Here is a 115,343-nt window from a genome sequence, read left to right on the forward strand (position 1 = left end):
AAGCATGGAAACAATCTGCGTTTCTGTGAATCTGCTCTTCTTCATGATCTAAAAATAGTTGATTTTTAAACTGTCCGAAAAACAGGGAAGCCTTCAGGGCCTGCAAATGCCGGCCCGGCCGGCAAACGAAGAATTGTAGCTATTGCGGTGCCGCCAGCGGAGGTGCGATTTGTCAAACAAATGAAAAGCACGGAGCGACCAGCGGCAGCCGCGGTTTTGCGAAAGCAAAAATCGCCTTCAATTCTTCGAAGAAAGGTCCTTTTCTTTGCCTCTTTCTTTTGGACCAGCAAAAGAAAGAGGAATATAGAGCGCCTGCCAAAAGTGGCAAATCAGGGGAGGTGGAGCACCGCCCCCACCGACCCCCTCTTAACAACTCTTTAAGACTTCCCCCCTCCCCCTTTTCATACCTTTAGCCGACTAACTAACGAAACCAAAATGAGAAAACTTTTACTCCTTGGGCTGCTGCTTTCTGCGGTAGCTGGCGTTGCACAGGATTTTAACATGAAATGGGCGGGGGACGTGAAACCCCGCAACATCGGCCCGGGCGGGATGAGCGGGCGGGTTACGGCCATTGATGTGGTTACCGAAAACCCGGATGTCATGTACGTGGGGACCGCCTCCGGGGGGCTCTGGAAGTCCACCTCCGGTGGGATTAAATGGGAGCCCATTTTCGATAAAGAGGTAACAGCCAGCATCGGGGCTGTGGCCATCCAGCAATCCAACCCTTCCGTGATCTGGGTGGGGACCGGGGAAGGCAACCCCAGGAACTCCCTGAACGGGGGCTACGGGGTGTACCGCAGCCTGGACGGGGGCAAGTCCTGGAAGAACATGGGCCTGGAGAACACCCGCCACATCCACCGGATCATCATAGACCCCACAGACCCCAACACCGTGTATGTAGGGGCCATTGGTTCCCCCTGGGGGGAGCACCCGGAGCGGGGGGTATTCAAGACCACCGACGGGGGCAGGACCTGGAACAAGATCCTCTTTGTAAACAACAAAACCGGGGTGGGCGACATGGTCATGGACCCGACCAACCCCAATAAACTCATTGTGGGCATGTGGGAGCACAAGCGCTGGCCCTGGTTCTTCGAGTCCGGGGGCCCTGGCAGCGGGCTGTACATGACCCACGACGGGGGGGAGACCTGGAAGCAGCTCACCGAGAAGGACGGCCTGCCCAAGGGGAACCTGGGGCGTATTGGCCTGGCCATTGCCGCCGGGAAACCCAACATCGTCTACGCCCTGGTGGAAGCCAAGAAAAACGCCCTGTACAAATCCACGGACGGGGGCTTTACCTGGAACAAAATCAACGATAAGAACGACATCGGCAACCGGCCGTTCTACTACAGCGATATCTTCGTGGACCCGGAGAACGAGAACCGCGTTTACTCCGTCTTTACCTATGTAAACGTCTCCGAGGACGGCGGCAAGAACTTCACCGAGCTCATGCCCGCCTACGGGGTAGACAACGGGGTGCACCCGGACCACCACGCCTGGTGGATCCACCCCACTAACGGGCAGTTTATGATGGACGGGAACGACGGGGGGCTCAACCTCACCCGGGACGGGGGCAAGACCTGGCGCTTTGTGGGCAACCTGCCCGTGGCCCAGTTCTACCACATTGCCGTAGACCACGAATACCCCTACAACGTATACGGGGGGATGCAGGACAACGGCTCCTGGCGCGGGCCGGCCTATGTATGGCGCGCCCAGGGCATCCGCAACAGCTACTGGCAGGAAATCGCCTTCGGGGATGGGTTTGACGTGGTGCCGGACCGGGACGATTCCCGCTACGGCTACGCCATGAGCCAGCAGGGCTTTGTGCGCCGCTACGACTGGATGACGGGCAACGACTACACCGTGCGCCCCACCCCGCCGGACGACACCACCGAGCTGCGCTTTAACTGGAATGCCGGCATCGGGCAGGACCCCTTCGACAACAGCACGGTATACTTCGGCTCGCAGTTTGTGCACAAGAGCACGGACAAGGGCCTGACCTGGGAGGTGATCTCCCCGGACCTGACCACCAACGACCCGGAAAAACAAAAGCAAAGCGAGAGCGGGGGGCTCACTATGGACGCCACCGGGGCCGAGAACCACTGTACCATCCTGGTCATTGAACCCTCCCCCGTGGAGCGGGACATGCTCTGGGTGGGGACGGACGACGGCCGCGTGCACATCACCCGCAACGGGGGCCAGTCCTGGACGGAGGTCACCGCCAACATCAAAGGCCTGCCCAAGGGCAGCTGGGTGCCTCAGATCCGCGCGTCGGCCAACAACCCGGGGGAAGCCCTGCTGGTGGCCAACGACTACCGCCGCTTTAACTATACCCCGTACGCCTACCGCACCCGCGACTACGGCAAGACCTGGACGCGCATCGTGGACGGGAATGACGTGGCCTCCTACGTGCTCTCCATCCTGGAGGACCCGGAGAACCCCAAGCTGATGTTCCTGGGTACGGACGACGGGCTCTATATGAGTATGGACGCCGGGGATAGCTGGACCAAGTGGCAGCACGGGTACCCGACGGTATCCACCAAGGATCTGGTAATCCACCCGAGGGAGCAGGATTTGGTCATTGGCACCTTCGGGCGCTCGGCCTGGGTGCTGGACGACATCCGGCCCCTGAGGGCCATTGCGGCCAACCCGGCCGTACTGGGCAAGGACATTGCCATGTTCCCCTCCCCCACGGCCTACCACGCCGCCTACCAGCAGCCCACCGGCAGCCGATTCGGCGGGGATGCCCTCTACAATGCGGAAAACCGCCAGGGCGGGGCTATGATTACCTACTTCCTGAAGGAAGGCGCTGCCGGGATGGCCAAGGCCAAAAAGGAAGATAAAGAGGAAGATGCCGGGGAATCCGAGGGCAAAACCGCCACCAAGGACTCCGTGATTTTCAAGTTCTACGACGGGGAGCGGCTGATCCGCACCCTGAAATACAAGACGCCGGATTCGGCCGGGCTGCACCGCATTTACTGGGGCCTGGACGAGGCCGGGGCCGACAACCCCTCCCGTTCCCTGCGCCAGCGCAACCGGGAACCCGGAGGGCCGGATGTAAAACCCGGCACCTACAAGGTGGTAGCCCACTTCGGGGAGGCCAAGGATTCCACCACGGTAACGGTGGAAACCGACCCCCGCCTGGAGGTGTCTGCCAAAGCCATCGCCGATGCCTACACCGCTTCCAGGCAACTGGAGGCCTGGCAGCAAACCGCGGCCGATGCCGTGAAGCAGCTGGCCCAGAGCAAGCAGGTGGCCGAGGAACTGCAGAAAACCCTGAAGGAAAAGGACAAGGACGGCTTTAAGGACGAGCAGAAGGCCGCCAAAGACATCGTGAAGCAGATCGATTCGGTGATGGCCCTGTACATCGGCAAGGAAGACAAGCGGCAGGGGATTACCCGCAACCCGGAGATGACCGTGACCACCCGCCTGCGCAATGCCTATGGCTACGCCGCCAGCCGCCCGGGAGGGCTGACGGCCACCGAGCGCCGCCTGATGCAGTACGCCGAGGCCGAGCTGAAAAAAGCCCTGGAGGCGACCAACGCCTTTTTCGCGGAAGACTGGAAGGCCTTCCGCACCCAGATGGAGACCCTGGACCTGTCTCCGTTTAAGGAAACGGAAACCTTTTCCATGGAATAAACGTCCTATACGACAACCTTAAACCTGAGATATGAAACATTTTGCACTAATTGCGGCCCTGGCCCTGCTGGCCTCCTGTAAACAGGAGCCCAAAGAGCCCTCGGTGGCCGAGACCCTGGAGTCCTACACCATTGCCCAGATGATGGACAACGAGAGCGTGGGGGGCGGCAGCTTTTCGCCGGACAACTCCAAACTGCTGGTACACAGCAACCGCTCCGGCATCTACAACGTCTACGCGGTAAGCACCGCAGACGGCACCTGGATGCCGGTCACGGAGTCGGACAGCTCCTCGGCCTTTGCCATCTCCTATTTCCCGAAGGACGAGCGCAAGCTCTTCCGCATGGACAACAACGGGGATGAGATCTGGCACATCTACCTGATGGAAGAAGACGGGACCTCCCGGGACCTTACCCCGGATGCCGGGGCGCGGGCCTGGTTTGCCCGCTGGACCCAGGACAAATCCGGGTTCTTCTTTACCTCCAACAAGCGGGACAACCGCTTCGAGGACTTGTACCTGATGGATGCCGAGACCCTGATCCCGACCCTGGTCTACCAGAACGACGACGGGTACGACCTGCAGGCCATCTCCCACGACCAGAAGTGGCTGGCCCTGTCCAAGGCCATCAACACCAACGATTCGGACCTGTTCCTGCTGAATATGGAAACCGCAGACCTCATCCAGGTAAACGAGAACCAGAGCGCCAACAGCGCCGAGGACTTCAGCCTGGACAACACCGGCCTGTACTACACCACAGACGACGGGGCGGAGTTTGCCTACCTGATGCGCTTCGATTTGAACAACGGCACAAGGGAGAAGGTCCTGGAGCGGGAATGGGACATTATGGGCAGCTCGTTTACGGACAATGGCAAGTACCAGGTGACCTACATCAACGAGGACGCCAAGAACACCATCGAGGTGGTGGAGGTGGCCACGGGGGAGGCCCTGGAGCTGCCGGCCATGGAAGGGATGGAAATTACCAGTGTCGGGTTTTCCCAGGACGAAACGGCCATGCGCTTTTTCGCCGGGGGCTCCCACACCCCGTCTAACCTCTATGTCTACGACCTGGAGAGCAAGGAGATGACCCAGCTTTCCGATGTACTGAACCCGGAGATCAACCCCGCCCACCTGGTGAAGGCCAGCGTGGTGCGCTTCCCGTCCTTCGACGGGGTGGAGATCCCGGCCATCTATTACCGGCCCCACCAGGCCAGTGCGGAAAACCCCGCCCCGGCCCTGGTATGGGTACACGGGGGCCCCGGGGGGCAGTCCCGCCAGAATTTCAACAGCTTTCTGCAATACCTGGTCAACCACGGGTATGCCGTGCTGGCAGTGAACAACCGCGGCAGCTCCGGCTACGGGAAGACCTTCTACCAGATGGACGACCGCAACCACGGGGATAAGGACCTCAAGGACTGCGTGGCCGGGAAGGACTGGCTGGCAACCCAAGAGGAAATCGATGGGGAGAAAATCGGCATCCTGGGGGGCTCCTACGGGGGCTATATGGTGATGGCCGCCCTGACCTATGCCCCGGAGGAATTCGACGTGGGGGTAAACCTCTTCGGGGTGACCAACTGGGTGCGTACCCTGCGTTCCATCCCGCCCTGGTGGGCCTCCTTCAAAGATGCCCTCTACCAGGAGCTGGGAGACCCCTACAGCGCCGACTCTGTGCGCCTCAAGGCCATTTCGCCCCTGTTCCATACGGATAAGGTGACCAAGCCGCTTATCGTACTGCAGGGCTCCCAGGACCCCCGCGTGCTGCAGGTGGAATCCGACGAGATCGTAGCCGGGGTGCGCGCCAACGGCGTGCCAGTGGAATACGTGCTCTTTGAGGACGAGGGCCACGGGTTTGTCAAGAAGGAAAACCAGATTGAGGCCTACAGCCAGGTGCTGAACTTCCTGGATTCCTACCTGAAGGAGGAGCAGGCAGCGCCCATCCGGGACGATGCCATGGAGCAGCCCGAGATGGAGGAAGGCGAGGCTGCGGAGGGGCAGTAGGCCGTCAGGGGGCGCCCCCCACCGACAACCTACGCATACATTCTGTAACTTGCATGCATGTTTAGAATAAAATTTCTCGCAGCGACAGGCCGCATCCTCGGCCTGTTGCTGTTTTGTCTGATTTTGAACCCCCTGCAGGCCCAGGACAACGGGGAGGACGAACTGGGGGCCTGGTACATGTACTTCGGCACCAACCGCGTTTCGGAGCGGTGGAGCATCCACAGCGAGGCCCAGTTCCGCTTCTACGACCTGGCCAGCAACTTTAACCAGCTGCTGCTGCGCACCGGGGCCAACTACCACATTTCGGACCGGGCCATCGCCACCCTGGGATACGCCTATATCTGGACAGACCCCACTTTTGAGGACGGGCCGGCCCTGCCGGACCGCATTGCCGAACACCGGATCTTCCAGCAATTCCTGCTCTACAACCAGGTGGGCCGGTTCCGGTTTGAACACCGCTACCGCCTGGAGCAGCGCTTCCTGGACTTCGACGGGCCCACCGACACCCAGCACCGGGCGCGCTACCGCCTGCAGGTCACCTACCCCCTGGGGGACACGTATTTCCTGAATGCCTACGACGAGGTCTTTATCAACCTGCAGGAGCCCCTTTTCGGGCAGAACCGGCTCTACTTGGCCCTCGGAGCCCGGCTGAGCCCGGCGCTGAGCCTGCAGGCCGGTTACCTGCTGAACAGCTTTACCGGGGCCGATTACCACCGCCTCCAACTCGGGGTCTTCTTCAATCCTGACCTACGAAAAAAACCTTCCCAGCCATGAAATCCGAAACGGTCTCCTTTACCTCCGCCAACGGCCAGAACCTCTCCGGCCGCCTGGAACTCCCCCCGGACCGCCTGCCCCACCAATACGCCATTTTTGCCCACTGTTTTACCTGCTCCAAGGACCTGAAGGCCGTGCGGGAGATTTCCCGGGCCCTAAGCCGGGAGGGCTTCGGGGTCCTGCGGTTCGACTTTACGGGCCTGGGCAGCAGCGAGGGCGATTTTGCCGCCACCAATTTCAGCGGGAATGTAGAGGACCTGCTGGCCGCTTCGGCCTTCCTTGAGGAGGAGTACCTGGCCCCTGCCCTGCTGGTGGGGCATTCCCTGGGCGGGGCAGCCGTACTGGCGGCCGCCTTCCACCTCCCGGCCGTCAAAGCCGTGGCCACCCTGGGGGCCCCGGCCAACCCGGCCCATGTGACCCACCTGTTGAGCCATAAAATAGACACCATTGAGGAGGAAGGAAGCGCCGAGGTGCGCATAGGCGGGAGGCCTTTCCGCATCCGCCGGCAGTTTCTGGAGGACCTGGAGGAGCACCCCCTGGAAGGGCGCCTGAAGGAACTGAACAAAGCCCTGCTGCTGATGCACAGCCCCCAGGATACCATCGTGGAGATCCGCAATGCCGAGGCGCTTTACAAAGCGGCCAAACACCCCAAGAGTTTTGTGAGCCTGGACGGGGCAGACCACCTGCTGGGCCGCCCGCAGGACGCCGCCTACGCCGGGAAGGTCATTGCCGGGTGGGCCTCCCGCTACCTCCCTGCCCCGGAAGCGCCTGTGCTGGAAAGCGCCCACCAGGTGGTGGCCAGCCTGGATGCGGACGCGGGCTTTACCACGGAAATGCGGGTGGGCAGCCACCGGGTTACCGCCGATGAGCCAGTGGATTTCGGGGGGAATAATTTCGGGCCCTCTCCCTATGAGCTGGTTTCGGCAGGGTTGTCGGCCTGCACGGTGATGACCCTGCAAATGTACGCCCGCCGCAAGGGGTGGGACCTGCAGAACGCGGAGGTGCACACCTCCTACAGCAAGGACCACGCACTGGATTCACGGGGTTTTGAACAGGACAGCGCCAAGATAGATACCTTCCGCAGGGTGTTGCGCCTTTCCGGGAACCTGGATCAGGCCCAGCGCCAGCGCCTTGTGGAAATTGCCGAAAAATGCCCGGTACACCGGACCCTGCACAGCACCACCCAGGTGCTGACCTCCCTGATGGAAGAAGGACGGGGGGGTTGAATGGCCTGCCTAAATTGCGTACTTTTAAACCAAACCCTAAAAACAGAGAAATGAAAAAAATAAGCACAACTCTTCTGGCGCTCTCCCTTTTGGCCGGCATCGGCTGCAAGGAGGCCAAGAAAGAAGCCGAACAGGCCGCCGAGGAAGTGGAGGAGACCATGGAAGAAATGAAGGAGGAGGTCATGGAAAAGACCATCAGCTTCACCATGGAACCCAAAAGCGACAGCGGGGTACAAGGCGAGGTCACCTTTACCGAAAAAGACGGGATGGTTACCATGCACGCCACCTTCTCCGGCCTGACTCCCGGGGAGCACGCCATCCACATCCACCAGACCGCAGACTGCTCTGCCGACGACGGGACCTCTACCGGCGGGCACTGGAACCCGACCAGCGAGCCGCATGGGAAATGGGGCGATGAAGCAGGGTACCACAAAGGGGACATCGGCAACTTTACTGCCGATGCCGACGGCAACGGGATGGTGCACTTTGAAACCGAACAGTGGTGCCTCGGGTGCGGGGACCCGGCCAAGGACCTGATGGGCAAGGCCGTTATCGTACACCAGGGGACAGACGACTTTACCTCCCAGCCCAGCGGTGCCGCCGGTGCGCGCATCAGCTGTACCGGGATTATCGAGTAGCGGAGTTACACCACCAAAAATGAGAAAAGGCCGGGGAGACCCGGCCTTTTCCTTCATTCAAATTTCACACACGAAACGCCCTTGAATGGAGGCGTTATACCTGGGCTTCCATGTTCTTGCGGAACTTGCGAAGCGATTGATGGGCGAAATACACCCGGATACTCAACGTGGTCATCAGCAGGAGCCAAACGGCAAAGAGGAAGATTTCCATAACATATAGTTTTAGTAGGTTCTTTAGGTGCGGGGCCGGACTGGGAATCCGCCACGCGGTGATTGGGCTTTGGACCGACCAAATTACAAAAATTCCGTTAAACGGCCTGATAACAATTCACAGTTTTCGATTAACGGCATGGGCCTAACCCCCATACTGACAGGTCTTGAGTGGCTTTTTAAGGCCGGATATCCGTGCGAATTACTGTGTTAAGGAGTTGTTAAAGAAACATGACGATTCCCGAAAACCTAAAAGGCGGTTTCCCACCATCGGAAATAAAAAGTAATTTGCCCCCTGAAAACAGACCGCTACCTTGAACCCTTCAGCCTCGGGATGGATTAAGAAATTCGGGCACCTGGCCGCCCAGGCCACGCCCTATGCGGACTTCACGGCGCTGTACGACGACCTGCGCAAACTTGGCTTTGCCTACGGCATGAATGTGGGCATCCCCGCCTTTATTAGCCCCACCCACGAGCTCACCCAGGACGAGTGCGCCAAGCTCAACCTGTTCTACGGCCTCTACAGCACCCACCGCCTGGCGCGGCCCGAAGGGAGCTTTGCAGACTTCCTGGAATCGGTTTTCAGTTTCTACAAGGGGATAGATGTGGGGCGGGTTTCCTTCCTGCAAAAGATCCTGAGCGGGAAGAAGACCTCCTCCCAGCTCGAGAAACTCCTGGATTCCCGGATATACCTGGAGGCGAACGTGCTCTCGAAGACCTTCAACAGCATGATCACCAATTCCCTGCTGCAGATAGACGTGCTCACCTATAAAAGGTACTTGGACGGGGTAGACCACCCCAGGGAACACGCCCGCAACCTGGAATTCGTGGCGGTGAACATCGCCTACCAGGCCCTCAGCGCCAAACGCAAGAAGCCTTCGGACCAGCGCCTGAAAGACCTTTTCAGCGCCTCCCTGACCTATATGGAACAGCCTGTAAACGGGCTGGACATGAGTTACCGCCAGATGCTCCACGCCTACCGGGGCACCTGCGCCGCCCCCTACTTTATGGATGTGGCCTGCCTCACGGTTTGGGAGGATGCCAGCCTGGAGTATCTGGAATCGGAATTTGTCCTGAGCCTGGGCCACGAACTCGGGTTGGAAACCGCCGCCATCCGCGACGCCCTTTTTGCGGTGACGGACTTCTTTTCCCACTATGCAGACCAGCTTTCGGTCTTCAACAAGGAGAACTACTACGACAACATGTCTAAGGTGGTGGGCAAACTCATCCGCCGCAACAGCAAGCGACTGCAAACCGAACTTTCCCAAAGCCGGGAGCTGGTAGCTTTGCTCTCCAAATCTACCGTCAGGGAACTTACCCCGGAGGAGCGTAAACGCATACAGGAGCAACTGCTGGACGTCTTCAAAAGCATCCCGTCCCTGGCCATTTTTATGCTGCCCGGAGGGGCCGTGCTACTGCCTATTTTTATCTCGCTTATCCCGAAGCTCCTCCCGTCCTCCTTCGATGAAAACCGGGTGGATTCCGGGGCGGAAAACGAGGTATAAGAAAAATCTATGGTGAAGTTTTAATCCCTGTTTGCCAGGGTTTTGTAGCCATTTACTCCAACCAAAGCTTAAAATCCTTGACCCTTTCCCGGGCCACGATGATTTCCTGCTCCTTAAAGCGGGTGAGCTTGATTTTCAGGCGGGAATTTGTATAGGCTACGATGTCTGAAATGTGGTCGATGTGCACGTAGAATTTCCGGCTGACCCGGAAGAACATTTCCGGGGAGAGCTCCTCCTCCAATTGTTCCAGGGTGGTGTCCAGCAGGTAGGAACGGCCTTCGGTCGTGGCGGCATAGGTCCCCTTGTTTTCGCTGTAGAAACACTCGATCTCATCCGCATGCAGGATCTTGATGTGTTGCCCCACCCGGGCAGTAAACCGTTTTTTGAATTCCCGCTCCACCGGGTTGACCAACAGCTTGCGGATGTCCTCGAAATCGACCGACAGGGGTGCCCGCCCGGGCTTCTGTTCCCGGTACTGGTTCAGCGCAGCCCGAAGCTCGTCCGGGTCGATGGGTTTGAGCAGGTAGTCCACGCTGTTCAATTTAAAGGCCTGCAGGGCGTATTCGTCGTAAGCCGTGGTAAAAACGATGGGGGACTTCACCTTTACGGCATCGAAAATCTCAAAGGAGAGCCCGTCAGAGAGCTGGATATCCAGGAAGATGAGTTCCGGGGCCTGGTTTTCGGAAAACCAGCGGATGGATTCCTCCACCGAATGGAGGGTGTGGGCCACCTCTACCCCTTCCTGCTCCAGCATCCGGGCCAGGCGGCGGGCTGCCGGCTTTTCGTCTTCAATTATGAGTACCTGCATGGACATGATTATTTGTACTTATCGGCTTCCCGCTGGTCTTCCTCCATAAACTTCCGCAACTGGCGTTCTTCCCATTGCCTGCCGAAGATACCATTTATCCCGAAGACATGGATGGCGTGGAACGCCAACCCGATGCCCCAGAAGAGGGGGGTGGAGAAAAAGGCCCACAGGGAGACCTTCTGGGGCTGCCACCCGGTCTGTACCAGAAGGGAGCCCACAATCATCAGGTTGATGACCAGGTATACCGCAAGGTGGACGTAGAAGCCCTTGATCTGTTCCACGCGCTTTTTGGCGCGCTGGAGTTTGTCCGAATTATTCATAGCGTTCGTTTTTGATAAAGGCATCGGCCTGTTGGACCTCCTCCTCCAGGATTTTCTTCAATTGTTTCTCTTCCCACTTGCTGCCCAGGACCTTCTGCAGCCCGAAGACCCGGAAGGCATGGAAGGCCAGGCCCAGGCCCCAGAGCCCGGGGGTCCATAGGGAAGGCGCCCTGAATAGGGGTTCGCCCTGGTGGGCGCTTGCCAGGGCAATTCCCAGCAGGATGAGCGCATTGAGGATCAGGTACACCCCCAGGTGGATGCGGAACCCTTTGATCTGCTCCACGCGCTTCTCGGCGCGCTGGCGTTTGTAAAAGGTCCGGGTATCCGCCCCGGGAACCTCGCTTGGGTAGGTCTGGTTTTTGGTTTTCATGGCTGCGTGTTGTTATGGGTTATTCCCACCGGCCGGTTTTCTCGTCCTCTTCCATGAATTCCCGGAGCTTGCGCTCCTCCCAGCTGCGGGTAAAGAAGGGGTTCCAGCGGAACACCTTCACTGCATGGAAGAAGAGCCCGATCCCCCAGCCGAAAGCGGCCCAGAGGAACCATTTGTACCCCCAGAAGGTGATGTAGTTCACCACCGCCAGAAGGGTGATCACGAAAATATAGGAGGTCAGGTTCCCGTAGAATTTCTTGAGTTCCTCCACGCGCTCCTTGGCGCGGATGTATTTGTTTTCCTTGTTGAAATCTTCCATGGTTTCTGGTTTATAGGTCGTCTTTAGACATGAATTCGCGGATTTTGCGGGCCTCCCAGTCCTTGCCCAGAATCAGGTCATAGCCGTAGGCCTGCAGCCCGTGCATGGCCAGGCCGAAGCCCCAGCCGATGGCGGGGAAAACGGCCCAGGGAAAGGAGGTGGTGCGCCAGTTGAGCCAGGCCAGGAACGGGATCACGATGATGTAGGCCAGCAGGTTGGTGTAAAACCCCTTGATGCACTCCACTTTGCGGCGTGCCCGGAGGTAGCGGTCGGATTGGATGTTGTTTTCCATGATGTTCGATTTTTGATGGTTACAGGACAAAGGTGCCACTTGCAGCCCGAAGGCAAAAAGAGTTCCGACCGAATTGTCGAATTCCGTCCCCGAACCGGGGCGCAGGCCTCAGAAATCGTCCCGCTCCATCAGCTCCCGGATCTTGCGCTCCTCCCAGCGCTTGCCCCAAAGCGGGTTATACCCATAGGCCTCCAGGCCGTGCATCAGCAGGCCAAAGCCCCACCCCAGGGCGGGGAAGACGGACCAGGGGAAATCCGTGGTCCGGGTATTGAGCCAGATCAGGAAGGGGATGACTATCAGGTAGGAAGCCAGGTTGCCATAGAATTGCTTGATGGACTCGAGCTTCTCCTTGGCTTTCTGGTAGCGCTTGTCGCGGATGTATTCGGCGCTGGCCTGTACGGTGCCCACCTGGTGGGTCAGTACGGGCAGGGCCACGCGGAACTGCCCCCCGCCCTTGCCAATCTGTACCTGGCGCTCGGTGAGCAGGCCATAGCGCTGGCGGATGTTTTCCAGGCCCACCCCGCTGGATTTCTTTACCACCTGCTTTTCCTGCAGGTTATTGGTGACCACCACATACCCGTCCTCTTCCCGCACGGTGATGTGCAGGGGGCGGGAGGAGGTCACCACATTGTGTTTTACAGCATTCTCCAGCAAGAGCTGCAGGGAGAGGGGTACAATCTTGGCCTCCGGGTTTACCGACGCCTCCGGGATGTCGAAGACAATGCTGTCCTCGAAGCGCATCTTCAGCAGGCGCACATAGGTGCGGGCAAAGGCAAACTCCTCGTCTACCGGGACCAGTTCCTTGTTCTTTTGCTCCAGCACATAACGGTACACCTTGGAGAGGGAGGTGGTAAACCGCTGGGCGGCCTCCGGGTCTTCCTCGATAAGGCTGGTCAGCACATTGAGGCTGTTGAACAGGAAATGGGGGTCCAGCTGGTTTTTCAGGGCGTCGAACTGGGCCGAGGCCGTGCGGGCAATGATCTTTTGCTCCTTCACCCGGTTCTCCTGCCGCTGTTTGTAGTAATAAAAGGCATAGAAGATGCCGGATACCACCAGGGCGATGAGCACGCTCACCGAATAATACCCCGCCCCCTGAATGGACAGGAACTCGGCGAAGGTGATGCGCCAGATAGCCAGGGCCACCACCATATGGGCCAGGAATACGGCCCCGACCGTCATAAACGCGTGGGCCACCAGGCTCAGGGCCAGGTTCTTCCAGTAAAAAACGCGGGGCCCGAAACGCTGCATGGCCGCGCGGAAGATCACGTAGTTGGACATGTAGATGATCCAGCTGAAGACCATGTGCTCCAGGAAATCGGAGGCCAGGTCCAGGTTGAGGCGGATGGGGCGGCCGTTCCAGAAATAGATCAGCAGAAAGACCACGTAAATGGCAATGCCCACAATGGTTGCCCGTCCCAGTTCCTTAAAGATGCGTTTCATGCGTATTCGGTATTGGCCTGCCTTAAGACGAAGATACCAAATCTCCGCGGCCCGGCAGGGGTTTCTGCAAAGATGGGGCGCGGGCGGGGTTTAAGCCATTCCAACTTACCGAACCGTAGGAATCCGCCCCTGAACCGTAAGGGCCATTTCCCTACCTTTACGGCCTATGTACATCCCGCCCAAATACCGAAACGAAGACCCCGGGGCCATCCGCTCCTTTGTGGAGCGCCACGCCTTCGGGATCCTGGTAAGCCCCGGGGAACCCACCCCAATGGCCACCCACCTCCCCCTGGAACTCGCAGAGGCCGAACCGGGCCAATGGGTCCTGCACGGCCATTTTGCCCGGGCCAACCCCCAGTGGAAAACCATCGCAGACGGGCAGGAGGTGTTGTGCATCTTCAGCGGGCCCCACAGCTATGTCTCTTCCTCCTGGTACCAGGACGAGGAGGTGCCTACCTGGAACTACATGGCCGTCCACCTGACCGGCACGTATCGCCAGCAGACCGAAACCGAACTCTGGGCCTCCCTCCACCAGATGGTGGATAAGTACGAAGCCGATTCCGAAACGCCCCTGTCCCTGCACGATCTTTCGGAAAAGACCCTCCGGCAGGTGCGCGGCATTGTGGGCTTTACCATAACGGTGACTCGCCTGGAGGCCGCCTTTAAGCTCTCCCAGGGCCGGGAAGCGGACCACGGGCGGATCGTTTCCGAGCTGCGCAAAAGGGGCGGGGGTTCCGCCGCCATCGCAGATGCCATGGACCCCGGGGACACCCCTTGAGGATTTCGGGCAAATTCGATACCTTTAAGAAAAATAACCTGCCATGTTGGAAAGTAAATTCTGGCAGGGCTTCTTCGCCCTTGCCCCGTTTATCGCCATTGTACTGCTCATTGGCGGATACGCCGTCTTCCTGTTCTCCATTTTCGGGAACATCGACCAGATCGAAAACTCAGACGGTCCGCCCATGGCGGTCTTCGGGGGGATTGGATTCTTGCTGGCCATGGTGTTCCTGATGATTGCCGTGAGCCTGGGCAGCCTGGTCTTTTACATTGTCCATGCGGTGAAAAACCCCAACATGCAGCACAATAACCTGCTGCTGGTTTGGATCCTGCTGTTCATCTTTGCCAACGGCATCGGGCAGCTGATTTACTGGATTGTGGAAATCCTGGGGAAAAAGGATACCCCCACCCAGACCCCTTAAAATGCAGCGCCGACGCTTTGTAAAACGTGCAGGCCTGGGCCTGGCCGCCGCCGCCCTCCCCTTGCCTGCCTGGACGAGCCCCATGGAAGAACCGTCCTTATCCCTGGCCCAATGGTCCCTGCACCGCGCCCTTTTCGAAGGGTCGCTGAAGGCCGTGGATTTTCCGCGCGTGGCGGTGGAGACCTTCGAGATCCGCGCCGTGGAATACGTCAACCAGTTTTATACCGACCACCTGGGCAGCACCACCTTCTGGCGGGAGCTCAAAGCCCGGACCGACGCCCTAGGAGTCACCAACCTGCTCATTATGATAGACGACGCCGGGCTTTTGGGGGACCCCGCTAAGACCGCTCGCCATAATGCCGTGGAGGCACACCTGCGCTGGGCGGACGCTGCAGCACAGCTGGGATGTCATTCCATCCGGGTGAACGCCTTTGGCCCCGGGCCCCGGGAGGCCCTGCGCGGCGCCCTGACCGACGGCCTGGGCCAACTCACTGAAAAAGCTGCAGCACTGGGCGTGAATGTCCTGATTGAAAACCATGGGTTCCACACCTCCGACGGGGCGTTTATTACCGGGATTATCCGCGAGGTGGGCCACCCAGGGCTCGGGACCCTCCCGGATTTCGGGAACTGGTGCCTCAATGCCGAATGGGGCAGTACCATGGGTGGGAACTGCAGTGAGAATTACGGCCCGGAGAAAGGCCTGGCCGATTTCCTGCCCTTTGCCGGAGGGGTAAGCGCCAAATCCTACGATTTCGATGCCTCCGGCAATGAAACCCTGCTGCCGTACCGCAACCTGTTACAGCAGGTGAAGGATTCCGGTTTTACCGGGCATATCGGCATTGAATACGAAGGGTCCCGGCTGGGGGAACCCGAAGGCATCCGGGCCACAAAAGACCTTATTTTGCGCCTCTGGCCAGAGCTGGACTAAGGATGGAAAACCGAACCCCACAGCGGCAGGGACTGCACATTGTCCCCTACTCCCCACGCTACGCCAAAGCCTTCCACGACCTGAACAAGGCCTGGATAGACCGCTACTTCCGGATGGAACCCATAGACCACTTCATTCTGGAGGAACCGCAAACCCATATCCTGGACCCCGGCGGGGCCATCTGGGTGGCTTTGATGGAAGACACCCCGGTAGGGGTATGCGCACTGATGCCGGACCACGAGGCGCCGGACACCTACGAGCTCACCAAAATGGGCGTAGACCCCGGGTACCAGGGGCTGGGCATTGGCTATGCCCTGGGGCGCGCCGTGCTGGACGGGGCCAGATCGATGGGCGCCCGGCGGGTCTACCTGGAGAGCAACACCGTCCTGGAGCCCGCCATCCGGCTGTACCGGAAGCTGGGATTTACCGAATTCGAAGGCCGGCACTCCCCCTATTCCCGCTGCAACATCCAGATGGAAATCCGGTTTGCGGACCGGTAGGCTACAATTCAGCCCCGGCATTCGACAATTGGGTAAGTGCGGATTGGCTAAAGCGACTATAAATCGGAGTTTTGAGGTGTAATCATCAAAAAACCCAACCCTTATGAAAACTGTTTTGCTTTCCGTTTTTACCCTTTTCTGCTCCTTTGGGGCATTTGCGCAAGCCGATGGCGTTACCGTAACGGTAACCCTGGAAAATGTCCTGAACGACCAGGGAGAGATCCTGGCAGCCATCCACAGAGAGGATACCTTTATGCGGGGGCCGGGCCTGGACAATTACAAAGGCGCTGCCCAGGCAGGCCAGGTGGTCCTGGTATTTGAAAACGTGCCTCCCGGGACCTATGCCGTGAGTGTCCTGCACGATCTGAACGCCAACGGCCGCATGGACTTTGAACCCAGCGGGATGCCCAAAGAGCCCTATGCCATGAGCGGGAACCTGATGGAGATGGGCCCTCCCACCTTTGCCGGGTCCTCCTTCGAGGTGGGCGGGGAAAACGTCAGCATCAGCCTGAGGTTCTAAACCACACCATTGCTTTAAAAGACCACCCGCCTCGGGTGGTTTTTTTATGGTCCCCGTTGTACTTCATGCCGACTTACTTTAAAACACTGCCAGCAGGCAAAGGTTTAGGCGGGAGCCCCTATCTTTGTATGTTACCCTGGCAACACCTGTCCTCATGCAACAAAGTATTTTCGAAATCCCGAAAATGGACTGCCCCTCAGAGGAACACCTGATTCGCATGAAACTGGAGGGGTTTCCCGGGGTAGAGGGATTGGAATTCGATATCGAAAACCGCAAACTGGTGGTGTATCACCAGGGGCCACACCAACCGATAGAAGCCTCTATCCGGGACCTCAACCTGGGTGGGCGTCATATATCCACAGCACCTGCTGGTGCTACCCGGGCCGGGGAGGAATCCCAGCAGCGCAGGTTGTTATGGGCGGTACTGATTATCAATTTTTCCTTTTTCCTGATCGAATTGGTAACCGGCTGGGTTTCCAGATCCATGGGATTGGTGGCAGACAGCCTTGACATGTTAGCCGATTCCCTGGTATACGGTATGAGCCTCCTGGCAGTGGGCGGGACCCTGAACAAAAAAAAGCAAATCGCAAAAATAGCAGGGGTTTTTCAAATGGCACTCGCAATAATGGGATTTGCCGAAGTATTAAGGCGGTTTCTGAGCCAGGAGGCGTTGCCCAATTTTTCCACCATGATGGGGGTTTCCGCCCTGGCATTAATCGCCAATGCCATATGCCTTTATTTGCTCCAGAAATCCAGGGGCCGGGAAGAAGCCCATATGAAAGCCAGTATGATATTCACTTCCAACGATGTCATTATCAACCTGGGGGTAATCCTGGCCGGGTTTCTGGTGCATGTGCTTCAATCCAACAAGCCAGACCTGATTATAGGGACCATCGTTTTTGTCCTGGTAGTCCAGGGTGCCATGCGGATTCTGAAGCTCTCGAAATAGTGGAGGCAAAAAAAGCGCTGTTAGGAAACAGCGCTTATGCATATTGGGAAGCAAGGGTTTCCTGTCTACATCAGACCTGTTCGGCCAGCCAGGCTTTCATCATCCAGACGGTTTTCTCCTGTTCGGTGATAAAATCGCTCATCATAGCGTTGGTCCCTTCGTCCCCGGCCTCGTCCGAAGCGTCCAGGATATGGCGCTCGATCAGGAGCAGTTCCCGCAGGGAATCTACAATGAGGCGGATGGCCGCTTCATCCTTGCTCACGTTCCGGCCCACCGGTACTTTGGAAGCTGCGGTGTAGTCGTCGAAGGTGTGCAGGGGGGTGCCGCCCAGGGTGAGGATACGCTCGGCTACCATGTCTACCTTCAGGTTGGCATCGGTATAGAGCTCCTCAAATTTGGCGTGGAGGTCGAAAAAGCTCCGGCCCTTGATATTCCAGTGAATCCCCCGGAGGTTCTGGTAATAGGTCTGGAAGTTGGCCAGCAAGGTATTCAGGTCCCCGGCCAGGGTTTTGGATTGTTCTGTGGATAATCCTATGCTATTGATTTTCATGGTCTTTACTCTTTTTTGGATTCATATAAATTTAATCTATTTTGTCGATGATAACCAGGGTTTTCTATAGGTATTTTTGATACCTTTATCGTGCCAATCCATAGCCTATGACCATTACCCAACTCCAATACGTGCTGGCCGTTGCCGAACACCGGAACTTTACCCTGGCAGCCGAAAAAAGCTTTGTAACCCAGCCCACCCTGAGTATGCAGGTACAGAAACTGGAAGACGAGCTGGGGCTGCAGATCTTCGACCGGGGAAAAAAACCCATCGCCATTACGGAAGCCGGGCGGAAAATCGTGGACCAGGCCCGCAATATTGTGCAGGAAGCCGCACGCATCCGCGATATCGTAGACCAGGAGAAAGGCTTTGTGGGGGGTACCTATACCCTGGGAGTGATCCCCACGGTGATGCCTACCCTGCTGCCCATGTTCCTGAAGACGTTCACCCAGAAGTACCCCAAGGTCCGCCTGGTGATCAAGGAGGTGAGTACCGAACGGATGATAGAAGACCTGCGGGAAGGCCACCTGGATGCAGGGATTGCCGCAACCCCCCTGGGGATCGAGAGCCTGGTGGAACGCCCCCTGTACTATGAACCTTTTGTGGCCTATGTGCCCCATGGGCACCGCCTGGAAAAGAGCGGAAAAATCGGACGGGAGGAGCTGGATCTGGAAGATGTCCTGCTACTGGAAGACGGGCATTGCTTCCGCGACGGGGTCATCAACCTCTGCCAGGCCATCCCGCGTACGGAAGATATGCCCTTCCAACTGGAGAGCGGGAGTTTTGAAACCCTGGTCAACCTGGTGGACGAAGGCCTGGGGATGACCCTGCTCCCCTACCTGCATACCATGGGGCTGGATGAAAAAAGGCAACGGATGCTGCGGTATTTCCAGGACCCGCCCCCGGCCCGGGAGGTAAGCCTGATCTACCACAAAAAGGAATTGAAGTACCAGATTACCGAGGCCCTGAAAGAGGTCATTGCCGCAGTGGTACGCGGGGCCATTGCCTTTCAGGACGTGCAGATTGTGAGTCCCAAACGGCAGATGGCATAAAAAAACCCCGCCAGGTGGCGGGGTAGTGATTTATGCCGGTAAATAGATCAATGCGGGTTGCAATTCAGGCTTGTCTGTGGTAAACTGAAGGAGCCATTGCCTGAGTTCTTCAATTTCGTTTGGCATCAGGCGCTCGATGGCTTTTTTGAGTTCCCTTCCAAACAGGCGGGCATCGAAACTTACTTTTTGGAGTACGGTTTTGGTGTACTCCAGCATCGCTCTAGCCATAGTCAGAATGTTATTTGGTGTGTTGTTGTTTCTACAAAATAACCCAAAAATCATTGATTTTAGTATGGGCTATTCGTTAAAAATTAAATAATTTCATGTTAAAGCAGCGCACCTCCTGATCGTGGTATTTCCCAAGGCTTTTACACGTCCCGTCCTCTTGGCTTTCGGCCTGGCCCTGGCCCTGGCTTCGGCTTGTTCCCCGGCCAGGCGGGTAAACCGGTATATGCAGGGGCAAATGAAAGCCCCGCAGCTGCAATCGCAATTCACAGGCCTGCTTCTGGTAGATGCGCAAACCGGCGATACACTTTTTGCGCAGAATGCCCTGCGCCCCTTCACCCCGGCCAGCAATGTAAAACTCCTCACCCTGTATGCGGGCCTCAAGGCCCTGCCCGAGCGGGTACCTGTCCTGGCATACCAGGCCAGCGGGGATACCCTTCGCGTCTGGGGCACCGGGGCGCCTTTTGCCCTCCACCCGGAGTGGCCGGACAGCACGGCAATGCAATTCATGCAGGGGTTTGCCACCATCCTGATGGCCAATGACCACCTGGAAGACCCCGCCCACGGGCCGGGGTGGTCCTGGGACGATTTTGACCAGTACTATACCCCGTCCCGGAGCGCGTTTCCCATCTATGGGAATACGATGCAGGCCATAGGGACGGCAGGCGGAAACCAGATTGTCCCGCCCAGCTTTCGCGACAGCATCTTTCCCGACCGGGGACGTTTTGCCCGGGAGGTGGCCGCCAACCGGTTTTACCTCAACCTGCGCCCCGGGGACACTGTGCAGGTCCCGCTGCTTACCGACCCGACACGCGAACGGGCGTTGTGGGCACAGGCACTGGGCAGGGAAGTGCTCCCCAACCCCACCCCTGCTCCGGACAGCCTGGAGCTCCTTTATGGGGTGCCCACCGATACCCTGTACCGACGCATGATGGAGCGCAGCGATAATTTCCTGGCCGAACAGGTGATGCTGCTGGTATCGGCCACCCTGGGGGACACCCTGGGGTTCTCCAGGGCCAGGGATCATGCCCTGGAACACTGGCTTGCCGACCTGCCACAAACACCCAAATGGGTGGATGGCTCCGGGCTTAGCCGTTACAACCTGATTTCCCCGGCCAGTCTAGTGGCTCTGCTCGGCAAACTCTACCGGGAAATACCGGAGGAGCGCCTGTTTACCCTTATGGCAAAGGGCGGGGGAACGGGGACCTTGAGAAACTGGTACCGGGAGAAACCGGAACCCTATGTGTTTGGGAAAACGGGAAGCCTGAGCAACAACCACAACCTAAGCGGGTATCTGCGTACGCGCCACGGAAAGCTGGTACTCTTTTCCTTTATGAACAACCACTACCTCTCCCCAACCACCGGGGTCAAGGAGCGGATGCAGCACTTGCTGGACTGGGTGTGGGAACACTATTGAGCCGCGGGATCCCGTAGCGGTCCGTACAGGGCGGCATATTGCAGGAGCATCAGGGTCTTGGCATCGAGGATTTCCCCATTTCGCAACATCTTCAGGACCGTTTCATAGGTATACTCCAGCACCTCGATATCCTCGGATTCCTGAGGGAGCCCCCCGCCATCGCCCTGTTTCATGCCGGGATTGTAGGCGCCCAGGTACAGGTGCATGCGTTCGGTAACGGCCCCCGGGGAACTATAGGCCTCCAGGACCTTCTCTACGCGGGGGACCCGGTACCCCGTTTCCTCGAAAATTTCCCGGATAATACACGCCTCGGGGTCCGCGCCGTCCAACACCCCCGCACAAACCTCCAGCAGCATCCCGTCCGGGTTGCCATTCACAAAGGTGGGCATGCGGAATTGCCGGGTAAGCAACACGGTATGCCGGTCCGGGTCGTACAGCAAGACCGCAGCCCCGTTGCCCCGGTCGTAGACCTCCCGTTGCTGTCTGTCCCAGCGGCCATCGTCCCTGAGGTACTCATAGGTATACCGATAGAGGGTGTACCAGGCCTTGGAAAGGACCTCCCTGACCACGTGCTTCAGTTTCCCGGAAGGGTGTTCTCGTACAGGCATGACTTGCGGGTTTTACTGGGGAAAATACGCTATTTCGAGCATTGTGCCATCGGGATGCCGGGCAGGAAGCAAATCCCATGGCGGGCACCTGCTAGAAGGTGAGGGCCTTGTTCAGATACCGCCGGAACGGGAGCATTTCCCGGTAGGTTTCCAACACCAGGGCCTCGAAACCGGGGGAAAGGATCACTTTCCGGGTAAGGGGCCGGGCCACGGCAAAGGTCTTGTTGCGCAACAGCTCCGCGTGGGGGTGTTCCGCCGCATAGCCCTTGGGCATCCGCACCAGGCGCTCATCCGGGTAAAGTCCGCCAAAAGCCTTCCGGAAGGAGGGTTTCTCCAGGATGTCCTGCAGGACCTCCCCATCGTAGTCGATGGCTTCCCGCACCTTGTGCAACTTCTCCTTCCCGGGGCGCCAAAGCCCCCCGGCCAGCATGGACTGGCCCAGGCCTACTTCAATGTAAAAGTCCGCCATCCCCGGGGCCTTATCCAGGCCTGCCCCGAAATGATCCTTATAGACCGGCCGGTCCGGGTGGTAGAGCAGGTTGTTGTTGATCCGGTTAATCCCCCTTCGCCCCGGGGTGTGATAGTAGTCTGGGTCTGTTGCAGCGAGTTCTGCGTCCAGGGAATCGAGCCAGGATATGAATTGGTTGCGCAGGGCCGTATAGCGCTTGCGGTGCTGGTCCATCCAGGCTTTGTGGTTGTTGGCCGAAAGTTCTTCCAGGAAGGTGAAAAGGGCGTTGAAATCCATGGGTTAAAGATAGGGATTCCCATCATCCTTTCCTTGGGGGGGTCCCCCCCCACCCCCACAAACAAGATAGGCGCTGCTGCTGCAAACGCCTATCAGAATACGTTCAATAAAGTCTCGTGATGTCTGTTCCGGCTCCCCCCCTAAAACCGGTTATCCCCGTCGAGCAGATCGCCCAGGCCGCCCAGGAGGCTGCCCTCACCTTTATCCTTCCCGCCCCCTTTGGGCGCGGCTGCCAGGACCCGTCCGGCCAGGCGGCTGAAGGGCAGGGATTGGATATAGACCGTACCCGGGCCGCGCAGGGTGGCAAAGAAAAGGCCTTCGCCCCCGAAGATAGTATTGCGGATACCGCCTACAAACTCAATGTCGTAATCCACCGTCTGAGAAAAGCCGACAATACAGCCGGTGTCTACCCGGAGCACCTCCCCGGCCGAGAGTTCCCTCCGGGCCATGGTCCCTCCGGCATGGACAAAGGCCATGCCGTCCCCTTCGAGTTTCTGCATGATGAAGCCTTCGCCCCCAAACAGGCCGCGGCCCAGGCGGCGCGAGAATTCAATCCCTACGGACACCCCTTTGGCCGCGCAGAGGAAGGCATCCTTCTGGCAAATAAATTTCCCGCCTTTTTCAGAAAGGTCAATCGGGACAATTTTTCCCGGGTAGGGGGAGGCAAAGCTTACGCTGCGGCGGGTTGCGCCTATGTTGTAAAAAGCCGTCATAAAGAGGCTCTCCCCGGTGAGAATCCGTTTGCCGGCAGAAAAAATCTTGCCCAGTACCCCTGTGTCCTGCCCGGAGCCATCGCCGAAGATGGTTTCCATTTTAATATCCGGATCCATCATCATAAAGCTGCCGGCTTCGGCCACCACAGCTTCGTTAGGGTCCAGGACCACAGAGACAAACTGCATTTCTTCCCCGTGGATTTCATAATCGATTTCGTGTGCGTTCATAGGTGTCGATTCAAACTAGGGTTATTCCAGCAGCCATTTTCTGGCTGCCCTGGGTTTCATAAACAATTTCATGTCGTACCCCATGCCGGTCATAGCCGTTTCCGTAAAAAGCTGCCTCTCGAAATGGTCCGGATCGGTAATGACCACTGCGAGTTTCAGGTCGTGGCTCCACCCAATGGTGGAGGCGTTTTTGGCCAGGCGGAACTTGGTTTCCAGGTCGTAAAACCCTTCGAAGGTTATATTGACCAGGACCTTATCCCGCTGGTTCTTCCGGCTTAACCGGGCCACTTCCTTCCAGCGCTGCAGGGCCTCCCGCAGTTCCAGCCCCGGGGCAATGACCACATGGATATCGGCTTCCAGGTAGTGCTTTTGCACAGAATAGGTGAGGCTGTAGGGCATGTTTTAATCGATTTGTATTTAAAATAAGGAAAATGTTACACCCGGGAAAATGTGCAGGGTCAGGCCTTAGCCTTCAGGGTCCATTCAAAATCGAAGCGGCTCACCACCACCCCGTCCCGGTTGGTGCCCACGGCCTGCATCCAGACCGTCTGCCCTTCTCCGGTTTCAATAGCCCGGTCCAGGGCCTTTTTCAGGGCGGCTCCGTCCGTGCAGCGGAAACGGATCCGGCCTGTTGCCTTTTTGGAGAAGTTCGCCTTGTTGTTCAGTACCAACATGGATACCTTTTTTCCGCTTTGGCGGATGTGGTACATCACCAGGGCCCCGGTGGCAAATTCGGCCGCCATCCCCTGCACCGCCCAGAACATCGATTTAAACGGGTTCTGGTTCACCCACCGGTGGGTAACATGGGTCTCCGCCGTCTCCCCGTCCAGGTGCCTGAGGCGCACCCCACACCACCAGGCAGACGGGAGTTTAAAAAACATAAAGGTGTTGAATTTACCAACCATGACCGCTATTTAGGGGGTTCAGCGCTTAAAGGTAGGAAATAGAAAGGGATGTAGAATTGTTAATTTTGTGTTAAATACAGGTACTATGTTTTGCATAATACCTTTTTTCGTATATATATTTGCATAAGAAACAACTATGCCATGACAGAATCAATCACAAAACACGAACGCAACCTGTCTGCCATCATCCACGGGTCTACCCTGACCCGCTTCTTTATTCCCTTCGGACAGTTCCTGCTGCCCCTTATCCTGTGGCTGTCTAACCGCAACCAATCGGAATTTGTGGATTACCACGGGAAACAGGCGCTTAATTTCCAGATCAGTATGACCTTGTACAATTTCCTGATCGGGATGGTAAGCGTCCCCTTCTTTATCGGTTCCCTGCCCAGGCTCTTCCGCGGGGGGGATTTCCACTGGAACGAATGGCAGCACATGGACGGCTTCCACCTGAGCATGGGAGACGGCTTTTTCGACTTCCCGTTTTTCTGGTGGCCTATCGGGATTGCCGGACTGTTGGGCTTCGGGCTGTTTATCGTAAACGTGGTGTACACCATCCTGGCAGCCATGCGCACCAACGAAGGGGAGTACTTCAAGTACCCCATCACCATAAAATTCATACGCTGATGAAACCGCGCCACTACCTGCTGCTGCTCGCCATCCTTATTGGCGCTATTGCCGAGTCCCTGGCCCAGGTGCCGGAAGACTCTGCCCTGTATAAAACCATCAGCGACCTGGATGCGGCCTATTTCGGGGCCTACAACCAGTGCGATATGGACACCCAGGCCCGCCTGCTGGACGAAGACCTGGAGTTCTACCACGATATGGGAGGCCTTAGCCGCTCCAAACCGGAGATCCTCTCGAGCATCGAGGCCAATATCTGCGGCAAGGTGACCCGGACCCTGGAGGCCGGGAGCCTGGAAGTACACGAAATCAAAGGCTTCGGGGCTGTGGCCCTGGGGCTGCACCGGTTCTACAACAACCAAGAACCGGAGGCCGAATCCAAACCCAGCCGGTTTGTTACGGTTTGGAAAGAAGATGCGGGGGCCTGGACCATGTACCGCATCATCAGTTTGCATTAACGTTTATTCATCAATCCACCATCATCATGATCAGAAAACGAACCGTTAACCCCCACCGCGCAGGCACCCCCTGAGGCGGTAGCAAAAGAAGCGACTACTATGAACATAGAGAATACAAAAGCGCAAATGCGTAAGGGCGTCCTGGAGTATTGCATCCTGTCCATCCTGAAAGGGGACGACAAGTATGCCTCCGAGATCCTGGACACCCTTAAAGACGCAAAAATGCTGGTCGTGGAGGGGACCATTTACCCCCTGCTCACCCGCCTGAAGAACGCAGGGCTGCTCTCCTACCGATGGGAAGAGTCCAGCTCGGGGCCGCCCCGCAAATATTACGGGCTCACCGAAACCGGCAAGATGTTCCTCAAAGAACTGGATTCCACCTGGGACGAGCTCCGTACCGCCGTAAACGTGGTAACCAACAAAAAAAGCAAGTAACATGAACAAGACTGTAAATATAAACCTGGCCAATATGCTTTTTCACATCGATGAAAACGCATATATGAAGCTGCAGCGCTACCTGGAGGCGATCAAGCGTTCCTTTGCCGGTACCAAGGGCAGCGACGAGATCATTGCCGATATCGAGGCCCGGATTGCCGAGCTCTTCTACGAGAAGATGGAAAACGAGCGGCAGGTCATTACCGTTAAGGAGGTAGACGAGGTCATCGCCATAATGGGACAGCCCGAGGACTACCACGTGGACGAGGACATCTTTGAGGATGAGCCGCCCCGCAGCGGCCCCCGTCCCAAAGCCCCCAAAGCCAAAAAGCTCTACCGGGACATCGACCAGAAATACATCGGCGGGGTCTGCGCCGGCCTGGAACACTACCTGGGCCTGGACGCCTTGTGGATCCGCCTGATCTTTATCATCCTGGCCGTCTTCAGCGGGTTTGGCTTTATCGCCTACATCCTGCTGTGGATCCTGGTCCCCGAAGCCGCCACCACCGCCCAGAAACTCGATATGACCGGGGAACCGGTCAATATCAGCAACATCGAGCGCAAGGTAAAGGAGGGCTTCGACGAGGTCGCTGAAAAAGTGCGCAGCGTAGACTACGAAAAGGTGGGGAACAAGGTGAAAAGTTCCGGGAAGACCTTCTTCGACACCCTGGGGGACATCATTATGTTCTTCTTCAAGGTAATCGGAAAATTTGTGGGCATCCTGCTGATTCTCATCGGGGCAGCGGCCCTTATCGGGCTGGTCATCGCCCTGTTCACCGTAGGGGTGGTCGATGCAGTGCACATCCCCGGGGTAGACCTGGTGGGAATGCTGAACGACACCGACACGCCCATCTGGATTGTTTCCCTGCTGGTTTTCCTGGCGGTGGGTATCCCGTTTTTCTTCCTGATGTACCTGGGTCTGAGGATCCTGGTTACCAACCTGAAATCCATCGGGAATATCGCGAAATTCTCCCTGCTGGGGCTGTGGCTCATTGCCCTGATCTCTCTTACCGTGCTGAGTATCAAACAGGCTTCCGCCCATGCCTTTACAGGAAGCGTGACCGAGGAGCAAACCCTGGCCCTGGAACCCGGGAACGACACCCTCAGGGTTCAGTTTACGGGTGATGCCTGGGACTACGAAGCGGGCCCCGTCGTTTCGGGTATGCGCATCCGCTACAACGAAAACGACCAGGCCATGCTTTACTCCGACGACCTCTTGCTGGACATCCGCAAGTCCGAGGATTCCACCGCCTCCCTGCGCCTGCGCAAGGATGCCGATGGCCGCTCCTACGAGGATGCCCGCCAGCGCGCGGGGCAGATCCTCTATACCTATACCTTCAGCGACAACACCCTACGCCTGGACAACGCCTTCTCCACGGACGTGGTCAACAAGGTCCGGGACCAGGAAATGCGCCTGACCCTCTACCTGCCCGAAGGCACGCACCTGCGGTTTAATTCCGGGGCACGGGATTACATCGGCCGGCGCACCCAGACCGACAGGGATCTGTACCGCAAGGACATTGCCCGCTACCAATGGGTGATGGATCCCGATGGGACACTCATCTGCCAGGACTGCCCGCCTGAAATCGAGTCCGGATACGACCGGGATGGGGAGGGCCACATCATTATAGACGAGGAAGGCGTGGACATCGACATCAAGGATGACCAGGAGAACATCCGCGTAAAGATTAACGAGGACGGGGTCAAGATCCGCGCCAACGAACGGAACAGGCCCTGACGGTTCATCCTGCGAATCCGACAGTTCGGTCGGGTCAGCTGGGAAAACCCCTTCCGCTTGCGGAAATTTGGGTCATCAATAACAACATCAACATTCAAAAAACACAAATCAAAAAACGAAGACCATGACAACACTTGCCAGAATGACCATCGCCCTGATCCTTGCCCTTTTGGCCTCCTCCTGTATGTTAGACGTAAACTGGGGGTCCGGCAAACGCGGCAACGGGGTGGTCGTTGAAGAAACCCGAAGCGTAAACGAATCCTTTACGGCCATTACCGCCTCCGAAGGCATAGACGTCTATGTGACCCAGGATGCCGATTTCTCCATCCGCGTGGAGGCCGATGAGAATGTCATCGAACTCATCGGAACCGATATCGAAGGGGGCAAACTCCGCGTACACGCCATCGAAAACATCGGCCGGGCTACCAAGAAGGTCTATGTAAGCCTGCCGGAGGTAACCGCCCTGTACGCCTCAAGCGGGGCCGACCTGCGTGGGGAAGGGACCATCGAAGCCTCAAAAATCCGCCTGGATGCCTCCAGCGGGGCAGACCTTAGGGTGGTCCTGCAGGCAGACGAAGTGGAAGCCGATTGCAGCAGCGGGGCCGACATCGTGGTAAGCGGGCGCGCCAACCTGTTGTATGCCGACGCCAGCAGTGGGTCCGACATCAAGGCCCAGGACCTGGAAACCCAGGTGTGCAATGCCAATGCCAGCAGCGGGGCCGATATCCGGGTTTACGCGACAGAGACCCTTACTGCCCATGCCACCAGCGGGGCCGACATCCACTACAGCGGAGACGCTCAGGTGGAAACCCGCAAGTCTGCTTCGGGAAGCGTACACCGGTATTAAACACTACCGTAATTCATCAATCAGAACGCGAGCCGTCAGGTTCGGGCCCCTGCCAAAAGCAGGGGCTTTTTTTATGGTCCAAATCCGTACCTTAGGGTTTCTAAACCCGGTACGATTGAAACTCCAAACCCAAACCTATACCCTGGAACTGACCCATAGCTTCGGGATTTCCAGGGAGCGACACGATACGCAGGACACCCTCATTGCCGCACTTTCCGACAGTGGGCATACCGGTTTCGGCGAGGCTACCTCCAACCCCTACTACGGGACCACGGTTGCCGCCATGGCGGCCGAAATTGAAGCGGTGCGACCGTCCATCGAAGCCTTCCCCGGAGGAACGCCGGAGGCCTTTTACGAGATGCTGGAAGGCCTGGGGTTGTCTGCCTTTTCCCGCTGTGCCCTGGACCTGGCTTACAACGACCTTTACGGTAAGAAACTGGGGCGCCCCTTGTATGAGATCTGGGGGACCTCCCCGGAGCACTTGCCCCTAACCAACTATACCATCGGGCTGGATACCCCGGAGGTCATGGTCGCTAAAATGCTGGAAAAGCCGTGGCCGGTCTATAAGATTAAACTGGGTACGGACCAGGATGTGGCCCTGGTGGAGGAATTGCGCCGGCATACCGATGCGGTGTTCCGCGTGGACGCCAACTGCGCCTGGACGGCCCGGGAGACCATCGCCAATTCCCATGCCCTGAAGGACCTGGGGGTGGAATTCATCGAACAGCCCCTCCCGGCCGATGCCTGGGAAGCTATGGAACAGGTGCAGCACTATTCGGCCCTTCCCATCATGGCAGACGAAAGCTGCATTGTGGAGGCCGATGTGGCCCGCTGCGCCCTGCATTTCCACGGGATTAATATCAAGCTCACCAAATGCGGGGGTCTCACCCCTGCCCGGCGCATGATCCGGGAAGGACGGAGCCTGGGGCTGAAAGTGATGGTGGGTTGTATGACAGAATCCACTGTGGGCATTTCGGCCATTGCCCAGCTCCTGCCCCAACTCGATTACGTGGATATGGACGGGGCGCTGCTGCTCCGCAACGATATCGCCACCGGGGTACGCATCACCGATGCGGCCGAGGTAGTCTATCCGGAAACCGGTGGCAGCGGGGTCGCCCTGCTCCACCCCATGCCGCTGCGGGCATGAACGTCCAGGTAAAGGGCATCCCCGGTCCTGAAATCACCGCCAATGGCCGGAAGTATCTGTATTTTGGCGGCACCTCCTACCTGGGCCTGCAGCACGCGCCCCGGTTCCGGGAGCTGTACGCATCAAATACCATGGCCTACGGCACCCATTGGGGCGCCTCCCGCAGCGGGAATGTCACCCTTGCCTTATACGGGGAAGCCGAAACGGCGCTGGCTGCAAAAGCCGGGGCCGGCGGGGCCCTTACGCTGTCTTCCGGGTTTCTGGCGGGCCGGCTGCTTACCGACCGTTTCAGCGCTCCTGCCTACCGCTGCTTTTTTGCCCCTACCTCCCATGCCGCACTGCTCCCGCCAGGGGCCGGCAGGGCAGCAGACTGGCCGTCCCTGGTGCAGGCCGTGACCCGGCATCTCGAATCGGGTGCCCCGCAAACCCCTGTCATCTTTACCGACAGTCTGGATTTTTCCGAAGGGCCCCGCATGGTGGTCTCCGAGCTCGCATCCCTGCCTTCCGGGCAGTGTATCCTGGTGGTAGATGACTCCCATGGGTTGGGTCTGATCGGGGAAAACGGCTGGGGCACGTACCCGGCATTTGCCGAGGTGGGCTTCAGGGAGGTAATCCTGTGCGGGTCCATGGGCAAGGCCCTTGGAATTACGGCTGGGCTAATTTTGGGGCCTGCATCCCGCATATCGGACATCAAACAGGAGCCCCTTTTCAGCGGGGCAAGCCCACCACCCCCTGCCGCCCTGGCCACCTACCTGCAAGCCGAGGCCGAAGGGTTACTTACCGGCCAGCGCGGGCGGCTTGACGGGCACTGTACCACCCTGGCTTCCCGGGAGGGGCTCCCGCCCTCCCTGAAGTGGATGCCCGGATACCCGGTTTTCACCTTCCGCAACCCCGGCCTGGTAGACTTCCTGGAGAAGGCGGGGATCCTGGTCACCCATTTTGACTACACGGCAGACGGGCCTGCAGCATCGCCCAGCAGGATCGTGCTGAGCGCCGCCCACACTACGGAACATATGGAGCGACTGGCAGAGGTGTTAACGGAATTCCAGAAAATTCAGAGCTAGGACTACTTTCCTGAAAGACCCATAATTTTTGATTGTGCTACTTGACACTATATCAATAATTATTGTATCTTTTTAACACTTTATTAACCTTATACCGTGTTGACTATGAAAAAATACATCGGACCGATCCTGCTCGTCGTAGTCTTCCTGACGAGCGTGGCCATGACCACCCGGGCACCTGAACCTATGCATAGCCTGGAAGGCACCTGGGAACTGGAGAGCTTCTGTAATTTCAGCTCAGACGACCAGGCCGACACCGTAAGGCTGGTGGAGGGCTACCGGCAGGTAAAAATGTACTATAACGGAAAAGTGATGTGGTCGCGGACAGACCCCAACGATACCATTGGCCGCTTCGGCTTTGGCTCATACCGCATCACCTCAGACGAGCTGATCGAAACCATCGAATACGGGGATTATTACTTCATGCAGGCCCTGGACACCATCCGGGAATTCCGATTCGAACTAATCCTGGACGGGGATACCTATAGCCAGATTACCATAGACGAGGAAGGCAACCGCACCTTCTCGGAAAACTACCGGAAGGTACGTTAGGCCGCAGATAGCGTAAAGAAAAACGCCCGGGGGTATCCCGGGCGTTTTTTTATTCCTGTGTATGGGGGCCTAGCCAACTTCCTGGGTGGATTCCACCTCCTGCAGGTAGCGTTCGGCATCCAGCGCGGCCATACAGCCGGTCCCGGCAGCCGTTACCGCCTGGCGGTACTCTTTGTCCTGGACATCCCCGCTGGCAAAAACCCCGGGTTTGTTGGTCTTGGTCGATTTCCCATGGGTAATGATATACCCGGTCGGGTCCATCTCCAGCTGGCCCTTAAAGATATCCGTATTGGGTTTGTGGCCGATGGCGATAAAAAGACCGGTAATGGCAATATCCTCCTTCTCGCCGGTCTGGTTGTTAACCATCCGAAGGCCTTCCACCACCTGCTCGCCCAAAACCTCATCTACCTCGGTGTTGAAGCGGATCTCGATATTCGGGATGCTCATCACCCGGTTTTGCATGGCCTTGGAGGCCCGCAACTGGTCCTTGCGCACCAGCATGGTGACTTTTTTACAGATTTTCGCCAGGTAGGACGCTTCTTCGGCCGCGGTATCCCCGCCTCCTACTATGGCGACTTCCTGCCCCCGGTAAAAGAACCCGTCGCAAACAGCACAGGCGGAAACGCCCCCGCCCCGCAAGCGCTGCTCGCTGGGCAGACCCAGGTACTTGGCAGAAGCCCCGGTGGCAATTATGACAGTTTCGGCCTCTACGGTGGTTTGCCCGTCTATGGTAACCCGGTGGATCCCCCCGGGCTCATCGCTGAAGGCCACCTCGGTAGCCATCCCGATGCGTACCTCGGTCCCGAACCGCTCCGCCTGTTGCTGGAGCTGGACCATCATGGTGGGGCCGTCTATGCCCTCCGGATAGCCCGGGAAATTCTCCACCTCCGTGGTGGTAGTGAGTTGGCCTCCGGGTTCCATCCCGGTATAGATTATGGGTTTGAGGTCAGCACGGGCAGCGTAGATGGCTGCAGTATACCCTGCAGGGCCGGAGCCCAGGATAAGGGTTTTGATGCGTTCAATGGGTTGCGACATGTCCTGATACATTAGATTTCCGGGTTAAAAGTAGCGGATTCGGGCCGGACCTTACAGTAAAAGTTATCAACAGTTACGGGGCCTCGGCGGCTTCCCACTCCCGTAACCTGAAGCCCGGCGCCTCTGGCTGGCGATACTCCCGGCGCAACAGGTCAAGGAGGCTGTCGCGCACCTGGGGGAGGGCCGTGGATAAGTCCTGCTGTTCGGCGGGGTCCTCCCAAAGGTCGAAGAGCTCCGGCCCCGGGTTGCGCAGGGAGTCATTCAGCCCGCGCTGCAGGAGCTTCCACCTGCCGGCCCGGATGGCCAGCTGCCCCCCGTACTCCGGGAAGGCCCAGACCATGGCCTGGTGCTGCTGCTGGCCGGGTTGTCCCAGCAGGGTTGGCAGGAAACTAAGCCCATCTGCCGTTTCCGGTACTTCAAACCCGGTAAGTTCGGCCAGTGTGGGAAGAACGTCGTATTGGGCAGAAGGGTGGTCCGTACGGCTGCCCGCGACTATGCGCGATGGCCAGTGGGCAATAAGGGGTACGCGGATGCCTCCTTCGTACACAAAGCCCTTTCCCCTCCCGTAACCGGGGCGGAAGGGGCCTGCGCTGGCGAACCACTCCGGGTCTGCACCCCCTGCATAGGAAGGCCCGTTGTCCGAACTGAAAAGGATCAGGGTATTCTCGTACAGCCCCCGGGCCTTAAGCTGGTCTATCAGGCGGCCGATATTCTCGTCCAGATAGGAAACCATGGCGGCGTAGGCGGCCCGGGGTGAAGCCTGGGGGAAATACCCGAAGCCCTTCCCGGCCCGGTAGGGTTCCTCCTCCCCGAATTTTTCCCTGTAATAATCCACCCACCGCTCCGGCGCCTGAAGGGGCACGTGTGGGATTGGGGTGGCCCAGTACAGGAAAAAGGGCTTTTCCGAGGGCTCCTCCACAAAAGCGCTGAGGGCCTCGAAAATCCGGTCCGGGGCGTAATCGCGTTGCCGGAATACCGCGTAATCGGCCTCTTCAGTATCCTCAAATCCGGTATGTGGGGCAAGGGTGTCATTGTCCAGGGGGACCCGTACCAGGTCGGAATATAAATGCAGCGGATAGTAGGTATGCGCCTGCCGCTGGCAGTTATACCCGTAAAAGCGGTCGAACCCCATTTTGGTTGGCACCGAGTGGGTATGGGGCGCCCCCAACCCCCATTTCCCGAACATCCCGGTTCGGTACCCCATTTCCCGGAGGTATTGGGGCAGGAGTTTCTCGCCCTCCGGGAGGGGACGTTGCCCCTCCAGGGTAGAGTCTGCCGCCATGGCGCGGTAATCCCATACCGGACCCCGGCTGGCCCATTCGTCATTGCCGCGGATATAGGCATGGCCGGCGTGCTTGCCGGTGAGCAGCATATAACGGGATGGGGCGCATACCGGGGCCCCGGCATAGTGTTGGGAAAATACCATCCCTGCCGCGGCCAGCCGGTCCAGGTTGGGGGTTTCGATCAGGCGTTGACCGTAAGGCCCGATATCCCCGTACCCCAGGTCGTCTGCCAGGATATAGATAATATTGGGCGGTCCGGGGTTTTGGGTGTCCCGGCTGCAGGAAACGGTCCAGAGCAGCGGCAGGGCGCACAGGAATCGGAGGAGTACCTTAAAACGCATTCCAGGGTGTTTCCCCACAAGATAGGCAAAAGGACTTATTCCCCCTTCCAGGTCTGGCGCACCTCGCCGCAGGTGAGCATGGCGTCGCCGAAGTACGGATTTCGGATTTCCGGTTCCCGGCTTACCCAATAGGCTCCTTTAAAGTCATCCGCCATGGGGCAGAACTGCACGTAAAGGGGTGCCTCGGCGGATCCCATTTCGCCCCCCAGACCGATCAGTACGTTGGAGATTTGCTGGAACTCGGCCCGTTGCCGCTCCAGGTCTCCTCCGGCTGCCAGCAAGCGGTCCAAATGCTGCCGCATGGCCGCCATGGCCTCCCCTGCCGGGGAGGTGGCCCCGATTTCCGGCAAAGCCTTCCGCAGGTCCGAAGCCGCCTCGTTGGCATCACTCGCCTGGGAAGCCACCAGGGCATCCTTCAGGTTCAGGTATTGCTTCAGGAGTTTCGGATAGGCAGCGCGCAACCCTTCCGGCCAGGTGCCCACCCCGGCCTGGGAAGGCATTCCCCCATGGCCGGCGTGCGGGTCCGCAGCACCCTCCCCGGACCGGTTCATCATGGATTTCTTTCCCTGGAGCTGGGCCGCGGCATCTACCGTAAAGGCGCCCTGGGCCACGATATCCTCCCCTGCCTCCAGGCCTTCCAAAACGGCATACTCCTCTCCCGAACGTTCGCCGAGGCGCACTTCCCGCATTTCGAATACGGGTTGCCCGGGGGTGGTTCGCACATAGACCAGGGAACGCTCCCCTGTCCACAGTACGGCCGAGGCCGGGATAGACAGGACTTTACCAGCACCCTGAGGCACCCCGGTTTCGATTTCCCCGGAAATAAACATCCCGGGTTTTAGCTGTCCTTCCGGATTTTCGAGGGTCGCCCGGACGGTTACCGTGCGGGTCTTCGTATCCAGGATAGGGTCGATAAACGAGATCCGGGCCTGGTACTGCTTTCCGGGCAGGGCCTTGCTCTGGATCCGCACCGACTGGCCCACCGAAAGCTGCCCGAGGTGGCGCTCATAGGCATCCAGTTCGGCCCAAACTGTGGAGAGGTTACTTAAGCGGGCTATTGGCTGACCGGCCTTGACATAGTCCCCCTCTGTGGTAAGGACCTCGGTGACGGTCCCGCTAACCGTAGCGTAAACCGGGACGGCCTCCCGCACCTGCCCGCTGGCTTCAATACGGTCTATCTGGGCGTCGGTGAGTTTCCAGTTCCGCAGTTTGTTGCGGACCGCGCGGTAGAGTTCCGGCTGCTCGGTTTTCAGGGGGGCCGCTGTAAGGAGTTCCTGCTGGGCCGCTACCAGCCCGGGAGAGTAAATGGAGGCCAGCTGCTGGCCCTCATTTACTTTTTGGCCCACATAGTTTACCTGCAATTTCTCGATGCGCCCGTCAAAAAAACTGGCCTGTACCCGGTTGGCCTCCGTGTTTTCCGAAACCTTTCCCGAAAGCCGGATGCGTTGTTCCGTACCCGGGCTTTGGGACCCCACCTGTATGGTCCGGATATCGGCCAGGGCCATGGCGTGCGCACTCATGCGGATCTGGTCCGGTCCCGCCTGCAGTTCCCCGGTTTCCGCCGGGATCAGATCCATGCCGCAGATGGGGCAGGAACCGGGCTGGGGCTGCATCACCTGTGGGTGCATGGAGCAGGTCCACATCCCGGCCTCTACCTCGGTTTCGTGGTTGTGGGGCACCTCAGCGGAGGAACTCCGCCCGAAGATCAGGTAGCCCAGCAGGAGCCCGGCAACCAGGGCCGCTGCTATCCCTATATATGCTTTTTTCATCCTTTTGCTTTTTTTGTTTTGATTGTTCTGAGTCTCCTCAATGTGGGGGAACTCACGCCCCACAACACAAACCCGCTCAGGACGGTTACCAGCCCCATGAGGGAGAAACCGCGCAACAGGGTGGTGTTGAAATCGTCCCTCCCCTGGTAATCCATGGTATGGGTCATCCAGAGGAAATCGAACCAGCGCCAGCTCCGGTGGCGCACCGTCTGGAAAGCCCCGTTGGACACGGCCACATAAGCCTTGAGCTGCTCCGGGGTCCGGTAGCTGATTTCATATGCGGGCAAGGGGCGGCCGCGGTACTCGTGGTGCGGGCCCACACTGTCAATACGCCTTATTCCCGATACCTCGAGTTCCGGGAGCATGTGTTGTTCAGCCACCAAAAGGGCCTCTTCTTGGGTGATCCCTTCCTTTTTCTTCCCCGTCCAGGCATCCACCAACTGGGTTCGGTCAATCCAGTAATACGGGGCCGAACCAATCTGAAGCAGCTCCAGGGAGGTTACCCCAGTGCCCAATTGAAGACTGTCCGTGCCGATCAGGCCGGAAAAGACATGCTGCTGGGGTTGCGCCCTGCGGAAGTGGTCCCCGTGGATTTCATCCAGGTCTGTCCAGCTGAAATACATCCCGCTTACCGTCCACATCAGGAACTGAACCCCCAGGAAAATCCCGAGGTAGCGGTGTGCCCGCCGGATCCAAAGCGCCGTTTTTCGTTTTACCATCTTTACTTATTTAGGGTTAAGCCGCGTAGCCTCAGGGCGTTGCCAATAACGGATACCGAACTGAAGCTCATGGCCAGGGCAGCAATCATGGGGGAAAGCAGCAGCCCGAATACCGGGTACAGCACCCCGGCTGCCACCGGGACCCCTATGGTGTTGTATACCAGGGCAAAAAAGAGGTTTTGGCGGATGTTCCGCATCACGGCCCGGCTGAGCCTGTGGGCCCTGACGATGCCGTCGAGGTCTCCCTTTACCAGGGTTATGCCAGCGCTTTCTATGGCCACATCTGTCCCCGTACCCATAGCAATACCCACGTCGCTGGCCGCCAGGGCAGGGGCATCGTTAATCCCGTCCCCGGCCATGGCTACCACCCGCCCGGAGGATTGCAACCCGGTAACGGCCTTCTGCTTGTCTTCCGGCAGGAGCCCAGCCTGGAAATCGGACAGGCCCAGGGCCTGGGACACGGCCTCGGCCGTTTCAGGGTTATCCCCGGTTAACATCACCACTTCCAGACCCATTTCCTTCAGGGTGGCAATGGCCTTGGGGCTTCCCTCCTTCAGAGGGTCCCCTATGACCACAAAACCGGCCACTTCCCCGTCTACGGAAAGATAGGACACGGTTTTGCCCTGTTTGCGATAGCCTCGTACGGCTTCCTCGAGCCCGGCACTAACCGAAGCCCCGCTGCGGCCCATCATCCGACGGTTACCCAGGGCAACCGCCTGCCCGCCAACGCGGCCTTCCACCCCCATCCCGGTAACCGCTTCGAAGTCTTCCACAGCAAGCGGGTCCTGGCCGCCCTCCCTGGCCCGCTCCAGGATGGCGGTTGCCAGGGGGTGTTCGCTTGGGGCATTAAGCGAGGACATGAGTTGCAGGACCTTCCCCTGGTCCCAGTTCTCCTCTGCCTGAATATGTTCCACCACCGGTTTCCCAAGGGTAAGGGTACCGGTTTTGTCTACCACCAAAGTGTCTACCTTGCTCATCCGCTGCAGGGCTTCCGCATTTCGGATCAGGACGCCATTCTGTGCGCCCTTTCCGACCCCAACCATGACAGACATGGGAGTGGCCAGGCCCAGGGCGCAGGGGCAGGCTATGATCAACACAGCTATGGCGTTAACCAGGGCATATACATAAGCGGGTTCCGGGCCCAAAAGCGCCCAGACGATAAATGTGACCACAGCCACCCCCACCACGATGGGGACGAAGTAGGCCGAAACCCGGTCGGCAAGGTTCTGGATGGGCGCCCGGCTGCGGCTGGCCTGATTCACCATCTGGATAATCTGGGCTAGCAGGGTATCGCTCCCCACTTTCTCGGCCTCCATCAGAAAGGTCTTGTTCCCGTTGAGAGTACCGGCGCTTACGGAATCGCCCACGGCCTTTTCCACGGGGATGGGCTCCCCGGTAATCATGGATTCATCTATGGCGCTTTGCCCTTCTGTTATCCGGCCATCCACCGGGATCTTCTCCCCGGGTTTTACCCTCAGGATATCCCCTTGCCTGACATCCTGCAGGCCTATCTCGTGTTCTTCCCCGTCTACCACCTTAACCGCGGTCTGCGGGGCCAGTTGCAGCAATTCCTTTACGGCCGAGTTGGTACGGCTGTGGGCCCGGGCCTCCAGGACCTGCCCCAGCAAAACCAGGGTAAGGATTACCGTAGCAGCCTCGAAATACACATGGACCGTTCCGGAACTGGTCCTAAACTGCTCCGGGAAAAACCCCGGAAACAGCAAGGCGACCAGGCTGAAGCCCCAGGCTACACCAGCCCCGATCCCGATCAGGGTAAACATATTCAGGTTCCAGCTCACCACGCTGCGCCATGCCCTGCGGAAGAACATCCAGGTAGCATAAAACACCACCGGCAGGGACAGGGCCAGCTGCACCCAATTCCAGTACTGCTGCTCCAGCACCCCGTAAAGCGGGTTCTGCGGAAGCATCTCGCTCATGGCGATTATAAAAATGGGAAGGGTAAAGGCCAGGGCAATCCAGAATTTGCGCAGCAGGTCCCGGTAGCTTTTTTCTTCGGCCGATTCCCCTTCCTGCTGGGGCCCGCCCCAGTCCAGGGTCTTCTCCTCCACCAGGTCCATCCCGCACACCGGGCAGTCGCCCGGGGCGTCGTAGGTTTTATCCCCCTCGCACTGCATGGGGCAATAAAACACCCCCGTACCCCTGCCTTCGGGTTCCGGTTCGGGCTCCGGTTCCTCAGGGGCATCCCCATGACCGTGCAGGCTGTAACGCCCGCCAGCGCCCTTCACGGCTTCCTGCAGGGTCTCCAGCGGGACATGGATTTCCATTTCCAGGACGGCTTCCCCTTTTTCCAGGTCCACATCGGCCCGGGTAATGCCCGGTACGGCTGCCAGAGCCCCTTCTACATGGCTGCGGCAACCCATGCAGGTCATCCCTTTTATTGAATAGGTGTGTTTCATCGGCGTCTTTTTACGTCTGGAGGCCGGGCTGGATTCCAGCCCATCCCCTACTCTATTCTGAACTCTCTCTATTGGCCCGGCACCTTCGGAGTGCTGGGACTCCTTGTCTGATAGTCGTTTCTATGGGGTAATGCTTTCCTCCACCTTCCCGCAGGTGAGCATCTTATCCCCGAAATACGGGTTCCGGATCTCGGCCACATCGCTGAGCCAGTACCCGCCTGTATTTCCGAATGCCATCGGGCAAAACTGTTTGTACAGCGTCCCCCCGGTAAGGGCCTGCTCGAAAAACCCTTCGGACTGCCCGATAAATTCGGAAAAAAGGGCTCGTTGCTTTTCCACGTCGGTTTCCACGGAAATCCCCCGGGCGATCCCGGTGAGCTCCGGATATCCCTCTTCCAACATGGTGGCCAGACTGCCAGCCGCCTGGGCTGCAGTTTCGGCATCGGTTTCCACCAGGGCCAGCCTCAGGTCCATATAGCGGTCCCAGGCCATCTGGGCCGACGCATCTGCAAATTCGGGTCCCGTTGCCTGTGCTACCGGGGCTGCAGTTTCATTCGCTGGAGCTGCAGTCGGGGCTGCTTCTTGTTTTTTATCCTCCTTACAACCGAGGAAAACAAGCAGTAAGACAAGGGTCAGGGTACTTTTAAAATACATGTTCATGATCTGAATTTAAAATTAGTCTGTGATATATTGAATTAAGGCAATCTGGTTGTAATATTCCTTTACGGCGCCGATTTGCTCCAACTGGAACCGGAGTTGCAATTCCTGGATTTCCAGAACGTCTGAAAAATCGATGGTCCCTGTCTCATAACTGCGCAGCAGGAGCTGTTCGGCATCCCGGGCCTTCCTGAGGTTTTCCCGCTGGGTCTCATATCGGATCCGGGCGGTATTGCGCCCGGAAATGGCACGCGCCAGGGTAGTTTCCAAAACATTGCGCCTCTCGCTTCTGAGGGCCTCCAGTTCCTGCTGCCGCAGGGCATTCTGACGGCTTCGGGAGGCGTAGCGGGTGTCGAACAGCGGTACGCTGACAGAGATCATGGGCATGAAAACATCCTTTCCGTTATCCGAAACGTCCATATCGGTCCGCTCCTGTACGGGAATAAAGTCTACCCCAACCCCCAGGGCCGGGCCGGCTTCCTTCTGGTTAAGGGCCTCGGCCTCGGCAACCGAGGCAAAGAGCTTGTCGAAGCGCAGCAGTTCCGGGTTCAGTTCCAGACCGGTACCCACCAGGGCGTCTGCCTCGGGCAAGCCGGCGGTTTCGGCCAGGGCAACCCCGGTGCCGGAAGGGCGGTTCAGCAAGGCGTTGAGCCGTGTTAGTTCTGCCGTATAGCGCTCATCCAGCATTGCCTGCCGCTCGCGGATCTCGTTCTGGCGGATTTGCAGGCGCAAGACATCCACGGCACTGGCGCGGGCTACTTCCAGGGAAGTCAGGGCCAGTTTTTCGTAGGTGGCCAGCAGCTCCAGGTTTTCATCCAGGACGGCTCGCTGGGCCCGGGTCTGATATAGGTCGTAATAGGACCGGGTCACCTCGAGGGCCACCTGCCGCCGGGCCACTTCGAAGGCCTGGAAATCCGCCTCGGCCATAGATCGGGCATATCCTTCCCGGGCGGCACGGGTACCAAACCAGGGGAGCATCTGCCGGGCCGAGAAACGGGCTTTTTGCGCCCCCGTCCGGGTTTCCGGTTCACTGGCAAAGTACCCGGCACTGATCTCGGTTCCCGGCAGCCACCGGCTTTCGCTGACCTTCTCCTCGGCCAGGTTATACCGAAGTCTGTAGGCCTGGAGTTCCGGGTTTTGCTGTTCCGCCAGTTGAATCAGGTCTTTCAGGTCCTGGGCATTCATTCCCTGCAGGGTTGTCAGCAGTAGTACTATCAGGATGCGTTTCATCTCGGGTTGGCTTTTAATTCTGATTCTTTTTTCCATCCGTAGAGCACCGGGACCACAAAGAGGGTCAGCAAGGCAATCATCATCCCCCCGAAACTCGGGATGGCCATCGGGATCATGATATCGCTGCCCCGTCCGGTGGAGGTCAATACCGGCAAGAGGGCCAGCAAGGTGGTGGCGGTGGTCATCAGGCAGGGCCGGATGCGTTTTTCCCCGGCGGCCACCACGGCCTCCCGCACCTCCTCCCGGCTGTCCGGGGCATGGCGCTCAAAACTCTGATCCAGGTAGGTGGCCATCACCACCCCATCGTCTGTGGCAATCCCGAAAAGGGCAATAAAACCGACCCATACGGCCACGCTAAGGTTCACCGGGTGCATTTGGAACAGCTCCCTTAGGTTTTCCCCGAAGAGGCTGAAATCCATAAACCACCCCTGCCCGTAGAGCCAGATCAGCAGGAAGCCGCCGGAGAAGGCCACGGCCACCCCGGTAAAGACCATCAGGGAGGTAGACACGCTGCGGAACTGGAAATAGAGGATCAGGAAGATAATCACCAGGGACAGCGGCACCACCACGCTCAGGGTCTTTTCCGCCCGGATCTGGTTCTCATAGGTGCCCGTAAAGGCATAGCTTATCCCCGCAGGGACGCGCAGTTCTCCGGCATCGATAGCCGAGCGGATGGCCGCCTGGGCATTCTCCACAACCTCCACTTCGGCCCGCCCGGCCATTTTGTCGAAAAGGACGTAGCCCACCAGGAAGGTATCCTCGCTTTTGATGGCCTGGGGGCCCTGCTCATAGCGGATGTCCACCACCTCCGCCAGGGGGACAGGCCGCCCGTCCTGGGCCGGGACATAGATCCCCTGCAGGGCCTCCGGGGTGTCCCGGAGTTCCCTGGGGTAGCGCACCCGGATGCCGTAGCGCTCCCGCCCTTCCACGGTCTGGGTCAGGGGCATCCCACCCACGGCCACGGAAAGGACTTCCTGTACGTCTTCTATGGCAATGCCATAGCGGGCCAGCCCCTCCCGGTCTATATCGAGCAGCAGGTAAGGTTTACCCACAATGCGTTCAGCGAAGACCGCTTCTGCGTTTACCCCATCCACCTTTTGCAATACCTTCTCCAGTTCAAGGCCAAAGGCCTCTATGGCGCGCAGGTCCTGCCCCTTTACCTTGATCCCCATGGGTGCCCGCATCCCGGTTTGCAACATCACCAGCCGGGTCTCAATGGGCTGTAATTTGGGGGCCGAGGTCACCCCAGGAAGCCGCGTAACCCGGACAATCTCGTCCCAGATCTGGCTTTCGGACCGGACTTCGGGCCTCCAGTTTCGGTAATACTCCCCTTCCGGGTCCGGGATGAGCAGGGTACGGTCCAGTTTGAAGGGGTCCGGGGCAATATCCGGGCCCGCTCCTTCCGGGGCATCCGTATTGGGGTTGGCCACCCGGTTGCCGTCGGTTAGCACAAAATAACCTTCCTCGTCTACCCGGAAACGCTGTGGGCTTCCGTCCGGCCCCATTTGGTATTCGCTGCGGTAGCGGATGATGTTCTCATACATGGAAAGAGGGGCCGGGTCCAGGGCCGATGCCACGCGCCCGGCTTTGCCCACCACGGTCTCCACCTCGGGAATGCCGGCTACCGCCATATCGAGCTGCTGCAGCACCCGCTTGTTTTCCTCCACCCCCGCATGGGGCAGGGAAGTGGGCATTAGTAAAAAAGCGCCTTCATTGAGGGATGGCATAAACTCCTCCCCTGTATTGCGCATAATAACCACGCCGCCCACCACAAGCGCCAGGGGGATGGAAAGGAAGGCCAGGCGGTTGCGCATAGCCCACCTCAGGATGCGGGTGTAATACTGCCGGAATACCCAGAAGCCGCCCAGCAAGCCAAAACAAATCAGCGAGACGAACACCAGGTTCATGCCCAGGCTCCTGTCGAAGCCCAGGGGGCGCCAATACTCGGCCAGCAGGAATACAATGGTAAGGGCCGAAACCACCAGCCTGGCCTGGGTGCCATACCCGCCCCATTGACGCAGGGGGCCGTGAAGCCGGCCTTCCCGGTGCAGGTTTTCCACCAGGGCGACAACCCCGAAAGCCATCGGCGCCAGCCCCAGGCCATAGCCGATAACCAGGGCATAGGCCCCAACAGCGAGCAGACCTCCGGCCAGGACATACCGCCAGAGTGATTTCAGATTTCGTTCACGAAAAATAAACGCGGCAAAAGGCGGGATCAGGAACAGGGCAACCACAATGGATGCGGCCAGCGCCATGGTCTTGGTAAAGGCCAGCGGCCGGAATAATTTCCCTTCTGCCCCGATCATGGTAAAGACGGGGATAAAACTGATAATGGTGGTCAGCACTGCGGTCAGGATGGCCCCGGACACCTCCGAGGTGGCCCCATAGACCACGTCGTTCACCGAACGGCGCTGCCCCTCGGGTTCTGCCTTGTTCTCCCCTAGGTGGCGGATGATGTTTTCCGATAGGATAACCCCCACATCGACCATGGTCCCGATGGCAATGGCGATCCCGGAAAGGGCAACGATATTCGCATCCACGCCGAACACCTTCATGGAAATAAACACCATCAGGACGGCCACCGGGAGCAAGCCGGAAATCAGGATAGAGGCTCTAAGGTTGAGGACCATCACCACAATGACCAGGACGGTGATCAGGATCTCCAGGCTCAGGGCTTCATTTAAGGTGCCCAGGGTTTCCTGTATGAGTTCGGTGCGGTCGTAAAACGGCACAATGGTGAGTTGGGAGGTACGCCCGTCCGGGAGCACTTTGGCCGGCAACCCGGAGGATACCTGGGCTATCTGCTCCTTAACGTTCTGTATCACCTCCAGGGGGTTTGCCCCGTAGCGGGCTACCACCACGCCTCCCACCACCTCGGCGCCTTCCTTGTCCAGGATGCCACGCCTGGGGGCAGGGCCCATCTGCACCCGGGCTACATCCCGGATCCGGATGGCCGTGTACGCCTCGGAATCGACCACGGCGTTTTCAATGTCCTCAAGGGACTTCACATACCCCAGGCCCCGCACCAGGTATTCGGCCTGGTTGATTTCCAGGGTCTGGGCCCCGATATCCCGGTTGGAGCGCTTAACTGCCATTACCACATCGGACAGGGAGATACCGTATTCCCGAAGCAGGGCCGGGTCCACATCTACCTGGTATTCCCGCACATACCCCCCAATGGACGCCACTTCCGATACCCCTCCGGCCGAAGACAGGGCGTATTTCACATAGTAGTCCTGGATGCTGCGGAGCTCTTGCAGGTCCCAGCCGCCCGTTACGTTTCCGTTTTTGTCCCGCCCTTCCAGGGTATACCAGTATATCTGTCCCAGGGCCGTGGCATCGGGGCCCAGGGCGGGCGTAACCCCATCCGGCAAAAGGCCCAGAGGCAGGGCGTTGAGTTTCTCCAGGATCCGGCTGCGGCTCCAGTAGAATTCCACATCTTCCTCGAAGATGATGTAGATACTGGAAAAACCAAACATGGAAGAAGACCGGATGGTGCGTACCCCGGGGATGCCCAGCAGGGAACTGGTAAGGGGGTAGGTTACCTGGTCTTCAATATCCTGGGGGGATCGCCCGGGCCAGGAGGTAAATACGATTTGCTGGTTTTCGCCTATATCCGGGATGGCGTCTACCGGTACCGGGTCCGAGGGGAGCCCGGTATCCCACCCAAAGGGGGCGTTTGCCGTACCCCATCCCAACAGGATGAGCAGCAGCAGGACAGGTACCAGCTTGTTTTCGATCAGGAATTTAATGCCTTTGTTCAGCATGAGATTGGATTCTTACAGGTGTGAATGCGGGCCGAGGGCCACAAAAGGGTTCACCCGTGGCCTTTTGGGCCCCGGGGGTTACACACAAGTAAAAATCAAATCAGAAATCGCTGGTCCCGGATCGTGATGTCGGGAAACAAGGGCGGGGGGGAATAGCCATGAAAGCGGGGCGGCTCCTGCAAGTGTTCGGGTTGCCCCAGCCAATTCTGGTAAACCGCCATCACTACCGCGACGAGCTGCGGATGGAAATCCACAGGGTTTACCACTTGGTCCAGGTCTTCCTGCCCCTGGACAATGACCTCCACATCGGAGCAACAGCCCAGGCCCGCCATAAGGTCGTCACCCATGGCCATGCCACAGTCTTCCGCCTCGTGGAACAGGCTGAAATCCACCAGGGTTTTCCCGCAGAAGTGCATGTCCATTGTAAAGGACAGCGTTGAGAAAAGCAACAGGTGGGACAACAGTACAGCCCCGATTTTCCGTGTAAAAGGTCTCATTGTCAACACCAAAACTACAAAATAATCGGTTTTATTGTACGTTTTTGGCAATTGCTTCACACAAAGCGGGTTCTCAAATAACCTGGAAGCCCTCAGGGAAAGGATGGTCCGAGTCTATGATCAGGGTATTGTATCCGTGGACCCATGCACTACCCCGGATTTCCGGGATAATGGCCGGCACCACACCCAGGGAAGTGGTTCCTGCAATCCGCCCCTCGAAGACCGAACCGATATAACTCTCATGAACGAACAGGTCCCCTTCTTTCAACTTTCCCTGGTGCGCCCACTGGGCCATCCGCGCAGAGGTCCCGGTCCCGCAGGGGGATCGGTCAATGGCATTGTCCCCGTAGAAAACCGCATTGCGGGCGGTAGCCTTTTCCGATAAAGTCTGCCCGGTCCAGAGCACGTGGCTTACATCGCGGATCCGGGGGTCCAGGGGGTGGATAAACCGGTCCGGGTACGCCTCGTTGATTTGGCGCCGGATCTCCCGGCTCATCCGGATCAGGGAAGAGGCCGTGTACTCCTGAAGCCCTTCAAACCCGGGCTGCACCTCTATGATGGCATAAAAGTTACCCCCATAGGCCACGTCTACCTTAATCTCGCCCAGGGCCTCGGTTGCCAGGGGAAGTTTTTCAGCGGCCAGGAAAGAGGGGACATTGGTCAGGGAAACCCATTCCACCTTCCCGCCCCGTTGCCCATAGCGTATGTGGACCAGCCCGGCCGGAGTTTCCAGGCGTACCTCCCCGGGAACCCGGGGCTGGATCAGGCCTTCTTCGATCCCAATGGTAATGCTGCCAATGGTGCCGTGCCCGCACATGGGCAAACAGCCGCTGGTCTCTATAAAGAGGATGCCCAAATCGTTTTGAGGGTCTGCAGGCGGGTAGAAAATACTGCCGCTCATCATGTCGTGGCCGCGGGGTTCGAACATAAGCCCCTTGCGGATCCAGTCGAATTCCCTGAGGAAGTGCTGCCGTCTCTCGGCCATATCGGCCCCCTGAAGCGCAGGCCCGCCTTCGGCCACCACCCTCACCGGGTTGCCGGCCGTGTGCCCGTCAATACATTTAAAAATATGCCTTCCCATGGTTACTCGCTGCGTTTGGAGGCGATATAGGCATCTATCCGACGCCTGAGGATGGGCAGGGTAACAGTGCCCTGCTCCAGCACAAGGCGGTGGAATTCCCGGATGTCGAAATCCTCACCCAGAGCATTCTGGGCTTTGCTGCGCAATTCCCGCAGGGTGATCTCCCCCATTTTATAGGACAGCGCCTGCCCGGGCCACGCGATATAGCGGTCTGTTTCCGTACCGATTTCATGCAGGGAAAGGGCGGTGTTGTCTCGCATAAAGGCTACGGCCTCATCCCGGGTCCACCCCAGGGCGTGGATCCCGGTATCGACCACCAAACGGCAGGCACGCCACATCTCGTAGGTAAGCTGCCCGAAACGTTCATAAGGGGTGGTGTAGATCCCCATATCGGCCGCCAGGTATTCCGAATACAACCCCCACCCTTCCCCATAGGCGGAAAGGTAAAGGCGCCGTCGGAAGGCGGGGATGCTGTCGGACAATTCCCGGTTCAGGGAGCCCTGCAGGTGGTGGCCCGGTACCGCCTCGTGGGCCGTTAGGGCCGGCAGGGTGTACAGGGGTCTGCTCTCCAGCTTATACGTATTGACCAGGTAAGTCCCGGCCCGGGTCTCGGTTGCCGGGGGTACATAGCGCCCCCCGGTGTATTTGGGCGCAATGGCATCGGGGACGGGTTCTACCCCGTAAGGTCTCCTGGGCAGAGTTTTAAAAAAGCGCGGCAGTTGCCCGTCGATGCGCTTGGCAATGTCGCGGGCCCGCATAAGCAATTCATCTCCGGTCCGGGCATAGAATTCCGGGCTGGTGCGCAGCATTTCCAAAAACTCGGAAAAGCTTCCCTGAAAGCCTACTTCGCGGATAATCCTTTCCATCTGGGCGCGGATCCGCGCCACTTCCTCCATCCCGATCCGGTGGATATCCGCTGCGGTATACTCGGAAGAGGTTGTATAAAAATCAATGCGGTTCTGGTAAAAATCGGCCCCGCCCGGGGTTTGGGAAACCCCTATGGCCTCCCGGGCCTGAGGGAGGTATTCCGTTTCAAAAAACGCTTTAATCCTGCGGAAGGTGGGAACCACATCGGTTTCAATGGCTTCGCGTGCGGCCTGGAGTACCGAATCCCGCAGCGATGCGGATAGGGATTCCGGTAAATCCAGGAAGGGACGGTAGAAGGGGCTTTCCCTGTAATCTGAGACAATATGGTCGTTATAGGTGGTTTCGTAGCCCCGGAACATGGCCCTGGGCTGGGAAATGCCCCGCCGAAGGCCTTCCCGCATCAGTGCAAAGTGCTGGTCGGCATAGGCTGGCAATGCCCTGAGGACTTGCAGGTACTGGCGGGCCTGGCGGGCGTCCTCGATGGGTCGGATACGGTAGTTCAGGCTCAGGTGGAACCCCTGGTCGGCCTGGATGGGGTTCAGGTGCATGCCAAACTTGTATTCGTCCACTTGGTCCTTCAGAACAAACAGGAGCAATTCCAGGGAATTCCTGTCTGTTTCTGATAGCTTGTCCGGAGCGATTTCCTGTACATCCCCAAGCAAGTCTGCGGCAAACTCGGCCTCTTCCCGGTATCGCTGCTCGGTATACAACCCAAGCGGGTGGTCACTCCGGTCGTAAGGCCGGTAGGCTTCATAGCGCGCTATGGCAGAATCCAGCAAGGCTTCGGGACCGGGGGCCTGGGCTGTTGCATGCGCGCACCAGACGAGGAAGAAAAAGGATAACAATAGCTGTCTCATGATCTACTCATTATGGATACTTTCCCGGGTGGGCACCCCGTCTATGGTTCGCCAAATGCCCAGCAGGTTTGCATCCCGAAGGGCTTCGGGAAGGAGTTCCTGTGGGGCGTTCTGGTAGGATACCGGCCGGGCCCAGCGGTATATGGCATCGGCCCCCACAGAGGTAAACCGACTGTCAGTAGTTGCCGGGAAAGGCCCGCCATGATGCATGGCAGGACCTACCTCTACCCCTGTGGGCACCCCGTTAAAAAGGATACGCCCCACCCGGGATTCCAGGGCGGCAATATGGACGCGGTACTGCCCGCATTCGGCCTCGCTGGCCAAGACCGTACCGGTGAGCTGGCCTTCCAGGGATTCCAGTACCTGCAGCATCTCCCCTTCGTCCCGGCAACCCACCACCAGGGTAAAGGGGCCGAATACCTCCTCCTGAAGGGTTGGGCTCGCCTTAAAATCGGAACCGGAGACGGCAGCTACGGTTGGGGGGACGCAGTTAACACCAGGAGCCGCTGCCGGGGCGCCTATCCGACGCACCCCGTTTTCCTGCAACAGGGTTTCCTGCATGCGGATATACCGCGCTGCAATCCCCTCGCCCAACATACAAGCCTGGGGGATTTGGTTCATCTCCCGGGCGAGGGTTTCGCGGAAGCCTTCCAGGGCCTCCCCCTCCAACCCGATAAGCAGGCCCGGGTTGGTACAAAACTGTCCTGTGCCGAGGGTTACGGACTGGGCATAGGCCGCAGCCCATTTGTCGCCTGCCGAAAGGGCCTCGGGCAATAGAAGTACCGGATTAATGCTTCCCATTTCGGCAAATACGGGAATCGGCACCTGCCGCCCCTGCCCCAGTGCGGCAAGGGCCAGCCCTCCGGCGCGGCTCCCGGTAAACCCTACCGCAGCCGTGGCCGGGTGCTGTACCAGGCTGGCGCCCAGGGAATGGGTAGTTCCCTGCAGGTGGGAAAAAACCCCTTCCGGCATGCCGGTTTGTTCCGCCGCCTGCTGAATAGCCCGAGCCACCCACTCCCCCGTGGCAGGGTGCAGGGGGTGTCCTTTTACTACCACGGGGCAGCCTGCAGCAAAGGCAGAGGCCGTATCCCCTCCCGCTGTGGAAAAGGCCAGTGGAAAATTACTGGCCCCGAAAACAACCACCGGGCCCAGGGGGGCCAGGCATTTGCGGAGATCGGGTTTGGGGATGGGTTGTCTGGCCAGGTCTGCCGTATCGATGGTGGCTGCCATCCAGGAGCCGTCTTCGGCCTGGTCGGCAAACTTGCGAAGCTGGCCCGTGGTGCGCCCGAGCTCTCCCCTGGCCCGCCCTTCGGGCAGGCCGGACTCCGCAACATATAAGGGTACCAGGGCCTCTGCCCCTTCTTCCAGGAGTTCGGCTATCCGCCTTAAGAATGCAGCCCTGGCCGGGCCGGGCTTCTGACGGTAGACCCGAAAGGCCTGCCGGGCCATTTGCATAGCGCGGTCGGCTTCCTGGGGTGTCGCCTCCAGAAAATGCCATTCGTTTAGAGATCCTGTTGCCGGGTTGGTCGATTGAAACGTCTGGCTGCCGGACCGGGATTCGGAGAATCCGATGATCTGGCCGCCACTGATTGGGTATTGCATGCCTGTTGGTTATTTTGGTTTTGGGGGGCACCCCCGAAAAAACACCCCCTATAACAAGCCCTTGTAATCGGGCAATTCGGGTCGGGATTCTATCCCCTTTTGAATAATATCCAGCACCCGCTGGCGCTCAGCACCAGCCAGGGGAAGGCGGGGCGGGCGGACGTGTTCCGTCCCGATCCCGGTGGCCACTTCGGCCAATTTGATATTCTGTACCAGTTGCGGGCTGATGTCAAGTTCCAGCAGGGGCAAAAACCACCTGTAAATAGGCAGGGCTTCGGCTATCCTCCCGGCACGTGCCAGGGCATATACGGCAACCGTCTCAGCGGGGAAGGCGCAGACCAAACCGGCCACCCACCCGTCGGCCCCCATCAGGATGCTCTCCATACCCAGGGTATCTACCCCGGTCAGGATTTTTAACCGGTCGCCAAAGCGGTTTCTCAGACGGGTAATGTTGGAAATATCCCTGGTAGACTCCTTTACGGCCTGGACGGTAGGGCAATCCCGGAGCAGCTCCCCGAACATGTCCGGGGTAACTTCTATCCCGTAGTCTACCGGGTTGTTGTATATCAGGATGGGCAGGTCCGTAGCAGCAGCCACAGCCTTAAAGTAAACCACCGTTTCCCTGGACGTGGCTTTATACCGCATGGGGGGCAATACCATCAGGCCCCGGGCCCCGGCTACCTTGGCGCGCTGTGCTGCAGCAACCGCTCCCTGGGTAGACTGTTCGGCAATGTTGACAATTACCGGTACATCCCCGGCCAGCCTGAGGGCCGCTGCCACCAGCTGGTCCTTTTCTTCCGGCAGGAGCGTGCTGGCCTCCCCGAGGGTGCCCCCCAGAATCAGGCCTTCCACCCCGGCATCGAGCTGGGCGCGGACATTGGTTTCGAACATAGGCAGGTCCAGGCGGTTGTCTGCTGTGAACTTCGTGGTGAGGGCGGGCATTACCCCTTGCCATTTTACACTCATGAGTTATGTATTTGGTCCTTAAAGATACGCAAGTAACCGATACCGGGAATTCTGGAATTCTCCTCCCGCTTTCCGGACTTTATGTGTTGGTCGACAGTAAGTATCCACTGGTCGATAGATGAGCAGAGGAATTGCCATTCGTCTACATTAAACACTATTTTGTGCCAGATTTTCAACAGTTTAACTATGAGATTGCTCCTTGTCGAAGACGATGAAATTGAAGTAATGAAATTTGAACGCATCGTAGCTTCGAAGGGAAAATGTACCATTACCAAGGCCCGGGACGGGTTGGAAGCCTGGGAACTCTTGGGAACAATGCGCGAATTACCGGAGCTGATACTCCTGGATATCAAAATGCCGAGGATGGATGGAATAACCTTCCTCGGTAAAATCAAGGCGGAGCCACAATTACGTCATATTCCCTGTGTAGTGCTCACCACTTCCAAGAACCCCACAGATGTCCATGAATGTTTTCAGGCCGGCATTTGCGGATACCTGGTAAAGCCCTTGAAACTAGAGGCTTATAAGGATTTAATAACGAAACTGTTGGATTATTGGGAGGCAAACCACCTTTGGCACGGAAAAAATCTGTCGTAGTTTTAAAGGGAAAGGGATGCAACAATTGGATATTCCAACACGGATGATGAAGATGAAAGGATTTATCTACAGATACTTCCTAGAAATGGTAGAAGAGCGTTTCGGCCTCACCCTGGTAGATACCCTGGTGGGGAAGGCCGACCTCCCCTCCGATGGGGTTTACACCCACCTGGGCAACTACCCTTATGAGGAAATGCTGCAATTGCTCGATGCGCTCAGCGCAGAAACCGAACTCCCCAAAGAATCCCTGCTCCACGCCTTTGGTACCTATTTGTTCGGGAGGTTGAATGCCACCCACCCGGAGGTGATCGGACTCTATGAATCCCCGGTCGATCTCCTCAAGGGTCTCAATGACCACATCCATTTCCACGTGCAAAATCTCTACCCGGAAGCGGCCTTGCCCAAGATGGAGGTACGGGAAATGGGCCCGGGCCACCTGCAGGTCCTCTACGAGTCTTCCCGAGGACTGTATCGGTTGGCACATGGTCTTATGGAAGGTGTCTTTTCCCACTTCAATATTTTTGTTGGTATTCAGTTCCGCCTCTTGGAAGCAGATGGAACCATCGTACAGTTTGAATTGGAATATGAGCCGGAATAAGGAGAAACTCGAGATCTTAAAACGAGCGCTGGAGCGGGAGCGGAAAGCCCACCAGCAGACCTCAGAAGTATTGGGGGAAAAGCTGCAGGAAATCCGGCAATTGGAAAGTAAACTGGCTAAGGCTTCTTTGAAACTGGAAGAAAGAGCCAAGTCTGAAGAACCCTGGTTCCATCAGTCATTTCAGGAAATCCTGGACCCTTATATCATTACCGACCTGGATTCCAATGTACAGCGGATGAACCTAGCGGCCATGGCGTTTTTCGGGTACGAGGGAGCCCCCCCTCCCCTCAGGCTTTTCGACCTGGTGCATCCGGAGGATTTGGCATATACCCGGCAATCGGTCCAGAAACTCTTCGAATTGGGGGCCATGCGAAACTATACGGCCAGGGTTCGTATTGCCAGTGGTGCATACCGCTACATCCGGGTAAACGGCAGCGTCGTATACGATGCAGCCGGAAAGCCTGAAGTTGTTCATGGGATCATGCGCGATATAACCTCAGAGAAGGAGCTTGAACAGCTTATCTGGCGCCAGCGTCAGCAACTCGATATTATTGTGGACCATTCCCCCCTTGGAATCGTCCTCTCCGAAGGCGCTCAAATCTTGAGGTGCAACGTGGCATTTGCCAAAATGCTGGGATACCCCCAACAGGAAGTCATTAAAAAAACCATTTCGGAGATCTCCCATCCGGCCGATTACGGGCAGACCAAGGAATTGTATGAAGCCGCAAAAAGCGATGGTTCGCCGACCCTGACTCTCGAAAAACGTTACCTGCGACAGGACGGTACATCTATATGGGCCAAAACCCACGTAAGCCTGATCCGCGATAAGCACAATGAGGTGAAGTTCGATGTGGCTTTCATTGAGGATATTACCCAGGAAAAGGAAATGCAGCGCCAGATTTCCCTGTATGAAAACCGGATCGCAACCCTGGTGCGTAACCTGCGCTCGGGAATTCTGTTCGAAGACCGGACCCGGCACATCCTTTACACCAACGAGGCTTTTAAAGAACTATTCGGTATCCCGGTGGATATCGGGCAACTCATTGGCATGGACTGTGTGGCTGCCATCGAGGCCTCCAAGGTCCTGTTTGTAGATGAAGACGGTTTTGTACAGCGTGTAGAGGAAATTGTCGCCAGCCAACGGGAATACCTGGGGGATGAACTGGAACTAAAGGACGGCCGTACCTTCCGGCGCGACTACACCCCTGTCATCTCCGAAGGCGAATTCCAGGGCCACCTGTGGACCTACACGGATATTACAACCCTGAAACAGCACCGGCAGAACCTGATTAAGGAAAATGAGAAATACCAACGTACGATTTCCAACATGAACATCGGCCTGCTGGAGGTAGATCTGGAGGACAGAATTGAGTGGGCCAATGAGCAATTCTGCCATTTGAGCGGGTATAACGAGGACGAGTTGCTCGGCAAGGTAGCCCTGGAAGTTATCACGGTGGAGAAGCCCGCCGTCTTTGCCGACAAGGTAGCCCTGCGTAAACAAGGCACCTCCGATTCATACGAAATCAGGGCCCGTCATAAAAACGGCCAGTGGCGGCAATGGCTCATCAGCGGTGCCCCCAGGTACAATGAAAGAGGGGAAGTCATAGGCAGCATAGGTATGCACCTGGATGTTACCGAGCAACGCAACCATGAAAAACAACTCAAGGCGCTCATCCGGGAAGCCGAACGCAGCAACCGGGAGTTGGAGGAATACGCACATGTGGTTTCCCACGACCTGAAGTCTCCTTTAAGGCGGATCCATACCCTGGTGGAATGGCTCAAGGAGGGGCATCGCGAGCAGATGGAATCCGAAGCGGTTGGGTATATCGATAAAATCCAATCCAGCCTGGAAGGTATGGATGAGCTTATCGATAAGGTCCTCCAATACGCAGGGATTAATGGTTCCCAGCAAAATATCGAAGCGTTCCCGCTTAGGCAGGTCGTTACCAATGTTTACGAAAAAATGGACCTGCCTGCCGGAGTAACCGTGGAAATTGCAGACCCGATGCCAGAATTAAAAGCCCAGCGCATCCATTTCCAGCAGCTCTACCAGAACCTCATCGGCAATGCCATTGCCCATAACCCGTCCAAGAACCTGCAGATACGCATCGGGTGCCAGGATAAGGGCAAGGCATTTGAATGTTTCGTTTCGGACAATGGGGTGGGCATTGCCCGCGACAGGCAGGACAAAATCTTCAGCATTTTCCACTCCTCGAGCAACCACTACGGGCATACCGGTATTGGCTTGTCCATCGTTAAAAAGATTGTTGAACTCTATGGGGGTACCATCACCGTGGAAAGCGAAGAAGGAGCTGGTTCCACATTCCGTTTCTCCCTACCTAAAACCCTCGCAGTATGACTCCAAGCCTGGCCTACCTCCATGAACTGGCCCCTAACGATGAAGGGTTCCGCAAGCGATTGCTGCATGTGCTTGTTACCGAGTTTCCGGCGGAATTTGATTCCTACCGGAATGCCGTAGCGGGGCAGCAGTGGGATACTGCGGTTCACTTCCTGCACAAACTCAAGCACAAAATCGGGATCCTGGGAATGCCTGAGCTCCACGCCCTGGCAGAGGAACATGAGGATAACCTGGAAAACGGATTTTCCCCCCTGCATGGAGACATTATGGAGGGGCTACGGATTATAGACGAATTCCTAAAAGCACAGCAATGACCTGTATTATTGTAGATGACGATTTAATGGCAAGGGAAATCCTCAAGCAGCTATGCTCGGAAATCGAGGACCTGGTGGTCCTTGGCGAATTTGACAATGCAGGCAAAGCAGTTTCGTTCCTTACCCAGAATGCGGTGGACCTGGTCTTCCTCGATATCATGCTGCCTGTATTAAACGGTTTTGAAATCCTGGAGTCCTCCGGAACCTCATCCCGGGTCATTCTGACGACTTCGCACAGCCAGTTCGCCCTGAAATCGTACGAGTATGAAAATGTGGTGGATTACCTGGTAAAACCCATCAAGCCCAAGCGCTTCCTGCAGGCCATCAGCAACCTGCGCAAGCGCATCCGGCACGAAGACATTACAGAGTCTACCGACACCAGCTCTTCCAAGGATAAGGGAAAGGAGTTCATTTACGTCAACATAGACCGCCACCTGATCCAGGTCCCCATAGACCAGATCCTCTTTGTGGAGGCGCAGCGGGACTACGTGCATATCCAGACCATCAGACGGATAATCCGCGTGCATACATCCCTTAAGTCTATTCGAGAGAAGTTGGGAGACGAACGGTTCCTGCAGATTCACCGGTCCTTCCTGGTCAACACCGATTACATCTCCGACGTTAAAAATGGACATGTCTACGTCAAGAGTTATGTGCTTCCGCTGAGCCGCGGCAACCGTCCGGCCCTGATGGAACACCTGAACCGTGCCTGACACCCTGCCCTGCCAACGTTTTTTTACCGCTAAAAAAGGCACTTAAAGGAACCCTGAAACCATTGGTCTACAGCAACACTCCAATGGTAGGGGTTCATATACCGGGATTCAAAAGGATTCGTTTACTTAGTAGCTGAAAGGAACTTCCAGTTTTATAGACATACCTGTTCGCCCTGGTCCTTTTTTTGATGGTTAATGGTTTTTCTGGACCATTGCAGGCGGGTAAAAGTCATGTTCACTGAAGTTGCCAGGTAATAGACCGGTGCGTGCGAAGGGGCTGCACCACCTGTTTTGAACCATCCGGAAGATTGTGCCTCTTCAGGTGAAGTTCCCCCAAACGGGGGCGGTGCTAACCGCCCCCTTTTTTTATGCCCTCTTCCCTCCTTTTTGTGCTACTTCTGTTACAGACTACTATCCGAATGCGCCATAGTTTTGCCTGTAAATCAAATCCTTAAAATCGTTTATTATGGAAAATACCCAAAACCCGCAACAGGCCTACGCCATGCCGCGCATAGGCGATACCGCGCCGGACTTTGAAGCCCTCACCACCAAAGGGAAGATCAAATTCTCGGACTATGCCCCTGGAAAGTGGGTGGTTATGTTCTCCCACCCTGCCGATTTTACCCCGGTTTGTACCACCGAGATGAGCGGCTTTGCCCAGCGTAAAGGGGAGTTCGACGCCCTCAACACCGAACTTATCGGGCTGAGTATCGACAGCATCCACGCCCACCTGGGCTGGGTACAAAACGTACGGGAAAACACCGGGATCTACTTCGACTTCCCCATTATTGCCGACCTGGACATGAAAGTGGCCAAACTGTACGGCATGTTGCAACCCAACGAGAGTGAAACGGCAGCCGTGAGGGCCGTGTTCTTTATAGACCCGGACAAAAAGATCCGGCTTATCATGTACTACCCCCTCAATGTAGGCCGCAATATGGATGAAATCCTGCGTGCCCTGGATGCCCTCCAGGTTTCCGACAAGCACCGGGTAGCCATGCCGCTGGACTGGAAACGCGGGGAGAAAGTGATCGTACCGCCCCCGAAATCCCTGGACGAACTCAACGCACGCCTGGCAGACCAAACCCTCGAAAAGGTGGACTGGTACCTGGCGAAGAAGGAGCTGCAGAACTAACGGTTAGCGCCCTATGGCATCAAAAAAGCCCTCCCGGACAGGGAGGGCTTTTTCATTTTCCTAGAACTGATACTGGAGGTATGCCGAAGCGTTCCTCCCGGGTTCGCGAATACGCGCTCCCGTCAGGTCCTGTTGGTTGTTAAAGGCAAAATTCAGGTGGTCGTAATACGATTCGTCCAGGAGGTTCAGCAAGGCGAACCCCAGACGCATCCCCTGGGTTAGGTTAAATCCAAACCTGAGGTCCAGGACCCCATAAGACGGGGTTCGGGTTTCCCCAAAGGAAGGCGCGATATCCTCCTGGCTGCTTGCAAACCGGTACACCAGATCTGCCCACCGGCTGTCCCGCTGGTAGGCCAGACTAACGCTACCGCTAAGGGGAGGGGTCAGGGGAAGGGATTCTCCCAGGTCCTGGTTTTTGGCGTATACATAGGCCAGGTTAACATCCCATTTGAAATCCCGAAATACATCCATGCCCACAGTTGCCTCCACCCCTGTTTTATACGCATCTTCCAGATTCTGGAAACGCTTTACCTCCTGGGGCTGGGCATTTGGCATAAACTTGCGGTTAAGCTGTGGGTCAATAACGGGCAGGATATAATTGGAAAAATCGCTGTAGTAGGCGGAAAACCCAAAGCGCATGGGGGCCGATAAGCCGTCCCAAGTCCCCTGTAATCCAATCTCGGCCTGGTGGTTCACTTCCCCGTCCAGTTCCGGATTACCCACGTACTCATAGGGGTCCTGGCCTACCGTAAAATGGTTGATAAAGCGCTCTATCATACTGGCTGGCCGCACCCCTCTGCCTGCGGCAACTTCCAGGATGACCTTGGGGCCAAGCTGGGTTTTCAAAGACAGATTAGCAGCGAAATAGTGCTCTGAACGCCAGCCCAATTCAGGATAAAGGGCCAGGAAATCGGCCTCCGGGTCCCGGATATCGGACCAGACGGCATCCCAACGCAAACCACCGGTGAGCCAGCTTTTAGGGGAAAGGTTCCAGCGGGCCTCGGAAAAAAACCCGAAGTCGTTTAAAATCGCATCCTGCCAAATCTTGTCGGTAAACAACACCGGTTCGGGCAAGGGCACCCCCATCATATTGCGCTTCACCAGCCGTTCGCGGTTGCCGGTGCGGTGGATCCCGCTGAAATCCATTCCGTGGAAACTGACCAAGGCATCGCCCCATTTAAGCCGCGTTTCAGCTTTTCCCCCAAAAGTTCGCGCGTCCACCGCCGCAGAGGCTTCCACCGTTTCGGCATTAGATCGCAAGGCATTGGTCATCAGGTGATCTACAAAGGCATGGTAGGCCTTAAAGGTAACAGCCTCTACCTTCTGCCCCTGGGGTTGCCAGCTGTAATCTGCCGAGAGCACGGAGCTATCGTCGGTCTCGGTATCCATGGGTAACCCGGCGTGGAGGACATCGCGCCCAAAGGACTGCCTCCAGCGCAATTCGAGCCGTTGCCGGTCCGAAAAATTATGCCCTAACTGCACCTTGTAATCGAGGCTTTCAAAGGCGGAGGGAACCTCAGAGCCGTCCCCATCCTGGTAATTACCAAAATCGCGCCAGCCTACCTGGGTACCCAGGTCGGTATTCGCCCAGACTTGTTGCAGCCGCACAGTGGTGAGGTAGGAATCCCCGTTGGACTCATATCCTGTACTCACCTTCCCGTGCAGGCCATCCCCGAATTCGCGCGGGTTTCGCGTCACCAGGTTGACTACCCCCCCGAAAACGGGGCCGTATCGAACGGAAAAGGGGCCCTTCACTACTTCGATCCGCTCTATTTCTTCCGGACTCACATGGGTGGTGATGGGATCCATCCGGTTAGGGCAGGCGTGTAAAACCTTGGTGCCCCCATCGAATTGCACATTGAGCTGTTCATACATGGAGGCCCTGAAGGAAGGGTCTATGGCGTAATTGCCCCTCCGGATCAGGGCAAAGCCCGGCATATCGCTGAAAAGGTCCGCTACGTTTCTCGGCTGGACCACTTTCCTGGCCAGGTCCTGGGATTGTTCCGTCATAACGGGATCCAGCATCATATCCCCGACCAGAATCACTTCACTAAGCCGATACAGGGGCGTTTCCGCCGTATCGGCAGGGATGGCACCGGGGACCTGGCCCCATAGCCATACAGGCAGCGCCCAGAAGAGCACTGCTATCTTGTGTTTCATAAGATTTCATTTTAATAGGTACGTATGGGCCGGAAACGGATCCGGCCTGTTAATCGGGTTTAAACGCACTTGTCCGGCGGGGGGCGGAAACACTTTGAGGCATGCGCAAAAGCATAGCCGTTCCGGTATGGAGGAACCTGCGTAAAGGCTTTAAAAAGGTTCCAGGAATCGGGTGCGGTGACCCGGACCGGTAAAAACTGGAATTCGCTCCAGGAGACCATGGGCATAGCCGGCTCATCTTCGGCCTGTTGGTCGGCCTGGAGCATCCTGCTCAGGTAACACTTGCCATTGCAGTTCATCTTGGGTTTGTCCTTATTCTCACAAAGACGCTCAATGAAATCCGAGGTGTCCAGGATATAATATGCATAAATGGCCGGCACCCTCAGGATTGCTGTCCAGAGGATGATGGCAAGGAGGATCGCATGGCGTTTTCTGGCATCCATTTCCTCACAAAACTACATCTACCGAAAGGGGAACAAAGTGACAAATGTCACAAACGGGTAAAATAGGGGCAATGTAACCTGCGTCACGTATAGGCGAATTACGCCGCCTCTTTCCTATCCTCCTCCACGGACCATCGACCATAAGCGGAACGCACAGGCACCCAAAACAGCCCTGGTCACTCCGTAACGAATGTTACTGACTGCGGCTTCCTGCCCGCCTAATTTTGCCCTGTAAATTGTTTTCAACATGAAAAAACTGTTGCTCCTAGCAGGCCTTTTATCGGTGGTAGCCGCCAGCCATTCCCAGGAGGTTCTCCTCTCCGGGGACGAAGTCCTGCAACGCGCCCTGGAGGCCAATACGGGGCTGAAGATATCCCAGGCCGCCTTTCGGGAGGCCCAGGGAGAATTCCGCCAGACCCATTCCCTGTTCCTGCCGGAGGTCACGGCATCCCACACGGGGATCGTGACTACCAACCCCCTGATGGCCTTCGGGTCGAAACTCAACCAGGAAATCCTGACCCAGGCCGATTTTAACCCTGCCCTGCTGAACGACCCCCAGCGGACGGAGAACTACGCCACCCTGCTGGAAGTCCGCCAGCCCCTCATCAATATAGACGGGTTGTTCCAGCGCAAAGCGGCCCGGTATAAAATGGAGGCCGCCGCCCTGCAGGCCCAGCGCAGCCGGGACTACCTCTCCCTACAGGCAAATGCCGCCTACATGAACCTGCAACTGGCCCACAAGGCTGTGGCGGTTACCCAAAAAGCCCTCCGCGCTGCCGAGGCCAACCTCAGGTGGGCCGAAAGCAATTACCGGCAAGGATACCTTCAAAAACAGGACCTGCTGGAAGTTCAGGTACGGGTAAGCGAGGTGCGGAACCAGTGGCAGCAAGCCCAAAGTCAGGTTGCCAATTCCTCCGATGCCCTGGCGGTGCTAATGGATGAGCCCGTTTCGGCGGTTTATGTGCCCCGCGACAGCCTGATTCCCCAACCGGCTGCTCCAAGCTCCTGGAGCCTGTCCGAGGAACGTCCGGATATCCGGGCCATGAGCCTGGCTGCAGAAGCCTACAGCAGTGCCTACCGGGCCGATAAAACAGCATTCCTACCCCGTCTTAATGCCTTTGGCACCTATGCTCTGTACGACGATGAGCTCCTCCGGTTCGGGGCAGACGGATACACCATTGGGGCTGAACTCCGGTGGGACCTCTTTGGCGGCCATAAACGCCTGGGCAAAGTACAATCCAGCCGCGCTGCCATGGAAAAATCCCAACTGGAGCAGGCCCAGTACTACTCCGAAAGCCAGCGGGAGCTGCAGCGGGCGGAGCGCGCCCTGGACGACGCCCGGGCCCGGTTGGACCTCACCCGGCAAGCCCTGGAACAGTCTGCGGAAGCCCTTCGGATCCGCACCAACCGGTTCCGGGAAGGCCTGGAAAAAACAGCCGACCTGCTTACTGCTGAGGCAAATGCGGCCGGGAAGGAAATGGAATATTACCAAACGATTTTCGAATACAACTACGCCCTGGCCTACCTGAAATTCCTGGCTGCGGGCAATACCGCCCCGAATGGGGAGACCCTTAACCCTTAATGCACCTAAAGATGAAAAGGATCACCCTTTTATATTCAATTGCCACCGCCCTTATACTGGGCAGTTGCCGACCGGACAACGCCGGGGATCGCGCCTCCCAATCCGAACCCGTTTTGGTGGAAACAGCGACTGCAGGCGGTACTGCCGCCACAGCCTACCTCTCGGTTAGCGGGACCGTAACCGCCGCGAAACAGGCCGACCTCAGTACGCGAACCATGGGCTATGTCCGTTCGGTACAGGTCCGGGTTGGCGACCGGGTGGCAGCGGGCACCGTCCTGCTGCAGCTGGACAATGCCGATCTGCAGGCCCGCATGGCACAGACCACTGCCTCCATTACCGAGGCGGAAGCGGCATACGCCATAGCCGATAAGGACTATCAGCGGTACACCCGTCTTTTTGCGGACCAAAGTGCCTCCCAAAAGGAACTGGACGATATCACCGCCCGCTACCAGATGGCAGGGGCGCGCCTGGAGGCGGCCCGCCAAATGAAACAGGAAGTGCAGGCCCAGGTGGCCTATACCCGGATAACCGCCCCCTTTGCCGGGGTGGTCACCCATATACACGCAGATGCGGGGGACCTGGCCAGCCCGGGCCAACCCCTAATCGCCATAGAGGCGCCAGGGGATTTTGAAGTGGAGGCACGCATCCCGGAACACGAGATTTCGGGCGTGGCCAAGGGCGATACAGCCCTGGTCTATATCAAGGCCCTGGGCAAGCGCCTTCAAGGCTATGTCAGCGAGTTGAGCAATTCGGCGCGCCAATCCGGCGGGCAATACCTGGCGACCCTTACCCTTACAGATCAGGCAAAAGGGCTGCGCTCCGGCATGTACGCCACCCTGGATTTTGCGAGGGAAGGCACCCGGGAACCCGAAGGGCAACCGGTTCTTATCCCGGAGACCGCCATTGTGCGCCAGGGACAGCTGACCGGGGTGTATACCGTAAGCCAGTCCAATACCGGGCTGCTGCGGTGGGTCCGCCTGGGGAGGACTTTCCAGGGGCAAACCGAAGTGCTATCCGGCCTTAAAGCCGGGGAAGCCTACATCGTATCGGCCAAAAGTAAATTGTACAACGGGGTGCCTGTGCGCACCCGGTAATCCCCCGCCCTTATGAAAGACGGATTAGCCGGCAAAATCGCCAAAGGCTTTATAGGCTCCAAACTCACTGTCCTGCTGATGATCGTATTCATGGTCATCGGGGTATATAGCTCCTTCCTGATCCCAAGGGAGGAGGAACCGCAGATCGATGTGCCCATGGCCGATATCTTTGTCGGCTACCCCGGGGCCAGTCCGGCAGAGGTGGAAGCCCGGGTGGTAAAACCCCTGGAAAAACTTATCTCCAACATCCCGGGCGTGGAATACGTCTATGCCACAGCCATGCAGGAGCAGGCCATGGTCATCGTGCAGTTCTACGTGGGGGAAGATATTGAACGGTCCTTTGTGAAACTCTACAACGAGATCAACAAGCACATGGACCGCATGCCCCGCGGGGTGACGTTCCCCCTGGTCAAAACACGGGCTATAGACGATGTGCCCATGCTGGCCCTGACTCTTTGGAGCGAGACCTACGACGACTACCAGCTGGGGCTGCTGGCCCAAAGCCTGACCGATGAAATCGAAAAAGTACGGGATGTTTCCATCACCAAGCAGATCGGGGGTCGCAGCCGGGAATTGCGCGTGGTCCTGGACAAGGAAAAAATGGCAGCCAGCGGGTTGGATTTCCTGTCGGTGGCCGGCCAGGTACAGGCAGCCAACGCCGAAATGGATTCCGGCAGCTTCGACCGGGCCGACACGGAATACAAAGTGCGGACCGGGCGCTTTCTCTCCAGCGCTGCCGAGGTGGAAAACCTCATTGTGGGAACCCAGGGCGGGCAACCCGTTTACCTAGGGCAGATTGCGCGGGTAGAGGACGGCCCCGAAATACCCCAGAGCTATGTGTCCCTGGGCTTTGGCGGGGCCAGTGAAAAAGCAACGGAACACCCTGCTGAATATCCGGCCGTTACCCTCTCAGTGGCCAAACGAAAGGGGGCAGATGCCATGAAGATCTCCGATGAGATCCTTCAGAAAGTGGAACGCCTCCGGGCGGATCTCATCCCGGACGACGTCCATTTGGAGGTCACCCGGAACTATGGGGAAACAGCCTCTCAGAAAGTATCGGAACTCCTGATGCACCTCATTGGCGCCATTATAGCCGTAACCTTTGTGGTCATGCTGGCCATGGGGTGGCGCGGCGGGCTGGTGGTCTTCCTCTCGGTACCCATCACCTTCGCCCTTACCCTGCTGAGCTACTACATGCTGGACTATACCCTGAACCGCATTACCCTTTTTGCCCTGGTTTTTGTAACCGGGATTGTGGTGGACGATTCCATCATCATCGCCGAGAACATGCACCGGCATTTTAAAATGAAGCGGCTGCCCTTCAGGCAGGCTGCACTCTACGCCATAAACGAAGTGGGGAACCCCACCATCCTGGCCACCTTTACCGTTATTGCCTCTGTCCTGCCCATGGCCTTTGTATCCGGGCTTATGGGGCCCTATATGTCCCCCATGCCCATCGGGGCCTCCATCGCCATGCTCCTCTCCCTTTTTGTGGCCCTGACCATTACGCCCTACCTGGGCTACCTCTTCCTGCGGGAAAAGGACAAAAAAGGCAACGGGGAAGAAAAAACACATAAAGCCCTGGAGGAAACCTTTATCTACCGCTGGTACGAAAAACTGGAGCGCCCGCTTATCGAAAACCGGACACGGCGCTATGCCTTCCTGGGCATTACCTTCCTGCTGCTCATCGGTTCGGTGGGCATGTTCTTCACCCAATCGGTCCTGGTGAAAATGCTGCCCTTCGACAATAAAAACGAATTCCAGGTGGTCATTGACATGCCTGAGGGCACCACTTTGGAACGGACGGCTGTGGTGGCGCGGGAAATAGGCCAGTACCTCAAAACCCGGCCGGAGGTGGTTAACTACCAGGCCTATGTGGGCACCTCTGCCCCCATCACTTTTAACGGGCTGGTACGTCACTACGACCTGCGGGGCGGCAGCAATATGGCCGATATCCAGGTAAACCTGACGGACAAACACGACCGTTCCGAGCAAAGCCACGATATCGCCAAGGCGATGCGCCCCGGCATCCAACAAATCGCAGCCGCGTACAACGCCAATGTAAAGCTGGTGGAGGTCCCGCCCGGCCCCCCGGTACTCTCGACCATCGTAGCCGAGGTGTACGGACCCGATTACGACCGGCAGATTGCCCTGGCCGCACAGGTGGAGAACATCCTCAAGGAAACCACCGATGTGGTGGATGTGGACGGCATGACCGAAGCAGACCAGACGGAGTATACCTTTGCAGTAGACCGGGAAAAAGCCATGCAGTTTGGCCTTGCGCCCCAGCAGTTGGTGCAAACCGCCCATATGGCCCTCTCCGGCCAGGCCATTACCAGTCTCTACGATGAAAATGCCCTGCGGCCGGTAGACCTGGTCCTGGACCTGGAAGAGGCCGACAAATCTTCCGTAAGCGCCCTATCCCAATTGCGGGTAAAGGCCGCAACGGGCGATATGCTTCCCCTGGGGGACTTTATCTCGGTGGAGGAAAATCCTCGGGACAAGAGTATTTACCGCAAGAATCAGCGGCGGGTGGTCTATGTCATGGCCGACATGGCCGGGACCCTCGAAAGCCCGGTTTACGCCATCCTGGGAATGGAAGACCGGCTGAAACAAATCCAGTTGCCGGCGGGTTATACCCTGGAAGAGAAGTACCTGGGCCTGCCGGAGCAGGAATCCGATTTCACCGTGAAATGGGACGGGGAGTGGCAGATTACCCTGGAAGTTTTCCGCGACCTGGGGCTGGCCTTTGCCGGGGTAATCGTCATCATTTACATGCTAATTGTGGGGTGGTTCCAGAACTTCAAGGCCCCGGTGGTGATGATGGTGGCCATTCCGCTCTCCATGGTGGGTATCGTAGTGGGCCACTGGCTTATGGGCGCCTTTTTTACGGCCACCTCCTTTATCGGGATGATTGCCCTGGCGGGGATCATGGTGCGCAACTCCGTATTGCTCATCGATTTTGTCAACCTGCGCCTGGCTGAGGGGGCACCCTTAAAACAGGCAGTCATCGAAGCCGGAGCCGTGAGGACCACCCCCATCCTGCTTACGGCGGGAACGGTTGTGATCGGGGCCTTTGTGATCCTGTTCGACCCTATTTTCCAGGGGTTGGCCATCTCGCTAATGGGCGGGACCATTGCCTCTACGGTGCTGACCTTGCTGGTGGTGCCGCTGGTATACTACCTCATCGAAAAAAAGAACCATAAAGAAGAATGAGATGAAACTCGTAATTGTAACCGCAGTGGACCAGTTTAAGTCCGAAGTCCTCAGGCTTTTCAAAAAAGCGGGGATCGAAAGTTTCAGTGAATCGGAAATTGACGGGTATAAATCCGTGCCACCACTGATGATGACCCAGAGCTGGTTTCCCAGCGAACGGGGCGGGAATGAATCGCGGATGTTTTTTTCCTTTACAGACGAAGCCCATATCGATGCGCTTTTCGGACTTATTGAGGCCTTTAACGGCGAACTGGAAACCAACAACCCCGTAAAGGCTGTAGTGGTGCCGGTAGAGCGGTATATCTAGAAGCCCGAGACGGGGGCTGCCTACTGCCGCGGCGCGCCGCCCTGCGGGTCAGAGATAACATTTATCATAGTTATGCGGGAGTAGGCGCCCTACCTTCGTTCTAATCTTATTGCCAATTATGTTTCCCAGAATGCGATTCTCCACGCTCCGGTGCGCCCTGTACCTGCTGGTCGGACTCCCCCTGATGGGCCAGCATGAACCCCGGGAAAGCACCCACCCGAAACTCCACGAAATGTTTACCAAAGGCCATATAGATGGTCATATGCGTAACTTCTTTATGACCACCCTGAACGGGGACGGCCTGAAGGATTACTACGCGAACGCCAGCGGGGGCGCCATGCGGTACGAAAGTCCGGAATTCCACGGCTTCCATTTTGCGGCGGCCGGGATTTTCACCTACAAGACTTTTTCTTCCGACCTGAATGCCCCGGACCCCACCACCGGCCAGATTTCCAAATGGGAGCACGAGCTCTTCGATATCCTCGATTTCGACAACTTCAACGACCTGGACCGGCTCGAGGAACTCTACATCCAATACCGATGGAACAAAGGAGCGGTCACCTACGGAAAATTGGAAATTGAGGACACGCCCTTGCTGAACCGTTCCGACGGCCGGATGAAACCCTTTGCTTTTAAAGGCGTCTGGGGCCATCTCAAACCCCGGGAACACCAGGAGATCATCCTGGGGTGGCTGGACCGCATTTCCCCCAGGAGTATGGTGGAATGGTTCGATTTCAGCGAAGGCATCGGCCTTACCGACAATGGCTTCCAGCCCGATGGGACCGAGGCAGACTATCACGAACATCTGGAATCCCGGGGGGTTGCCCTGGCCGGGTACGAAGGGGAAGTGAAGGATCTCCGCCTGCAGCTCTACCAGTGGTACATCCACCACCTGGGGTATACCGGGTGGCTGGAACTGGATTACGGCAAAGGGGATTGGGAGGTTGGCCTGCAATACACCCTGCAGTTCCCGGACGGGTTTCAGCGGGAGTTGGCATATGACCAACGCTATGTTCAACCGGGGGAAAACGGGCAGGTGCTGAGTGGCCAGCTCCGGTGGATGCCCGGCGGGTTCGATTTAAAAGCCGCCTACACCCATGCCTTCGACAGCGGTCGTTTCCTGTTCCCACGGGAACTGGGCCGGGACCACTTCTTTACCTCCGTCCCCCGCTCGCGTCTTGAGGGGTTTGGGGATGTCGATGTCATTACCTTCTGCGGGGATTACCAGTTTAACCTGGAAGGCCTCAGTGCAGGGGCTTCCTATACGGAGTTATTCGGACCCGAAACCGGGGTGACCGAATTCAATAAATACAACCTGGGGGCTTACCGGCAGTGGAATGCCCACCTGCAATACCGCTTCCACGGTTTTCTGGAAGGCATGTCTGTGGACTTACTCTATATCTACAAGAAAAACAAGGAAGAAACAGATCCGGAATTTGTCTTTAACCGGAGTAACTTCCACCAGCTTAACCTGGTGACGAATTTTGTCTTCTGAATCCCGCCCTGTTTACTGGGATTCCTGGCTTAGGAGATACTGCTCGCGGTACTGGGCTTTTTTGATTTCCTCCCGGCGCTGTTCAGAGGGTTTGGTATAACTCTGGCGGTCCCGGAGTTCCTGGACCAGTTTAACCATTTTGCGCTTGCGCTTGTACCGCTTCAGGGCGCGGTCGATGCTTTCGTTGGGCTTGACTTCTACTTTAATCATAGGCGTGTGTTACGATTCCATCCATGTCTCTTCCCTTGGGTGCAACCCTGAAACTTGCAAGCGTTGGCTGTAGAAATGGCAACGTGCCAAAACAGCAAAATACCGGATTCCTGACCTGTGGGGTCAACCGTGCAACACGTTATGAAAGGGGCTGCAAAAGAGCATGAAGATGTTGTAAAGGTAACACTAATAATCGGCAATGGGAAACCGGGGGGAGAAACCGAAGTTCCCAAATTAGCCTAAAGCCCTGATTGTCCTGAGCATTACCAGGGTCCTTCTTCAGGGCTACTACCGCTCAGAATCTTTATTCAGTTGCAGAATTTGACCCAGATCGAAGAAATGAAAGGTGCGGTTGTTGTCCATGGCCACAAAGAGGCCTCCGGGAAAAAGGGATCCAAGGGCAACCGTAACCACATCACAACCGTCCGTTTCCCGCGTTCCCAGATCCACCGCTTTGATGAAGGCCAGTGTACGACGATCGAAAATATTGAAGGTGCCCCGCTGCTGGTCCGAAACGAGTAAAAAACCAGTTCCATCTGCATAGGCAGCGATGGCAATACCCTCAATGTCCTCTTTGAAGTATTCCCCTCCGAAACAATCGAGCTCTGTATTGTCCGAATCGGGTTCTGCATTATACTTTCGGATACAAACCCCTTCATCTGCATAGTATACGTACCCGTTGGAATCATCCACTGCGATTGCCTCAATCTCCGCCTTCCCGCTGAAAGATCCGAAGGCCCTGACCCATTCCAGGCGGACCCCATTACGGTCCGGAATGAGTTCGTATTGGTATAGATATCCGGAATACGGACCGCTTTTTCGACCTACGATGGCGTAAATATTTCCATTTTTCGGGGATTTGTAGAGGGCGATCCCCATGGGCAGGCGGAATTCAGGGTTGGCCTCATCCTGGAAAACAGCAAATCCTCCGCCGTCCAGGGGCTTCATATCCGGAATTGAAAAGATGCGAATCTGCTGGCGTTCGCGTTCGGTAAAAACCAATATGTCGGTTTGAGTAGTATCCGACAGACGAAACCCGTATTCTACATCCACATTATTGGGGCGCTTTAAACCTCGAATGGTTTTATCCTCCACGACCTGACCCTCCAGGTCGTAGGCGTAGATCGCCCCATCTGTATTCTTGTCGGTCCCAAAGATCAAACTCATTGACGGAGTATCCGGATGCACCCAAATAGCCGGGTCATCGGTATCGTGCAGTACGGGGGCTGTTATGAGAACAGCCTTGGTTTTAGGGACTCGATGGGTCCGGCAACCCGACAGAACCGCCAGGGTTAGGGCCAGACCCATCGGGATGATCCCTTTCTTTAATTGCTTCATCCTTATAAAACAACCTTCGGCCCTCAATTGCGGAAGATATCGTATTTAAGTCCGAACGTAAATCTCAGGCTATAGAATTCGACCTGTTGGGTCCTCTCCCGAATACTCTGATAATAGCGCAAAGGCTGGTTGGTAATATTATTCAGATCCGCGTAGATCCTCAGGTTCTGGTTAATGGCATAACTGGCATTGAAATCGAGGAAGAACTGTGTATCGTAATACCGGTCTTCGAAATCATTCCCTCCGATTTCATCGATGTAGGCATCCGAGAAGTTTGCAGATAAGCGGGCACTAAACCTGGAATCGGCATAGCTCAGGGAACCATTAAACATATTGGGGGCTGTGTTGGGAAGGTCCAGGTCATCCCTCAGGTCTCCGTCTTCGTTGCGGATGCCTGTGGCATCCGAAGTCAGGTAGGTATAGTTCAGGTATACCCCGAAATTACCTAGAAATCCCGGAAGAAAATCCAGTTGTCGCTGAAGTGCGATTTCGGCACCGAAAATAGTAGCCTTATCCCCATTTAAGGGTTGAAACACGTTATACCCTTCAGTTCCGGGACCAAATTCATTGTTGGTCGTCTCACTGATAAACGTGTAGATGAAGTCATCTATACGCTTGTAGAAAACCCCTCCGGACAGGATACCGACATTGCTGAAATAATGCTCGGCATTCAGGTCGAAATTCATAGAAGTGGTAGGATCGAGTTCCGGGTTCCCTACAAAGATTTCCTCATCGGAATTCACAACATCCAGAGACGGGGTAAGATCCACATAGTTCGGTCGGGCAAGGGTATTGGTCCAGGCAAGACGTATGATGGATCGCTCGGTAATGTCATACTTGAAGTGTACCCCCGGAAGCACATTGGTATAGGAACTTTCCTCGGTTATCTGTCCCACGACATTTTCCTCATCCAGGATTTGGTTCCCGGTAGCTTCTATTCGGGTATGTTCCAGCCGGACCCCGAAGAGAACGCCCAACTTGTCTGTCAGGTTCTGGTTGGTCATCAGATAACCAGCCCAGACATTTTCGCTTACCTCAAAATTATCCCTCAGAAACTCGTCAGGAACGGATTCCCCGGCCTCCGGGGTCAACGAAAGGCTCCCAAGCCAATTCTCAGATGGGTATATCCCAGCGGCATATTCCGACCCGGCAAGATAGTCCGGATCCGTATAATCCTTGGTAGGTAAATCTGCGAGTGTCGGGAATTGATCTTCCAGATCGAATTCGAAGAAATTATTATCCCTGAATTTGTTTTTGAATCGGCCACGACCCCCGAATTTGAGCGTTCCGTCTCGGCCACCGAATAGATTCAAAGGCATTTCCATATTCAGAAATATATTGATGTCTTCCTCCTCTGTATATTGATTTTCGTTGGTGATTTCATCGAATTCGAAGGCACTGGCATTATTGGCGTCCGATGCGGTCTCGGCTCTCATAAATGGGAATTCAGTATCCGAATTGTCATTCAGGGCAATGAATTCTGAAGCATAGACAGCATAACGCTCATCCAGGCGCTCCTCCGAAGCCTTGGCGTAGGCAGCCATCCAATCCAATTTCAGGCTGCCAAACAAATGATCGCCCCCAAGGGTATAATTTTGCATGCGCTGATCCTCCAGACGCCTGTTTTTGTTCCGGGAATTGTCGATACCACCCTTGGTTTCCCTTTTGGCTTCTACCGGAAACCGCGTTGGAATGCCTTGGGTAATGGTGAAATCACCCGCTTCTATATCTTCAGGATCGAGGATCTCCTGTTCCAGCACAAAACGGTTTTCACGATCGTCGCGCCAGTTGTACATCGTTTTCAGATAGATACTGTTGGCGGCATTGAAGCGATAGTCGAAATTAGCCGAAAAGCTCCGACGAATCCGCTGTACCAGGTATGTACGCTGTTCCGTGAGGTTAGTATAAGGATCCACATCTACTTCCTCCAGGATGGGTTCCCCGTCCGCATCATCTACACCCGTGTAAAATTCGAATTCATCGGTCCATTCCGCTTCAACATTATCCGAACCAAAATCGTTGTCGTTTACAGCGGCCGACAGCATCCAACCAAAACGCCCGTCTGCAGAACGATCCCCCAAGAGGAACGATCCGTTTAAGATGCGTTTGTCTGTTATGAAGTTAACCCCGGAACCTAAATTGGCAGAAAGCCGGAAGCCCTGGGGCGCTGTACGTGTTACCAGGTTAACCGAGCCTCCTAGCGCATCCCCATCCATGTCCGGGGTTACGGCTTTGTTGACTTCAATGGTCTGGATCATATCTGCGGGGATCAGGTCCATCTGAATATTCCGGTTATCCCCTTCCGCAGAAGGAATCCGGCTGCCATTCAGTGTTACCGAATTCAACTGAGGCGAAAGGCCCCGGACAATAATATTCCGGGCTTCCCCCTGATCTACCTGCATCGTGATACCCGGGATACGCTTTACAGCATCTCCGATATTGGCGTCGGGAAACTTTCCAATCTGATCGGTGGAAACCACATTGGTAATGTTGATGTTAGACCGCTGTGTATTCAGGGCCTTTGCCTGGCCGCTGGGGCCAAGGCCGGTCACTTGTACTTCCTGCAAGTTAAAACTGGAGGGTAGCAGGGTCACATTTAATGTGGCGGTCTCCCCGGAAGTAACGGTAACATCTCGGGTAATTTCTTCATAACCCAGATAGGTGATCCGCAGTTGGTAGTTTCCTTCAGGAATCCCCAGGAGGGTAAAGCGGCCGTCGAAGTCGGAAATTCCTCCCTTTTCGATTTCGGCAATGAAGATGTTTGCTCCAGGCAGGTAAATGCCGTTTTCATCGGAAACAGTTCCGCTGATATTGCCCTCCTGAGCCGTGGTTATTAAGGGGGAGGAGAACAAAACACAGGAAACAATAAGATACTTAAGAAATGTTTGGATTTTCATGACAATATGTTGGTTATCATCTCCAAAACTATAGCTACCAGGGTTTTAGATAGATAAAACCAAGGCAACAAACAGGCAACAATCACAAGAAAAAAAGGAATCAAACAGGCAACAATCACCTTTTGTTAACCCACTGCTAACACAGGGCGTAAGAACGGCCTTCAGAGCTCGACCAGATAGGAGACCAACTCCTCTTTAGAACCTATGGGTAGTTTTTTCCGCAAGCGGTATCGGGCTACCCTTACACTGTCTGGGGTAACCCTGAGTATCGAAGCAATTTCCTTAGAAGTCAGATTCATTCGCAACAGCATCCCCAGGCGTAATTCAGAGGGGGTTAGTTTGCCTTCCCCGAGTCCATTGAGCCGCTTCATGAAAGCAGGGTGTATCTCTTCAAAGATTTGAAGGAAATCGTCCCATTCCTCATCAGTGCTGAGATTGAATTCTATCTCCTTACGCAAAGACCTGAGTGTATCACTGTAGTTTGCGTTGGAACGATCTGCCATCTGTCCCAGGGACCGAGAAAGTCCCATAAGGATTTTATTCTTCTGTGACAGGTTCAGGCTATAGCGGGTCAGGGCAGCGCTTTTAACCTTAATCTCCTTTTTCAGGTGGTCTTCATGGGAGGTAATCCGCTGCATATCCGCTTTTAACTGTTGTTGCTCCAGTTCCTGCACCCGCTGCTGAACCCGACGCTTGCGCCTGCTATAAAGAAACACCATCAAAAACGTAATGAAGGTCGAAAGAGCCAATGCACCAATTAGAATCTGGTTGGCCCTGCTTACCTTGTTCTGTTCTCGCAATAAAAGGATTTCAGAGGCCTTCCGATCTGAATCGTATAAGGCCTGAATCGCATTGAGCTGACTTGTATTCCATGCCTCCAGCTCCTGTGCCCGGTACGTGTCAGCCTCCAGCAGATGCGTATAGGCCTCATGGAAATCACCTATAGAGGCATACGTCTTGGCCAGATCCTTGTGCGCACTTTCCATCTGGTGTATATCCTGTATCCCCCTGGCCAAATCGAGAGCCCGCTGGGTATATTTCTCTGCTTCTTTATATTTCCCTTGTTTCCGTCGGACATCGCCGAGGTTATTGAGGACGTTGGCAGTCTGACTGCTAGCGGAATCCTTAAGAACCCGATAAGCTTCCATAAAGTGTTTATAGGCGAGCTCTAATTCCCCGATATCCTCATAAATACTACCCATGTTCTCCTTGGCCAATGCCATGCCAACCTGATCCTCCAATGCAACATACTGAGCCATGCTGGCCTGCTGTAACTCCAGGGCCCGGATATACGCGCCTTGCTTTTCGGCACATGTGCCCAAATAGCCAAGACTCAAAGCTCTTCCAGCCCTGTCATCAATGGAAATGGCCAATTCCAATGCCTGATTCAGACTGGTTTCCGCCTGCTGGTATTGCCCTCTGAGAATTTGCAACTTCCCGACACTATTGAGCAGTGCCACGTGAATCGGATCCCCTGACTCATAAGCCAGGGTGTCCGAAGCGGCCTTAAACCGGGCCATAGCTTCTGAAAAGAGCTCCAGATCCAGAAAATGGTTGCCTTCCTCCAATAATCGTTGAGCTACCCCATAAGGATTCCCTCTGGTGCTCATGGATTGTAGTTGCCTCTGATCTGCGGAATACAGAATATTTTCCGACTTCCCGGTACCAAAACCAAAGGAAAAAATTCCTATTACTGCCCCGAATACAAGTGTATACAACCTCATTTCAAAAGAAAAGTGTTTGCAGTATAAGGGGCCGGGGTAGCTCCAATGTAATGCCCACATTACTATTTCGTAAAATCGGGACAATAACGATTATCCAGTTTTGTTTCATCTTCATATCTTTAAATCCATACCACCAACCCAAAACCACCATGAGTTTCTTCCTGATCGCCACGATCCTGATTGTACTTTCGGCCCTTTTCGGATACTTCAATGCCCGGGTATTGCGCCTGCCCAGTACCATCGGTTTAACGGTCATCACCATTGTGTTCACCCTGGGGGTTTTTGCCCTGAGTGCCCTGGATCCGAGACTTCTCAACGCAGAGCGCTATATCATCTCCTCCATCGATTTTAAATCCTTGCTGCTGGATACCATGCTGGGGTTCCTGCTCTTTGCGGGGGCGCTCCATACCGACCTGGAAAAACTAAAAACCCAGCGCTGGCCGGTGCTGGCCTTTGCCACTTTCGGGGTATTGGTCTCCACCTTCCTGGTTGGCGCGGCCACTTACTTCCTGCTACCCCTGGTGGGGCTTCAGGCCAGTTTCCTGCACTGCCTGTTGTTTGGCGCACTGATCTCCCCTACCGACCCCATTGCCGTTTTGGGTATCCTGAAAAAGGCCGGGGTGCCGAAAAAACTGGAAATAAAAATCGTGGGGGAATCCCTCTTTAACGACGGGGTGGGCGTGGTCATCTTTTTGACCCTTTACAGCCTGGCCTCGGGCGGGGGCGGGGATTTTTCCCTGGGGGATACGGCCCTGCTTTTCATTCACGAAGTCTTTGGCGGCCTGCTGCTGGGGCTGGTCCTGGGGTGGGTGTCTTTGTTTATGATGCGCCGCATAGACGACTATGCTATTGAGGTGATCATTACCCTGGCGGCCGTCATGTCCGGGATTGTTCTGGCTCAGTACCTGCACGTCTCCGGCCCGCTGGCCATGGTGGCAGCCGGACTTATGCTGGGCGGGCCCAAGGCCCGTTCCCTGGCCATGTCGGAAACCACCGAGGAATACGTAGACCGGTTCTGGGAACTGCTGGACGTTTTGCTGAACACCGTCCTTTTCGTTTTGATCGGGATGGAAATCCTGGTCCTGGACCTGGATACCCTCTACATCATAGCCGGGGTCCTGATGATCCCGGTGGCCCTGCTGTGCCGCCACCTTTCCCTCTTCCTGCCAGTCCGGCTCTTTGAGCGACGCCTGGACTTTGTCCCGGGTACTCACCTGGTCATGACCTGGGGCGGCTTGCGCGGCGCCATTTCCATTGCCCTGGCCCTGGGCCTGACGGCAGACATGCAGCGCGACCTGTTTCTGGTTATTACCTATATTGTGGTGATCTTTTCCATAGTTGTACAAGGATTGACTGTCGAGAAACTCGTGGCGCGGCTGCGCGATAAAAATCAAACCCTATGAGGTCTGCACTCTTATTATCCGTATTGTGCCTCCTGCTTTGCATGGCAAGCCCTTGCGTACTCCGTGCCCAGGTTAAACCGGTTTACCAGGTGGGGATCCTCGCCGATATCCAGACAGGGGAATCCAGTGCAATACTGGAACGGCTGACCTCGGAAATACAGGCCGTGGTGGGAGAGGATGCCATTGTGGAATTCCCGGTTGAACTGCGACGCTACAATAATTTCGATCCGGAGGCGGCGCGTGTTCAATATGAGGATCTGGCGGCGCAAGGAGCACATCTTATCCTGGCTTTCGGGTATGTGAACAGCCGTATACTCAAAGCGCGGGAAACCTTTCCTGTACCCACCATCCTTTTCGGGACCACCAATCAGGAAATAGCAACCTTCGACCTCTCGAAAGAAACCAGCGGAATTACGGACTTCACCTATCTGATCGCCATACAATCCTATGAAGAGGACCTCCGGACCTTCAGGGAACTAACCGATTTTGAGCATGTAGGAATCGCGCTGGAGGCGGGGTTGTTAAAAAACCTGCCCCTTACCGGAGCCTTGGAAGGTATCCTGGGTCCTTCCGGGGCCACCTTTCGCATTATCCCCTTTGAAAGCACAGATGATATCCTGGCAAACCTGGAGGGGCTGGACGCCCTGTACATGGCAGGAGGATACTTCCTCCCGGATGCCGCGGTGGCCCGCCTTGCCGATGGCCTTCTGGCGGCAGGTATCCCCTCGTTTACCAATACCTCGGTGGCAGACGTACAACTGGGCCTGCTGGCCACAAACCGTTCTGAGAACAGCCTGGAGCAATTCATCCGCCGAATGGCCCTTACTATAGAGGCATGGGTAAACGGAGCCTCCCTCTCAGAGCTGCCGGTTTCCGTAGACTTCGGAAAGGAACTCACCGTCAACTACAATACGGCCCAGCTCATCGGGCTTCCTGTCAAATACAGCCTTATTGCCAGTACCCGCCTGTTAGGTTCCCCGGAAAAAACCACCACCGACCGGCAATATTCATTGCTGGACGTGATTCTCGGGGGATTAGACCAGAACCTGGGGTTGTTATCCCAAAGTAAGGACGTAGAACTCAGCCAGCAGGAATACCGCCAGGCCAAGAGTAACTACCTGCCCTCCCTAACCGCCAATGCATCGATCAACAAGGTGCAGGAGGAGGCCGGTTTGGCCCCGTTCCGCCCGGAGTATTCCACAGACGGGTCCCTGGTCCTGCAGCAAACCCTGTTCTCCCCGGACGCCAACCTCAGCATTGGAGTGCAACGCAATTTACAGCTGGCAGAACAATCCAACCTGGATGCCGCACAACTCGATGCCGTCTTGCAAGGTTCCAGCCTATACTTTAGTGCCCTTCTTAATAAGGTAAATGTCCAGATCCAGAACCAGAACCTGCAACTTACCCGCGAAAACCTGAAGATAGCTGAACAAAATTACCAGGCCGGCCAGGCCGGCAAAACCGATGTCCTGAGGTTCCGCAGCCAGATGGCACAAAACACCCAGACCCTGGTAGAATCCATCAATGCCCTGGAGCAGTCCTACCTGGACCTCAAACAATTCCTCAACAACCCCATGGAGCTGGATTTAGAGGTAATGGACGCCGTTCTGGGGGAAGGCGTTTTCGAGTCCTATAACTATCAGCAAATTGCAGACATCCTGGATAACCCACAGTACCGCGAACCTTTCGTGGAATTCCTCATTGAGGAAGCCAGGCGCAATGCCCCGGAACTTGAGGCGCTGGCCTATGCATTCCGCGCCGTGGAGAAGGACTACAACCGGAATGCCCTCGGGCGCCTGCTTCCCACAGTGGCCCTGCAGGCATCCTACAACCAGAATTTCAACCAATGGGGCCAGGGCAGTATAGACCCGGACCCCGATGGATTTTACAGCCTGGGGCTCAACGTAAGGCTACCCCTTTTCAACCAGTTCCGGACAGAACTAAACCGACAAAGCGCGCGCATTCGCCTGGACCAAATTGAACTGGACCGGGAAAACCTGAACCTCTCCATTTCCAGGAATGTGAACCAGGGCGTACTGAACCTGATCAATCAGATGGCCAATATCAAGCTTTCCGAAGTGAGTGCATCGGCAGCCGAAGAGGCACTCGAACTAGTCCGTACCGCCTACGGGGAAGGCGCGGTGAACATCATCCAGCTTATAGATGCCCAGAACAATTTCCTGCAGGCCCAGCTGGCCCAGGCAGGCGCAACCTACAATTTCCTGATAACCGCCATACAGCTCGAGCGCTTTATCGGATACAACTTCCTTTTGCATACCGATGCGGAAAACCTGGAATTCCGCAACCGATTCGAAACCTATATGGTAAACCATACACAAGAGTAAGACCATGAAACCCAACCACCTGTTCTATCTGACGTGCCTGTTCGGGCTTTTTCTCCTCCTGTCCTGTGGCGAAGACCAGCAGGCGCCAAATAACCCTTTGAGGCCTGTAAAGTATACTACTGTGGACTTCCTGCAGGGAGTGGATACCAGGACCTTCAGCGGCACGGCACGCACGGAGAAAATCATCAACCTCAGTTTCCGCTCGGGCGGTATTCTGACGGAGCTGAACATCAAACTGGGGCAAAACGTTCAAAAAGGGGAGTTACTGGCCCGTTTGGACAATGTAACCGCCCGGCTGAACTATGAGAGCGCCGTGGCATCGCAAAACAGCGCGGAATCCCAGATGAATACGGCGAAACTGGCCCTGGACCGTATCCGGGTGCTCTACGAGAAAGGAAGTGCCTCCCTTACGGATTTCGAATCGGCCAAGAATTCCTACAAAACTGCACAGCAGGGGTATGAATCGGCCCGCCGCAGTGTGGCCATACAACAGGAGCAAATCCGGTTTGGCTACCTCTATGCGCCGGAGGATGGGGTTGTCACCTCCATCAGCGCCGAGGTGGACGAAACCATCAGTGCCGGGCAACCCATAGCCGTAATGAATGCCGGCACTGAGATGCAGATTGCACTTGGCTTCCCGGAAAGTATCATCAACGAAGTAGCCGCCGGTATGCCCGTTTCCGTCCGCCTCCCGGCACAACCCGACCAGGAGTTCACCGGGCGCGTTTCGGAACTTTCCCCGGCCGTGGATAACAACAGCGCCACCTACCCTGCACGCATCCAGGTCGATGACCCGGGAGGACTCATTAAAACAGGGATGGCAGCTAATGTTACCCTGGAACTGAATGCCGGAAATGCCCCCAACACCACCCTGACCATCCCCCCGGAAGCCGTGGGGGAAGACAGCCAGGGCAGGTTTGTCTACGTGATAGATGAATCGGGCGATACCCCGGTAGTGCGCAGGACCAGCGTAACGGTAGGTAGCCTGGACAGCCGGGGGTTTGAACTGGTGAGCGGGTTGCAAAGGGGTCAGAAGATAGCCACTGCCGGGCTCCAGACCCTGCTGGACGGCCAGCAGGTAACTCTATTCGAATAATACGGGTATTAACACCAAGAGAACACTACCGCCTTGAACCTCACTGCCTTTTCCATCGACAAGAACCGGATCACCTTTACGATCCTGGCTACCATAATCCTCCTGGGAATCTCCCTCTACCCTTCCCTTCCGCGGGATAGTATGCCCCCTTACACGGTGCGTATTGCCACAGTTGTGACTTTCTTTCCCGGTGCCAGCCCGGAACGGGTCGAACTGCTGGTAACGGACAAGGTGGAAAAAATTGCCCAGGAACTCCCGGAACTCAAGGAAGTGAGCAGTACCTCCCGCAACGAACTCTCTGTGGTAAAGGTGGAACTGATGGACGAGGTACCCCCGGAACAGATGCAAGCGGTCTGGGACCGGCTCAGGCGAAAACTGGCTGGTATCCAAGGCCTTCCACAGGGGGTGCAGCCCGAATTGAAGGACGACGGCATAGGCGAAGTGTACGGCATTGTAGTGGGGATTACCTCCGATGGCTTTTCCTATGCCGAAATGAAGCGCTATGCGGACGAGATCCGCGACGCCCTGATCAAACTCCCGGATGCAGCCAAGGTAGAACTCGGGGGCGACCAGGAAGAGCGTGTATTTATCGAATTCGACAATGCGGTACTGAACCAGTACGGCATTACGGCCAGCATGCTTAAAAACAGTATTTCTGCCACCAACATCCTTACCTCCGGCGGGCAGGTCAACCTCCGGGACGAACGCATTATCCTGGAACCCACTGGGAATTTCAACTCGGTGGAAGAGATCGAGAACACCCTGATCAATATCGGGGGGAAAGGCGGGCAGTTGCTCGCCTTAGGGGATATCACCCAGGTCTCCAAAGGGTATATAGACCCTCCTAAGCAACGGGTACGGGTCAATGGAAAAGACGCTATCTCCCTGCACATCAGCCTGAAGGAGGGTTCCAATGTAATTGCGCTTGGTCAGGGGGTCGATGCTGTCCTGAACCAATGGCGTTCCCGGCTTCCGGTTGGTTTGGAGCTTACCCGGCTGGCATCCCTGGACACCTACATAGATGTAAAGATCGACGATTTTGTCGTGAACCTGCTCCAATCTATCGGGATTGTCCTGCTGGTGATGCTGGTGTTCCTGGGGCTGCGCTCCGGCAGTATCATTGCCAGCCTCATCCCAATTGTGGTGATCATGACACTCATGCTTATGGGGGTTATCGGGATGGGGCTCAACCAGGTGACCCTTGCCGCCCTTATTATGGCCCTTGGTATGATGGTGGACAATGCCATTGTGGTTGCCGAAACCATTATGGTCAAGATGGAGCAGGGTATCCCCAAGAAAAAGGCGGCCATAGATGCCTGTTCGGAATTGTTTACCCCCTTGCTGATCTCCACCCTGACCACCTCGGCAGCCTTCCTGGCCTTTTACCTGGCCCAGTCTACCATGGGGGATATCGTGGGTCCTATCTTCGTCGTGATTTCCCTGGCCCTGCTCTCTTCCTGGATTATTGCCCTGACGGTGATAACCCTTTTCTGCTATTTGTTCCTCAAAGCGGAAACAGGTCCCAAAGAGCCGTCCATCATCGACAAGGCCATCCGCTACCTGAAAGAAAAATACCAGGTACTGATTGTATGGGCCCTCGGACGAAAGACCCTTGTGCTTGGAAGTATCGGGGTACTGTTTTTCCTGTCCCTGTACGGGTTTACCCAGATCCCCTTTGTTTTCTTCGCGGACAGCGACCGGAACATGATTACCGTAGATATAAACCTACCGCAGGGTACGCGAATTGAACGTACAGCCGGGATTGTTGCGGAAATTGAAACTTTTATGCGCGATTCCCTGCAGATAGGACCCGGGCGGAGCCAAGGGATACGGGACTGGTCTTCTTTTGTGGGAGAGGGACCGGAGTCCTACGACCTGGGGTACAGCCCGGACGAAGCCAATTCCAGCTACGCCCATATGCTGGTGAATACCTCGGACTTCACCCAGAATAATCCCATGATTGAAAAACTGGATGCCTTTTGCTTCAGGAGTTTTCCCAATGCGGATATTAAGGTAAGTGCCCTGGGGTCCGGCGGGGGCGGCACACCTATCGAAATCAAGATTTACGGCCCGGATCCGGACCGGCTTACCGAACTGGCCGCTACGGTAAAGGACCGGCTATCCCAGATTCCGGCCACCAAGAACGTAAAGGACGATTGGGGGCCCAAAAGCAAAAAATTCCTGATAGCGATAGACCCTAACCGGGCCCAGCTGGCAGGGATCAGCAATCAGGATATCGCCCTTTCCCTCCAAACTGCCCTGGATGGCTTCAAGACCGGGGAATACCGCGAAGAAGACAAATCCATCCCTATCGTCATGCGGGAAGACCGCAACCAGCAGCAGAGCCTGGAAGCCCTTGAGACGATGAATATTTACTCCCAATCTACCGGGCGCAGCGTGCCCCTGCTCCAGGTGGCACGGATCGTCCCCCAATGGCAGTACAGTAAAATAAAACGCCTCGACATTATCCGGACCATCGTGGTCTCGAGCGAATTGCGAGCCGATGGGAACGCATCGGCAATAACTTCAGAAATCCGGCCCTGGCTGGATCAGCAGCAGGAAGGATGGGAAGCAGACTACTCCTACAATTTCGGTGGGGATGCCGAGAATACGGCCGAAAACATGGGTGCTGTGGTACGGTATTTACCGTTGTCCGGCTTTATCATTGTCCTGTTGCTCATCATACAATTCAATTCCTTCCGCAAAATGACCATGGTGGTACTCACCATACCCCTGGCCATCATAGGGGTGGTCATCGGCTTGCTGTCCTTCAGGGAAGCCTTCGGTTTTATGCCATTTCTCGGGGTCATTTCCCTGGCTGGGATCGTGATCAACAATGCCATTGTACTGATAGACCGGATGGAAATTGAACAGCGCGAACTCGGACGCAGCGAACAGGATGCCGTCATCACCGCCTGCCTGCAGCGGTTCCGGCCTATATTACTGGCCACCTTTACCACGGTCCTGGGACTCATCCCGCTTTATCTGAGCGGGGGTGAAATGTGGGAAGGTATGGCAGTTGCGATCATGGTTGGGCTTCTGTTCGGCACCATTATCACCCTGGTCTTTATCCCGACCTTCTACAGTGCGGTGTACAGGGTACAGTACAACGGGTACCGGTTCGATCCCAAACTCCTGGAGGAGAGTTGATAAAAACCCTGCAGACATATCGCTTTGAAGCCTACCTGCTTACCGGATGCCTGGTTTTGTTCGGATCGCTGCTATTCCCTGAAGGACCCTTTGAACGTTGGATTTCACCTCTCTTTCTTAACCTGAATATCGCCGCCGGCTTCCTGCTGATCACCATGAGGAGAAAGGCTTTATGGGCCTATACCCTGCTATTTGCCGGTGGCATGGGGTTTTACCTCTTGCAGATGGTGCTGCACGGGGGCCTGGGGAAGGGGTTGGAACTGGCACGGCTTGGATTCTACTCGGTCTTTTACAGCATTGTGACCATTGAAATCATCCTGCAGGTCTGGAATGTCCGCCAGGTAAACCGGCAGGTTATACTGGGGGTGATTTGCGGGTACGTCTCGCTGGGCCTTGTTGGTTTTTTTCTGGTATATGGTATTGAAGCGGCGCAACAAGGCTCCTTTTCAGGTTTACCCGAAGCGGCACAAACCGGGGAAAAGGCCGACGCCCTGCTCTACTATGCCTACATTACCCTGATGACGATAGGATATGGCGATATGTCCCCCAAAACTCCCGTAGCACAAAAGGCTGCGATACTTATTGGTCTGGCCGGTCAGTTCTATATGGTCATCATAACGGCTGTGGTAGTTGGCAAATACATAGTGGTAAAGCAAGACCATGGATCATAGCCGCATTTGCGTAACTTAGTCCGTAAGCCCTATCGCTTTCAAACCGAGACCACATGAAAAAAGCTTTGCTCTTCGCCCTGCTAATCCCGGGCCTCCATTTTTTGTATTCCCAGCCCGTTGCAAACGCCACCGACCTAAGCCAAACCTGGCCCGCTCACTGGATCAGCCACCCGGAGGATTCTGGCGAGCAGTTCGGGGTCTACCATTTCCGCAAGGAAATACAGCTCGAGGGCGTGCCGGAGCACTTTATGGTGCACCTCTCTGCAGACAACCGCTATAAGTTTTACGTCAATGGCCGGTACGTGGCGTTCGGCCCGGCCCGGGGAGACCGCTTCAACTGGCGGTACGAAACTCTGGACCTGGCCCCTTACCTAAAGGCAGGGACCAACGTCCTGGCCGCAACCGTCTGGAATTTTGCCGGGTACCGCCCGGTGGCCCAGCATTCGGTCCGGACCGGGTTTATCCTGCAGGGGGACAATAGTCTGGAGCGTATGGCAGATACCAATGAAAGCTGGGAGGTCCTTAAAAACCACTCCTACGAGCCCATACCGGTCCGGCTTCGGGCGTATTACGTGGTGGGCCCGGGGGAAAGTATCGATTCCGGGAAGTACCCGTGGGGTTGGGAGCAGCCTGGCTTTGAACACCCGGGGCTGACATCGGCCAAGGAATTGCAGCAAGGCAGGCCCAGTGCCAGCCTGGGGCGCTATGGCGGTGTGCCTTCCCATGTCCTGATCCCCAGGACCATCCCCCAGATGGAGGAAACCCCTCAGGCCTTTGCCGCCGTTCGGCGCTGGGAACCCGCCAGCCTGGAGCAAAAAGGATATAACGGGGCTGGACCAATAACCATCCCGTCAGGGCAGCAGGTCACCCTTCTCTTCGACCAGGGCCACCTGACCAATGCCTATCCGGTACTCAAGACAAGTGGGGGTGCAGGCGCGGAAATCCGGATTACCTATGCCGAAAGTCTCGTAGATGCGGATGGCAAAAAGGGCAACCGCAATGATGTGGCAGGGAAAACAATCCTGGGAAATTCGGACCGAATCGTGCTGGACGGGGGTCGGGACAGATCCTTCGAAACCCTCTGGTGGCGGACCTTCCGCTATGTGGAAATGCAGATTGCAACCGGATCGGAACCCCTGGTGCTCGAACAATTTTCATCCCGGTTTACCGGGTACCCCCTGGAGGAAGAAGCCGTCTTTACCTCCCAGGTGCCCTTCCTGGACGACATCTGGGAAGTCGGGTGGCGTACCCAGCGCCTGTGCGCGGGGGAAAACTATTTTGATTGCCCATATTACGAACAATTGCAGTATGCGGGAGACACCCGGATCCAGTGCCTGATTTCCACCTATGTCTCCGGGGATATGCAGCTGTTTAAAAATGCCTTGCTGGCCTACCGGGACTCCAAAGAGCCCTTTGGCCTTACCCAGAGCCGATACCCGAGCTACGACCCCCAGTTTATCCCTCCCTTCTCCCTGGTGTGGATCACCATGCTCCACGACTATTGGATGCATTCACCGGATACCCCCACGGTACAGGAGTTGGTACCGGAAATCCTGAGCGTCCTGGAATGGTACGAGGCCCGCATGGCAGACAATGGGCTGCTGGGGCCTATGGAATGGTGGAATTTTGTCGACTGGGTCAATTGGGAGGGCTGGGAGTCCGGGATTCCCCCGGGGGCCGAACAGGGCGGTTCGGCTATCATCAGCCTGCAATACGCCTATACCCTCCAGAAGGCCACGGAGCTCCTGACGGCCTTTGGGTACCCGGCGCAGGCGCAGCGCTTTGCCCGCCGGGCCGAAAACCTGCGCGCTGCAGTACGGGAGCTTTGCTGGGACCCCGGAAGGGGCCTCTTTGCAGACACACCTGCAAAACAGTATTACAGTCAGCATGCCAATTCCCTGGCCGTCCTGACCGCGACGGCGCCACAGGAGCAGTGGCAGCCTCTCATGGAACGCGTCCTGGAAGGCACCGACATGGCCCAAACCTCTTATTATTTCTCTTTTTACCGCACGGAGGCCATGATCCGGGCCGGGATGCAGGAAAAGTACCTCGCAACCCTGGGGCCCTGGCAGACCATGCTGGATATCGGGTTAACGACCTTTGCCGAGGAACCCGAACCCACCCGTTCGGACTGCCACGCCTGGAGCGCTTCCCCCCTGTACTACTTCCTGTCTTTGGTCATGGGGGTAACCCCGGAAAGTCCGGGCTTTGATACGATTCGGGTAGCCCCGCATTTCAACGGCCTGGAGGGTATAGACGGAAAAATGCCCCATCCCAAAGGCGAGGTTGCAGTGCGCCTGGAGCCGGGCGGACCCGTCGGGATACAGGGAACCGTAACCCTGCCCGAAGGCACCTCCGGTACTTTTAGCTGGGAAGGGTATACCCAACCCCTGAAGGGAGGGATAAACCGCATCGGGAGCCGTTAGAGTACCCTGGTTTTTCCGGGCATGGGGATGGGGTACTTCCCATCTGCATCCGGGAGGGAAGGGGGCGTGGTATCCCAGGTAACTTTCTCCGGCATCAGCAGGAGTTCAGAATTCATGGCCGCTTCCCAGCTCACCACCTGCCCGCTGTAGGTGGCCATCCGGCCCATAATGGCCGTCAGGGTGCTTTTGGCTCCGTTATAGGCATCATTGATCTGTCCGCCCTCCCGGATAGAGGCAAAAAGCCTGTTGTGTTCCTCTTGGTAGGGATTATGCCCCTCCGGGTTGGAAATGGTCCCCGTCTCATTCCCCTGCAAATCGTAGATTTTTGCTACCCCGGCGTCGCTGGTAACCACTGAGCCTTCCGTCCCCTGGAAGCACTCCCCTACCCGGTACATGGTGCCCGGCTGGTGACGGCACTGGCTGGCTACCACGGCTCCCGAGGGATAGGTATATTCAACGAAGTGGTGGTCGAAGATCTCCCCGTGGTCCTTCCCGGTGCGCACCAGGCGGCCGCCCATGCCCTGGGCCGAAACGGGGTACTCCCCAATGAACCAGTTGGCTACATCTATGTTATGGATATGCTGTTCCAGGATATGGTCCCCACAAACCCAGTTAAAATAATACCAGTTGCGCATCTGGTATTCCAGTTCGCTCTGGCCTTCCTGTCGTGGGCGCACCCAGACCCCGGCGCTGTTCCAGTACACCTGTCCGGAACGGATCTGCCCGATAGCCCCTTCCTTAATCCGGGCCAGGGTTTGGATATAATTCTCCTGGTAATGGCGCTGCAGGCCCACCACCACATTGAGCTTTTTCTGGTCGGCCATACGGGCCGTCTCCAGGACGTGGCGGATCCCCGGGCTGTCGGTGGCCACCGGTTTTTCCATAAAAACATGTTTGCCGCTTTCAACCGCATACCGGAAGTGATAGGGGCGGAACCCCGGGGGGGTGCACAAAATTACCAAATCGGCCAGGTCGGTCGCTTTTTTGTATCCATCGAAGCCCACAAACCGGTTTTGCTCCGGGACCTGCATCCGGTCGCCCTCCCCGTAACGCTCCATCAGGTTGGTGTAACTCTCAGAAAGCCGGTCCTCAAAGAGGTCGGCCATCGCCACCAACCGGGTATTGGGGTCGGCCTGCAGGGCCTGGTTAGCCGCCCCGGTACCCCGGCCCCCACAGCCCACAAGGGCAATGCGGAGTACTTTGTCATTAAAAACGCGGGCCATGGCGCGCATTTCGAGGGTGGGCAGCATTACGGCAGAGGCCGCTACGGCGGAGGTTTGGAGGAAGTCCCTTCGGGATTTCCCCGGGGTTGTTTTTGTTTTCATCAGATTGGTCTTAAAGGGTTAGCCGGGTCATTTCACGTCCCAGTATATTTCATAGTCTTCAGGCGGGGGCGGGTCTAGGGGCCGGACCACCCGGAACCCGGCAAAGGGGGCATCGGTAAACCACCATTTGCTCCGGGGAAACTGCGGGTCCCGCTGCTTCCAGACCGGGTCGGACAGCAAACGGGCAGCCGTTTGTGCTTCGCTGGCCGTCCCCTTGTAGGAGCCTCCTTTCAGAATGCCGGGATACTCCTGCAGGGGTGGAAAAGTACTGCCGTCTGCTCCGGGACTGTCGGGATCCACCCCGTCCAGCACCCATTCTGCCACATTCCCATAAATGTCGTAAAGGCCCAGGGGATTTGGCCGCTTTTCCCCGACCGGATGGTAGGCCCCACCACTGTTGGCGCCATACCAGGCGTAGGTGTCCAGGGCTGTGGAATCTGGCCCAAAGAAGTAGGGCGATTCCTGCCCTGCCCTTGCCGCATACTCCCATTCGGCCTCGGTGGGCAGGCGGTAAAAATGACCCGTCTTGGCCGAGAGCCATTTACAGAAGCGGGCGGCGGCCTTCCGGGTGACATTCCCTACCGGCAGCCCAGCCCCTGTGCCCATCCCCAAACTCATATCCACATAGGGCATGGTAGCCCCGCTCACCGCATCGGCAGCTATCAGTACGGTTTCCCCGGAGCGGGCATCGGTTTCCACTCCCGGGCCTCCTTCCAAATAGCGTTGGTACAATTCCCAGGTCACCTCGTGGCTTCCCATCCAGAAGGCCTCCACCTGCTGGTTTTCCCCTTCAGACCCCTGGGCAACCTGGCCTTCGGGGATAAAAACCATTTCAAATGACAGGGAGGAGCCATCCAGGCTCTCAGTATACCCGCTCTGGGCCCATAGCCCGGAGCTCAGGAAAAATACAGTTACAAAAACAAAGGCTTTCATTACCCTGTAAGATACTCCTTTTTCAGATGGATTCCCAGGGGCATGGCCCGGGCTATTAGGACGGATATTAGAAGTTGTAATACCCCAGCCATGCCGCGAAAGCATCGATCCACGCATCGGTGGGTTTGCCCTGGGTGCGCATCCCGAAGCCATGGCCCCCGGATGGGTATAACTGCATCGTGGTGGGGTTGCCCTGGGCGTTCCAGGCGGAATAGGCCTGTTGGGTCTGGACCTGGAAGCCGAACTGGTCGTCATTGGCAACGGCCAGGAAGGCCGGGATCTTATCCGCAGGAGCCTTCAGATAGTCTAATACATGGAGTGCCGGATAAATGGGCGCGGTAAAATCCGGCCGGTTGGCCTCCGCGGTATATTCCAGGGCCGCTGCAGCCGCAACCGTTCCCCCGGCCGAAAAACCGATGATCCCGATACGCCCCGGGTTTACGTGGTATTGGGCGGCATTTGCCCTGACGTGGGCGATGGCTGATAACCCGTCTGCCTTGGCTAGTTCAATGTATGGGGCCATTTGCCGGTCCAGCTCCTCCTGCCCGCTCTGGAGTTTTTGCACGAATTCCTGTCCGGGGTTTTCCCCTGTGGGTACCAGGCGATACTTCAGGACGAAGGCGGCAATCCCGTGCTCCACGCACCACTGTGCCACATGCCTGCCCTCATTGTCTATGCTCAGGGTATGAAACCCCCCGCCCGGGGCTATAATTAGCGCCGTCCCGGTTGCTTTGGAGGGTTCCGGGAGATACACCGCAAGGGTAGGTTCCGATACGTTGGAAACGGTGGGCAACCCATCCCAATCCGAAATCTGGGTGCGCTCTCCCCCTTCCCATTTCATATCGGCCGCAGCCGGGGCAGATTTCAGGGCGACGGTTTCCGGGGCTTGTGCTCCGAGGGTAACAGGTAATGCTATAAGCAATACGATCAGCAGGTTGTAACAGGGGTTGGTCATCTGAAAACGGATTTGGTCCAAGATACAAAACCCAGGGAAGTCGCCAACACAGGACCAGGTGGCACAAACCGGGGACTTGGGACTGAAATGCGTATTTTGCGGGGTAACCTGATGGCAACCCCGCAGATGCACCTGTTTCGAGTTTCGATTTTCCTTACCCTGACAGTGATGGCCCTATCCTGCCGTCCCGATGCGAAACAAGGTGGCGGGGACATGGCGGTGGCAGATACCTACCTCACCGACGAGCTCTCCATCCAGCACGGGATGGAACTCTTCAACAGGCACTGCGCCAGCTGCCATAACTTTACGGCCAACGAAATCGGGCCCAACCTCAGTGGGGTAACCTCGGAAGTAAGCAAGGACTGGCTGGTGGACTATATCCACGACCCGAAAGCGAAAATTGACGGGGGCGACCCCAGGGCCGTTGCACACTTTGAGCGCTACCGCCTGTACATGCCGGGCTTCCCGCAGATCCAGGGTAAAGACATGGACCACCTGCTCGGGTTTATCCATAAATTCTCCGAGGCCGAGAAACGCAATACAAGCAACCGGAAGGGAGGCCTTATCAACCCCATTCCGGAACCTATCCCGGAGTCCGGGCTCGTACTGGATTTAGAAGAGTGGTTCACCGCACCGCCTACCTCCCCCAACCCCCTCCTGGCCCGGATCAACAAACTGGACCGGACAGGGACGCGCCTTTTCCTGGCGGACCAGAGGGGACTGCTCTACGAGATTACCTGGGACTCTGTGAAAACCTATCTGGATATCAGGGAATGGATGCCGGAATTCATAGACGCCCCGGGGTTCGGGTCCGGCCTGGGCAATTTTGCCTTCCATCCGGAATTCGCCTCTAACGGACTGTTCTATACCACCCACACGGAAAAAGCCGGGTCCGCCCCGGCGGACTTCGCCCTGCCCGACAGTGTACCTGCCAGGCTGCAGTGGGTGCTTACCGAGTGGGAAAGCAGATCCCCTGGCTCAGATGTCTTTTCAGGCCGGAAACGCGAAATCCTGCGGGCCGATATGGTGAGCCAGATCCACGGCTTCCAGGAACTAACCTTTAACCCCCTTTCAAAACCCGGAAACTCCGATTACGGCCTGCTCTACCTGGGGATCGGGGACGGGGGTGCCGGACTGGGCGGCTACCCGCAGCTCTGCGATAACCCAAGTCAAATATGGGGCAGCGTCCTGTGCCTGGACCCCTCGGGCACCAATTCGGCCAACGGCCGGTACGGAATCCCAAAGGACAACCCATACGCCGGAACCGCAGAAGGATTGGGAGAGGTCTGGGCCAGCGGGTTCCGCAACCCGCACCGGATCACCTGGGATGCGGAAACCGGGCACATGTTTATCTCCAACATCGGGCAGCACAGCGTGGAAGAGGTCAACCTCGGGCTAAAGGGGGCCGACTATGGCTGGCCCAACCGGGAGGGCACATTCCTGTTCGACGTTCAGGCCAACAGCGAACTGGTCTACCCGGTTCCCGAATCCGGTAGCCGGTACACCGACCCGGTCATCCAGTATGACCATGACGAGGGGAATGCCGTCTCCGGGGGGTACGCCTACCGGGGGGAGGCCCTGCCCCTGCTCCGGGGGTATTATGTTTTCGGGGACATCCCCAGGGGGACCGTCTTTATGTCACCCCTAACAGAAATGGAAAAAGGACAGCCCGCGCCTGTATTCCGTGTTGCCCTCGAGTCTGAAGGCCGGGAACTGTCCCTTTCGGAAATTTCGCTGGATGCCCGGGTAGATCTGCGGTTTGCCCAGGACGCCCAGGGGGAATTGCTGCTGTTTACCAAAAATAACGGGAAGGTCTACCGGGTGGTGGGGTGCCGGGATAAAACACTATAGCGAATTGCGCTCTATTACGTAAAACGGGTTTTCCTGAACCGGGTCCCCCTGGCCCAGGACCAGAGCGGCAGCCCGGGCACCCAGATTGGCAAAATCGGTGGAAATTACGGTAATGCCATCGAGCAAAACCTCCTTCAACGGGGTATCGTTATAGGAAATAATGCCCACATCCCGGCCCAGTTTCAGGCCTGAGGCCTTGATTTTCTTAATCAGGGTTACCAGGTCGTCCTCTTTCAGGTTTATATATACGCAACCGGCCTCCAGGGGCTCTGCTTCAATGTTCTCGATTACTGAAAAATCGTAGGCGTATTCCCCGCAGAAACGCATAAACCCCTTTTTGATTTCTCCCGGGTGGTAGGTTTTATTGCGAAACAACATCCGGATGCGCTGGTAATTGCGAAGGCGGGGGTTGAGTTCCACAAGAGCGTCATAAATATTCCTTTCGAAATCCTGGTAGACCGTGGCCGTTGGGTGGCAGGCTTCCGGGAGGCGTTTGTCCAGCACGATGAGTTTGTCGCCGGGAATCTCGGCCTGCAGGAACTCGCACACATCCTCCCCGCCCTCCTCAAAATGGCAGATGATAACAAAATGGGTATAATCCCGGTTGCGGGCCTGCCGGATGAGCTCCTTAAAATGGCGGTAGTTGTTCTCGTAAATAAAAAAATCGAGGGTAGCCTTACCGTCCAGACCGGCTGCAAAGGCATCGTAGATGATCTTTTTGTGGGCGCTGAGCTTGTTGAACAGCAAAAACACCTTCGCCTTCAGGGTTAGCTGGTCGTTCTTCACATAATAGCCTTTGCCGGGCACTGAATCGATAATCCCTTTTTTTTTCAGCAGGTCGTAGGCATGAACCACCGTATCCCGGGAGATGTCGAAGGCGATCAGCAGGGCATTAACCGATGGGAGCTTGGCCCCGGTCTGCACCTTTCCCCTTGCGATGGCGCCTACGACCGAATCCACGATTTGCTGGTACTTCGGGACCTTGGAGTGCTCCTTGATGTCGATATAGGCTATCATTAATTTCTTACCTTGAGCAAACGGTACAGTACGGAATGGATGTACGGGGCGCCCGCCGTAGTTTTATCCAATAATATGAAAATTTAGGGTATGGAAACCAAGGCCTTTAAACATGTGGATTACCTCTGGGACCCCAAAAAGGCTGCTTCCCTGGCAGACGACCAGGTAGCCCTGTTCCTCTACCGCTCCAATATCCTCGGGGCCGATCTGAGAATCACGAATTACGGGGGTGGGAACACCAGCTGCAAGACAATCGAAAAAGACCCTCTGACCGGGCAGGATGTAGAAGTGATGTGGATCAAAGGCTCCGGGGGCGATATCGGCACCCTTACCCGGGCGGGTATTGCCGGGCTGTACACCGACAGGCTCCGCAGCCTGAAGAACGTTTATAAGGGATTGCATGACGAAGACCGGATGGTGGGCCTGTTTAACCACTGCATATACGACCTGGACAGCCGGGCGCCCTCCATCGACACCCCCCTGCACGGGATGCTTCCCTTTGCGCATATCGACCACCTCCACCCGGATGCGCTGATTGCCGTAGCCGCGGCTAAAGACAGCGAGGCGGTTACCCGGGAAATCTGGGGGGAGACCATGGGGTGGGTGCCCTGGCAACGACCCGGGTTTGACCTGGGCCTCCAGCTGGAAAAATGCCTGGCAGACAACCCGGGTATACGTGGCATCGTGTTAGGCAGCCACGGGCTGTTTACCTGGGGGGACACCTCCTACGAATGCTATATGAACAGCCTTGAAGTCATCGAGATGGCCTCGGCCTTTATCGAGAAGAAGATTGCAGAGAACGGACCGGTCTTCGGGGGGCAGAAAACCGCTTCCCTGCCCGCGGCTGAGCGCCGGACGCAGGCCACCAGACTGATGCCCCTGCTCAGAGGGCTTTGCTCCTCGCACCGGAGAATGATCGGGCATTTCGACGATTCTGATGCGGTCCTGGAATTTGTGGGCAGCAAGGATCTGGCCCGCCTGGCCCCCATGGGGACTTCCTGCCCGGACCACTTCCTGAGGACCAAGATCCAACCGCTGGTGCTGGACCTGAAGCCGGACGAAGACCTGAGCGATGCGGAGAAAACCCTGAAGAAACTCCAGCCGGCCTTCGAACAATACCGGAGGGAGTACTCCGCGTACTACGAGAGCTGTAAACACGCCAACAGCCCGGCCATGCGCGATCCGAACCCGGTGATTATTCTCTACCCCGGGGTGGGGATGTTCAGCTTCTCCAAAGACAAGCAAACCACCCGCGTGGCCAGTGAATTTTACATCAACGCCATCAATGTAATGCGGGGCGCCGAGGCCATTTCCGCCTACACGGCATTGCCCCGGCAGGAGGCCTTTGATATCGAATACTGGCTCCTGGAGGAAGCAAAACTGCAGCGCATGCCCAAACCCAAGGTGCTCTCCGGCAAGGTAGCCCTGGTAACCGGCGCCGGAGGCGGCATCGGCAAGGCCATTGCCGATAAGCTGGCCGAAGAAGGTGCCAATGTGGTTTTAACCGATATTGCTGAGGATCGATTGCAGGAAGCCGCTGGCTCCTACAAGCGCGACGTTGCCGCCACCGCGGTGTGCGACGTCACCCGGGCGGAATCCATTGCGGCGGCATTTGAGGAGGCTGTCCTGGCTTTCGGGGGGGTGGATATCGTGGTCCACAGTGCAGGCCTGGCCATCTCCAAACCCCTGGTGGAAACCGAAGAAAAAGACTGGGACCTGCTGCAGAACGTTCTGGTAAAAGCCCAGTTCCAGTTGGCGCAGGTAGCCGTCGCCATTATGCGCAAGCAAGGCCTGGGAGGCGATGTGGTGAGCATCGCCAGCAAAAACGGCCTGGTGGCCGGGCCCAACAACTTGGGTTACGGGACCGCCAAGGCTGCCCAACAACATATGGCGCGCCTGCTGGCTGCCGAACTCGGCCCGGACCGGATCCGGGTCAATACTGTAAACCCCGACGGGGTTATTGTCGGTAGCAAAATTTGGGAAGGGGAATGGGCCGAGGGCCGGGCAAAAGCCTACGGCATCAATGTGGAGGACCTCCCGGCATTTTACGCCAAGCGCAACCTGATGAACCAAATCATTACCCCGGAGGACATTGCCAATGGCGTTTTTGCCCTGGTTGGTCTTCTCGATAAAAGCACGGGGAATATGATCAATGTAGACGGGGGAATGGCCCCTGCCTTTGTCCGCTAAAGAGGCGGCGTTAATTTAAATTCGAGGGTTGAATGGCTTCGGGCCACGTTGTTGGGCCTGCAAGTCATTCAAATGTTTGAACGCCTATGAAGATTTCCAAAGACCAGCTGGCCAACCTGAACCAACAGCAGCTACCAACGCTTGAAGCCGACTACAACTATCTGGGTGAAAAGCTGCAGGAATCCGGGAAGGATGCAAACCTACTTGTCCGCAAACTGACGGAATTCCAGGTGGCCATCCCCAGCTGGGCCCTGGGGGCCGGAGGCACGCGGTTTGGTCGCTTTTCGTGCCCCGGGGAACCCGCCAGCCTGGAGCAAAAAATAGATGATGTAGGGCTTCTCCACGCCCTGACCGCAACGGCAGGCGCCATTTCCCTGCACATCCCCTGGGACATTCCCCAGGATTACAAAGCGATCATGGATCGGGCGGCGTCCCACGGGCTCCTTTTTGACGCGGTGAACTCCAACACCTTCCAGGACCAACCCGGGCAGGCGCACAGCTACCGGTACGGATCCCTTTGCCACGGGAACCCGGAGGTCCGCCAGCAGGCCATCGCGCACAACATTGAGGTCATCCGGATCGGGGAAAAACTCGGCTCGGACAGCCTGACAGTCTGGCTGGCAGACGGGATCAATTTCCCGGGCCAGCACAATTTCCAGCAGGCGCTGGAGCGGACTGCGGACAGCCTGAGGCAGATTTACGCCGCCATGCCGGAGCACTGGAAACTCTTTATCGAATACAAGCCCTACGAACCGAATTTCTACAGTACGGTCATCCAGGATTGGGGCACCTCCTACATGCTGGCCGGGGACTGCGGCCCCCGGGCCTATACCCTGGTAGACCTGGGCCACCACCTGCCCAATACGAACATCGAACAGATTGTGGCCACCCTCATGTCGCGGGGCAAACTGGGCGGGTTCCACTTTAACGACAGCAAATACGGGGACGATGACCTCACGGTAGGGAGCATCAAACCCTATGCCCTGTTCCTGATCTTCAATGAGCTGGTTTACGGCATGACCCATAACCCGGACAACCCTCCGCCCGCCTGGATGATCGATGCCAGCCACAACATCAAGGACCCCCTGGAAGACCTCATCCAGTCTCTCGAAGCTATTCTGGAAGCCTATGCCAAAGCCTTGCTCATTGACCAGGCCGCTTTGCAGGAGGCCCAGCAGCAGCACGATGTGGTCCGTTGCCAGGAAATCCTCCAGAATGCCTACCGCACAGACGTACGCCCCCTGATCCGGAAATCGCGTTTGGCCGCCGGGGCTGCCATAGACCCCCTGGCTGTGTTCCGCACCCTGGAGGTCCGTAAAAACCTGACACGGGAACGGGGTAGCCAGTCCCGGGCCACCGGCCTTTAAAATACTACTATGGGGGTTCCAGTGACTGCAATATTCGACATCGGCAAAACCAACAAGAAGTTTTTCCTGTTCGATGCCGACTTTGCCGAAGTCCATCGGACCTATGCCCAACTGCCCCAAACACAGGACGAAGACCGCCACCCGACCGAGGACCTCCCTGCACTGATTGCCTGGATGCAGGAAACGCTTAAAACGGCATTGCAATCGAGCGCATTCGAGATCCGCGCCCTGAATTTTTCCAGCTATGGGGCCAGTCTGGTACACCTCGATGGGTCAGGCCAGGTCCTGACCCCCCTTTACAATTACACCAAGCCGTACCCCCCGGAACTGGAGCAAGCCTTCTACGACCAATACGGCCCTCAGGAGGCATTCTGGCAGGCCACGGGCAGCGACCGGGCCGGGATGCTGAATTCCGGGTTGCAGCTCTATTGGCTCAAGCACCGGCACCCGGAGGTGTTTGGAAGAATCCGCACCAGCCTCCACCTGCCCCAATACCTCACCTATATATTCACCGGAAAAGCTGTAAGTGAGTTTACGAGTATCGGTTGCCATACCGCACTATGGGATTATCGGGATAAAAAGTACCCTAACTGGGTGGCGGCAGAAGGGCTTGAAACCAAACTGGCACCCATAGTGCCCCACAACACCTCTTACGTGGTCGATCTTTCTGGGAAGGAGCTGCGGGTAGGTATCGGCATCCACGACAGTTCGGCAGCCTTGCTACCCTACCTGAAAAGCCTGGGCAAACCTTTTGTCCTGCTCTCGACGGGTACCTGGAGCATTGCCATGAACCCGTTTTCAGACGGACCGCTCTCTGCCCGGGACATCGAAGCGGATTGCATACGGTATATGCAACCCGACGGGAGCCCGGTCCTGGCCTCCCGCCTCTTTCTGGGCAATGAATACAAGCTGCAGGTCCGGGAATTGAATGCCCATTACGGCGCAGGACCTGAAAAGCACCGAAACATCGGGTTTAGCCCGGAGTTGTACCGAAACGTCCTCAGGGATTTCCGGCCGGCCTTCCGGTGGGTCTCCCTCCCTGCCGGATCGTGCCCGGAGAGGACCACCTTCCCGCATTCCACCTATGAAGGGGCCTACCACCAGCTGCTCTATGAGCTTTGCCTGCTGCAGGCCGGGCGGATCCGTCATGTGATAGGCGATACCGGTATCCGGCGTGTCTATGTAGATGGCGGTTTTGCCGCGAACGAGGTGTTTATGGAAATCCTCTCCCAGATGCTCAGACCGGTTAAACTCCGTACTACCGACGCTTCGTTGGGGTCTGCCCTGGGTGCTGCTGTGGCCGTTACTGGTGCCCCGCTCCACAAAGGGTTCCTCAAGGAACATTATGCGATGAAAAAACACAAACCCTTGATCCTTTCCTGATATGGCCTTTGACCCGCGATATCCGTCCATCGAAATCCTCCGGGAAAAAGCCCGCAGCCGCATGCCCGGGTTTGCTTTCGATTACCTGGATGGGGGCTGTAACGAGGACATCAACATGGAGCGGAATACCCGGGAATTACGGGAAGTACAGCTCGAACCCCGCTATATCCGACCCTTTGAAGGGGCCGATACCAGTTGCGAGTTATTCGGCCAACGCTACGACGCCCCCTTCGGGATTGCCCCCGTGGGGTTGCAGGGGCTGATGTGGCCCAATTCCCCGGAAATCCTGGCAAAGGCGGCCTTTGCCCATAATATCCCGTTTATCCTCAGTACGGTGACCACCATGGATATTGAACGGGCCGCGAAACTCACCGAAGGCCGGGCCTGGTTCCAGTTGTACAACCCAGTTGAGGAGCACGTACGCAAGGATATCATCCGGAGGGCTGCGGATGCCGGCTGCCCCGTCCTGGTGGTCCTCTGCGACGTGCCCACCTTCGGGTACCGGCCGCGGGATTTTAAAAACGGCCTGGCCCTACCACCCAAAATGTCGGTGCGGAATATCCTCCAGATTTTAGGCAAGCCCGGATGGGCACTGCAAACCCTGAGATATGGGCAGCCCACCTTCGAAACCCTGAAGCCCTACACCCCGGAAGGGTTAAATCTGAAGCAACTGGGCCTTTTTATGAACAAAACCTTTTCGGGCCTGCTGGACCCGGAGAAAATCAAACCCATTCGCGACCAGTGGAAGGGGAAACTGGTCCTGAAAGGGGTCGCCTCTGAATGGGATGCGGAGCAAGCGGTGCAGCTGGGCTTCGACGGCATTATCGTGTCCAACCACGGCGGCAGGCAACTCGATGCCGGGGAAGCCACCATCCGTCCGCTCACCCGGCTGGTCCGTTCCTACCGGGATAAACTAACTGTGATGATGGACAGCGGCCTTCGCTCCGGCCCGGATGTAGCACGCGCCATGGCCTCCGGGGCCGATTTTACCTTTATGGGACGCAGCTTTATGTATGGGGTGGGCGCCCTGGGCAACAAAGGGGGCAACCATACCATCAGCATGCTTAAAACCCAGTTCCGTCAGAATATGGAGCAACTCTGCTGCGAGCGGGTTGCCGACCTGCCCAACCACCTGATAACCGACTAAACCCAAACCCATGACGCAATTCGACATCGAAGACCAAATCGAGGAACTCGCCGGGGGCGAATTTGAGCGGGAACCCGTCCCCCAATCCCGCCTGAAAGGCTGGAAAAGTTTCCTGGGCATGTATGCCGGGGAACACGCCGCAGGAACCGAATTTGTCATCGGCCCCCTGTTCCTGACCACCGGGGTAAGCGCCTTCGACCTGATTATCGGCCTGCTCGTGGGAAACCTGCTGGCCGTATTGAGTTGGCGTTTTCTGACCGCCGAAATTGCCGTCAAACACCGGCTGACCCTCTACTACCAGCTGGAAAAAATCTGTGGCAAAAAATTAGTCATCGGCTATAACCTGGCCAACGGCATCCTGTTCTGTTTCCTGGCCGGGGCCATGATCACGGTTTCGGCTACAGCTGTGGGGGTTCCCTTCGATATGGAAATGCCCCGGCTTACCGATACCATGCCCAACGGCCCCACCTGGGTGATCATCGTTTTACTGATTGGGGCTGTAATTTCCCTGGTGGCCGCCAAGGGGTACGATACGGTTTCCAGGGCGGCCAACTGGATGTCGCCCATTATCGTGCTGGCCTTTGTCGCCTGCGGGGTTGTAGCCCTCCGGCAATTGGGCATTGATTCCTTCCGGGAATTCTGGGATATCTGGGGCGAGGGAACCGAGCCCTTCCCGGGTCAAATCAAATATACCTTCTGGCACGTAACCATCTGGTCCTGGTTTGCCAATGCCGCCATGCATATCGGGATGTCTGACCTTTCGGTGTTCCGGTTTGCCAAAAAAGCGAACAGCGGTTGGACGACCGCAGCGGGCATGTACGTTGGGCATTATATGGCCTGGATTGCCGCTGCCCTGCTCTATGCCGTATACCTGCGCACGCCGGAAGCGCAAGCCGTCCTGCATGGTGGTGATGCCCCTACCGTAGCCCCTGGTCCGCTGGCCTATAACGCTATTGGCGCATTCGGTATTCTGGCCGTGGTACTGGCCGGATGGACCACTGCCAACCCCACCATCTACCGGGCCGGACTGGCCTTCCAGGCTATTTTGCCCAAGGCCTCTACCTTCTGGGTTACGATCCTCGCGGGCGGGATAGCGACCATCGCCGGACTTTTTCCGGCCTTTGCCATGAAGCTCCTCGATTTTGTTGCCCTTTACGGGTTTATTCTGGCACCCATTGGCGCTGTTATCGCCTTCGAGCACTTTTTCGGGAAACGGGCGGGGATTATCCCGAATTACGCCGAATTCCATAACCTGGGCGTGAACCGGGCCGTATTGCTGGCCTGGGGAATCAGCGCCATTGGCGGGTACCTGGTTTCGATTTATATGGGGGTGTTCCTCTCGTTCCTGGTATTGCCAGCCTGGATCCTGAGCGGGGTACTCTTCCTGGTCTTCAGCAAGCTGGCGCACCAGCAGCCGGCTTAATCCGGCGCCACGGTAAAGGTATACGCCCCGCTGGCCAGGGTCATATGGACCCGGCCGTCCAGAAGCCCAACCCCGCTTACCCCGTTAACGCGGTTCAGGCGTTTGCCCCCCTCCCGGATGGCCCGGGGCCCGGAGGCGGCCAGGCTGAATGCGGCCGTGGTGTTCGCCGGAACGCGCACCTGATATACCAGGACTCCTTCCTGATATTCCCAACGGCTTTCGATCCGGCCGTACGGGCTGTCATAGTAGCCCTGGGCGTGCTGCCATACGCCATCCGGGTCCGGGGTCGGGTGCAGGCCAAAGTGTCGGAAGCCCGGGTGGCTGGGATCGCGCTGAATCCCTAAAACATGGTTGTACATCCAGGACGCGACAGCTCCGAAGGAATAGTGGTTAAAGGAATTCATGCTGTTGTTCCCGCCAAAACCATCCTCAAGGGTATAGGAGTTCAGGCGTTCCCAGATGGTGGTTGCCCCGTTGATCACCGGATAGAGCCAGGAGGGGTAGTCCTCCTGCCGCAAGAGCCTGTAGGCCTCGGCATGGTAGCCCGCTCCTGAAAGGGCGTGGTTCAGGGAAGCCGTCCCTATAAACCCGGTCATCAGGGAATACGGCGGGCGCATTACCCCCAGGTCGTCCCGGTTTTCCCGGGTAACGGTCGCCCTGAAGTGAGCTTCCGCCCCGGCCTGGTTCGCAGGGTCGAACAGGCCGAAATTAAGCGGGATGGCATAGGAAGCCTGGGTATCTACCAAATCCCCGGGTTTAGGGGGTTGATATCCCGAAGGTGCCGGCCCGAAAAGCCGGGGGGCTACCCCGGAGTGGATGGTTCTATGGGTTTGGGGGTCTACATAAGTCGCGTTGAAAAAGGCCTTTCGTTCGGCGTATTTGGCGGCATACGCTTGGGCCTCGGCTGTTTTGCCCAAAATGCCAGCCACCTGGGAGGCAATCCAGAGGTCGTAGGCGTGGTAGGCGGTCCACAGCAGCGTATTGTCGTTCTTGCTTCCCTCCGGGCTCAGCCAGTCTCCCAGCGGGCCTTCATCCAGGATCCCGGTTTCCGGATCCATGCGCGATTCCAGAAAGTCAAGGTAGCGAACCATGGCCGGATAATGCTTTTCCAGGATACGCGTATCCCCATATTGCTGGTAGACTTCCCAGGGCAGGATGATGCCGGCGCTACCCCATAGGGTACCACCGAATCCGCCCCCCACGGGGGCCACATCTGTAAAGCGGCCGTCCTCGCGCTGGATGTCGCGCATGGCCAGTAGGTGCCGGTCCAGGAAGGACGCCACGGAGGCCAGGTAGGTAGCCGCCTGGGAAAAGACGTTGATGTCTCCGCTCCAGCCCATCCGCTCATTGCGGGCAGGGGTATCCGTGGGGATGGAGAGGAAATTGCCGCGCAGCGACCAGGTGATGTTCTCCCAGAACCGGTTGACCAGTTCATTGGAGGTTTCAAAATGGGAATCCAGTTTTTCGATAGAGCTGATTACCAGCCCCTGGACCGCAGATGCGGGCGGGGCGCTGTCCACCCCGCTGAGTTCTACAAAACGATAGCCGTGGAAGGTGAAACGGGGGCGGATCACCTCAGGTCCACCCTTTAAAATGTAAAGGTCCTGGGTTAAGGCGGCACGGATGTTTTCCATCATCACCATCCCGGAGTTCCCTTCATATTCGGGGAGGTCCGGATACCGGACTTCCGCATAGCGCATCACCAGGGTGTCGCCGCGGACCCCATTGTCGATGCGGATCTCGGGAACCCCTACCATGTTTTGCCCCATGTCGTAGACAAATACCCCGGGGCGCACTTCCTCCCGGGTCTTTGCCTGCAGGGTGCGCACCACCGTGGGCGGGGTGCCGATCTGCCCGATCAGTTGGAGGGAATCGTAGGACAGGCCCGGGTAGGTGGTCCCTTCCAGGGGAACCTCTGTTGCCGAGGACCATCCTGAAGCGTTATACCCGGGCTCGGACCAGCCCTGGATGCCTGCCTCCAGGCGGGCATCGTAGACTTCGCCCTGAAAGTAGCTGCCGTACCGGAGCGGACCTTCGGTATAGAGCTTCCAGGTATCAGGCTCAGTAGCCACTACCTGCTCGCTTCCATCCGCATAAGTGACCACCAACAGGGCTTTAAGCGATTGCCGATCCCCGAAAAAGTTCCAGTTATTCCCGCTGTAGGTAATGTTCCCGGACCACCATCCTTCGCTCAGCCAGGCTCCCAGGGCATTGGGCTGGCCAGATTCCAAAAGGTCGGTGACGTCGTAGGTCTGGTATTGGTGGTGCTGGTTGTACTGGGTAAGGCCTGGGGTAAAATACCCCTCGCCTACCCGCTCCCCATTCAGGTGGAGTTCATATATACCTCGGGCCGTGGCATATACACGGGCCCGGGCAATGGGTTTCGATTCCAGGGTAAACCGGGTACGGAGCATGGGGGCGGCATTGCGGCTGGGGTCTGCGGTGAGAAGCATTCCGGTATCCCCACCCCGGATCAGCAGCCCGGATTCTGTGAGCTCCAGCTTCTGGGCGTGCTGCCTGGCAAACAAGCCAGAATACGTTTCTGCCGAGGCGGGATCCTCCGAAAAAAGGACATTGGAAGGTTCCCGGAAATGCCGGATCTCGTAGGGGCCAAAGGATGCGGACTGTCCGGCCCGCAGGTGGAAGCCGATGTCTGCCAGCATCGGGAAGCTGATAAAGTTGTTTCCGGACCCCACCGGGTTAACGTTGAAGCCCCGGGGGCCAAACCGGCTTTCTGAATCGCTTTTGGAAACCTCGTTGACTTCCTGTTGCCCATCCACAAAAATTTGAAAAATGCCAAATTCCGCACTGAGATAAACCCCGTGGGGGTCATAGGCATTTTCGGCATGGATGAGGGTTTCTGGTACGTCGAAACTTTTGAAGGGAACATCCGGGGAATCCCCGGGGTCGTAGCCCACACGGAAGACATGGATACGCGCAGGCTGGTTCGAATCCAAACCGGATATATCGAGTTCAAAACTCAGGTAATGCCCGTCGCGTCCGGTTTCCACCCCCTGAAGGTTTAAGTCCTTATCCATCAGTCGGGTATCATTGGCCCCAAGCAAAAAGGCAGCCCGGGTACTCTTGGATGCCTGGTCCAGTTGCAGGGTAACCCCCATGCGAAACACGGAGAGGTAGTGGGAATAGAGTTGCAGGTCTTCCTCCCCGCCGCCAATCCAACGGGCGCCTTGCCATGCCGGTCCGTCGGGGTCCCCATCCAGTAATCCCGTCTCGAACCCGGATTGCGCCTGGTGCTGCTTCCCTTCCTGGTCCCAAACGGTCACTTCCCAGGAATATGTTGTACGTGGTTTTAAGGCCTCCCCACCATATGCCACCAGGGAGGAGGTGCTGCTCCCGATTTTTCCGCTGTCCCAGACGGCAGCCGCATCCGCTTCACGGACCACAAGGCGATAAGCCGTTTGGGAATAGCCTCTACCATCCCCGTCAACCTGCATTTGCCAGCTGAACCTTGGGGTGGTCACATCCAGGCCCATAGGGTGGTCCAGGTATTCGGTCTGCAGATTTGCTATCGATACCTGTGCGCTTAGGACCCCGGCCCAAAGTAACAGGGCTGATAAGGTGACTAAAATCCGTGTATGGGAGAAATGGCGGTTGGTTTTCATGGCCTGGATCTTTGCAGAACCAAAATATACGAAAGACCGGGCTAAGCCGTTCCGGTCTGTACTGCCTGAGGGCCTTATATACCCAGTGCCGGGGGCACCCCCCTCCCCCCACCCATCCAAACTAGCGCCCCACCCTGTAACCGCCCAGCATACCGCCTGGAAATCGCACCGCCAAAGCCTATTCTGCCGCCCCCGGGACCAAAAGCTGCAGTTCACTCCTGAAATTCGACAATCCACGCCCTTTTCCTTCTATTAACCGGTTTGTGCCCCTAGATTTGTCCCATCAATCATCATCAATAAACGAACAGTCATGAAATCAATCCGATCTATTTCCCCAACCGAAAACCGCAGGTACAACTATTTTTCAGCCCTGAGCCAGAGTAAAAGGGTGCGCTGGAACGAGTACCGGCAGTATGTGTATTAACCGACCTGGGGTGCCCAAAAAGCAAAACCCCTGCCGGGAAATTCCTGGCAGGGGTTTTTATCTAACCGCATCCAAAAAAAGTGTGTTTCCTTAACCCATTAAGCCAGTGGTTCACCTTGGCTGCTATTAATAACCTTCTGGTGAGAACCACTGCGCACTGGCAGGCCTCCCTTATTCCGGAAACCGGAAATCCGAAGACCCGGTGTCCCGGGCCAATTGTGCCAGGGTCGTTTGGGACAGGGCGGCATTAAAGGCCTTTTTCCCCGGACCCAGCAGGTGGTGCACCACACATGGGTTTGTCTCGCTGCACTCGCTGATCCCCAGGATACAGGCTTCAATCCCTTCATTACCATCAATCACCCGAACCACGTCCATTAAGGAATGTTGCAGGTTGTCCGCATTCAGGTAAAACCCGCCACCCCGACCCTTGGAGGAAGACACCATCCCGTGTTTGGATAACGTCTGTAATAACTTGGCCAGGTAGCTCTCCGAAACCTTGATTTCCTGAAACATATCCCGGACCAGAATTTTATGGTCCTCCGAAGAATTCTGCGCGAGATAGATCACTGCCTTTATCGCGTATTTAGTTGATCTTGATAGCATTACATTCAAAATAACTGTTCAAAGATTAAAAGATATTTTTATCCTTTTTATGACGAATATCATGTTTTTGACTTCTATCAAAAGATAATTTTGTCCTAAAATAAATGATTTCATGAAAACAACAACAGCACTAGTATCCCTTTTCAGCATCCTGCTCCTGATGAGTTGTGGAGGAAAAGAAGAAAAACCCTCAGAAGACTTCAGCCTGAAACGCCAGAAAGCAGCCACAGAAACCCCGGCTACCACTGCTGCATCCGGCACAAAGGCTTCAGAGCGGGTAGACCTGACCAACAAAGGCGTTGGCCCGGTTACCAACGTAACCCTTCCAGAGGCCATCGATACGGACATGGCTGCCCAGGGAGAGGCCGTTTACAACCAGATGTGCCTGGCCTGCCACCGGGTAGGCAAACGCTTTATAGGCCCGGCACCCAATGGCATACTCGAGCGCAGGACACCAGAGTGGGTTATGAATATGATCCTCAACCCAGAGGGAATGGTAAAGGAGGACCCTCTTGCCAGGGACCTGCTGCTCGAGTTTAATGGCTCCCCAATGGCCAACCAGGGCTTGACTGAAGACCAGGCCCGTGCGGTACTTGAATACTTCAGAACCCTAAAATAATCACCTATGAAAACAATCGTCAACATCCGTTTCCTGCTTCCCGTTTTCTTGCTCCTGTTCCTTTGCAGCTGCCGGGACCAGGTTGCAACCGCAACTTCGGGCAATGAACCCGCATCAGCATCCAAAACCGAAGGCCAGGCCTTTATAGAAGGGGATGTGGCCAAACCCAATGTGCTACAGATCGCCATTGGCTCACAGGACCACACTACCCTGGTGGCAGCGGTACAGGCAGCAGACCTGGAGAACGCCCTGGTAAACGCCGGGCCGCTTATGGTCTTTGCCCCTACTAATGCGGCTTTCGATGCCCTGCCGACCGGCACGGTGGAGGACCTGCTGAAACCAGAGAACAAAGACGCCCTGGCCAACATCCTGAAATACCATGTAACCCCCGGGAATTATTCGAAAGAATTCCTCAAGAAGTTCCCGAAGCTCGGACAGGCCAACAACCAGTATGTAACGGTTACCGTGGAGGGCGATGACGTATTTGTGGGCGGTGCCAAAATCCTTGCCAGCGTTCCCGCGGGCAACGGGATTGTACACATCATCGACAAGGTCATGTTACCCCCTTCTGAATAAAACAACTTCAAAAACTTAATAATCCAGACTTATGAAATCTAAATTCTTTTATCTCCTGACCACTCTGGGGATATTCCTAACCCTTTACTCCTGCGGGAATTCCCAGCAGAACAACGGCGCGCTTTCTTCCAATGCGGCGGATCGCGTGTACGTGGCACCCGGGGAGCATGACGATTATTACGCCTTCATTTCCGGGGGCTTCAGCGGTCAGCTCTCTGTTTACGGACTGCCGTCCGGACGGCTTTTTAAAGTGATTCCGGTATTTTCCCAGGATGCCGAAAAAGCCTATGGCTACAACGAGGAAACCAAACCCATGCTCAATACTTCCCACGGTTTTATCCCCTGGGACGACTCCCACCACCCGGATATTTCCCAAACCAACGGGGAACTGGACGGGCGCTGGGTCTTTATCAATGGGAACAACACCCCCAGGATCGCCAAGATTGACCTGAGCGTCTTCGAGACCACAGAGATTATCGAAATCCCGAACAGTGCCGGGAACCACAGTTCGGCATTCGTGACGGAAAACACCGAATACGTGGTGGCCGGGACCCGGTTTTCAGTACCGGTGCCCCAGCGGGATATGCCCATCAGCGAATACAAAGGCAACTTTAAAGGTGCCCTTACCTTTATCAGCGTGGAGCCGGAACACGGCCACATGGACATCGCATTCCAGCTCATGATGCCGGGCTTCGACTACGACCTGTCCCACCCGGGCAGGGGCAAAAGCCATGGTTGGTTCTTCTTCTCTACCTATAATTCGGAGGAAGCCAGCACGCTTATGGAGGTAAACGCTTCCCAAAACGATAAGGATTTTATCGCGGCAGTGAACTGGAAGGCAATTGAGGAATACGTCAAAAACGGAGGAGGCACCATGATGCCGGCCAACTACGCCCATAACGTTTACGACGAGGGGACCCATATGGCTACCTCGACCATGAAAAAGGAGGTGCGCGTGGTTAATCCGTCCGAAGTACCGGGTGCCGTATTTCTGCTGCCAACACCCAAATCCCCCCACGGATGCGACGTGGACCCGAGTGGGGAATACATTGTTGGAGCCGGGAAATTATCGGCAGACCTCACCGTCCATTCCTTTACTAAAATGCTAGATGCCATCGAGAATGAGAAATACGAGGGGGAAGCCTACGGTATTCCTATTCTCAGTTTCGAAGACGTGCGCGCCGGCACTGTAAGCCAGCCCGGCTTAGGCCCGCTCCACACCGAATTTGACGGTCAGGGGAATGCCTATACCACTTTCTTTATCTCCTCCGAGGTGGTGAAATGGAAACTCGGAACCTGGGAAGTCCTGGACCGCCAGCCCTGCTACTATTCCGTAGGGCACCTGATGATCCCGGGTGGCAACTCCCGCAAACCTTTCGGACAGTATGTGGTGGCCATGAACAAGATCACCAAGGACCGCTACCTGCCCACAGGGCCGGAAGTGACCCAGTCCGCACAACTCTACGACATCAGCGGGGATAAGATGGAACTCCTGCTGGACTTCCCAACCGTTGGGGAGCCACACTATGCCGCCGGAATTGCCGCGGATATTGTGAAGCAACGATCAAAGAAAATCTTCGAGTTGCAAAACAACAACCACCCCTATGGCATTAAATCCGATGCCGATGTACGGGTGGAACGCGATGGCAAAGATGTGCACGTCTATATGTCCATGATCCGGAGCCACTTTAACCCGGACAACATTGAAGGCATTCGGGTGGGCGACCGCGTCTATTTCCACGTAACCAACCTGGAACAAGACTACGACGTACCCCATGGCATCTCCATGATCGGAGCCAATACCTCCGAACTGCTAATAATGCCCGGGCAAACCGAAACCTTTGTCTGGGAACCCAAACAACCCGGGGTATGGCCGTTTTACTGTACGGATTTCTGCTCTGCCCTCCACCAGGAAATGCAGGGCTACGTCCGGGTCTCCCCGGCCGATAATTCCCCCGACCTGCGGTGGTCCCTGGGGGAATAACCCAAGGCGGACTACTGCTCAGAAAGGGGGCCGGGTGCCCGGCCCCCTTTTTCTTTAACCCAACACTATCGCTATGAAACGCTCGCGAATCTTAATGCTGCTCGCTGCCCTGCTTCCGTTGCTGCTCTTTGTTTTCCCCTTGTGGAAAATAACCCTGGAAGCGCCTCAGTATCCCACTCCGCTGGGGATGTACATCCACATAAACGATTTTACGGATGCCAACCCTCACGATATCAAAAACATCAACCTGATGAACCACTATGTGGGCATGAAATACATCCCGGATGCCATCCCGGAATTCAAGATTTTCCCCATAGGCATTGCCATTACCACATTCATTGGGCTTCTGGTATTCTGGAAGGGAAACCACCGCTGGTACTTGTACTGGTTCCTGCTTATGGTGGCGGTCAGTACGGCCGGGCTTATAGACTTCTATATCTGGGAGTATCAGTACGGACATGACCTGGACCCGAAAGCCATCATGAAATTTACCAATCCGGATGGCTCGGTAATGGGGTTTCAACCGCCCTTTTTCGGATCTAAAGACATCCTGAACTTCCGGGCGCACTCCTACCCCCAATTAGGGGCATACAGCCTGGGGCTGGGGATAGCCCTTGCCCTGGTCGCCTACTGGCTCGGGAAAAAGGAAACAACTTCCAAAAAACTATTCTCATGAAAAAGGCAGTACTCCTGACCATGGCACTTATTGCGTTGGGGTGCCAGGTTAAACCCAAACCCATTGCCTACGGAACAGAAACCTGCGCCTTCTGCCGGATGACCATTGTAGACCGGCAGCACGCTGCCCAATTGGTTACCGCCAAAGGGCGGTCCAGCAGTTTTGATGCCATAGAATGCATGGTACACCAGCTGATGGAAATGGAACAAACCGAAATGGCCTACATCCTGGTCAGCGACTATACCGCACCCGGCGAACTCATACCAGCATCTGAGGCTGTCTTTCTGGTAAGCCCGGGTATCCCAAGCCCCATGGGGGCTAATCTCAGTGCCTTCAGCACCCATACGGATGCCTCCGAAACCCTCGAGGCAAAAGGCGGAAGCCTCTACGACTGGGAGGGTATCCAAGTAAACCTAAAATCGAAACCATGACGATAAGGGACGATATCCGCATGCAGCCCTTCCAGGGGTTTATCAACCGTAAGATTGCGCGGAAACAGCAATGGGAACTGCTGAGTATGTCTTTGGAAACCGGTGCGGTTTTTCCTGAGCACCACTCTCCGGTAAAGGCGTGGCTTGTCGTTATTCAGGGGGCCTTGGATTTCCACATGGAAGGAAAGGTCTATGCCCTGGAAACCCAAGATTTTATAGAAATCCCTGCGCGCATTGCACATTGTGTAACCGCCCGTGAAAATTCCAAATTCCTGGTTATCCGATGAAGGCAGTTTGGCTTTTGATCCTGTTTTGGGTTTTACCCGTCCCGGCGCTTGCCAGTACTCCCGGACAGATCGAGGTATGCGCCAATTGCCCCGTTACCGAAGTCGGAGATGCCCTGAAGCAGGCACGCCCTTTCGATACAGTGGTGGTACGCCAGGGGGTTTACAGGGAATACGACCTGGTTATAGACAAACCTCTTGTCCTTATGGGTGATGCCGGGGCCGTAATTGACGGGGAGCGCAAGGGGGAAATCCTCAGGGTGGTTTCCGACAGCGTAAGTGTTCTGGGGCTCAGCCTTCGCAATGTGGGTAAAAGCTATACGGCAGACTATGCCGCCCTCAGGGTAGTCAAAAGCAAGTATTTCCACCTGGAGGGCCTGTTAATGGAACAACTCTTTTTTGGGATTTACCTGGAAAAATCCAGCCATGGGGTCGTATGCGACAATATTATTTCCGGCGATGCCGAGGAAGAGTTTAACTCCGGAAACGGCATCCAGCTCTGGTACTGCCGGGATATTCAGGTAAGCGGCAATAGGGTAAGCCGGGTACGCGATGGTATTTACCTGGAATTCTCCGACCGCATCCGGATTGCGAACAATATCAGTTCGGATAATGTGCGCTACGGGCTGCACTTTATGTTCTCCAACAACGACAGCTATACCGACAACATTTTTGAAGCCAATGGCGCAGGAGTGGCCGTTATGTTCTCCAAAGAAATCGAGATGAAGCGAAATACCTTTCGCAGGAATTGGGGAACCGCCAGTTTTGGCTTGCTATTAAAAGAGATCAACGATGCGGTGATATCCCAGAACCGCTTCGAGGCCAACACCGTGGGAATCAGCATTGAAGGATCTAACCGGATTGCATATCTCGGCAATACGTTTCAGGGAAACGGATGGGCCCTGAAAGTAAGGGGCGCCTGCTACACCAATACCTTCAGCAACAACAATTTCCTGCACAATTCCTTCGATATATCCTACAACAGCAAGGTAAACGACAACCTGTTCGAAAAAAATTACTGGAGCACGTACTCCGGGTACGACCTGGACCGGGATGGTTTTGGAGACGTACCCCACCGGCCAGTAAAGCTCTTTTCCTATATCGTTAACCGGACCCCGGAGACCATTGTCCTGCTGCGGAGTTTGTTTATGGACCTGATCGATTACTCCGAACGCGTATCCCCGGTATTTACCCCGGACAACCTGATGGACCCTAGTCCCTTAATGCACCCCAGCTCATGATACACATTGAAAACCTACATAAAAAATTCGGGCGGAACCCGGTATTGGAAGGGGTGGAACTGTCCATTGCTGGATCCGGCATCCACGCTATCCTCGGCCCCAACGGCTCGGGGAAGACAACCCTGATAAAAAGTATCCTGGGTATGGTGTGCCCGGACCGGGGCAGCATCCACCTGGACGGAACACCTATAAGAGGCGAATGGGCCTATCGCAACCGGATGGGTTACCTCCCGCAGATAGCCGAATTCCCATCCAACCTCGCGGTAGCCGAACTCTTCCGGATGATTGCAGACCTGCGCCAGCAAGAGGGGCAGGCCTGGCCTTTGATAGAGCGCTTCGGGCTCCAGCCCTTTATGGATAAAAAACTGGGCACCCTCTCAGGGGGGACCCGCCAGAAAGTAAACCTGGTACTCACCTTTATGTTCGATGCTCCCTTATATATTCTGGACGAGCCCACCTCCGGCCTGGATCCGAGAGCCATGATAGCGCTAAAGACCCTGATTCGGGAACGAAAAAGCTCCGGGGCGCTTTTCCTGATTACCACCCATATCATGCCCCTGGTGGAAGAACTGGCCGATAATGTCATATACCTGCTGGAAGGGCGTGTTTATTTTGAAGGGAGCCTGGAACAACTCTACCACCACACCGGGGAAAACCATGTTGAACCGGCCATCGCGGCCATTGCAGAACAAACCCATGTTTAAAATCCTGAAATACAGCTTTTACGACTTACTGAGAAGCAGGTGGAGCTACGTATACCTGGGCTTCTACCTCCTGTTGGGCTTTGTCCTGCTGTTTCTGAACCAGGACCTGTCCAAGGCGGTAATCACCCTTATGAATGTGATCATTGTACTGGTCCCCCTGATAGCGACCATCTTAGGGGTGATGTATTTTTACAACTCCCGGGAATTCACTACCCTGCTATTGGCCCAGCCTTTGCGGCGCTCCCGGATCTTCCTGGGGCAGTATCTGGGCGTGGCGGGGTCGCTCTCCCTTAGTTTGGTTCTGGGGCTTGGCCTGCCCTTTGCGCTTTACGGCCTTTTCCGCAGCGGGGCCATTTGGGACTTTTCCCTCCTGTTGCTAACAGGTGTTTTCCTGAACCTGATTTTTACGGCTCTGGCCTTCCTGGTGGCCCTGGCCAATGACAACCGCATTAAAGGATTCGGGTATGCCGTGCTGCTCTGGCTCTTCCTTGCCGTTATTTACGACGGCCTCTTCTTACTATCCCTGATCCTGCTGGAGGAGTACCCCCTCGACACCTTTGCCCTGGGTGCGAGCCTGTTGAACCCCATAGACCTTTCCCGGACCTTAATCCTTCTGAAACTGGATATTTCGGCCCTGCTTGGATATACCGGGGCGGTATTCAAATCGTTCTTCGGAACCTCCCTGGGGTTGGTGATTTCGCTCGGGGTTCTCCTGCTGTGGACGGTACTTCCTACCGGACTGATGCTTCGCAAAGCGCGGTCCAAGGATTTTTGATGGGTTATTAAGGGCAATCTTGAATACGCAATTCCTTGTTCTATTTCGGAACAGGTTTGATCAACCGGATCCTGGGGGCACCCCCCTCCCCCCACCCATCCAAACTAGCACCCCACCCTGCAACCGCCCAGCATACGGCCTGGAAATCGCACCGCCAAAGCCCATTCTCCCGCCCCCGGGACCAAAGTTCGCAGTTCACTCCAGGTTTTCGACAATCCACGCCCTTTTCCTTCTATTACCCGGTTTGTGCCCCTAGATTTGTCCCATCATTCATCATCAAAAAACGAACAGTCATGAAATCAATCCGATCTATTTCCCCGACCGAAAACCGCAGGTACAACTATTTTTCAGCCCTGAGTCAGAGCAAAAGGGTGCGCTGGAGCGAGTACCGGCAGTATGTGTACTAATCCATTTGGGTGCCCAAAAAACAAAACCCCTGCCGGGAAATTCCGGGCAGGGGTTTTTTATCTGGTGTGGCCTTCCGGGTTAGCCCAGGGCAGCCCGGGCTTCGCGGTCAGGGTCTTCTGCCGCCTGGCAAAGGTCGTCCAGAATCATGACCTCCCCCTTTTCCACGCTGTATTCGGGCCAGGCGGGAAGGGCCGGGGTATTCGGGTTCCCCGTACGCATAAACTGCAGGAGGGCGTCCGACATTTTCTCGGCTAACGCCCTGGGCCTGCCCCCTCCACCGGTATGGGTCAGCATCAGGTCGGTGTTATAAAACCAGAAGCATATATCCAGGCAGTGAAAGGACCGCATCCGGCCGTTAAACATGTCCGGTTCCCACCCGAACCAGGCCGCATAAACCGGGGCGCTTTGGTTCTTTTTTGCATTGGCGGTGCGCACAACCGCCTGCCGGTTACTGGCAATCAGGCACATAATTTCTATTGGGGTAGCCTGTGGAAACGCGGCGGCATAGGCGTCGTATACGTCCGCGGCATTGTCGCCCAGGCCGGCGCGGAACCCGATGCGCTCCTTAAGTTGTGCCTTGGCCTCCGCTTCCGAGATCTTTTCCATGTCCGGGTCGGTCCGCGACATGGCCCATTCGTGGAAGGTGCTGCAGATGAGCATGGGCACCTGGTCGGATACCCCTCCCTTTTCGTTGAAAAACGTCCCTTTGAGGATATGGACCCCATCGGCAACCGGGCGGAACCCGCCCCTGCGGCCGCCGCCGGCAACCCCATCTTCGTTTAATTTCTCCTGGGCCCTGCCGGCCAGCAGGAGATAGTCCTTCCAGGGCATCTGCTGCAACTGGTCGATTTCGTCCGGTTCCAGGCCGGCCTCCCTTAAGATGTATTCACCCAGTTTTTGCGCGTAGTCCTGATCGAGGGCCTCGGTAGAGGAGCCGCTTAAGGGCACCACCTTGTGGATCAGGCCTGCCGCCGCGGGCATGGCGGCCAGGGTACAGACCTTTGCGCCCCCGCCGCTTTGCCCCATGATGGTCACATTATCCGGGTCGCCCCCGAAGTTGGCGATATTGGCCTTTACCCATTCCAGGGCGGCCACCATATCAAGGGCCCCCACGTTGCCGCTGTCTTTATACTTGTCCCCGCCCACGCCGGAGAGGTCGGAGAACCCGATGGGCCCGAGGCGGTGGTTGATGGAAACAAAGACTACATCCCCCTTGCGGCTCAGGTTTTCGCCCATATAGCCGTCCTGTTCAATGGCGTTCCCATTGCGAAACCCACCCCCGTGGTACCAGACCAGAACAGGCCGTTTGCCCCCATCTGCAAGCGCGGGGGTCCAGACATTGAGTTTGAGGCAGTCCTCACTCACGTCGTCGTAATTCCAATGGTCTGCGTAGGAATACACCGGGTTGGCATAACGGTTATCCATAATCTGGGGGGCGGAGTTCCCCCACCACAGGGCAGGGCGGACCCCCTCCCAGGCTTCCGGTTTACGCGGGGGCATAAAGCGGTTTTTGCCTCCGGTATCGGCTCCATAGGGAATCCCCCGGAATTGGAAGATATCGCGGAGGATAAAGCCCTGGACCCGGCCATATTGGGTATCTGCAATGGCAATCTCGTCCCCGATAAACAGGACCTGCCCATCTGTTTCAGGTGCCGTTTCCGAAGTGGCGCATCCGGAAACCCCCATGGCGGAAATAAAACCCATGCCGGCCGCTCCGGCCCCCATGGTCTGGATAAAATTTCTTCTGTTTGTTTTCATGGTCATAGTAGTTGTGATTGATATCCCAAGACAAAGGAAGTCAGAGGGTAAGATACAAATTCAACTTTATAAATGTATCCTCTACACTATAAAAACAGCACGTTCCGTCCTGCCCTATCATCCTGCCGAAATTCCTATCTTTTGGCCAAAATTCACGCCAGTTTAAGGCAACGCCCTGGAAACCTATGAAAACAACTGCCCCGGAAATCCTGTTACCCCACCGCGCTACCCTGGGCGAAGGCCCGGTCTGGGATGTCTACCACCGAAGCTTTTTGTGGGTAGATATTATGGGGAAGGCCCTCCACGAATACATCCCCCACCTGGGGCAACACCAGGTCAGGGACTTGCCCCAAATGCCGGGGGCGGCAGCCCTGCTCCCAAATGGGGATTTCCTGCTTGCCCTGCAAAACGGGCTTGCCTTTATGGACCGGCAAACAGGAGCCCTGGAGCCCCTTGCAGATCCGGAGGCGGGGAAGCCCAACAACCGGTTCAACGACGGGAAATGCGACCCCCAGGGGCGGTTCTGGGCGGGCACCATGTCCCTGGATGAAACCCCGGAGGCAGGCAGCCTCTATCGGCTGGATACGGACCGGTCCCTCCACCATATGGTGGGAGGGGTCTCCATTTCCAATGGCCTGGCGTGGAATGAGGCCGCAGACACCCTGTACTACATAGACACCCCGCTTTGCGCGGTTACGGCCTTCGATTACAACCCCGGGACCGGGGAAATCACCAACCGGAGGGAGGCCTTTGCCATCGACCCGGGCGAAGGGTATCCGGACGGGATGTGCATAGACCGGGAGGGCATGCTATGGATCGCCCATTGGGGCGGATGGCAGGTGGCCCGGTGGAACCCCCATACCGGGAAAAAACTGGCGGAGATCCGCCTTCCAGCAGCCCATATCACCTCCTGTTGCTTTGGGGGGGAAACCCTGTCTGACCTTTACATTACCTCGGCCCGGGCAGGGCTTTCGGATTCTGAATTGATGGACCAGCCGGAAGCGGGGGCCGTCTTTGTGGTGCGAAATTGTGCCCCCGGGGGATGGGCCCCGGACCGGTTTGGCGAATCGCCCGGCCAGTAGGAAAAAGACCTGCCAAGGGTTACACATAACGCCATAAGGGCTTTTTCCGCAAAGGGTAACCAGGTGTATCAGTCACCAAAACACTTTCATACCCTTAAAACCATCTTTATTTTACCCGTAACTTTAGCCCTATGGGCAAGGCCTCAACAACCCGAATCCGCTACCGGCTCCGGCGCATCCTCCCCTTTGGGGTCATCTGGCTGGTCATCGGCTGGTATACCCTCATTAGCGATGCCCTGGCCACAGGGTACCAGAACGTACGCCCCGATACCGATATCACCATGAGCCCGGGCATCTTTGCCTTCGCCTCCCTGGCGGTCTTCACCGTAGGCCTGGTGATGGGGACCCTCGAGGTCCTGTGGCTCTCCCGCCGCTTCCAGGGGTATTCCTTTCTGGGGAAAGTCACTGTTAAAATGGGCATCTACCTGCTTTTCATGCTTGCCGTGATTGGCATTACCTACCCCCTGGCCGCAGGACTGGAAGCCGGTTCCAGCCCCTTGTCGGCAGCAGTGATGGACAAATTCGGGCACTACCTGCAAAGCACTACCTTTTTAAGCACCCTGCTCTCCCTCTCCTTCAGTATCCTGGCCTCCCTGCTCTATGCGGGGATAGCCGAACACCTGGGCCACAGCGTCCTGCTGAATTTCTTTACCGGCCGTTACCACAAGCCGAAGGAAGAGGAACGAATCTTTATGTTCCTGGACCTGAAGTCCTCCACCTCCGTAGCCGAGAAACTCGGCCATAAGCGGTATTACCAGTTCCTGAAGGCCTACTATGCGCGGCTGTCCGATGCGATCATCGCCCACCGGGGCGAAGTTTACCAGTATATAGGCGACGAGATAGTCATTACCTGGCAACTGGAGCAGGGCCTGGAAAACGCCCGGTGCCTTCGGTGTTTTTTTGCCATGCAGGATGCCCTTTCCCGGTCCCGGGAGCAGTTTGAGTCGGAATACGGGCAGTGTCCGGAGTTCCGGGCCGGCCTCCACATGGGGCCGGTGACTACTGGCGAAATCGGGGCCCTGAAAAAGGAAATCTTCTTCACAGGCGATGTCCTGAACGTCACTTCCCGGATCCAGAAAAGCTGTAAGGAATACGGGACAGACCTCATCGCCTCAGGAACCCTTCTGGACCACCTGGGCAATGACCTGCCTGCACATGCCGAACCTTTGGGTACCATCCCCCTGGAAGGACGGACACAGCCTGTGGCGCTTTTTGCCATAACGCCATTACCACCTGGTTAATTCATAAGGGTTATTCCGGCATCCCCAGTGCGATCCACGCCCGGATTTTTTGCAGGGTAGCCGCGTCCAGTTGCCCGGAAGGGGGCATTACCCCAGCCTGCCCGGTTTGCAATTCCATCCTCGCCAGGATGGGGTCAATCTGGTCTATAGTCTTCTGGTAGGTAGACATGTCGAAACCTCCTGCAGGGGAATTGGCCCCGTGGCACATGATGCAATAGTCCTCAAAAACAGGGAGGATATCGGCCATATAGGTATAGTTTACGTCATTGGTTCCGGAATCCGTGTCATCCGGAGGGGTTTCCTCGCCCATCAGGAAACCATCGGTCCTCCAGGCCAGCAGGGTTTGGATTATGGCGTTATCCACCCGGCCGCTGGGTGGCATGATGTCATCGTCGTCTTCATCCTCCATCATGGATTCCAGGACATCGTCAATAGCCTGTTTCACCCGGTTATACCCGTCCAGGTTCACCCCGTCTTCGTGCAGGTTGTCGTTATGGCAGGCCACGCACAACTGCCGCATGATAGGCTCCACGTCGGCCAGGTAGGTTACCTTGCCGGCATTGGGGTCGGGTGGCGGCGGGTCGTCTGAAGGAGGTTCTGAAGTAGGATCGGAATCCGGAGGGGTAACGGAGTCATCTGCGGTAGTGTCAGTTGCATCCGCATTGGGGTCGGATTCGGCCTGTTCCATCTCGTCCTCTCCGGGGTACTTCATGTAGTCGGAGACACAGGAGTTGAGCAGAAACCCGAAAAGGGTTACGGCAAGCAGGGGCATAAGCTTTTTCATCGCATAAGCTTTTAGGTTAGACAAACCCCCATTTGCCAGAACTTCTGATGTACCCTAAAAGTAGGTAGGTCCCTGGCCGACAAAGATGATATTTATCATATTATCAGGAAATTAGATAAAATGCAAGGGTGAGGGCGGACAGATTAGGGTTGTGGGGTGGCCTTGAGAAAAGTAGGGGAAAGGATTTTACTTCCCTACGGTCGGTGCAATCCTTGGCATCCCTAAGTCCAAATAAGTAAGCAAGCTTTCACCGATAAAGATTTCGCCTTGCTTCGGTCGGCGCAATCTTTTTGGGGTAGCCTCAAGAAAAGCCGAAAACTACGTTTTCAGCTTCTTTTCATTTGCACTTGGCTGGAAAGTTTACTTTCCGCCAAGTTCCAATGAAAAAAGCCAGGCAACTGCCTGGCTTTTCTTGGTCGGGATGACAGGATTTGAACCTGCGACCCCTTCGTCCCGAACGAAGTACGCTACCGGACTGCGCTACATCCCGAAACCGGAAGGCAAAAATAAAACTTTTAACGGTTATGGTAAAATAAGTGGAGGGATAATTCGGGGGAATACCACGGCAGGCAGGGAATTCGTATTTTCAGGAAAAAAAAGGATTCAGGTGAGAAAGATATTGCTGCTGCTATTACTGCCCGGGTTATTGCTGACACAGGCATCGGGGATTGCACAAACGCGATTCATAGAGGACCCATACACGTATCGGAAAGGGGAGCCTTTCGGGACCGGGAAATGGTTTATGGGCCGGGAAATTGCCCATGTTATGGGCTACCAGGGGATGGCCTGGCTGGAACGCGACGAGCGGGAGGCGGAGGAGCGCACCTCCCGCCTGCTACGCAATATGGACATCCAGCCCGGGGATACGATCGTTGACGTGGGGGCCGGCTCCGGGTACCACGTCTTCCGGATGGCGCCCATGGCCAGCCGCGGGCTGGTCTACGCGGTGGACATACAGGAGGAAATGCTCGAGGCCATTCGCGGGAAAAAGAAGGCTCTCGGGCAGGGGAACGTAGTGGAAGTCATGGGGACAGAGCGCAGTATCGAGCTCCCGGAGGGGATTGCCCACAAGGCCCTGATGGTGGATGTGTACCACGAGTTTTCCCATCCTCTGGAAATGCTGGCCTCCATCAGAAAGGCCCTCAAACCAGGGGGGAAACTCTACCTGGTGGAATACCGGGGCGAAGACCCGGAGGTCCCCATCAAAAGGCTGCACAAGATGACCGAAGCCCAGGCCGTAAAGGAG

The 115,343-nt window shown here is 56.6% G+C and carries 97 protein-coding genes and 1 tRNA gene (1 of these 98 running past the window's edge); 57 read left to right on the plus strand and 41 right to left on the minus strand.

What is annotated here, in order from left to right:
• Positions 1-435: 435 nt before the first annotated feature.
• From CA832_RS12540 to CA832_RS12565, 6 genes are all read left to right on the plus strand, one after another.
• On the plus strand, positions 436-3,636 hold the full coding sequence (locus CA832_RS12540; RefSeq protein ID WP_088341985.1) for a VPS10 domain-containing protein: 3,201 nt from the start codon (positions 436-438) through the stop codon (positions 3,634-3,636).
• Between the two features lie 31 nt (positions 3,637-3,667).
• Positions 3,668-5,629 (plus strand): S9 family peptidase, encoded by a 1,962-nt coding sequence (locus tag CA832_RS12545; protein ID WP_088341986.1) that lies wholly within the window; start codon positions 3,668-3,670, stop codon positions 5,627-5,629.
• 57 nt (positions 5,630-5,686) lie between these two features.
• The gene (locus CA832_RS12550; RefSeq protein WP_088341987.1) at positions 5,687-6,403 is read left to right on the plus strand and encodes a DUF2490 domain-containing protein; all 717 of its coding nucleotides are present in this window, start codon (positions 5,687-5,689) and stop codon (positions 6,401-6,403) included.
• Positions 6,400-7,629 carry a bifunctional alpha/beta hydrolase/OsmC family protein gene (locus CA832_RS12555; RefSeq protein WP_088341988.1) on the plus strand — a complete coding sequence of 410 codons (1,230 nt, stop codon included), beginning with the start codon at positions 6,400-6,402 and terminating at the stop codon, positions 7,627-7,629. Before CA832_RS12550 ends, CA832_RS12555 begins: the two co-directional genes overlap by 4 nt.
• Before the next feature lie 50 nt (positions 7,630-7,679).
• A complete protein-coding gene (locus CA832_RS12560; protein WP_088341989.1) occupies positions 7,680-8,267 on the plus strand; it encodes a superoxide dismutase family protein in 588 nt (195 codons plus the stop codon).
• Between the two features lie 524 nt (positions 8,268-8,791).
• Entirely contained in the window at positions 8,792-9,982 is a 1,191-nt protein-coding gene (locus CA832_RS12565; RefSeq protein ID WP_088341990.1) for an LETM1-related biofilm-associated protein, read from the plus strand.
• Positions 9,983-10,034: 52 nt separating this feature from the next.
• Here CA832_RS12565 and CA832_RS12570 read toward each other — a convergent pair whose 3' ends face one another.
• The 6 genes from CA832_RS12570 to CA832_RS12595 form a co-directional block, all read right to left on the minus strand.
• On the minus strand, positions 10,035-10,790 hold the full coding sequence (locus CA832_RS12570) for a LytR/AlgR family response regulator transcription factor (protein ID WP_088342282.1): 756 nt from the start codon (positions 10,788-10,790) through the stop codon (positions 10,035-10,037).
• Between the two features lie 8 nt (positions 10,791-10,798).
• Positions 10,799-11,110 (minus strand): 2TM domain-containing protein, encoded by a 312-nt coding sequence (locus CA832_RS12575; RefSeq protein WP_088341991.1) that lies wholly within the window; start codon positions 11,108-11,110, stop codon positions 10,799-10,801.
• Positions 11,103-11,480 carry a 2TM domain-containing protein gene (locus CA832_RS12580; RefSeq protein WP_088341992.1) on the minus strand — a complete coding sequence of 126 codons (378 nt, stop codon included), beginning with the start codon at positions 11,478-11,480 and terminating at the stop codon, positions 11,103-11,105. Before CA832_RS12580 ends, CA832_RS12575 begins: the two co-directional genes overlap by 8 nt.
• A gap of 19 nt (positions 11,481-11,499) precedes the next feature.
• A complete protein-coding gene (locus CA832_RS12585) occupies positions 11,500-11,799 on the minus strand; it encodes a 2TM domain-containing protein (RefSeq protein ID WP_088341993.1) in 300 nt (99 codons plus the stop codon).
• 10 nt (positions 11,800-11,809) lie between these two features.
• Positions 11,810-12,091, minus strand: a complete 282-nt coding sequence (locus CA832_RS12590) for a 2TM domain-containing protein (RefSeq protein WP_088341994.1) — start codon at positions 12,089-12,091, stop codon at positions 11,810-11,812.
• Between the two features lie 108 nt (positions 12,092-12,199).
• Complete coding sequence (locus CA832_RS12595; RefSeq protein ID WP_088341995.1) at positions 12,200-13,531, minus strand: 2TM domain-containing protein; 1,332 nt, start codon at positions 13,529-13,531, stop codon at positions 12,200-12,202.
• 166 nt (positions 13,532-13,697) lie between these two features.
• Between CA832_RS12595 and CA832_RS12600 the strand changes: the two genes are divergently transcribed.
• From CA832_RS12600 to CA832_RS12625, 6 genes are all read left to right on the plus strand, one after another.
• A complete protein-coding gene (locus CA832_RS12600; protein WP_088341996.1) occupies positions 13,698-14,309 on the plus strand; it encodes an FMN-binding negative transcriptional regulator in 612 nt (203 codons plus the stop codon).
• Between the two features lie 43 nt (positions 14,310-14,352).
• On the plus strand, positions 14,353-14,730 hold the full coding sequence (locus CA832_RS12605) for a hypothetical protein (RefSeq protein ID WP_088341997.1): 378 nt from the start codon (positions 14,353-14,355) through the stop codon (positions 14,728-14,730).
• Position 14,731: 1 nt separating this feature from the next.
• Positions 14,732-15,658 carry a sugar phosphate isomerase/epimerase family protein gene (locus tag CA832_RS12610; protein WP_088341998.1) on the plus strand — a complete coding sequence of 309 codons (927 nt, stop codon included), beginning with the start codon at positions 14,732-14,734 and terminating at the stop codon, positions 15,656-15,658.
• A gap of 2 nt (positions 15,659-15,660) precedes the next feature.
• Positions 15,661-16,158 (plus strand): GNAT family N-acetyltransferase, encoded by a 498-nt coding sequence (locus CA832_RS12615; protein WP_088341999.1) that lies wholly within the window; start codon positions 15,661-15,663, stop codon positions 16,156-16,158.
• A 103-nt stretch (positions 16,159-16,261) separates the two neighbouring features.
• On the plus strand, positions 16,262-16,678 hold the full coding sequence (locus CA832_RS12620) for a DUF2141 domain-containing protein (protein ID WP_088342000.1): 417 nt from the start codon (positions 16,262-16,264) through the stop codon (positions 16,676-16,678).
• Positions 16,679-16,832: 154 nt separating this feature from the next.
• Complete coding sequence (locus tag CA832_RS12625; protein WP_088342001.1) at positions 16,833-17,627, plus strand: cation transporter; 795 nt, start codon at positions 16,833-16,835, stop codon at positions 17,625-17,627.
• 70 nt (positions 17,628-17,697) lie between these two features.
• Here CA832_RS12625 and CA832_RS12630 read toward each other — a convergent pair whose 3' ends face one another.
• On the minus strand, positions 17,698-18,177 hold the full coding sequence (locus CA832_RS12630; protein WP_088342002.1) for a Dps family protein: 480 nt from the start codon (positions 18,175-18,177) through the stop codon (positions 17,698-17,700).
• 107 nt (positions 18,178-18,284) lie between these two features.
• Between CA832_RS12630 and CA832_RS12635 the strand changes: the two genes are divergently transcribed.
• Positions 18,285-19,229, plus strand: a complete 945-nt coding sequence (locus CA832_RS12635; protein ID WP_088342003.1) for a LysR family transcriptional regulator — start codon at positions 18,285-18,287, stop codon at positions 19,227-19,229.
• Positions 19,230-19,259: 30 nt separating this feature from the next.
• Here CA832_RS12635 and CA832_RS12640 read toward each other — a convergent pair whose 3' ends face one another.
• Positions 19,260-19,457: a hypothetical protein gene (locus CA832_RS12640; RefSeq protein WP_088342283.1), complete on the minus strand. Its 198-nt coding sequence runs from the start codon at positions 19,455-19,457 to the stop codon at positions 19,260-19,262.
• A 157-nt stretch (positions 19,458-19,614) separates the two neighbouring features.
• Between CA832_RS12640 and CA832_RS12645 the strand changes: the two genes are divergently transcribed.
• Complete coding sequence (locus CA832_RS12645) at positions 19,615-20,871, plus strand: D-alanyl-D-alanine carboxypeptidase/D-alanyl-D-alanine-endopeptidase (protein ID WP_088342004.1); 1,257 nt, start codon at positions 19,615-19,617, stop codon at positions 20,869-20,871.
• On the opposite strand, the gene CA832_RS12650 is transcribed toward CA832_RS12645, so the two are convergent.
• The 5 genes from CA832_RS12650 to CA832_RS12670 all read right to left on the minus strand — a co-directional run bounded on the left by CA832_RS12650 (position 20,865) and on the right by CA832_RS12670 (position 24,070).
• Positions 20,865-21,479 (minus strand): NUDIX domain-containing protein, encoded by a 615-nt coding sequence (locus CA832_RS12650; RefSeq protein WP_088342005.1) that lies wholly within the window; start codon positions 21,477-21,479, stop codon positions 20,865-20,867. The genes CA832_RS12645 and CA832_RS12650 overlap by 7 nt on opposite strands.
• Positions 21,480-21,570: 91 nt before the next feature.
• Positions 21,571-22,224, minus strand: coding sequence for a DUF2461 domain-containing protein (locus CA832_RS12655; protein ID WP_088342006.1), 654 nt, complete (start codon positions 22,222-22,224; stop codon positions 21,571-21,573).
• A gap of 140 nt (positions 22,225-22,364) precedes the next feature.
• On the minus strand, positions 22,365-23,165 hold the full coding sequence (locus CA832_RS12660; protein ID WP_088342007.1) for a TIGR00266 family protein: 801 nt from the start codon (positions 23,163-23,165) through the stop codon (positions 22,365-22,367).
• 21 nt (positions 23,166-23,186) lie between these two features.
• Positions 23,187-23,564 carry a hypothetical protein gene (locus tag CA832_RS12665; protein ID WP_088342008.1) on the minus strand — a complete coding sequence of 126 codons (378 nt, stop codon included), beginning with the start codon at positions 23,562-23,564 and terminating at the stop codon, positions 23,187-23,189.
• 59 nt (positions 23,565-23,623) lie between these two features.
• Positions 23,624-24,070, minus strand: a complete 447-nt coding sequence (locus tag CA832_RS12670) for a DUF4442 domain-containing protein (RefSeq protein WP_088342009.1) — start codon at positions 24,068-24,070, stop codon at positions 23,624-23,626.
• A gap of 141 nt (positions 24,071-24,211) precedes the next feature.
• Here CA832_RS12670 and CA832_RS12675 point away from each other — a divergent pair, with 141 nt between their 5' ends.
• The 8 genes from CA832_RS12675 (at position 24,212) to CA832_RS12710 (ending at position 30,932) form a co-directional block, all read left to right on the plus strand.
• Positions 24,212-24,694, plus strand: a complete 483-nt coding sequence (locus CA832_RS12675; protein ID WP_088342010.1) for a DUF4870 domain-containing protein — start codon at positions 24,212-24,214, stop codon at positions 24,692-24,694.
• Positions 24,694-25,149, plus strand: a complete 456-nt coding sequence (locus CA832_RS12680) for a nuclear transport factor 2 family protein (protein ID WP_088342011.1) — start codon at positions 24,694-24,696, stop codon at positions 25,147-25,149. Before CA832_RS12675 ends, CA832_RS12680 begins: the two co-directional genes overlap by 1 nt.
• A 99-nt stretch (positions 25,150-25,248) precedes the next feature.
• Positions 25,249-25,584 carry a PadR family transcriptional regulator gene (locus tag CA832_RS12685; protein WP_088342012.1) on the plus strand — a complete coding sequence of 112 codons (336 nt, stop codon included), beginning with the start codon at positions 25,249-25,251 and terminating at the stop codon, positions 25,582-25,584.
• A 1-nt stretch (position 25,585) separates the two neighbouring features.
• Positions 25,586-27,322: a PspC domain-containing protein gene (locus tag CA832_RS12690; RefSeq protein ID WP_088342013.1), complete on the plus strand. Its 1,737-nt coding sequence runs from the start codon at positions 25,586-25,588 to the stop codon at positions 27,320-27,322.
• 124 nt (positions 27,323-27,446) lie between these two features.
• On the plus strand, positions 27,447-28,169 hold the full coding sequence (locus CA832_RS12695) for a head GIN domain-containing protein (protein WP_088342015.1): 723 nt from the start codon (positions 27,447-27,449) through the stop codon (positions 28,167-28,169).
• Positions 28,170-28,284: 115 nt separating this feature from the next.
• Positions 28,285-29,316 carry a dipeptide epimerase gene (locus tag CA832_RS12700; protein ID WP_088342284.1) on the plus strand — a complete coding sequence of 344 codons (1,032 nt, stop codon included), beginning with the start codon at positions 28,285-28,287 and terminating at the stop codon, positions 29,314-29,316.
• Entirely contained in the window at positions 29,313-30,380 is a 1,068-nt protein-coding gene (locus CA832_RS12705) for an aminotransferase class I/II-fold pyridoxal phosphate-dependent enzyme (protein WP_088342016.1), read from the plus strand. The genes CA832_RS12700 and CA832_RS12705 overlap by 4 nt, the downstream gene beginning before the upstream one ends.
• Positions 30,381-30,485: 105 nt before the next feature.
• Positions 30,486-30,932 carry a hypothetical protein gene (locus tag CA832_RS12710; RefSeq protein ID WP_198944490.1) on the plus strand — a complete coding sequence of 149 codons (447 nt, stop codon included), beginning with the start codon at positions 30,486-30,488 and terminating at the stop codon, positions 30,930-30,932.
• Between the two features lie 69 nt (positions 30,933-31,001).
• Here the strand turns inward: CA832_RS12710 and trxB are convergent, their stop codons facing one another.
• From trxB to CA832_RS12775, 13 genes are all read right to left on the minus strand, one after another.
• On the minus strand, positions 31,002-31,967 hold the full coding sequence (trxB, locus tag CA832_RS12715; RefSeq protein WP_088342017.1) for a thioredoxin-disulfide reductase: 966 nt from the start codon (positions 31,965-31,967) through the stop codon (positions 31,002-31,004).
• A 73-nt stretch (positions 31,968-32,040) separates the two neighbouring features.
• The gene (locus CA832_RS12720) at positions 32,041-33,591 is read right to left on the minus strand and encodes an arylsulfatase (protein WP_088342019.1); all 1,551 of its coding nucleotides are present in this window, start codon (positions 33,589-33,591) and stop codon (positions 32,041-32,043) included.
• 35 nt (positions 33,592-33,626) lie between these two features.
• Positions 33,627-35,360: an efflux RND transporter periplasmic adaptor subunit gene (locus tag CA832_RS12725; RefSeq protein ID WP_088342020.1), complete on the minus strand. Its 1,734-nt coding sequence runs from the start codon at positions 35,358-35,360 to the stop codon at positions 33,627-33,629.
• Positions 35,357-36,079, minus strand: coding sequence for a hypothetical protein (locus tag CA832_RS12730; protein WP_088342021.1), 723 nt, complete (start codon positions 36,077-36,079; stop codon positions 35,357-35,359). Before CA832_RS12730 ends, CA832_RS12725 begins: the two co-directional genes overlap by 4 nt.
• 2 nt (positions 36,080-36,081) lie before the next feature.
• Positions 36,082-38,496: a heavy metal translocating P-type ATPase gene (locus tag CA832_RS12735; protein WP_088342022.1), complete on the minus strand. Its 2,415-nt coding sequence runs from the start codon at positions 38,494-38,496 to the stop codon at positions 36,082-36,084.
• 120 nt (positions 38,497-38,616) lie between these two features.
• Positions 38,617-39,156 (minus strand): DUF3347 domain-containing protein, encoded by a 540-nt coding sequence (locus CA832_RS12740; RefSeq protein ID WP_088342023.1) that lies wholly within the window; start codon positions 39,154-39,156, stop codon positions 38,617-38,619.
• A gap of 15 nt (positions 39,157-39,171) precedes the next feature.
• Complete coding sequence (locus CA832_RS12745; RefSeq protein WP_088342286.1) at positions 39,172-40,383, minus strand: TolC family protein; 1,212 nt, start codon at positions 40,381-40,383, stop codon at positions 39,172-39,174.
• Positions 40,380-44,150 (minus strand): efflux RND transporter permease subunit, encoded by a 3,771-nt coding sequence (locus tag CA832_RS12750; protein ID WP_088342024.1) that lies wholly within the window; start codon positions 44,148-44,150, stop codon positions 40,380-40,382. The genes CA832_RS12745 and CA832_RS12750 overlap by 4 nt, the downstream gene beginning before the upstream one ends.
• A gap of 95 nt (positions 44,151-44,245) precedes the next feature.
• Entirely contained in the window at positions 44,246-44,647 is a 402-nt protein-coding gene (locus CA832_RS12755; RefSeq protein ID WP_143542392.1) for an HYC_CC_PP family protein, read from the minus strand.
• A gap of 73 nt (positions 44,648-44,720) precedes the next feature.
• The gene (locus tag CA832_RS12760; protein WP_088342026.1) at positions 44,721-45,728 is read right to left on the minus strand and encodes a 4-hydroxyproline epimerase; all 1,008 of its coding nucleotides are present in this window, start codon (positions 45,726-45,728) and stop codon (positions 44,721-44,723) included.
• A gap of 2 nt (positions 45,729-45,730) precedes the next feature.
• Positions 45,731-47,452, minus strand: coding sequence for a DUF885 domain-containing protein (locus CA832_RS12765; RefSeq protein ID WP_088342027.1), 1,722 nt, complete (start codon positions 47,450-47,452; stop codon positions 45,731-45,733).
• 3 nt (positions 47,453-47,455) lie between these two features.
• A complete protein-coding gene (locus CA832_RS12770) occupies positions 47,456-49,054 on the minus strand; it encodes an aldehyde dehydrogenase (NADP(+)) (protein WP_088342028.1) in 1,599 nt (532 codons plus the stop codon).
• Positions 49,055-49,102: 48 nt separating this feature from the next.
• Positions 49,103-50,020: a dihydrodipicolinate synthase family protein gene (locus CA832_RS12775; protein ID WP_088342029.1), complete on the minus strand. Its 918-nt coding sequence runs from the start codon at positions 50,018-50,020 to the stop codon at positions 49,103-49,105.
• 186 nt (positions 50,021-50,206) lie between these two features.
• Between CA832_RS12775 and CA832_RS12780 the strand changes: the two genes are divergently transcribed.
• From CA832_RS12780 to CA832_RS12805, 6 genes are all read left to right on the plus strand, one after another.
• Complete coding sequence (locus CA832_RS12780; RefSeq protein ID WP_158211931.1) at positions 50,207-50,617, plus strand: response regulator; 411 nt, start codon at positions 50,207-50,209, stop codon at positions 50,615-50,617.
• A gap of 52 nt (positions 50,618-50,669) precedes the next feature.
• Positions 50,670-51,215, plus strand: a complete 546-nt coding sequence (locus CA832_RS12785) for a heme NO-binding domain-containing protein (RefSeq protein ID WP_158211932.1) — start codon at positions 50,670-50,672, stop codon at positions 51,213-51,215.
• Positions 51,202-53,574 carry a PAS domain-containing sensor histidine kinase gene (locus tag CA832_RS12790; RefSeq protein WP_158211933.1) on the plus strand — a complete coding sequence of 791 codons (2,373 nt, stop codon included), beginning with the start codon at positions 51,202-51,204 and terminating at the stop codon, positions 53,572-53,574. Before CA832_RS12785 ends, CA832_RS12790 begins: the two co-directional genes overlap by 14 nt.
• On the plus strand, positions 53,571-53,888 hold the full coding sequence (locus CA832_RS12795; RefSeq protein WP_088342033.1) for an Hpt domain-containing protein: 318 nt from the start codon (positions 53,571-53,573) through the stop codon (positions 53,886-53,888). The genes CA832_RS12790 and CA832_RS12795 overlap by 4 nt, the downstream gene beginning before the upstream one ends.
• Positions 53,885-54,601, plus strand: coding sequence for a LytR/AlgR family response regulator transcription factor (locus tag CA832_RS12800; RefSeq protein WP_088342034.1), 717 nt, complete (start codon positions 53,885-53,887; stop codon positions 54,599-54,601). The genes CA832_RS12795 and CA832_RS12800 overlap by 4 nt, the downstream gene beginning before the upstream one ends.
• Before the next feature lie 466 nt (positions 54,602-55,067).
• Complete coding sequence (locus tag CA832_RS12805) at positions 55,068-55,736, plus strand: peroxiredoxin (RefSeq protein WP_088342035.1); 669 nt, start codon at positions 55,068-55,070, stop codon at positions 55,734-55,736.
• Positions 55,737-55,796: 60 nt separating this feature from the next.
• Here the strand turns inward: CA832_RS12805 and CA832_RS12810 are convergent, their stop codons facing one another.
• On the minus strand, positions 55,797-57,896 hold the full coding sequence (locus tag CA832_RS12810; protein WP_088342036.1) for a TonB-dependent receptor domain-containing protein: 2,100 nt from the start codon (positions 57,894-57,896) through the stop codon (positions 55,797-55,799).
• 59 nt (positions 57,897-57,955) lie between these two features.
• Positions 57,956-58,339 (minus strand): hypothetical protein, encoded by a 384-nt coding sequence (locus CA832_RS12815; protein ID WP_088342037.1) that lies wholly within the window; start codon positions 58,337-58,339, stop codon positions 57,956-57,958.
• A gap of 247 nt (positions 58,340-58,586) precedes the next feature.
• Between CA832_RS12815 and CA832_RS12820 the strand changes: the two genes are divergently transcribed.
• The 5 genes from CA832_RS12820 to CA832_RS12840 all read left to right on the plus strand — a co-directional run bounded on the left by CA832_RS12820 (position 58,587) and on the right by CA832_RS12840 (position 66,033).
• Entirely contained in the window at positions 58,587-59,921 is a 1,335-nt protein-coding gene (locus tag CA832_RS12820) for a TolC family protein (RefSeq protein ID WP_088342038.1), read from the plus strand.
• Between the two features lie 11 nt (positions 59,922-59,932).
• Complete coding sequence (locus tag CA832_RS12825; protein ID WP_088342287.1) at positions 59,933-61,015, plus strand: efflux RND transporter periplasmic adaptor subunit; 1,083 nt, start codon at positions 59,933-59,935, stop codon at positions 61,013-61,015.
• 12 nt (positions 61,016-61,027) lie between these two features.
• Positions 61,028-64,231 (plus strand): efflux RND transporter permease subunit, encoded by a 3,204-nt coding sequence (locus CA832_RS12830; RefSeq protein WP_088342040.1) that lies wholly within the window; start codon positions 61,028-61,030, stop codon positions 64,229-64,231.
• 1 nt (position 64,232) lies between these two features.
• Positions 64,233-64,538 carry a hypothetical protein gene (locus CA832_RS12835; protein ID WP_088342041.1) on the plus strand — a complete coding sequence of 102 codons (306 nt, stop codon included), beginning with the start codon at positions 64,233-64,235 and terminating at the stop codon, positions 64,536-64,538.
• Between the two features lie 118 nt (positions 64,539-64,656).
• Positions 64,657-66,033 (plus strand): hypothetical protein, encoded by a 1,377-nt coding sequence (locus CA832_RS12840; protein ID WP_233131808.1) that lies wholly within the window; start codon positions 64,657-64,659, stop codon positions 66,031-66,033.
• Positions 66,034-66,045: 12 nt separating this feature from the next.
• Here the strand turns inward: CA832_RS12840 and rpsU are convergent, their stop codons facing one another.
• The 4 genes from rpsU to CA832_RS12860 form a co-directional block, all read right to left on the minus strand.
• On the minus strand, positions 66,046-66,243 hold the full coding sequence (gene rpsU / locus CA832_RS12845) for a 30S ribosomal protein S21 (protein WP_088342044.1): 198 nt from the start codon (positions 66,241-66,243) through the stop codon (positions 66,046-66,048).
• Between the two features lie 288 nt (positions 66,244-66,531).
• A complete protein-coding gene (locus CA832_RS12850) occupies positions 66,532-67,581 on the minus strand; it encodes a phytase (RefSeq protein ID WP_088342045.1) in 1,050 nt (349 codons plus the stop codon).
• 23 nt (positions 67,582-67,604) lie between these two features.
• Positions 67,605-70,478, minus strand: a complete 2,874-nt coding sequence (locus CA832_RS12855; protein WP_088342046.1) for a TonB-dependent receptor — start codon at positions 70,476-70,478, stop codon at positions 67,605-67,607.
• 161 nt (positions 70,479-70,639) lie between these two features.
• Positions 70,640-72,088, minus strand: a complete 1,449-nt coding sequence (locus tag CA832_RS12860; protein ID WP_158211934.1) for a tetratricopeptide repeat protein — start codon at positions 72,086-72,088, stop codon at positions 70,640-70,642.
• Positions 72,089-72,351: 263 nt separating this feature from the next.
• Between CA832_RS12860 and CA832_RS12865 the strand changes: the two genes are divergently transcribed.
• Genes CA832_RS12865 through CA832_RS12890 form a run of 6 tightly spaced genes read left to right on the plus strand, consistent with a single transcriptional unit; the run spans position 72,352 to position 83,293 of the window.
• Positions 72,352-73,605, plus strand: coding sequence for a cation:proton antiporter (locus tag CA832_RS12865; protein ID WP_088342048.1), 1,254 nt, complete (start codon positions 72,352-72,354; stop codon positions 73,603-73,605).
• The gene (locus tag CA832_RS12870) at positions 73,602-75,950 is read left to right on the plus strand and encodes a TolC family protein (protein WP_088342050.1); all 2,349 of its coding nucleotides are present in this window, start codon (positions 73,602-73,604) and stop codon (positions 75,948-75,950) included. Before CA832_RS12865 ends, CA832_RS12870 begins: the two co-directional genes overlap by 4 nt.
• Before the next feature lie 4 nt (positions 75,951-75,954).
• Positions 75,955-77,046, plus strand: a complete 1,092-nt coding sequence (locus CA832_RS12875) for an efflux RND transporter periplasmic adaptor subunit (protein ID WP_088342051.1) — start codon at positions 75,955-75,957, stop codon at positions 77,044-77,046.
• Positions 77,047-77,079: 33 nt separating this feature from the next.
• The gene (locus CA832_RS12880; RefSeq protein WP_088342053.1) at positions 77,080-80,196 is read left to right on the plus strand and encodes an efflux RND transporter permease subunit; all 3,117 of its coding nucleotides are present in this window, start codon (positions 77,080-77,082) and stop codon (positions 80,194-80,196) included.
• A complete protein-coding gene (locus CA832_RS12885; RefSeq protein ID WP_088342054.1) occupies positions 80,193-80,867 on the plus strand; it encodes a potassium channel family protein in 675 nt (224 codons plus the stop codon). The genes CA832_RS12880 and CA832_RS12885 overlap by 4 nt, the downstream gene beginning before the upstream one ends.
• A gap of 53 nt (positions 80,868-80,920) precedes the next feature.
• Entirely contained in the window at positions 80,921-83,293 is a 2,373-nt protein-coding gene (locus CA832_RS12890) for an alpha-L-rhamnosidase-related protein (protein WP_088342055.1), read from the plus strand.
• Here the strand turns inward: CA832_RS12890 and CA832_RS12895 are convergent.
• The 3 genes from CA832_RS12895 to CA832_RS12905 all read right to left on the minus strand — a co-directional run bounded on the left by CA832_RS12895 (position 83,290) and on the right by CA832_RS12905 (position 86,506).
• Complete coding sequence (locus CA832_RS12895) at positions 83,290-84,618, minus strand: Gfo/Idh/MocA family oxidoreductase (RefSeq protein WP_088342056.1); 1,329 nt, start codon at positions 84,616-84,618, stop codon at positions 83,290-83,292. The genes CA832_RS12890 and CA832_RS12895 overlap by 4 nt on opposite strands.
• A gap of 27 nt (positions 84,619-84,645) precedes the next feature.
• Entirely contained in the window at positions 84,646-85,551 is a 906-nt protein-coding gene (locus tag CA832_RS12900; RefSeq protein WP_088342057.1) for a formylglycine-generating enzyme family protein, read from the minus strand.
• 67 nt (positions 85,552-85,618) lie between these two features.
• A complete protein-coding gene (locus tag CA832_RS12905) occupies positions 85,619-86,506 on the minus strand; it encodes an alpha/beta hydrolase (RefSeq protein ID WP_088342058.1) in 888 nt (295 codons plus the stop codon).
• 126 nt (positions 86,507-86,632) lie between these two features.
• Here CA832_RS12905 and CA832_RS12910 point away from each other — a divergent pair, with 126 nt between their 5' ends.
• Positions 86,633-88,357 (plus strand): PQQ-dependent sugar dehydrogenase, encoded by a 1,725-nt coding sequence (locus tag CA832_RS12910; protein ID WP_158211935.1) that lies wholly within the window; start codon positions 86,633-86,635, stop codon positions 88,355-88,357.
• On the opposite strand, the gene CA832_RS12915 is transcribed toward CA832_RS12910, so the two are convergent.
• Positions 88,352-89,374 (minus strand): GntR family transcriptional regulator, encoded by a 1,023-nt coding sequence (locus tag CA832_RS12915; RefSeq protein ID WP_088342061.1) that lies wholly within the window; start codon positions 89,372-89,374, stop codon positions 88,352-88,354. The genes CA832_RS12910 and CA832_RS12915 overlap by 6 nt on opposite strands.
• A gap of 90 nt (positions 89,375-89,464) precedes the next feature.
• Here CA832_RS12915 and CA832_RS12920 point away from each other — a divergent pair, with 90 nt between their 5' ends.
• From CA832_RS12920 to CA832_RS12940, 5 genes are all read left to right on the plus strand, one after another.
• Positions 89,465-91,564, plus strand: a complete 2,100-nt coding sequence (locus CA832_RS12920; RefSeq protein WP_088342062.1) for a bifunctional aldolase/short-chain dehydrogenase — start codon at positions 89,465-89,467, stop codon at positions 91,562-91,564.
• 86 nt (positions 91,565-91,650) lie between these two features.
• On the plus strand, positions 91,651-92,931 hold the full coding sequence (locus tag CA832_RS12925; RefSeq protein ID WP_088342063.1) for a TIM barrel protein: 1,281 nt from the start codon (positions 91,651-91,653) through the stop codon (positions 92,929-92,931).
• A gap of 9 nt (positions 92,932-92,940) precedes the next feature.
• On the plus strand, positions 92,941-94,314 hold the full coding sequence (locus tag CA832_RS12930; protein ID WP_088342065.1) for an FGGY-family carbohydrate kinase: 1,374 nt from the start codon (positions 92,941-92,943) through the stop codon (positions 94,312-94,314).
• Between the two features lies 1 nt (position 94,315).
• Positions 94,316-95,461, plus strand: a complete 1,146-nt coding sequence (locus tag CA832_RS12935) for an alpha-hydroxy acid oxidase (RefSeq protein ID WP_088342066.1) — start codon at positions 94,316-94,318, stop codon at positions 95,459-95,461.
• Between the two features lie 10 nt (positions 95,462-95,471).
• The gene (locus tag CA832_RS12940) at positions 95,472-96,884 is read left to right on the plus strand and encodes a purine-cytosine permease family protein (protein ID WP_088342067.1); all 1,413 of its coding nucleotides are present in this window, start codon (positions 95,472-95,474) and stop codon (positions 96,882-96,884) included.
• Here the strand turns inward: CA832_RS12940 and CA832_RS12945 are convergent.
• Positions 96,881-100,507, minus strand: a complete 3,627-nt coding sequence (locus CA832_RS12945; RefSeq protein WP_088342068.1) for an alpha-L-rhamnosidase — start codon at positions 100,505-100,507, stop codon at positions 96,881-96,883. The two genes, CA832_RS12940 and CA832_RS12945, sit on opposite strands and share 4 nt — an antisense overlap.
• Before the next feature lie 595 nt (positions 100,508-101,102).
• On the minus strand, positions 101,103-101,534 hold the full coding sequence (locus CA832_RS12950; RefSeq protein ID WP_088342069.1) for an RrF2 family transcriptional regulator: 432 nt from the start codon (positions 101,532-101,534) through the stop codon (positions 101,103-101,105).
• Positions 101,535-101,646: 112 nt separating this feature from the next.
• On the opposite strand from CA832_RS12950, the gene CA832_RS12955 reads away from it, so the two are divergent.
• The 9 genes from CA832_RS12955 to CA832_RS12995 all read left to right on the plus strand — a co-directional run bounded on the left by CA832_RS12955 (position 101,647) and on the right by CA832_RS12995 (position 108,824).
• Positions 101,647-102,153 carry a c-type cytochrome gene (locus CA832_RS12955; protein WP_088342070.1) on the plus strand — a complete coding sequence of 169 codons (507 nt, stop codon included), beginning with the start codon at positions 101,647-101,649 and terminating at the stop codon, positions 102,151-102,153.
• Positions 102,154-102,159: 6 nt separating this feature from the next.
• Complete coding sequence (locus CA832_RS12960; protein WP_088342071.1) at positions 102,160-102,729, plus strand: fasciclin domain-containing protein; 570 nt, start codon at positions 102,160-102,162, stop codon at positions 102,727-102,729.
• Between the two features lie 31 nt (positions 102,730-102,760).
• Positions 102,761-104,713, plus strand: a complete 1,953-nt coding sequence (nosZ, locus tag CA832_RS12965; protein ID WP_088342072.1) for a Sec-dependent nitrous-oxide reductase — start codon at positions 102,761-102,763, stop codon at positions 104,711-104,713.
• 73 nt (positions 104,714-104,786) lie between these two features.
• Positions 104,787-105,389, plus strand: coding sequence for a hypothetical protein (locus tag CA832_RS12970; protein WP_088342073.1), 603 nt, complete (start codon positions 104,787-104,789; stop codon positions 105,387-105,389).
• Positions 105,386-105,820, plus strand: coding sequence for a nitrous oxide reductase accessory protein NosL (locus tag CA832_RS12975; protein ID WP_088342074.1), 435 nt, complete (start codon positions 105,386-105,388; stop codon positions 105,818-105,820). The genes CA832_RS12970 and CA832_RS12975 overlap by 4 nt, the downstream gene beginning before the upstream one ends.
• Entirely contained in the window at positions 105,817-106,107 is a 291-nt protein-coding gene (locus CA832_RS12980; protein ID WP_088342075.1) for a cupin domain-containing protein, read from the plus strand. The genes CA832_RS12975 and CA832_RS12980 overlap by 4 nt, the downstream gene beginning before the upstream one ends.
• The gene (locus CA832_RS12985; protein WP_088342076.1) at positions 106,104-107,345 is read left to right on the plus strand and encodes a nitrous oxide reductase family maturation protein NosD; all 1,242 of its coding nucleotides are present in this window, start codon (positions 106,104-106,106) and stop codon (positions 107,343-107,345) included. Before CA832_RS12980 ends, CA832_RS12985 begins: the two co-directional genes overlap by 4 nt.
• On the plus strand, positions 107,342-108,049 hold the full coding sequence (locus CA832_RS12990; RefSeq protein ID WP_088342077.1) for an ABC transporter ATP-binding protein: 708 nt from the start codon (positions 107,342-107,344) through the stop codon (positions 108,047-108,049). Before CA832_RS12985 ends, CA832_RS12990 begins: the two co-directional genes overlap by 4 nt.
• Positions 108,042-108,824, plus strand: coding sequence for an ABC transporter permease (locus tag CA832_RS12995; RefSeq protein WP_088342078.1), 783 nt, complete (start codon positions 108,042-108,044; stop codon positions 108,822-108,824). Before CA832_RS12990 ends, CA832_RS12995 begins: the two co-directional genes overlap by 8 nt.
• A gap of 486 nt (positions 108,825-109,310) precedes the next feature.
• Here the strand turns inward: CA832_RS12995 and CA832_RS13000 are convergent, their stop codons facing one another.
• Complete coding sequence (locus tag CA832_RS13000; RefSeq protein WP_394335754.1) at positions 109,311-110,996, minus strand: carboxylesterase/lipase family protein; 1,686 nt, start codon at positions 110,994-110,996, stop codon at positions 109,311-109,313.
• Between the two features lie 179 nt (positions 110,997-111,175).
• On the opposite strand from CA832_RS13000, the gene CA832_RS13005 reads away from it, so the two are divergent.
• Positions 111,176-112,072, plus strand: a complete 897-nt coding sequence (locus tag CA832_RS13005; protein WP_088342079.1) for an SMP-30/gluconolactonase/LRE family protein — start codon at positions 111,176-111,178, stop codon at positions 112,070-112,072.
• A gap of 131 nt (positions 112,073-112,203) precedes the next feature.
• A complete protein-coding gene (locus CA832_RS13010) occupies positions 112,204-113,313 on the plus strand; it encodes an adenylate/guanylate cyclase domain-containing protein (RefSeq protein WP_088342080.1) in 1,110 nt (369 codons plus the stop codon).
• A gap of 10 nt (positions 113,314-113,323) precedes the next feature.
• Here CA832_RS13010 and CA832_RS13015 read toward each other — a convergent pair whose 3' ends face one another.
• Together CA832_RS13015 and CA832_RS13020 are read right to left on the minus strand one after the other, a co-directional pair.
• Positions 113,324-114,097, minus strand: coding sequence for a hypothetical protein (locus tag CA832_RS13015; RefSeq protein WP_088342081.1), 774 nt, complete (start codon positions 114,095-114,097; stop codon positions 113,324-113,326).
• A 413-nt stretch (positions 114,098-114,510) separates the two neighbouring features.
• Positions 114,511-114,587: transfer RNA gene (locus CA832_RS13020), tRNA-Pro, on the minus strand.
• Positions 114,588-114,704: 117 nt separating this feature from the next.
• Between CA832_RS13020 and CA832_RS13025 the strand changes: the two genes are divergently transcribed.
• On the plus strand, positions 114,705-115,343 hold the 5' portion of the coding sequence (locus CA832_RS13025) for a class I SAM-dependent methyltransferase (protein ID WP_317042290.1). Its footprint extends 81 nt past the window's final position; the window shows 639 of its 720 coding nt (coding positions 1-639); the start codon lies at positions 114,705-114,707; its stop codon lies off the right edge, out of view.

Source organism: Robiginitalea sediminis (genome assembly GCF_002198115.1).
Taxonomy (GTDB): domain Bacteria; phylum Bacteroidota; class Bacteroidia; order Flavobacteriales; family Flavobacteriaceae; genus Robiginitalea; species Robiginitalea sediminis.

Excerpts from the sequence above, each read along its gene's own strand:
- CA832_RS12540 (WP_088341985.1), top strand. The coding sequence starts at position 436 with ATGAGAAAACTTTTACTCCTTGGGCTGCTGCTTTCTGCGGTAGCTGGC.
- CA832_RS12545 (WP_088341986.1), top strand. The coding sequence starts at position 3,668 with ATGAAACATTTTGCACTAATTGCGGCCCTGGCCCTGCTGGCCTCCTGT.
- CA832_RS12550 (WP_088341987.1), top strand. The coding sequence starts at position 5,687 with ATGTTTAGAATAAAATTTCTCGCAGCGACAGGCCGCATCCTCGGCCTG.
- CA832_RS12555 (WP_088341988.1), top strand. The coding sequence starts at position 6,400 with ATGAAATCCGAAACGGTCTCCTTTACCTCCGCCAACGGCCAGAACCTC.
- CA832_RS12560 (WP_088341989.1), top strand. The coding sequence starts at position 7,680 with ATGAAAAAAATAAGCACAACTCTTCTGGCGCTCTCCCTTTTGGCCGGC.
- CA832_RS12570 (WP_088342282.1), bottom strand. The coding sequence starts at position 10,790 with ATGCAGGTACTCATAATTGAAGACGAAAAGCCGGCAGCCCGCCGCCTG.
- CA832_RS12575 (WP_088341991.1), bottom strand. The coding sequence starts at position 11,110 with ATGAATAATTCGGACAAACTCCAGCGCGCCAAAAAGCGCGTGGAACAG.
- CA832_RS12580 (WP_088341992.1), bottom strand. The coding sequence starts at position 11,480 with ATGAAAACCAAAAACCAGACCTACCCAAGCGAGGTTCCCGGGGCGGAT.
- CA832_RS12585 (WP_088341993.1), bottom strand. The coding sequence starts at position 11,799 with ATGGAAGATTTCAACAAGGAAAACAAATACATCCGCGCCAAGGAGCGC.
- CA832_RS12590 (WP_088341994.1), bottom strand. The coding sequence starts at position 12,091 with ATGGAAAACAACATCCAATCCGACCGCTACCTCCGGGCACGCCGCAAA.
- CA832_RS12595 (WP_088341995.1), bottom strand. The coding sequence starts at position 13,531 with ATGAAACGCATCTTTAAGGAACTGGGACGGGCAACCATTGTGGGCATT.
- CA832_RS12600 (WP_088341996.1), top strand. The coding sequence starts at position 13,698 with ATGTACATCCCGCCCAAATACCGAAACGAAGACCCCGGGGCCATCCGC.
- CA832_RS12605 (WP_088341997.1), top strand. The coding sequence starts at position 14,353 with ATGTTGGAAAGTAAATTCTGGCAGGGCTTCTTCGCCCTTGCCCCGTTT.
- CA832_RS12610 (WP_088341998.1), top strand. The coding sequence starts at position 14,732 with ATGCAGCGCCGACGCTTTGTAAAACGTGCAGGCCTGGGCCTGGCCGCC.
- CA832_RS12615 (WP_088341999.1), top strand. The coding sequence starts at position 15,661 with ATGGAAAACCGAACCCCACAGCGGCAGGGACTGCACATTGTCCCCTAC.
- CA832_RS12620 (WP_088342000.1), top strand. The coding sequence starts at position 16,262 with ATGAAAACTGTTTTGCTTTCCGTTTTTACCCTTTTCTGCTCCTTTGGG.
- CA832_RS12625 (WP_088342001.1), top strand. The coding sequence starts at position 16,833 with ATGCAACAAAGTATTTTCGAAATCCCGAAAATGGACTGCCCCTCAGAG.
- CA832_RS12630 (WP_088342002.1), bottom strand. The coding sequence starts at position 18,177 with ATGAAAATCAATAGCATAGGATTATCCACAGAACAATCCAAAACCCTG.
- CA832_RS12635 (WP_088342003.1), top strand. The coding sequence starts at position 18,285 with ATGACCATTACCCAACTCCAATACGTGCTGGCCGTTGCCGAACACCGG.
- CA832_RS12640 (WP_088342283.1), bottom strand. The coding sequence starts at position 19,457 with ATGGCTAGAGCGATGCTGGAGTACACCAAAACCGTACTCCAAAAAGTA.
- CA832_RS12650 (WP_088342005.1), bottom strand. The coding sequence starts at position 21,479 with ATGCCTGTACGAGAACACCCTTCCGGGAAACTGAAGCACGTGGTCAGG.
- CA832_RS12655 (WP_088342006.1), bottom strand. The coding sequence starts at position 22,224 with ATGGATTTCAACGCCCTTTTCACCTTCCTGGAAGAACTTTCGGCCAAC.
- CA832_RS12660 (WP_088342007.1), bottom strand. The coding sequence starts at position 23,165 with ATGAACGCACACGAAATCGATTATGAAATCCACGGGGAAGAAATGCAG.
- CA832_RS12665 (WP_088342008.1), bottom strand. The coding sequence starts at position 23,564 with ATGCCCTACAGCCTCACCTATTCTGTGCAAAAGCACTACCTGGAAGCC.
- CA832_RS12670 (WP_088342009.1), bottom strand. The coding sequence starts at position 24,070 with ATGGTTGGTAAATTCAACACCTTTATGTTTTTTAAACTCCCGTCTGCC.
- CA832_RS12675 (WP_088342010.1), top strand. The coding sequence starts at position 24,212 with ATGACAGAATCAATCACAAAACACGAACGCAACCTGTCTGCCATCATC.
- CA832_RS12680 (WP_088342011.1), top strand. The coding sequence starts at position 24,694 with ATGAAACCGCGCCACTACCTGCTGCTGCTCGCCATCCTTATTGGCGCT.
- CA832_RS12685 (WP_088342012.1), top strand. The coding sequence starts at position 25,249 with ATGAACATAGAGAATACAAAAGCGCAAATGCGTAAGGGCGTCCTGGAG.
- CA832_RS12690 (WP_088342013.1), top strand. The coding sequence starts at position 25,586 with ATGAACAAGACTGTAAATATAAACCTGGCCAATATGCTTTTTCACATC.
- CA832_RS12695 (WP_088342015.1), top strand. The coding sequence starts at position 27,447 with ATGACAACACTTGCCAGAATGACCATCGCCCTGATCCTTGCCCTTTTG.
- CA832_RS12705 (WP_088342016.1), top strand. The coding sequence starts at position 29,313 with ATGAACGTCCAGGTAAAGGGCATCCCCGGTCCTGAAATCACCGCCAAT.
- CA832_RS12710 (WP_198944490.1), top strand. The coding sequence starts at position 30,486 with ATGAAAAAATACATCGGACCGATCCTGCTCGTCGTAGTCTTCCTGACG.
- trxB (WP_088342017.1), bottom strand. The coding sequence starts at position 31,967 with ATGTCGCAACCCATTGAACGCATCAAAACCCTTATCCTGGGCTCCGGC.
- CA832_RS12720 (WP_088342019.1), bottom strand. The coding sequence starts at position 33,591 with ATGCGTTTTAAGGTACTCCTCCGATTCCTGTGCGCCCTGCCGCTGCTC.
- CA832_RS12725 (WP_088342020.1), bottom strand. The coding sequence starts at position 35,360 with ATGAAAAAAGCATATATAGGGATAGCAGCGGCCCTGGTTGCCGGGCTC.
- CA832_RS12730 (WP_088342021.1), bottom strand. The coding sequence starts at position 36,079 with ATGGTAAAACGAAAAACGGCGCTTTGGATCCGGCGGGCACACCGCTAC.
- CA832_RS12735 (WP_088342022.1), bottom strand. The coding sequence starts at position 38,496 with ATGAAACACACCTATTCAATAAAAGGGATGACCTGCATGGGTTGCCGC.
- CA832_RS12740 (WP_088342023.1), bottom strand. The coding sequence starts at position 39,156 with ATGAACATGTATTTTAAAAGTACCCTGACCCTTGTCTTACTGCTTGTT.
- CA832_RS12745 (WP_088342286.1), bottom strand. The coding sequence starts at position 40,383 with ATGAAACGCATCCTGATAGTACTACTGCTGACAACCCTGCAGGGAATG.
- CA832_RS12750 (WP_088342024.1), bottom strand. The coding sequence starts at position 44,150 with ATGCTGAACAAAGGCATTAAATTCCTGATCGAAAACAAGCTGGTACCT.
- CA832_RS12755 (WP_143542392.1), bottom strand. The coding sequence starts at position 44,647 with ATGAGACCTTTTACACGGAAAATCGGGGCTGTACTGTTGTCCCACCTG.
- CA832_RS12760 (WP_088342026.1), bottom strand. The coding sequence starts at position 45,728 with ATGGGAAGGCATATTTTTAAATGTATTGACGGGCACACGGCCGGCAAC.
- CA832_RS12765 (WP_088342027.1), bottom strand. The coding sequence starts at position 47,452 with ATGAGACAGCTATTGTTATCCTTTTTCTTCCTCGTCTGGTGCGCGCAT.
- CA832_RS12770 (WP_088342028.1), bottom strand. The coding sequence starts at position 49,054 with ATGCAATACCCAATCAGTGGCGGCCAGATCATCGGATTCTCCGAATCC.
- CA832_RS12775 (WP_088342029.1), bottom strand. The coding sequence starts at position 50,020 with ATGAGTGTAAAATGGCAAGGGGTAATGCCCGCCCTCACCACGAAGTTC.
- CA832_RS12780 (WP_158211931.1), top strand. The coding sequence starts at position 50,207 with ATGAGATTGCTCCTTGTCGAAGACGATGAAATTGAAGTAATGAAATTT.
- CA832_RS12785 (WP_158211932.1), top strand. The coding sequence starts at position 50,670 with ATGAAAGGATTTATCTACAGATACTTCCTAGAAATGGTAGAAGAGCGT.
- CA832_RS12790 (WP_158211933.1), top strand. The coding sequence starts at position 51,202 with ATGAGCCGGAATAAGGAGAAACTCGAGATCTTAAAACGAGCGCTGGAG.
- CA832_RS12795 (WP_088342033.1), top strand. The coding sequence starts at position 53,571 with ATGACTCCAAGCCTGGCCTACCTCCATGAACTGGCCCCTAACGATGAA.
- CA832_RS12800 (WP_088342034.1), top strand. The coding sequence starts at position 53,885 with ATGACCTGTATTATTGTAGATGACGATTTAATGGCAAGGGAAATCCTC.
- CA832_RS12805 (WP_088342035.1), top strand. The coding sequence starts at position 55,068 with ATGGAAAATACCCAAAACCCGCAACAGGCCTACGCCATGCCGCGCATA.
- CA832_RS12810 (WP_088342036.1), bottom strand. The coding sequence starts at position 57,896 with ATGAAACACAAGATAGCAGTGCTCTTCTGGGCGCTGCCTGTATGGCTA.
- CA832_RS12815 (WP_088342037.1), bottom strand. The coding sequence starts at position 58,339 with ATGGATGCCAGAAAACGCCATGCGATCCTCCTTGCCATCATCCTCTGG.
- CA832_RS12820 (WP_088342038.1), top strand. The coding sequence starts at position 58,587 with ATGAAAAAACTGTTGCTCCTAGCAGGCCTTTTATCGGTGGTAGCCGCC.
- CA832_RS12825 (WP_088342287.1), top strand. The coding sequence starts at position 59,933 with ATGAAAAGGATCACCCTTTTATATTCAATTGCCACCGCCCTTATACTG.
- CA832_RS12830 (WP_088342040.1), top strand. The coding sequence starts at position 61,028 with ATGAAAGACGGATTAGCCGGCAAAATCGCCAAAGGCTTTATAGGCTCC.
- CA832_RS12835 (WP_088342041.1), top strand. The coding sequence starts at position 64,233 with ATGAAACTCGTAATTGTAACCGCAGTGGACCAGTTTAAGTCCGAAGTC.
- CA832_RS12840 (WP_233131808.1), top strand. The coding sequence starts at position 64,657 with ATGTTTCCCAGAATGCGATTCTCCACGCTCCGGTGCGCCCTGTACCTG.
- rpsU (WP_088342044.1), bottom strand. The coding sequence starts at position 66,243 with ATGATTAAAGTAGAAGTCAAGCCCAACGAAAGCATCGACCGCGCCCTG.
- CA832_RS12850 (WP_088342045.1), bottom strand. The coding sequence starts at position 67,581 with ATGAAGCAATTAAAGAAAGGGATCATCCCGATGGGTCTGGCCCTAACC.
- CA832_RS12855 (WP_088342046.1), bottom strand. The coding sequence starts at position 70,478 with ATGAAAATCCAAACATTTCTTAAGTATCTTATTGTTTCCTGTGTTTTG.
- CA832_RS12860 (WP_158211934.1), bottom strand. The coding sequence starts at position 72,088 with ATGAGCACCAGAGGGAATCCTTATGGGGTAGCTCAACGATTATTGGAG.
- CA832_RS12865 (WP_088342048.1), top strand. The coding sequence starts at position 72,352 with ATGAGTTTCTTCCTGATCGCCACGATCCTGATTGTACTTTCGGCCCTT.
- CA832_RS12870 (WP_088342050.1), top strand. The coding sequence starts at position 73,602 with ATGAGGTCTGCACTCTTATTATCCGTATTGTGCCTCCTGCTTTGCATG.
- CA832_RS12875 (WP_088342051.1), top strand. The coding sequence starts at position 75,955 with ATGAAACCCAACCACCTGTTCTATCTGACGTGCCTGTTCGGGCTTTTT.
- CA832_RS12890 (WP_088342055.1), top strand. The coding sequence starts at position 80,921 with ATGAAAAAAGCTTTGCTCTTCGCCCTGCTAATCCCGGGCCTCCATTTT.
- CA832_RS12895 (WP_088342056.1), bottom strand. The coding sequence starts at position 84,618 with ATGAAAACAAAAACAACCCCGGGGAAATCCCGAAGGGACTTCCTCCAA.
- CA832_RS12900 (WP_088342057.1), bottom strand. The coding sequence starts at position 85,551 with ATGAAAGCCTTTGTTTTTGTAACTGTATTTTTCCTGAGCTCCGGGCTA.
- CA832_RS12905 (WP_088342058.1), bottom strand. The coding sequence starts at position 86,506 with ATGACCAACCCCTGTTACAACCTGCTGATCGTATTGCTTATAGCATTA.
- CA832_RS12910 (WP_158211935.1), top strand. The coding sequence starts at position 86,633 with ATGCACCTGTTTCGAGTTTCGATTTTCCTTACCCTGACAGTGATGGCC.
- CA832_RS12915 (WP_088342061.1), bottom strand. The coding sequence starts at position 89,374 with ATGATAGCCTATATCGACATCAAGGAGCACTCCAAGGTCCCGAAGTAC.
- CA832_RS12920 (WP_088342062.1), top strand. The coding sequence starts at position 89,465 with ATGGAAACCAAGGCCTTTAAACATGTGGATTACCTCTGGGACCCCAAA.
- CA832_RS12925 (WP_088342063.1), top strand. The coding sequence starts at position 91,651 with ATGAAGATTTCCAAAGACCAGCTGGCCAACCTGAACCAACAGCAGCTA.
- CA832_RS12930 (WP_088342065.1), top strand. The coding sequence starts at position 92,941 with ATGGGGGTTCCAGTGACTGCAATATTCGACATCGGCAAAACCAACAAG.
- CA832_RS12935 (WP_088342066.1), top strand. The coding sequence starts at position 94,316 with ATGGCCTTTGACCCGCGATATCCGTCCATCGAAATCCTCCGGGAAAAA.
- CA832_RS12940 (WP_088342067.1), top strand. The coding sequence starts at position 95,472 with ATGACGCAATTCGACATCGAAGACCAAATCGAGGAACTCGCCGGGGGC.
- CA832_RS12945 (WP_088342068.1), bottom strand. The coding sequence starts at position 100,507 with ATGAAAACCAACCGCCATTTCTCCCATACACGGATTTTAGTCACCTTA.
- CA832_RS12950 (WP_088342069.1), bottom strand. The coding sequence starts at position 101,534 with ATGCTATCAAGATCAACTAAATACGCGATAAAGGCAGTGATCTATCTC.
- CA832_RS12955 (WP_088342070.1), top strand. The coding sequence starts at position 101,647 with ATGAAAACAACAACAGCACTAGTATCCCTTTTCAGCATCCTGCTCCTG.
- CA832_RS12960 (WP_088342071.1), top strand. The coding sequence starts at position 102,160 with ATGAAAACAATCGTCAACATCCGTTTCCTGCTTCCCGTTTTCTTGCTC.
- nosZ (WP_088342072.1), top strand. The coding sequence starts at position 102,761 with ATGAAATCTAAATTCTTTTATCTCCTGACCACTCTGGGGATATTCCTA.
- CA832_RS12970 (WP_088342073.1), top strand. The coding sequence starts at position 104,787 with ATGAAACGCTCGCGAATCTTAATGCTGCTCGCTGCCCTGCTTCCGTTG.
- CA832_RS12975 (WP_088342074.1), top strand. The coding sequence starts at position 105,386 with ATGAAAAAGGCAGTACTCCTGACCATGGCACTTATTGCGTTGGGGTGC.
- CA832_RS12980 (WP_088342075.1), top strand. The coding sequence starts at position 105,817 with ATGACGATAAGGGACGATATCCGCATGCAGCCCTTCCAGGGGTTTATC.
- CA832_RS12985 (WP_088342076.1), top strand. The coding sequence starts at position 106,104 with ATGAAGGCAGTTTGGCTTTTGATCCTGTTTTGGGTTTTACCCGTCCCG.
- CA832_RS12990 (WP_088342077.1), top strand. The coding sequence starts at position 107,342 with ATGATACACATTGAAAACCTACATAAAAAATTCGGGCGGAACCCGGTA.
- CA832_RS12995 (WP_088342078.1), top strand. The coding sequence starts at position 108,042 with ATGTTTAAAATCCTGAAATACAGCTTTTACGACTTACTGAGAAGCAGG.
- CA832_RS13000 (WP_394335754.1), bottom strand. The coding sequence starts at position 110,996 with ATGACCATGAAAACAAACAGAAGAAATTTTATCCAGACCATGGGGGCC.
- CA832_RS13005 (WP_088342079.1), top strand. The coding sequence starts at position 111,176 with ATGAAAACAACTGCCCCGGAAATCCTGTTACCCCACCGCGCTACCCTG.
- CA832_RS13010 (WP_088342080.1), top strand. The coding sequence starts at position 112,204 with ATGGGCAAGGCCTCAACAACCCGAATCCGCTACCGGCTCCGGCGCATC.
- CA832_RS13015 (WP_088342081.1), bottom strand. The coding sequence starts at position 114,097 with ATGAAAAAGCTTATGCCCCTGCTTGCCGTAACCCTTTTCGGGTTTCTG.